This is a genomic window from Acinetobacter sp. V89_7 (assembly GCF_029967895.1).
In the GTDB taxonomy this organism is placed as follows: Bacteria; Pseudomonadota; Gammaproteobacteria; order Pseudomonadales; family Moraxellaceae; genus Acinetobacter; species Acinetobacter soli.
This window is the reverse complement of sequence record NZ_JASCAJ010000025.1, coordinates 57,672-173,014: the sequence shown is the minus strand read 5'-3', so window position 1 is coordinate 173,014 and position 115,343 is coordinate 57,672. Positions and strand designations below refer to the sequence as shown.

Here is a 115,343-nt window from a genome sequence, read left to right as displayed (position 1 = left end):
TCTCCAATGTACCAGGGCCACGAGAACCACTGTACTGGAATGGCGCCAAGCTCGATGCATTGTACCCTGCCTCAATTGTATTAGACGGTCAGGCGCTCAATATCACCATGACCAGCTATTTAGACAAACTTGAAGTCGGTCTGATCGCTTGCCGTAATGCCTTACCAAGTATGCAAAACCTTTTAACACATTTGGAAGATGAAATTCAGCGCTTCGAAGCAGTGATTGCAAACAATGATGCGGATTTAAGCGCTATTACCGACGTTAAAAAAGACGCCGCGGCGTCCTAATCTCTTTATTGTTATTCTGATCATTACAAACAAAACGAAAGGGCTGAAATAGCCCTTTAGTTTTTAATGGTACGACATTGTTTAAGTAATTGATGGCACACATTACGGATCATTGCGGTTGTGATCTGAACTTCTTTACCTTGATCATCTACCATATAACAAGATGCAGCCGTTTTGCTGTCGATCATATGCTTTAAACCTTGAGTTAATATTCTTTCACTAACATTCATGCGAGAGACCCCTTATATTTGCTAAGACTAATATGGGAGAAAAGTCTTTGGCTACGTTGTGTCCCTAGTATTGAAAATTCGCCAATAAAAGTAAAATTTCAGTTGTAACAAGGATTAAGCGAAATCTTGTTACATCTTTAACTCAAAATGATATCGTATTGCTCTTGCGTGTATAAATTTTCAACTTGGAATTTTATGACACGCGTGATGAAATGCTCAAGATCCGCGACGGCTGGCGCTTCTGCCGTAAGTAGCCGGTCAATCACTGAAGGATGTGCGACAACAGTAAAGCCACTCTGTGATTCAAAAGCTCTCGCGTAACGTAAAATTTCTCGAAATATCTCGTAACAAACCGTCTCGGCTGTTTTGACATACCCCCGTCCCTGACAGGTCGGACACGATTCACAAAGTAAATGCTCTAACGACTCACGCGTACGTTTTCGGGTCATTTCAACCAAACCGAGCTCAGACACTTGCGTGATCTTGGTCTTGGCATGATCGCGTTCGAGCATCTTTTGAAACTGGTTCATGACCTCTTCGCGGTGCGTCGCTTCCTGCATATCAATGAAATCAATGATAATAATTCCACCTAAGTTACGTAACCGTAACTGTCGTGCAATCACTTGCGTTGCTTCCATATTGGTTTTAAACACAGTGTCTTCAAGTGAGCGCCCACCCACATATGAGCCAGTATTGACATCAATCGTGGTCATGGCCTCCGTCTGATCGATCATCAGATAACCGCCAGACTTGAGTGCAACACGTGTTTGTAAGGCCTTTTGAATATCTTCTTCGACATTGTGCAAATCAAAAATCGGACGTTCACCCGGATAGTGAATCAGACGATTTTTAATATTAGGTACAAATTCGTCGATAAATTCGCTGAGTTTGGTGTAAACCTCCCGAGAATCCACATAGACCTTTGCAGTGTCTTCATTGGCCAGATCACGAATCACTCGTTGTGGAAGCGGCAGCTCTTCAAAAATCAAGCTTGGAACTACAGCCTGTTTTTGTTTACGCTGAATAAACTCCCAAAGTTTGGCCAAGTAACGCATATCCTGAACAATCGATTCTTCATCGACTCCTTCGGCTGCTGTGCGTACAATCACACTGCCCGGCAACTTTTGCTCGGCCTGAATGCGCTCAATAATGCCTCTTAAACGGTCGCGCTCTTCTTCTGCTTCGATGCGCTGCGACACACCTATATGGTGCCCATACGGCATCATGACCAGATAGCGCGAAGGAATAGATAAATCAGTGCTTAGGCGCGCGCCTTTGGTTCCCAGCATATCTTTCATCACTTGAACCGTGAGAACCTGCCCCGGATGTAGCAATTCAAATACATTCGGCGTAGGTTGCGCGCGTGGCCAGACCATATCATTGATATGTAAAAAAGCAGTTCGGGACAAACCGATATCGACAAAGGCAGCCTGCATTCCTGGCAAAACGCGCACAACTTTACCCATGTAAATGTTGCCCACCAAGCCCCGTTTAACAGTACGTTCAACAAATAGTTCGTTTACTGTTCCGTTTTGAATTAATGCCACCCGACACTCCATGGGCGTGACATTAATAAGTAATTCTTCCGACATAAAAAAACTCAAAGCGTTATAAAAATTCTTGTTTCAGAGTTAATTTAAGGCCTTAACTCGTTGTAATAACTGTGTTAGCTCGTGCAAAGGCAAGCCCACTACATTGGTATAACTACCTTCTATACGCGGAATAAACTGCGCAGCAATTCCTTGTATGGCATATCCGCCTGCTTTACCGATGGGTTCGCCTGTAGCCCAATAGCGCTCCATATCGGTCAGACTGAGCGACTGGAATTCGACGGCGGTGCGCACACAAAGCGACTCGTGCTGATGTAGTGTTGCAACGCAGAGTCCGGTCAAAACCTCATGACGACGTCCTGAGAGTTCAGACCAAATCGCAAATGCATGTTGTTTTGATTCTGGTTTTCCAATGATCTTACCATCAACACTCACACTTGTGTCAGCAGCAATCACAATTGATTCAGGAAATTGACGTAAAATCGTATGGGCTTTTTCGACGGCTAAACGTTCAACATAGTCATGTGCCTGCTCATGATCGAGAACAGACTCATCAATATCTGGTGCATGCACCTCAAAGGTCAACCCCAGTTGACTGAGTAATTCGTGTCGTCTGGGGGAACTGGAAGCCAGTATTAAATGCGCCATCGTTTTAAACAATAGTACACAACAGGCCAAAATAAGATACTGGTCAAAAGCGGTTGCCAGTGTCGTGCCAGTGAAAAGCGCATATCACCTAAGGTTTGGGCAAACCAGATAAACAAAAGATGAGCTAAAATCGCCAATCCAGCAAGCGTCCAGATATTCCAAAAAGTTAAAATCCGGCGTTCACGGGTAAAGTAGCGCACAAAAAAGGTGATCAGTACAAAGCTTAACGCGTTTAAACCCAATGGTGCATCGAGCAGCAAATCGGTAAAAATACCCAACGCAAAAGCAAACCATACTCCACACCATGTAGGCTGGCACAGTACCCAAAACAGCATGATCATCAGCATGATCAGTGGGCGCCATCCTGAAATGTCATACGATAACGGGTACACCATTAGCACCGAGCCAATCACAATCGATAGGACGATCACCAATAATGGATCTTTAGATTTTTTTACACTGAGTTTAGCGATCGGCATACGGTTGCTCCATCGCCAAAGATTCCGAAAACAGTACCACGACATGATGACCGCTGGCCAATTGAGCCGCAGGCGTTACATCGATTTCGGCAAACTCGCCCGAATTGTGACGACGAACTTGAGATACAGTTCCAACCAAATATCCCGCAGGGAAATGCTCACCCAAACCAGAACTGTAAACTTTGTCGCCTACTTGAATATTGGCACTTGTTGCCACATATTCCATTTTCAGACGTCCCAAATCGCCAGTACCAGTGACAATTGCACGCATGCCTGTGCGCTCAAGCCGAACCGATAAGGAATGTTCTTTGTCTGATAGCAGCATGACACGGGAACTATGTGGATAGACATTAATAATTTGTCCCATGATACCTTTGTCATCGAGTACGGTTTGTCCGACTTTTAGATGACTATTTGCACCACGGTTAATAATAATGATATGACGAAGTGGATCTGCATCTGTACCGATCACCTCCGCAATTTCCATACGACCATCGATAATCAACGGTGTATCGAGTAACCCACGTAAACGGGTGTTTTCTGCCGACAGCTCGGATAGTTTTTGCAGACGAACCTGTGCCTGAAGCAATTCAGCTTGCATCGCAGTATTTTCACGACGTAATTGAGCTTCAGATTTGGTTTGTTGATTGAGCCACTCTCGCGACAATACCGGATAGCTTGCCAGCGCATAAATTGGATTATACGCTGCATTCAAGACATCCCTTGCAGGCTGAATGAGGTGTGGCATGCGCCAGTTAAAAAACAGCACCACCACACTTGTAATCACTGCAATAATAAAGGAGCGAAAAGATGGCGGTTGTCTTGAAAAAAGATTCGGTTGCACCGCCTCGTTCCTATTGGATTAGCCTACAAAAAGCATGTCATGGTTTGGATTGTCAAAAAATTCAAGCACTTTGCCACCACCACGGGTTACGCAAGTGAGTGGATCTTCTGCAACCACCACAGGTAAGCCGGTTTCTTGCGCGAGTAATTTATCAAGATTACGTAGCAACGCACCACCACCAGTCAGCACAATACCGCGCTCTGCGATATCTGAAGACAACTCTGGCGGTGTTTGTTCAAGTGCAGATTTAACCGCGCTGACAATACTTTGTAATGGATCTGCAATGGCTTGCATCACTTCGTCAGAGGTCACGGTAATTGAACGTGGCACACCTTCTGCCAAATTACGACCACGCACTTCAATTTCAAGTTTAGTGTCGTCGGCAATGGCCATACCCACTTCTTTCTTGATAATTTCAGCGGTGGTTTCACCAATTACACAGCCATGCGCTTTACGTACATAATGAATAATTTGCTCATCAAATACATCGCCGCCAATACGTAACGAATCGGCATAGACACAACCCTGCAATGAAATAATCGCAATTTCAGTAGTTCCACCACCAACATCGACCACCATCGAACCACAGGCTTGCTCGACGGGCATACCCGCACCGATAGCAGCAGCCATTGGCTCTTCAATCAAACGAACATCACGCGCACCTGCATTAAATACCGCTTCACGGATGGCACGGCGCTCGACCAGTGTCGATTTACACGGTACACATACCACAACACGCGGTGCAGGTGGGAATAAACGCTTTTCGTGGACTTTACCAATAAACTGGTTCAGCATGGTCTCGGTCACTTCAAAGTCGGCAATTACACCGTCTTTCATTGGACGAATCGCGGAAATATTGGCTGGTGTACGACCTAACATTTGTTTAGCATCAAGACCTACAGCAGCAACAATTTTCTGTGAGCCACTGTGACGAATGGCCACAACAGTCGGTTCATTTAATATAATGCCTCGGCCTGGTGCATAAATAAGTGTATTTGCTGTACCTAAATCAATGGCTAGATCTGGCGAAAACAAGCCAATTAGTCGTTTTAGAATCACGGGTCGTTCTCAGTTAAACTTTATATGGACGCAAGTTGGCAACTTTAACTAAATGTGATGCTTTGAACAAGTCAATCGCTTATTATAAGCCACATTATTTGCAAATTTTCATACAGACTTAGGTGATGTTATGTCTACATCGGATGCTCAGCATTCAGATTTAAATGCACAAACCGTATCGCAAATCGCCAATCTTGCTCGATTGTCGCTGAATGATACGCAATCTGCCGAATATGCTCAAAGTCTAAATAAAATTTTAGACATGATGGAAAGCTTAAAAAGTATCGATACTGATGGTGTTGAGCCACTAAAGAGTCCGTTTGATACCGCGCAACCGTTGCGCCAAGATGCGGTAACGGAAACTAATCATCGTGAAGAATATCAAGCAGTTGCTCCAGCAACCGAAGCTGGACTGTATCTGGTTCCTCGCGTAATCGAATAATACTCTCGCTACTTAAATTGCTTACAATTTTGAACGTAAAGAATTTTTACTTATGACCGATTTACACCGCTTATCTGTTCGTGAGCTCGCCGAGGGTCTAGGCCAAGCTCAATTTTCTTCCCGCGAACTCACGCAACATTATCTGAACCGCATCGACAAAATCGACGCTCAGGTGAAAAGTTATGTCACTGTGACCCACGAACAGGCACTGGCACAGGCCGATGCTGCCGATGCCTTGCGTCAGGCTGGCAACGCTGGCTTCCTCACTGGCGTTCCATTGGCACACAAAGATATCTTTTGTACCAAAGGCATTAAAACCACTGCCGGTTCTAAAATGCTCGACAACTTTATTTCGCCTTATGACGCCACAGTGGTTGCCAAAGGCAATGCAGCAGGTTTAGTAACCTTGGGCAAACTCAACATGGATGAGTTTGCAATGGGCTCAACTTCAGAAAGCTCCTACTTTGGTGCAACGTGTAACCCATGGGCACTCGACCGTGTACCGGGCGGTTCATCGGGTGGTTCGGCAGCTGCCGTGGCCGCAGACCTTGCTCCGTTTGCCACTGGTACAGACACGGGCGGCTCTATTCGTCAGCCGGCGTCGTTTTGTGGTTTAACAGGGTTAAAGCCGACCTATGGCCGTGTATCACGCTTTGGTATGATCGCCTATGCATCTTCGCTAGATCAGGGCGGCCCAATGGCACGCTCAGCCGAAGACTGCGCTTACCTTATGAATGTGATGGCAGGTCATGATGCCAAAGATTCAACATCTGTCAAAAAAGACGTTGATGACTACGTAGCAAACTTAGATGCAACAGCACTAAAAGGCCTGCGTATTGGTATTCCAAAGCAGTACTTCAATGTGGCAGGCTTAGATGCCGAGGTAAAAGCGCGCGTAGAAGAATCTCTGAAAAAACTGGAAGAGATGGGCGCGGTACTGGTCGAGATTGACCTTAGCATGACTGAAAGCTATGTACCGACTTATTACCTGATTGCACCTGCTGAAGCCTCATCGAATCTATCGCGTTATGACGGTGTACGTTACGGCTACCGCTGTGAAAATCCGGTCGATTTGATGGATTTATACAAACGTTCACGCTCAGAAGGTTTTGGTGCAGAAGTACAGCGCCGTATCTTGATTGGTACTTATGCCCTTTCGGCTGGCTATTATGATGCCTACTATGTAAAAGCGCAGAAAGTACGCCGCTTAATTCAGCAAGATTTCTTAAACGCATTTGAAAATGTCGATGTGATTGCTGCGCCATCTGCACCCACCACAGCTTATAAAATTGGTGCCGATCTCACACCGGTTGAAATGTATTTGGGCGATATTTACACCCTTGCAGTGAACCTTGCGGGCTTACCTGCAATCAATGCGCCTGTGGGCCTCGACAACAACAACCTGCCTGTCGGTTTACAACTGATTGGTAATTACTGGTCTGAGTCGCAATTGCTTTCAATTGTGCATCAGTACCAACAAGACACCACCTTCCACACCCAACGTGCGGCAATTGCTGAGGAGAATGCCTAATGAATAATCCTTCAAAAGCAGCTCAAAAAAAGCCAAAGTCGAACCTGATTGATGGTTGGGAAGTGGTGATCGGGATTGAGATTCATACCCAGCTTGCAACCCAATCTAAAATTTTCTCGGGTTCTTCTACCGAATTTGGTCAAGACCCGAATACGCAAGCAAGTTTGGTCGATTTGGCCATGCCGGGTGTATTGCCAGTATTAAATGAAGAAGTGGTGAATCTTGCGATCCGCTTTGGCTTGGGCATCGATGCATATATCGATCAGGCTTCTGTATTTGCACGTAAAAACTATTTCTATCCAGATTCGCCAAAAGGCTATCAGATCAGCCAGATGGACAATCCGATTGTGGGCTTGGGCCATATCGACATCCAGCTTGAAGATGGCACCGTCAAACGCATCGGCGTGACGCGTGCGCATTTAGAGGAAGATGCCGGTAAATCGATTCATGATCAGTTCGAAGGTATGTCGGGTATCGACTTAAACCGTGCCGGCACACCATTGCTCGAAATCGTATCTGAACCAGATATGCGCTCGGTCGAAGAAGCGGTTGCATATATTAAATCGATTCACACGCTTGTGCGCTGGTTAGGAATTTCCGACGGTAACATGGCAGAAGGTTCATTCCGTGCCGACTGTAACGTGTCCTTGCGCCGTCCGGGCGATGCATTTGGTACCCGCTGTGAGCTGAAAAACCTCAACTCGTTCCGTTTTATCGAGCAAGCGATCAATGTCGAAATTGAACGCCAGATGGAAATTTTGGAATGGGGCGGCACGATTGATCAGGAAACCCGTTTGTTTGATCCAAACAAAATGGAAACCCGCTCAATGCGTTCTAAAGAAGAAGCGAACGACTATCGCTACTTCCCAGATCCAGATTTGTTGCCTGTGATCATTGCAGATGAGCAAATTGAAGCAATTAAAGCAACCATGCCGGAGCTTCCTGCTGCACGCCGTGAACGTTTTATCGCTGAATTTGCAATTACCGAATACGATGCGCATGTACTTACCTTGTCTCGTGAAATGGCCGATTTTTATGAAGCGGTTGTCGCAGCGGCTGGGGGTGCAGCACACGGTAAAATTGCTGCAAACTGGGTGATGGGTGAATTCTCTGGTGCCTTAAATAAAGCTGGCCTAGAGCTTGCAGATTCGCCTGTGTCTGCCGAACAATTGGGTGGCATGATTGCACGTATTGTCGATAACACCATCAGCGGCAAAATTGCAAAACAAGTCTTTGGCTTTATGTGGGATGAAGGCAAATCTGCCGATGCCATTATTCAAGAAAAAGGTTTGAAACAAGAAACTGATACAGGTGCGATTGAAGCCATTATTAAAGACGTACTTGCAGCCAATGAAAAAATGGTTGAAGAGTATAAGTCTGGTAAAGAGAAAGCTTTTAATGGCCTTGTAGGTCAAGTGATGAAAGCTTCAAAAGGCAAAGCCAACCCTGCTCAAGTGAATGAATTGATGAAGAAGTTGATTGGTTGATGATTGACTAATTGTTTCTTTTCATGAGATAAAAACCTCACTTAATGTGGGGTTTTTTATGTCTAAGTCAAATGTAATTGAAAAATATTTACAAACTCTAATAAATGAAATAAGAGAAAAAAATATTAATAAATCCACTTTATTAGCTTACACAGATTTTCTAAATAAAAATGATACAGATTTAATAATAGAATATATTAGAAAAACCGGTTTTTTTAGACCCTCAAAGTATAATTTTGACACTACATTTATAAGTCAGTTTTTTTCAAAAATACAAAAACATGATAACTTTAAAAAATTTTCAGAATACTTTTCTAGCATTGAAAATTTATTCTATATATCAAAAAAAGTAAAAAATTATTACAATAATATTAAAATATTTATTTTATCTGAAAAAAACTTAATAAAATATTTCTTTGCAAAATCCGATAATATTTTTTACGACTATAAGAATAACAATGAAATTGAATTTACTCTTGAATGTATTTCATTTTTAATTCTAGAGTGTAAAAAAAATCAATATACAAATGGAATAAATTTAAGCAAACTTAACAATATTAGCGATAAAGACTACAACAACCTAATTAATTTTTCCAAAAAAATCATTAAATTTAAAAAGATTGAAATAAAAATAGATTTTTTTCACTATAAATTAGAAAAAATAATTAAAAAAAAATACAAGTTAACAAATAGTTCTTTTGAAAAAAGCATATCCATAGCTTATATAATGTATGATCTACAGCGTTATGCCGTTCACCATGACACTATAGAATTTAGAAAAAATGATGAAACTCTCAAAGAAACTATATCTAAAATATTAAATGAAAATAATATTGACTTATTTGTTGAATTAAAAGACAAACCCTTCTTACGCATATGTCCTAAACTAGTTTTACATCCAGATCTTGTAGAATTTTTTTCAAACAACTTTATTTATCTTGAAGAGGAGTCATCATTAAATTTCTTTTTTAAAGATAACTTTATTTCAGATAATTACTTTGATATTAAAATTTATAAAAATTTTACAATTATGGATATTATTAAATTACAAAGATTATTTTTCTTCATAAGTGAAATATATAGAAACTATACAATAAAATATAAAAAACATCATAAAAATGAATATATCTTGTTATCATCAATAATACCTTTAATTAATAAAGAAGATTTAATATTATTACTAAACAAAACATTAAATGATAAAAATAAAGACTTCATTGACTTGATTCAAAATACCATATCAACAGAATTTTATAATTTAAATGATTTTTTTGACATTCAATACAATCCAATTTTATTTTTAGGCAATGAGTTTCTAATCTCTCCCACGATATTATCTAAATCCAATCTTATTAGAAGCATATTACTTAAAATAAAAAATAATCTTTCTATTACACCTAATGGAGATAGAATGATAAAAATTTTAGAGAAAAAATTTAAAGATTTAGGTTTTTCTATTGCTACTGAGGTTAAATTTGGAATTTATGAAATAGATATCATTGCTAAGAAAGGTAATGAGGTATTTATATTTGAATGTAAAAACTCATATCATCCTGTTAATGAATTTGAATTAAGAAATACTTACTCTCATGTAAAAAAAGCTTCAAAGCAGCTAAATAATCTAGAAGAAATTATAAAAGATGTATCTAAAAGAAAGATTTTAGCAGATAAAATAGGATTTTCATTATATAAATCAAATTTTAATTTCGCAATTATTCTATCAAACAGAATGTTTAATGGATATATTTGCAATAATTACAGATGTATTAACTCATATATTTTAAAAAACTTATTAAATGAAGGTATCATTACTTTAAATTCGGATAAATATAGCTTATGGAAAAGTTTAACTTTTCATGAAAGTGATCTTGTTGACTTTATAAATGGTAAGTTTATATCTGACTATGAGTCTTTAGCCCATGAAAATTTTAGAAATTTAGATATTCAAGATGTTACAATTTCATATCAACGATTTGGATTCAAAATTGAAGAAATAGCAAAGTATATCCATAAAAACTACAGAAAAATATAAAATTCATTTATAGATTTAAATAGTAAAAGTAGAAATTCAAGAGTATTTTTTTGACTTTCTACATTTATCAGTATGTAGTTAATTTTTAATTTATTTAAATCATATCTATTTATCTTATTGATACACCCAACTTACCCAATACTCCCGGCGTCAAAAACGTCATCGCCACTTTGTTTAAATCGATATAACGTAGTGTTCCTTGTAACTGCTGTTTCACTGCCGGATCTTTTACAATCTCTTCACCTGCATTTTGCCCCAATTGCTGAAAACTTTGCCCCACTGCCTGCAAGCCTTCAGTTTGAATCACATTTTTGGTCTGTGCCGAACATTGATCGATAATAATTCGTTGCAACACTTGCGCAAGCTTTTGGTCAAGCTGATCTTTTTGTTCAGCGCTCACATTACTAAATGCTTTTAAATCGGGATGCACCGATAACGCCGCATAAGTCCATTGCAACACCGTCGTTTTATCGGCTCGTGTGGTCGATTTCACCAAGCAATCACTCAACTGATCCACTGCAGGGCCAGCATTTGCCATTTGAGTTGCTCCAAACATGGCCGCTACAAGTGTAAATGTACACGCAATGGTAGAACGTTTCTGCTCCAATAATGAATCACGACGCTGCAACATAAGTTTTACTCCAATCTGCAATTGCCTACTTTTAGCATATTTTGTTTTATTTAATCTGTTAGGTGGCTGTAAATATCACACTTAACCCTGACCGGTATAATTCCATTTTTGAGGAATATTGGGCTTCTTTGGTACTCGATTTAAATCGATATTTAAGTCGCGACTACCTTTATAAGATTTTTCACCCGAATCGGATGCTGGTGATACATCTAAATGATAGCGATAACGAAATTGCCATAGCATCGGCTTGAGTGGCCGAATATCCAAACTCAAGCCATCTTCATCATGACAACGCCCTTTTGAAGCTGCATAGTCCTGCTCTGAAAAGCATGCTCGAACCATTCGACTAAAACTAAATGGATAATTTTCAATAAAGCGATGTGCCTGACCTGAATCTTTTAATTCATAAAAACTGGCTTGTTCTATTTTTGCGCCACCACCCGAATACATTTCTGAAAACTGATCGATGACTGCAATCGCATAACGCTGCTGAGTCAGTGGAAAAAGTTTGGGAAATACATATTGTTTTTGATCAATGTCTTCGCTGGCGACTGTCACGATATTCCACTGTCGAATCAATTTATAACCCATCGCTGTCGGCTTAAATTGTGCAACATCATTACGATTCGATAAAACCCACAAATTCTGGTCTGGAGTTGTTAGGCTTCTCCATTGCACCCCTTTTTTGCATAGGTCTTTAAGTTGCTTACAGAGTTGATCTTGAGTGGTTTGGTTAAGTTGTCCAGTTTTGAAATCGAGAATCTGTAAAGGTGCAGCAAAAACAGAGCCACTCAAGCAGACAGATGCCCCCATTAAAAGTATTCCACCCAAACCAATTTTATGCTTAAGCATGATGTTTCCTTTGGCTATTTTACGTTCACAGTTTAATTATTTCACCACTGCTTCAATCTGATCGAGTTCCCAAACACCACCAGCCGCAATATTTTTACACATCCCTGTCCATCGGTTTTGATTTTGTACAAAGCGTTGTCCATCCCAAATCCATGATTGCTCTAACCAACAATCGCCAATTCCTCTGCCCTTAAACGCACTGCTGATTTCACCAGAAGCAATGTCGGTTGCCCATTCGGTCACATACGTGGCCTGCCCTTGCAATGACTGGTCTAATACCCATGCGCCATAGCCTTCGTTGTATGCACCGCGAACGCACAAGGTTGTAGCCAAAACTTTACCGTTGGTGAGTTTATACAACTGAATAGGTTGAGGTTTTGCACCTTTGTCGGCGCCGTTATAAATCCCTTCACAAAAATCGGTTTCTTTTGGTTTTGGATTTGCAGCTAACAAGCGTGCATGCAGGCTTTGATATTGTTTGGTGTTGGGTTTTAGGGTGAGATATGGCTGATCGGCTGTTTTTACCTTTTTAATCATTAATTTAGGCTGCGACATTAATACATTCGATTCATTTGCACTGCCTTTTTTGACGATAGCCCCCGTGGTACCAATACGTTTTTGCAAATCATCCATTTTAAGCAGTACGGCGGTCATACCTGCATCGGAAATATTCCAAACGTAATGCGAATTTTTAAAGCTCATCTTGGTTTTCTGCGAAGCTTGTTTGAGCAATGCATTCACTTGTGCAGCCGAAAGCGTGCCCATCAATGGCGATTCAACCCCTTTCACGGCGACAGCACCCAAATCTTTGTCATTGATATAAAAATGAATATTTTTGACTTGATTGGCAGCAAAGCTATCCTCGCCGCCATTTGCTAGCGCAAATTGTGCGCGTACAGGCTGCTTTGGCCCTGCCGCCCGAGTAAGTAGAATCGATGCTGGATTTTGCTGACCGTCATCACTTTGATAACCCGCGGCACGGCAAGTTCCAGTATTTGAACAATACACCTCCCAGTTTTGATGGGTAAAGGCAGTGCCCTGAATATCCTGTGCAAAGGCAAAGTAACTTATTGCCATAAAGCCACAACCTAACACTATTTTTTTTAGTTGGATCATTTGGAATTCTCATCAACTTATTATGAATCTATCCATCATTCTAAAACCTTTTTGAATGGAACAGTCATACATGCTTGTATTAAAAATATGCTAGCTTTAAAACAGCTATTTTATTGGGATCTATCCTTATAATGATAAAATTGATCATCAAAACTATTCTTTCTTTAGGTTCGATACTTTGGCTTCCGTTGACACATGCTGAAGTATCCACCTTTAAGCCGTCTTTTCCTCAATTTTCAAATACAGCTAAACAACGCCAAGCAATCAATCAAATATATGCATTGGGTGAAGTCTCCTTTAGCAATGATGTTCGCGTTCCTTTTTATGGTGTTACCGCACCTAATCCCGTCAATGATGGACTATTAAAAGGCTTTAAATCGTGTACAGCAAAAAGCTGTCATTTTGATTTTAATCTTTCTGCAGAGCAGGCCAAAAACTTAAAATTAATTGCAATTCCTGAAATTGGTGTGGTTTTGGTTCCTCGGAGCTGGCAAGACATACAAGCCGATGCAGGCGCCAATGGTACAGGTTCAGCATTGTTGATGAGCAAAAATCAAAAACAAGCTATTGAACTATATGATTCTTCAGTTTGTGTTGGTTGCGGTATGCCCTATGCCAGCCTGTATTTTCCAAACCTATTAAAAGAAAGCATAGAAAATGAATTTGGCGGTTATAAAGACTCACAGAAGTTGTTGAATGTGGTACATCCATCCAAATATAGCGCTTTCTTTAGTTATCAGATTCCGAAGCTGAATAATAAAACGCATGGCGTTGCAAAATATCGTGATGATGGCGACTTTAACTTTCGAGAAATCAAAGTCACGTTAGATAAATCACAGCAACATTTGGTTGGCCCGATTTTAAATTTCTATCAGTTTACTCATTAATTTTAACTACATTTTCAAATGACTGGCTAGCTTTCAACAGATTTAAAAAATGCGTCACACGGATATTGTTATCTTTGGCCCGATAAATTGCATAAATTGGTGCAATACATGGCTTTTTTGCTTCGAGTGACCGATAAACGATTTGTTTATTCCAGAAATCTTGAATGGATGCTGGCACAATCGACAACCCAATGCCTGCGGCAATCAAGTTTAAACTCGATGTAAGCCTTGGCGCTTCCTGAATAATATTTGGACTAAATCCAGCCTGATAGCAATTGGCTAAAATATTGTCAAACAAATCCTGACCCGCAAGACGCCGATATAAAACAAACTCAAAAGGTTCAAGGTCAATTAAACGAATCGTATCAGGATGTTCTACCAAAGGATGACTGGTTGGCAAAGCCACAATGAGAGGTTCGTTCAGTACATGCACACTGTGTAGTTCAGTTCTTACAGGGGCCGGTTTTCTTAAAAATGCAATGTCCAGTTTCTCGTTCATGACTGAATCGATGAGCGCACCGCTGCTTTCTTCTTCTAGATGAATCGAGACCTGAGCAAACTGATCACGATATCGACGTAATAATGCAGGTAAAAATGGATGTAAGCCGACCGAATTGGTAAAGCCAATATTGAGCTGTCCAGCTTTACCCTGTGCAATGCTCTGTACTCGTCTGGGAATGGCCTGTGCATGTGCCAAAATGGTGAGTGCTTCTTCATACAGTGCTTTGCCGGCCTCAGTTACTTCAACGCCACGAGGTAGTCGCTTAAGTAACTGAATTTCAAGCTCTTCTTCAAGGCTTTTAATCAGTCGTGTAAGAGGCGGTTGCTGCATATGCAGACGCTGTGCTGCTCTGGAAATATTATTTTCCTCGACCACCGCCACAAAGGCATTGAGTTTATGAATATCAATCATTGCTATACCTTTTCGGTATGTTTAATGGCAAAAATAGCATTTGTAAATATACCATGATCGGCTCATGCTATGTCTATCAAAGATTCAACAGTATGAGGGTTTAATGAAAGTACACGCCATACCAATAGCCAGTGAACAGACATCTACGCCCAGTTGTAAGGCTTTATTTATCGGGTTTATGAAACTTGGGCTCATGGGTTTTGGTGGAGTATTACCGCTGGCACATCGCATGATTGTTGAAGACCAGAAATGGCTCGATGAAGCACAATTTACCAATTTACTCGGAGTGTGCCAGCTTCTTCCCGGAGGCAATATTATTAATATGTCTGTTGCCATCGGGATGCAATTTCAAGGCGTAAAAGGTGCGTTCAGTTCAATTTTAGGGCTCATTTCAGCACCCACTTTGATTGTGCTGGGGTTGTATCAAATTTATGAACACTTTCAACATCTTCCAACTGTAAGACACATGATTCAAGGCCTTGCTGCAGCCGCGGCCGGATTACTGTTTGCCACAGGTTTAAAAATGCTACGCCCGATCATGAAAAGTTACTTAACTGCCCTGACCATCGTGCTGACGTTTATATTTATGCTGATCGTGAAAATTCCTTTGGCGCTCACTTTACTGATTTTACTGGTCATCAATTTTGTCATTTTGGGAGCTCGAAAAGCATGATATCGGTTTTGGTGGTTTTAGCAGGTGTTTTCGCGCAATTGTCTGTATTGGCCTTTGGTGGAGGTAATGCCATTTTGCCTGAAATGCAGCATCAGGTGGTGAATGTGCATCACTGGATGACGGCTGAGCAATTTAGTTCGCTATTTGCCATGGCACAGGCGGCACCCGGCCCCAATATGATGATTATCCCCTTGATTGGCTGGCATGTTGCAGGCCCAGCTGGCTTGCTGGTGACCTCATTGGCAAAATTTGGCCCCTCATCGATTATCACTGTATATGCATTAAAATTCTGGGATCGATTTAAAGCGCATCCATTACGTGGTCGTTTTGAGCAGGCATTAAAACCCATTACAGTCGGTCTGGTTTTGGTCAGTGCATGGCTGATTGCAGATGCATCAGCACAAAATATGTTTCTGATTGCCATTGTGGTATTCACTGCGGCAATGGGACTGGTCAAAAAAATTCATCCGTTATGGATCATGATCTGTGGTGCAGGCTTAGGGGTTGTCTTTCTTGGCTCATGATTCACTTTTGCCAACAAGAGCAGCATCGCGATATTTTATGTACACAGTGTGAATGGTTCTTCACACAACTCCTCTCATTTCTCCCTACTCTCTGGCTAGGCATGTCGCATCATAGACCTATAAAACAAGGTCAAGGGTGTAAATATGACTAAATTAAAAGCGATACTCGCAAGCGTTCTGGTGACATCAACCGTACTCACAGCAGGCTGTGTAGTCGATCCATTTGGTTACGATGGTCCTCATCATCGAGATGGCCATGGTCGCTATGATCGAGACCATCGTGGATGGGATGATCGTGGACGTTATGATCATCGTGGTTGGGATGACCGCCGCTAAATCAAATATCAAACAACGCTTTAAACATCAAAAAAGCCTTCATTGTACTGAAGGCTTTTTTGATTAGGATGATTGATCCAAAATTGATTCAAATGCTTTTAAACGCTTACGAATAGAAAGCAACTCAATAATCGTTTTCCACGAATTAATTAAATACTGGAATGAATCACGTACTTTATTGAATACTCCACCGATTTGATTGATCAAACCCAAACTTAGTTTACCCGCTGCAATCGATGGAAATAACACAACCAAATTGTAGAGAATATCTAACTGACCATACCAAGTCGCAGTCAAGTTAAAATAAGCATAGTGAAAATAAAGACGAAAGTAATTTGTACGCACACGGCTAAATAATTCTTTCAGTGTTGCGGGTCTAGCACGGTCAGCATGATCTTCACCATAGACCAACTCTTTACGATAGGCCGCTTCCACTTTTTGATTATTAAATTGCAAGCCAGGCAATTTAATCCCGACCACCATCAAAAGTACCGTACCAAATACTGCCCAAACGATGGCGGCCCAAACCAACGAATGATTAAGCTCACCAATAATCGGAACGACGGGTACATATTTGGAAAGCTGAAACAATAACGGTAAAAAGGCAATCAAGGTCATCATGGCCTTGACCAGTTCAACTCCCAAGTCTTCCATAATAGTGGCAAAACGCATGGTGTCTTCTTGCACACGCTGTGAGGCACCTTCGATGTAGCGGAGCTTATCCCAATGCGCTGTATAGAAATCATTCATTGCAGTACGCCAGCGAAAGACGTAATGGCTGGTAAAGAAGGAATTCACGACAGCCAGCGTTACCCCCACCATGGCAATATAAAGAAAAACTAGAGTTTCTTTATACAAATCCATAATGTTACCGCCACCATTGGTCAGCATACTCTGAATGAGATCCCAAAATGGGACATACCACGCATTGACCAAAACACTGATTTGTACGCCAAACCAGATATTAAATAAAATAAATGCACTTCCCCATATCGACCAGCGTTGCCAAGGGTTGTCTGACAGCATTTTCCAGAACCCAGCAAAAAGCGCGGTTGCGATAAAAAACCAGATATAAAACCATATAAATGCGGGAGACCAAAAACGTGCAACACTTACCGCCAGCTCCGCATCGGCATAGCCCTTAGGAAAGCCAACAAATTCGCCCCAGTGTTTTCCACCCGAGTACCACAGCAGCAGATTGATACCAAACCAAAAAATGAGGGATAAAACAAACCATTTCGGTTTTGGAAAAAATGATTTAAACATGGTAAATTTTTATTCCTTCATGACGAATCGTCGCATTTGAATCAAGCCTAAAGCGCGAAACTTAAATTTAACCTAAACGATATTTATCGTCTCGTTGTAGATTGATCCAATTTCCTGTTCTTTTAATCATTTTTTGTAACAAGTGCAAGCACCAAAGCATCTTCATACAATATCGCCATTGAGCCAGCTCAAAAACTCATTTTTTTGCAACGTGAAAAGCGTATGATAAAAGCGAAAATCACAACACATAATCATAACAGGACCCTAAAATGACAAAACAGATTCTCATGTTGGTTGGTGACTATGCAGAAGACTATGAAACCATGGTGCCTTTTCAGTTTTTAACTGCTTTAGGCTATGACGTGCATGCGGTGTGTCCAGATAAAATTGAAGGCGATCATATCGCTACAGCCATTCATGACTTTGAAGGTGAACAAACCTACAGTGAAAAGCGCGGTCACAATTTTGCCATCAATTATAATTTTGAAAACGTACAGCCCGATCAATATATCGGCTTGGTCATTCCGGGTGGACGAGCACCCGAATATCTGCGCATGAATGCACGCGTGATTGCCATTGTGCAGGCCTTCGATCAGGCCAAAAAACCGATTGCAGCGGTGTGTCATGGTGCACAAATTTTGGCAGCAGCAGACGTTTTAAAAGGTAAAACCTGTTCGGCTTATCCCGCTTGTGCTGCCGAAGTTAAACTGGCTGGTGGAACCTTTGCCGATATTTCCGTGACCGATGCCGTGACTGATGGTCATTTGATTACCGCACCCGCATGGCCTGCCCATCCTGAGTGGCTGGCACAATTTATTAAAGCCTTGGGAGCAACCGTTCAGCTTTAATACCATTTTTGTTTTTACGGCTGCTTGGCTTGCGCATCGACATTATGCAGATCAAGCGCCGTTTGAATCGCATCTAATTTTTTTTGTGCAGCATTGATGCCCGCCTGAATGGTGGCCTCACGTTCTTTTACATCAAAGATATGTGCTTTTTCATAAAGTTCTGGCTGAATCACAATATCAGCATGTTTAAGTTCTTCATCCGCCAAACGGTTTTGCATAATATTAATGTTCTGGTTAAACAGTCCCCAGATGTTGGTGGTTTCTGTATGGATGGGCTGTGCCAGAATATCGACTGCAATAACGACGTCTGCACCGAGTGATCGGGCAACTTCGACCGGTACAGGGCTGACCAGTCCACCATCGACATATTCTTTATTTTGAATTTTTGTAGGTACAAACATACTCGGAATCGAAATTGACGCTCGGACGGCTTGCCCGGTATTACCCTGATTAAAAATAGTTTGTTTGCCTTGTTTAAGCTCGGTTGCCACCACAAACATCGGAATTTTCATGTGCTCGAGTGGCTGATGATTAACTTGCTGATTGACATAATCTTCAACTTTTTTACCATCAAAAAAGCCTTTTTTATCGAGGGTCAGTTCACGCACATCGCCCACTTTTAAATTAAGCGCGATATCTCGTAACTCACTCGATGTTTTTCCGCTTGCATAAATCGCGCCCACAATACTGCCTGCACTGGTGCCCACGATAAAGTCTGGACGAATACCATGCTGTTCGAGTACTTCAATCACGCCAATGTGTGCATAGCCACGCGCACCACCACTGCCCAAGACCAGCGCCACAACCGGGCGTTGCTGCTTGATCGATGCAAAGGAAGCTGCGACCTGATCACGCTGTGTTTCTAGTAAAGGCTGCGCAATTGGTTGATGCTTTTCTACGGGTGCGTGTTGACACCCTGCAAGTATCAGGGAAAATCCAAACAGTAGAATAGACAGACATCTCATTGCAATAAAAAACCTTTATCCTATTTTTTTTGTTTGGCAAGTTTAGTCGCAAGTTACAAGAAAAGCTGTATCGAATTTATATCAGCTCAAAAAAAAGCAGCCTGTGAAACAGACTGCTTTTTTATTTTGAATTTTAATTACCAGATATCGCTATCGACTTTTTTCTTCATCTCAGGATATTGATCAATCTTGAATTCAGGGTTTTTGATTCCCTTTTTCATTTGTTCACGATAATCCTTGAGAAGCTTACGAACAAATGGCGTGAGCAACAAAATCGCAATCAGGTTGATGGTCGCCATAATACCCATAAACAAATCGGCCATCGACCAAACCAACGGAACACTGCTGATTGCGCCGAAGTAAACCATGAACAATACAAAAATACGGAAGATGAACATGACTTTCGGGCTGTTATTGATGAACTGCATATTGCCTTCTGCATAGGCATAGTTGCCCAGCACAGCCGAATAACAGAACAAAAATAGCAATACCGCAAGAAAATCACCGCCCCAGCTACCTAGCTGTGATTCAAGCGCACGCTGGGTCATTTCAACCCCAATGGTGCCACCGTCGTGATAAACACCCGAAATCAGGATAATCAATGCCGTTGAGGTACATACAATGAAGGTATCTACAAATACACCGAGCATCTGTACCAAGCCCTGATCGACTGGATGTTTCACTTCCGATGCAGCAGCGGCGTTCGGTGCAGAACCCATCCCCGCTTCATTTGAAAATAGACCGCGCTTGATGCCCTGCATCATGGCCAATGAAATCATTCCACCAAAAAAGCCACCTGCCGCTGCTTTAAACTCAAATGCTTCGGTGAAGATCAGTTTAAAAACATCAGGCAAAATATCGTAGTTGATGACTGCAATATATAGTGCAGCCGCCAAATATAAACCTGCTTTAATTGGAACAAACATTTCAGCAAATTTGGCAATCCGTTTGATACCACCAAAAATGGCAATTGCCACCAATACCACCAAGGCCAAGCCAACCCAAGATACTTCGAAGTTGAGGCCGCCAAGAGGCAAGATGATATTGGCTTTATCCCAGCCCCAAGAGTGCGAGGTTGCATTGGCAATCGCATTGATTTGTACTGAGTTAAATACAAAACCATAGGTAAAAATAAGAGAAATGGCAAACACAAAGCCGAATGTTTTACTCTTTAATCCCTGAGTAATGTAGTAGGCAGGTCCACCGCGGAACTGTTTAGTTTGCGTGTCACGGACTTTAAACAACTGAGCCAGTGTAGATTCGGTAAATGCCGAACTCATACCCAATAACGCAGTTACCCACATCCAAAACACTGCGCCAGGCCCACCTAACGCAATCGCGATCGCCACACCGGCGATATTTCCAACCCCAACACGGCTTGCAAGACCAGTTACAAAGGCCTGAAACGGTGTAATACCGTGTTCATCTTCACCGTCTTTACGGCTTCCCTTCATGACTCGAATACTTTGCCAGAACATACGAATTTGCACCGCTTTGGTTGCGATGGTGTAAAACGTACCTGCTGCCAGCAAGAAAACGACCAGAAAATCCCATAAAGGATCATTAAAAAAGCTGACCCAAGACATCAGGGTTGCAGTTAATTGTTCATTCATATCTGAAACACTTGTGTTTACCATATCACTATGGTGTCTATCTAAATCCCACTAAATAAATAAAAAAGCCTCTACAATCAGAGGCTTTTTTATTTATCGACATTTTGAATCAATGTGCCCTAAATCATTTCTCTAGTTTCACACAAAAAACTTAAGAATTACTTGAATTACGGTCGCATTGATTAAATCAACAAAAAATGCACCACACAGTGGAACAATTAAAAAAGCTTTATGAGATGGCCCATACATATTGGTGATCGCTTGCATATTCGCGACGGCGGTAGGCGTTGCCCCCATCCCAAAACCACAATGCCCTGCTGCAAGAACAGCAGCATCATAATTCTTGCCCATGACCTTGAAGGTCACGAAAGCTGCGTATAATGCCATTGTTAAGGTTTGTGCTGCAAGGATAATCACTAAAGGACCAGCCAAATCGACCAATTGCCAGAGTTTGAGCGATAAAAGTGCCATGGCCAGATACAACGATAACGATGCATTACCGAATACATCAATCGCGCGATCAAAAATATCGACACGAAAAATGCTTTCCAATACGTTACGTAAAATGACGCCGCCGCCAAGCGCCCACACAAATGTAGGTAGCTCAAACCAGGTGCCTTTACTGTAACCGGTCATGAATTCTGCAAAGGCCAGACACGCTGCAAACATCCCCAATGTGGTAATGGCATTGTCTGCCGTGATGAGACGTACTTGATGCGGATTTTCAAATGGCGCAAGATTTTCAGGATGCTCATCAACATGCGTATCTCGATTACGAATTTGTGCGTCGGTTCGAGCATGCGACAATTGATGGCGTTGAATCAGAAACTTGGCCAAAGGCCCGCCAATAATCCCGCCGATAATCAAGCCAAAGGTCGCACTGGCCATGCCGAGTGCCAAAGCGCCCTGAATACCATGTTGAGTCTCTAGAATTTCTCCCCACGCCCCTGCAGTACCATGCCCACCTGTAAGTGTAATCGAACCTGCGATCAGTCCAATTAACGGATCGATACCCAGCAAGGTGGCCAGACTCATGCCAACCAAGTTTTGCACGACAATAAACGAAGCAACGCAGACCAAGAAAATTACCAGCCCAATACCGCCTTCTTTGAGCTTGGCAAAGTGCGCACTTAAACCAATCGAAGCAAAGAAAATCAGCATAAAACTGGTCTGGAGTTCACTACTAAAAGTAATGCTGTAGCCCCAGATCGAATGTACCACCAACGACAACAGCGCAGCAACAAGGCCGCCTGCGACTGGTTCAGGAATGTTGTAACGTCTCAGAAAGTCAATTTTATTGACTAAAAATCGCCCTAAAAGTAATACGATGACCGCTGCAATCAACGTATAAAAGGCATTAAATGTAAATTCCATATATTTTCCATTTAACTCTCAAGCATTTAATCGATTTTCATTCTTCTAATATGTGAATGATAAAGATGACTAAACGGAACCTTGAGAACAATTACCCAAAAGAAGTGAAACAGAAAGATGAATTCAGATAAGAACAAACCGTTTGATTTGAAGCAAAGCTAAAAATCACAGGCTATTCAGTATAGTATACCATTACAGTAGACACCGTATTTTTGCTGTAATTGTGGCGATTTTTTACGCAATATCACTCATTTTTTCATAGTTCCAGTTGCAGTTTATCCACTACAGTCTGTTTTTGATTTTATAAAATCGGTTTAAAAATTGCAGATGAATCCTTTATAGTGGAGGCATTAAAAAACGGATAAGGAACGCCCATGCAGTCCGAGCAAGTTCAATTGGTCGATCAAGCCATTACGTCTCGACATTCGGTTCGTGCTTTTTTACCCACCCCCATTGAACCTCAAATCATCAAAGATATTCTGGCAGTCGCAAGCCGTGCACCGTCGGGGACCAACACTCAGCCATGGAAAGTGTATGTAGTCACTGGCAAAACACGCGACACCATGATTCGCCGAGTATGTGACGCTCAAATCGCACTGACCAATGATCCAAGCCACGCCGAGCAGTATCAGGAAACATTCGCTTATTATCCTGAAAAATGGATTTCACCCTTTATTGATCGCCGCCGTGAAAATGGCTGGGGCCTGTATGGATTACTCAATATTCAAAAGGGCGAAAAAGAAAAAATGGCCCAACAGCAATTACGTAACTTCCAGTTATTTGATGCACCGGTTGGACTGTTTTTTACCGTCAATAAAATGATGGGCGTCGGATCGAAAATGGATATTTCCATGATGATTCAAAACGTCATGATTGCTGCCAAAGCCCGTGGACTAGATACCTGTCCCCAAGCTGCATGGAATCATTTTCATCCGATTGTGCTTGATGTACTTCATGCATCTGAAGATGAAGAGCTGGTCTGTACGGTGGCTTTAGGCTATGCAGACCCAGATCATATTGTGAATACCTTTATTACACCACGTGAAAGCGTCGAGAGCTTTACCCAGTTTTTAGATTAAATCCATCGACTCAATCAAAAAAGACCTGAATATGCAGGTCTTTTTTATTTATTTGAGGGCTTAAGCCTTTTGCAGCTTAAGCTGACGTGCGACAGCAAAAATCGCGATTACTCCTGCGCCAGAAAATAGCATCATCATGATGCCCATGTTCAGTAGGGCATTCCAAACCAGAAAGTTTAAAATTACACCACCCAATAAACCGCAGCCAAACTGCATACTGCCCATAATGGCACTGGCTGTACCTGCACGGGCGCCTTGTCTCGACATTGCCAGCGCCATGGCATTAGGTCCAGTCATCCCCAGCCCTGAAACAGCTAAAAACAAACCTGCCATCACCATTGCAATTGGCGCATCTGAAATCAGGCCACTCAAAAGTACTAACGCTGCACCTGTTAGCTGAATGAACCCCCCTATTTTAAGCCGAGTCATGGTGCCAAGTTTGGATACCAGCTTTTTATTGATGGAAGAGACAATCATGATTCCTAAGGCATTAAAGCCAAACGCATAGGCAAACTGCTGCTGCTCCAAACCATATTGATCCATTAAAACAGAAGATGCTGAACTGATATAACTAAACAATACCCCACCAGTTAAACACCCCGCCAACATCGGGAAACGAAAACTGGTATCTTTAAAAATCGCGGCATATAAAGTCACCACCTGATAAGGGCTAAGTTTTAAGCGTTTTTCAGGTGCCAAAGTTTCATCAAAGAAGAAATGAATGCACAATAAACATACGCAGCCAATCAGTGCGAGTAACCAAAAAATAGCCTGCCAATGGAAAAACTCCAACACCATTGCACCCAGCGCTGGCGCTGCAATCGGTGCAATCCCCATCACAATCATCATACTTGAGAAGGCCTGTGCCGAACCTTGTACATCGAGCCTGTCACGTATGGCAGCACGTGCAATCACAACACCCACGCAGCCGCCCAGCGCCTGTACCAGTCGGGCTAAAATAAGCGACCATTCATCTTGCGCCAATACACATAATGCACTGGCCACCACATATAAAGTGAGTCCAACATATAACGGCGCTTTACGGCCGATTCGGTCACTGATCGGGCCATAAACAAGTTGACCGATTGCCAAACCTAAGAAATATGCAGGCAGGGTATTGGCCACCATACGCGTGGTGGTTCCAAAATCACTGGCCATTTGTGGTAAGGCTGGCAAGTACATATCAATCGACAGCGGCCCAAGTGCGGTCAAAAGGGCCAGCAGCATAATCCACGCAATTGAATATTGACCGGGTAATCTACTTTCGGACATAGTCACATTTTAATATTAAATACGGAGTGTGAAGACAAGCTTACACTGTCCATAGTATGATTTCACTGAGTAATAATAACGATGATGACTCAACCTGACGTGCATGCAGGGAGGTGTCTTTCACTCAATAGCTTAAAGGAATCCCCTTGAACTCTTGGTTTTCCAAACTCAAACAAGCGACTTATAACACTTCGCTGATGTATAACCTTCGGATGCTGATTGCATTTGCAGGCACTGCCTTTGTGCCCTATTTTCTCGATTATCAACTGGCCACTATTCCGCTCACCCTCGGTGTGGTTGCCGCTGGCTTGAGTGATATCGACGACCGCTTTTCTGTTCGAATCATGAATCTGATCTATACCTACGTGGGCTTTTTTGCCGCCGCAACTTCGGTACAGCTTTTGTTTCCACATCCGGTGGCATTTGCACTGGGGTTGATTGTGGCCTGTATTTTCTGGATTTTATTGGGCTCTTTAGGGCGCCGATACACCACTATTTCCTATGGATGCTTGGTGGTGTCGGTTTACTCGATGCTCGGCGTACACCTTTTCCCAGAATGGTACATGCAACCTGCTCTTTTAGTGTGCGGTGCAGCTTGGTATGGTTTGATCGCCACGATTAGTTTCTTGTTATTTCCGATTCGTCCCGTACAAGATAAATTATCGGCCTGCTATGCATCGCTGGGTGATTTTTTATTTGCTAAATCCAGTGTATTCGATGTCGATATGACACCTGACAGTTATCAGCAATCCTTGATTGATCTATCGATGGAAAACGGCAAACTGGTCGGGATTTTTAACGATTTAAAAGCTTCATTGCTCACCCGACTCAAAGGCGATCGCGGACAAAAAGACACCCGACGCAGCCTGCAATATTATTTTGTGGCACAAGATATTCATGAGCGCGCAGACTCGGCGCATATCAATTATCAAGAACTGAGTAAAATTTTTCAGCACAGCGACATTTTGTTTCGTTTCCAACGTATTTTGACCATACAAGGCAAAGCCTGCAAGGATTTAAGCGAAAGTATTTTAAAGCGGCAACCCTACAAACATAACAAGCGCTTTAAACACACCTTTGAAAATCTCAAACAGTCTTTGGGGAAATTACGTCACGATCAGGTTTATGATCCGCTTTGGGTCAATGCGCTGTATGCGCTTTATCAAAATTTGAAAGGTATCGATGCACAGTTACGTAATTTAGAAACCGAACGTAATATTGCTTTAGATAAAGTGAAGCAGATGGATCATCAGCTTAAAGACGACGATCTTAAGGGCTGGAACGATATCATTGTGCGGATTCGTCAAAACCTAACACCAGAGTCGGTGTTATTTCGTCATGCTGTTCGACTTTCTGTGGTGTTGTTTGTAGGCTACATTTTTGTCCAAACAACCGGTATTCAATACGGCTACTGGATTCTATTGACTGCGCTGTTTGTTTGTCAGCCTAATTTTAATGCCACCAAACGCCGACTGCGATTACGAATTGTGGGTACATTGGTCGGCATCATTATTGGTATTGCGATCTTATACTTTGTTCCTTCACTTGAAGGTCAGTTGCTGATTTTGGTGTTGAGTGGCGTGTTGTTTTTTGAACTGCGCAGTAAACAGTATGCACAAGCCACAGCCTTTATTACCATTTTGGCGCTGATTAACTTTAATTTAGATGGCTTCGGTTTTTCTGCGGGATTACCACGCATGATCGATACCCTCATCGGCTGCGCGCTGGCGTGGCTGGGCGTTAGCTTCATCTGGCCAGACTGGAAGTTTCGACGCTTACCGCGCACCATTCGCCGTGCCATTCAGGCGCAGTGTAATTATCTGGTCGATGTGGTGCAGCAGTATCATCATGGTCGTAATCATGGTCTGAGCTATCGGATTGCGCGCCGCACTGCGCACAATACCGATGCAGATGTGGCATCTTTAATTTCTACCCTTGCGACCGAACCTGATTTTGATCCGATTCAAAAAAATCTGGCATTCGAATTTCTGTGCTTACATCATACTTTTCTCAGTTATATTGCTGCGCTGGGTGCACATCGTGAAAAGATTGATGATCAAGAGATTCTCAATCTACTCGATAAAGCATTAGACGACATTCAAGGGGCTTTACTCAGAGATGAAATGCCCGGGCTAACCGCACAGAATATGCTGCAAACCATTCGGCAGCGTTTAAAGCAAAATAGTGAAGAAGATCAACTGGCTATTATTATTTTGCAGCAGCTTTCCCTGATGTACAGTATTTTGAATCAGCTCAGTACACTCAAGCAAAGCCTGAGTCATGATCGGGATGATGCCGCCACCGAATTGGCATCGCTGTAAATCGCATGAAAATGGCACAATATATTCACGGATTGGCGTGATTTAATGCTAAACTTTGGCGAGTTTAAAATTCACTAATTGCATTTGCACTATGACCGCGAAAACTTTATACGCTTATACGCTACAGCCTGTTAACTACGAAGTGTCTGAAGCTGAACAACGTGATGCTCAGCTTAAGATTTGGCGTAGCACCAATAAAATCAGCACAAAAGCATGGATCATCATGGCAGTGGTTTTACTACTGTCTATCGCAGGGATTATTCTTCTTAAAAACTATTCCACCATTTTTTGCTGGGTTGCCATCATCTGTGTGGTGTTGTACTTCGTACTGCGGAAGTATGGCCTAGAATGGTATGTAAAACGCAAAATGAATGAATTTCCAGTTCAGGAAATTAAAGGTGTTCGTTTGGGCGTGCAGCCACACGGTATTGTAATGCGTCAGCAGATGAATGGCCAAGAAGGTGTTGGCACCATTGGCTGGAAAGACATCTATGAATGGTATAACACTCCAGATTTTATCTTACTGAATTTTAAAGTAAAAGGACAGCAAGGTGCATATTTGCTTCCAAAGCGTATGGACACCAAGAATTTTTCATTTAATACCATTCGTAAGCACCTGAACGAACAAGTCGGTGATGCAAAATCGTTTTAATTTGAAAACCTAAAAAAAGCCTCCGTACGCGGAGGTTTTTTTTATCTGTATTATTAAATGATAATGAAAATTAATATTATCTCGAAAATCCATATTATCTAACGAATCTTGAGCTATACTCTAGCAAAATTTAAATCTCTAATTTTGCGTTTACAGCCATGTTAAAAAAAGTCTTTTTCCAGATTCATTGGTTTTTGGGGATCAGTGCGGGTCTTATCCTTGCGTTGATGGGAGTAACGGGTGCGATTTATTCGTACGACCAGCAGATTTTAAAACTCATTAATCAGGACAGTTATGTTGTTCAGGCGCAACATACGCCTAAACTCACACCTGCACAGTTGTATCAGCACTTTGAGCAGCGTCAGCCCGATCTAAAAATCAATAGTATTACTATCGCCAAAGATGCAACCGCCTCCTCCACCTTAAATATTCAAAAAGAAGGTGAACGTCGCGGCTATAACATGATGGTGAATCCTTATACGGCTGAGGTACTGCCTGAAATCAAGGGACGTGGATTCTTTCAATTTGTTCAGCAGTTACACCGCAACCTAACGTTCGGGCCGGTGGGCAAGCAAATTACGGCAGCATGTACCTTAATTTTGATCTTTTTTGTACTCAGTGGACTCTATTTACGCTGGCCAAAACGTCACACATGGCGTCAGTGGTTGTTTGTAAAGCCAAAACTTAAAGGGCGCAATTTTATTTGGGATCTGCATGCCGTTATAGGTACATGGGTGGTGGTATTTTATTTATTGATGGCATGTACGGGCTTGTATTGGTCGTATGACTGGTGGCGTGACGGTATGTTTAAGCTGATGGGTGTTGAACGACCACAACCACAAATGCAGGCCGGACCTCGTAATGCACAAGGTCAAGTGACAAATCGGATGCAAGGTCAGCCTCAACAAGGCCATGCAGGACGAGAACATCGTGGTGAAGGCCGCGGTGAATCTCGCGAACAACTCTCTTCTGCACAAATTTATGATGCACTGAACAAGACATGGACTGGTTTTAACACCCAACTTGGCCGCGATTATTCGTCTATTACGCTCAATTTACCTAAAAAAGCCGATCAAACGATTGAGCTCTCTTTCATAGATGCAACACCACAGCATGAACGCGCCCGTAACTCAGCCGTCTATCACTATGGGACGGGTAAAATTGAAAAATTAGAGCTGTATGAAGACAAAAAACTCAATGAAAAAATCATGAGTAGCATGTTGCCAGTCCATCGCGGCAGTTTCTTTGGCCCAGTGTACCACTTTTTTGCAATGCTTACTTCTTTGGCGATGCCGCTGTTTTTTGTGACGGGTTGGATGCTGTATCTAAAACGCCGTAAGCAGAAAAAATTAACCTTGGCTGCACGCCAGCATGTCAGTGATCATTATATCGATCCAAATGCAACGCCTTGGCTCATCACGTATGCCTCTCAAACGGGTGTGGCGGAACAGCTGGCATGGCGCACTGCAACACGACTACTAGAAGCGCATCAACCCGTTCAGGTTCGACCGGTTCAGCAATTAACCGAAAGTGACTTCAAAAATTCACCACAAATTTTGTTTGTACTCAGCACCTATGGCACAGGCGAAGCCCCAGATCTGGCCAGCAACTTCGAGAAAAAATTCTTAAAGTCATCAATGGTTTTGGACCATCTCAACTATGCCATTTTGGCACTGGGGTCAAAAGAATATCCAGACAGCTACTGTGCCTTTGGCCATCGGGTCGACCTATGGTTGAAACAGTCTGGTGCACATGCCTTGTTTGATGTAATTGAAGTTAATAATGCTCATCCTGATGACATTCAAAAATGGAACACGGCACTGGCCAGTGCCACCAAACTTGAACTTCAGTCGATGAACATCGAAAAAATCTTTGATGAATGGAGATTGAGCAAGCGTGAGCTTTTAAATCCCAATAGCCAAGGTGCATCTGCATATAATCTGGAATTTACTACAGCCAATGATAGCATCTGGCAAGCTGGTGATATTGCAGAGATTCAACCGGGTAACTCGCCTGCACGAGTGAAGGCCTTTCTAGAAAAGCATCAGTTATCCGCACAAACTTATGTAGAGAGCGTTGAAAGTAAGCTGGCTCAAGCACTTTGGAATCGTGATTTAAGCACTGATGTCGAACCATTTGCCAATCCGGAACATTTACTCGAACAACTTGCTGTATTACCGACTCGCGAATACTCAATTGCCAGTATTCCAAGCCAGCAAGTATTACGATTAACCGTTCGCCAGCAGTTTGATCAAAATGGTCAATTGGGCTTGGGCTCTGGCTGGCTAACCGAACATTTAAGCGTGGGTGAATCTGTGGCCCTGCGTATTCGTACCAACCCCTCGTTTCATCTCATCGATGACAACCGCCCTATTGTTTGCATTGGAAATGGAACTGGAATTGCCGGCTTGATGAGCTTATTACATGCCCGAATTCGTCACGACTATACGGAAAACTGGCTGATTTTTGGTGAGCGCCAGCAAGCATGTGACTTTTTTTACGAAAATACGATTCGCGCATGGCAAAGCACAGGTATGTTGAAACGATTGGATCTGGTGTTCTCACGCGATCAGGCACAAAAATGCTATGTTCAAGATATCTTGAGAGATCAGGCACAGATTTTAAAACAATGGATTGATGCAGATGCTGTCATTTACGTTTGTGGCAGTATCGAGGGCATGGCATCGGGTGTCGATCAGGCACTCACCGATATTTTAGGTGAAACTCAACTCGATGCGCTTAGAGCACAAGGTCGTTATCGACGTGATGTTTACTAAAATAATGTAGCAAATTCAATAATGACCAAAACGAGATGCCAGCGCATAGTGCTGGCATTTTTTTATTTGCTATGATGAGCCGATCTTTTATATTTGACTTTGGCTTGATTATGCAGCATGTGACTTTAGCCAACCATCCATATACGCTGGGGCGTGTATTGGTACTCGGTTTAGGTTTGATTTTACTTATAGACGGATTAGCGCTGATTGCACTAAATAAAAGTCATTTTGGTGTACAAGTCACCTGTGCTACTGGTATCTTTTTAACGCTAAGCAGCCTGTATGGCCCTACTTTATTAAAAAAATTTGCACATCGTCCACGTGTTTTACGCTGGATCTATTTGGGCTGGACTGCATTTTGGCTATGGCTGGCCAGCGTGATCATTTTTTTTATTTTTTTGAGCCTACAATCTTTTAGCACACCTCAAATCTCTACACCCCGTGCCATCATTGTACTGGGGAGTGGCGTCGAAAATGGACAGCCATCGGCCATTTTAGCCGAACGCCTGATCAGTGCGGCATACTATGCTCAACACCATCCTCAAGCATTGATCATTTTAAGTGGCGGACTAGATGCACGTGAGCAAAAAACCGAAGCCGAAGTAATGGCTCAGTATTTACAGCGCAAATATCCGATGCTGAAGAATCCAGTCGCACTTGAAAATCGAAGTACCAGTACCGAACTCAACCTTAAAAACAGTCGGCCTATTCTTGAGCAGCAACATATTTCTTTGCAAGATCCTATTGTACTGGCAACCAGCGATTTTCATATCTTGCGTTCAAAGGCCATTGCACATAAACAAGGCTATCAACAGCCGATCATGCTCAGTGCACCTACTCCCCTTTTGAGCCGCTATAACACATGGCTACGCGAATACTTCGCCTTTATTAGTGGCTGGATTTTACGCGAGTACTAATTTAAACGGATCGTTCGAGGTTTTGGCAACTTAATATCTTCAAATAATTGAGGCTGCTGCACGTACAACTGATACAAGTAGTTTTTGATATCGAGTAGCATGGCTTCAGGGCGCACCAGAATATTTTGACCTTCGGGTGTAAGATTTAAGGACAACAGTGTATTTTTTTCACGTAAATACGGAATAATTTCTTGTACAAAATTCAATAAAGGAATTTCACGGGTTTGATAACTTTCCCAAGCCCCTTTAATCATGAGCTGTGCTAGCCCCTTATTTTGCCATATCGCAAACGCTTGCTGACCGTTTGGAGTGCCGCACAGGGCCCAGCCATCATCGTACAATGCCATTAACTGACGCTGCGCCACAATGCTTTCAATAAACTGCTTATAAAGTTCTTTTGGTTGTAATGTGGTGTGCTCGGAAGTCACTGATGCAGCTTTGCGTTGGTACGGATTTCTCATGAAAATTCATCAGTAACAGAAAAAAGATCTACTTGAATTTTATGAAAAATTTATAGATGACGCAATAAGGAGATGAGAAATTATGGTGGGCGCTGACGGGATCGAACCGCCGACATTCTGCTTGTAAGGCAGACGCTCTACCAACTGAGCTAAGCGCCCTGAGAGATAAAAACTGAAGGACTCAATTTTTAACTTTTCAAGTGCTGCGTGATGCAGTCCTTGAATCATACATTTTCTTGATCAGGGAATCAAGGAAATGGCGCAGCGGACGGGGCTCGAACCCGCGACCCCCGGCGTGACAGGCCGGTATTCTAACCAACTGAACTACCGCTGCACTACACTATCTCATACGAGATATATGGTCACTAAACTTGGTGGGCGCTGACGGGATCGAACCGCCGACATTCTGCTTGTAAGGCAGACGCTCTACCAACTGAGCTAAGCGCCCGCAAAGGTGTCTTGTTTAAAGTGGCGCAGCGGACGGGGCTCGAACCCGCGACCCCCGGCGTGACAGGCCGGTATTCTAACCAACTGAACTACCGCTGCACTTCAACAAAGTCACTTTTGTGGCAAACGATGATTAAAACTTAAGTGGCGCAGCGGACGGGGCTCGAACCCGCGACCCCCGGCGTGACAGGCCGGTATTCTAACCAACTGAACTACCGCTGCACTTCAACAAAGTCACTTTTGTGGCAAACGATGATTAAAACTTAAGTGGCGCAGCGGACGGGGCTCGAACCCGCGACCCCCGGCGTGACAGGCCGGTATTCTAACCAACTGAACTACCGCTGCACTTGAGTCTTAACATGAAGAGCTTGGTGGGCGCTGACGGGATCGAACCGCCGACATTCTGCTTGTAAGGCAGACGCTCTACCAACTGAGCTAAGCGCCCTTCAACGTCTTCATCGTTTGTGAGGTGCATTATAGAGAAACTTCACAGAGTGTCAAACGCTTTTCACCGACTTTTTTAAAAAACTCTATCGAGTGATTAAAAAATAGGTTGTTTTACTAAAAAACCAGCAAATTCTGTATTTTATTTAAACATTACATGCAAAATCATACAGATGAACTCTAAAAAAATATTACGACATTTCCACTTTTATTTCTGAAATATACACCAGCGCCTGCTCAGGAATGACTTCGAATAGCTCAATCAGATCTGTATTTCGCATTCGAATACAGCCATGCGACATCGGAATCCCCATGGGCTGCGTATCTGGTGTACCGTGGATATAGATATAACGCTGCTTAGAATCACAGCCTTCACCTCGGTTAAAACCCTCTTCTAGCCCATCGAGCCATAAAATGCGACTTAAAATCCAGTCACGATCTGGATATTCGGCGGCAAGTGTATCGCTATACACCTCTCCGGTAGGCTGCCGTGCAATAAAAACGGCATTGATTGGTGCAGTATGACCAAATTTTTCTGCAATCCGATGCCATCCACGAGGAGTCTTGCCACTATTTTCCTGTTCTCCAATCCCATTTTTCCCACTGGAGATCGGATAAGTCTTATGCTGTTTGAGTAAATAGAGGGTTTGTGATGCCAGATCAACCACAATATCGGCAGTATTCAAATTAAACATGATCATTTTCTGTGGGTGGAGAATGGACTTTAGAGTTTAACGCTGCTGAAGTGGGTTCAGGTCTTAACCATAACCAAATCGCAACAATCAACATAATGCTATCGGTGAAAATTTTGACCCAAAGTGGCGCGTTGGTAAATAGCATCAGAATGCCACTGATCAGCATCATGATGGAAGCAATCCATTTGGCCTTACGGGGAACTGTGCCGTGAGCACGCCAGTCGCGCAATGTGGGACCATATTTGGGATGATTTAGCAACCAAGCATCCATTTCTGGCCAGCCTTTAGATGCAGCCCAAGCCGCCAAGATAAGAAATACAGTGGTGGGCATACCCGGTAAAATTGCACCAATAATACCAAGTATGATAAATATCACCACTAAGGTACGCCAGAATAGTGTCTTCATTGTTGCAATCCTGCTCTGCAAAATCGTGTCTCTGTGAGTACCTTGCCACTGCGGAGTCAATTGGCCAAAAATATATGGACAGGTTTTATTAAGCTGTGCTCACGAGTATTATAATTCAAGTGATGACGTCAGGATTTATAAATGACTTATTTTTCTTCATGTTTGAATCAACATGAACCTTGGTTTCAGTTCAAACACGATTGTGTACGTCATCTTGCCTTTACGTTGGCTAGTCCAAATATCATCTCGCAGGTGCCTGAAGAACTGCGTTTAGAAACGCCCTTTGAGCTGCATAGCACGTCCTTTTGGTTACAACAGTACGACCATTATGTGCAACGTTTAAAAGCGCTAGATCAAGATCCTAGTCCGTTATTGGAGTTTTTAGGTCAGTTGCGCAGTACCCGTATTGGGCTGCGTTTTGAATATATGCTCTGGTTTTGGTTGCTCGATACTGATTATCACGCATATAAACTCATCGGACACAGCATTCAAAAAATGAAGGGCACGCAAACCATAGGTGAGCTGGATTTTCTGGTCTATAACACGACTGAGCAACGTATTGAACACTGGGAAGTTGCACTCAAATACTATTTAGGTGAAAAAGATTTAAGCTTGCCTTATTGGTATGGTCTGAACCGTGAAGATACCTTATTGAAAAAACTGGCTTATTTCACCGAACGTCAATTTCAATTTGAAGAGGCGCTGGGTCATCGCATTGATCAGCGCTTTGCCGTACTCAAAGGTCAGTTATATAGTCCACAACACATGCAACACCCCAAGCTCCCTAAGTGGCTAAATTCGCATAGGCGCATTGGATACTGGGGCTTTCAGACTCAAGCTGATTTTCGCCGGCTGACACGTCATGAATGGATGTGTCCACAACTACATGGCTCAACCACACCTGCTTTATGGTGGAGCAATGGACTTTATGTGAATACACAAAATCCGGCAGATTGCTATATGTTTCGTCAGGCGCCAGCCGTGCCTTGGGTGCCCGGCATGTTTGAATAAAATAATAATTCTTAAGAATAATTCTTCTTTGAAACATTTATTAACGTTTCTACTATCAAAAAGTAATGTTCTTTTAGACGTTTAGTTTTTAATCTCTAGTTACATCAGAATTAAATCTAAAGTGGAGACAGATGATGAAAAAAATCTTAGCTGCGTCAATTATGGTTGCTTTTGTTTTAACTGGCTGTAACACCTTTAAGGGGTTCGGAAAAGATGTATCAAGCGCTGGTGATGCGGTAACCAACACTGCGCAAAAAACTCAAAATAAAATCTAATTTTATTTGAAGCAAAAAAACCTTATCTTTTTGATAAGGTTTTTTTATTTGAGCATACCCATTAGTTGATGTTTGACCTATGATATTGAGTTAGATTTTTCCAGACTCAAATTTTGGTATGAACCCTTCCGATACTCTCGAACTCAGTTTAGATTTACTTCGCCGCCCCTCTGTGACTCCTGAAGATTATGATTGTCAGGCGCTGATGGCCAAACGTCTTGCGCACGTTGGCTTTCATATTGAAAACATGCGCTTTGGCGAAGTCGACAATTTATGGGCGCGCCGCGGTACTCAAGATCCTGTGTTCTGTTTTGCTGGCCATACCGATGTGGTTCCTACCGGTAACCTTGAGGCATGGAACAGCGATCCGTTTCAACCTGAAATTCGCGACGGTATTTTATATGGGCGCGGTGCTGCCGATATGAAGACCGCACTAGCAGCCATGGTGGTGGCCTCTGAACGCTTTGTAAAAAAACATCCAGATCACAAGGGTTCTATTGCGTTTTTGATTACGTCTGATGAAGAAGGCCCATCAATTAACGGTACGGTAAAAGTGGTTGAAACTCTCGAAGCACGTAACGAAAAAATGACGTGGTGCCTAGTGGGTGAACCATCGAGTACCAGCCAGTTGGGTGACATTATTAAAAATGGCCGTCGTGGCTCATTAAATGCCGTTCTGACAGTGAAAGGCAAACAAGGTCATGTGGCCTATCCTCACCTCGCACGTAATCCGATTCATCTCGCCTCTGCTGCCCTTCACGAACTCTGCGAGACTGTGTGGGATCACGGTAACGAATATTTTCCGGCAACATCTTTTCAGATTTCAAATATTCATGCGGGAACTGGTGCGACCAATGTGGTGCCCGGTACGATGGCTGTTACCTTTAATTTCCGTTATTCGACTGAAGTGACTGCCGAACAGCTTAAAGAACGTGTACTGGAAATTTTACAGCGTCATGGCCTTGAGTATGATATTTCATGGACGCACTCAGGATTACCATTTTTGACTCCTGTTGGTGAATTGGTGAATGCCGCGACCACTGCCATTAAAAATGTTACCGGTGTCGATGCCAAACTTTCGACTAGCGGCGGTACATCTGATGGCCGTTTTATTGCACCGACTGGCGCGCAAGTACTTGAGCTGGGTGTTTTAAATGCGTCTATTCATCAAATCAACGAACACGTTAATGTCGCCGATCTGGAGCCTTTGGCCGAGATTTATGAGCAGATTCTTGAAAATTTATTGACTTGATATTTAAGGGCTCTTCGGAGCCCTTTTTCATTTCAGCCATGATCATAAAACGGTTTGCCTAGTTGCTTGCATGAGCAGCATCTGGATTTTGGCGAGCAGTTGTTCCTCTTGAAAAGGTTTTCCCAGATAATCGTTCACCTCAAGCTGCTGTGCCATCTCGCGGTATTTTTCGCCCGTACGTGAGCTGATCATGATAATCGGTAAAGCTTGCAGTAAATTGTACTGACGTAAACGACGGGTAAATTCGAACCCATCCATTCGCGGCATCTCAACGTCGAGTAAAATGACATCTGGACGAATGTGCTCCAGCTTCTCTAGCGCATCTTGGCCATCTTTGGCTGTTACTACATCGTACCCTTGGCGTTCGAGTAAACGTGATGTGACCTTTCGAACCGTCACTGAATCATCCACCACCATGATCATGGCTCGCTCTTCACGCACAGCGCGCTCGTGGTCGGTATCGTGGCGATATTGTCGTGGCTGCTGATCGACTTGTTCTGCAATGGTAATCGGATCTAAGATCAAACAGACTTGCCCATCGCCTAAAATCGATGCGCCCGCCACCACTTTAACCTGACTAAACTGTTGCCCGATTGGTTTCACCACAATCTGACCACGTGATCCGACCACCTGATCAACCAGCAACGCCACCTGCGGCCCTGTGCTGGAATGAATCAGCAACACCTCCAGCTCACCTGTGATGGTTGACCAGTCTGGCTCGACCACATTACTTACAAATTCACCCAGATAACGTAATTTGTAGCGGGTATTATCAAGCTCAAAACGATCTTGCTGGCTATTAAAGTATTGTTCCAAAATCAGCGGCGATAAGCGCACAATACGCTCAATTTTACCCAGTGGTAAGGCATATTGCTGATCAAGCACCTTGACCATCAGCGCATCACTGACCGCTACTGTGGTGGGCACACGCAGGCTAAATGTGGTTCCCATACCCGCTTGGGCAGTTACGGTGATTTTACCTCCAAGTGCCTTGATTTCGTTATGCACAATATCGAGGCCAACACCACGCCCCGAAATATGGGTAATTGCAGACGCCGTTGAAAACCCCGGGTAAAAGATATACTGGAAGATTTGATCGTCATCTAAAGTATGAAAATGGTCTAAATAGCCCAGTTGCTGCGCCTTGTTTGCAATTGCATTGCTGTCCATGCCTCGACCATCATCTTTTAACTGCAAGACCACATCAGTACCATGACGGCGGATAGAAAGCTCAATAGTCCCGATTGATGGTTTACCTTGGCTCAGTCGTGTTTGCTGATCTTCAATACCATGATCGATGGCATTGCGGAGCATATGTTCGAGCGGTACGACCAAACGCTCTAGAATACTCCGATCTAACTCGCCTTCTGTATTGTGAACCAGCAGTTGAGTTGGTCGATTCAGCGCCAGAGCAGTTTGTCGGACGGTGCGTTGTAAGCGTGGTAAAAGATGCGAAAACGGAACCAGTCGAGTACGAATCAGATTTTCTTGCAGATCGGCCTGAATTCGCGATTGCTGGAGCAGTAAACTTTCGGTATCTCGAATTTTTTCGGTCAAACTGGTACGAAAATCGAGTAAATCCGATGCCGATTCTGCCAAGGATTTACTTAAATGATAAAAATTTGAATATTGCTCTGGCTCAAGCGTGGCGGTATGTTCACCAGAAAGTTGTTGTAAAGATTGTGTATCTAACACCCGATCCAGATGTTTAAGCTGACGCGATAAACGCTGAATCGCCAGTTCCATTTCACCCAAAACGGTATCGACCTGCGCAATATCCATCTGAATTCGGGAGCGATTGATGGCGTTTTCACCAGATTGATCAATCATTTTGTCAATCAGATCTGCCGAAACACGGATCATTTCATTGCTTTCATCAACCGCAATGGAAGTGTCCCACTCACCATGCATAGACGGCGGCTCTGTGCCGTCACCCGGACTAACCGCACCCGATTCGGACAATGATGCGGCAATCTGTTCAAACTGTACCGGAAACAAAGGTTGGGTCAGTTCTAACTGCTCAAGTTGATGCTTAAGTTCGTGATAATGATCGTAACGCGTATCAAAAATTGCCAGTCTCAACCACTGTACGGCGTTGAGAAGTAATGGATCGTAGCTGCTCGTTTTAGAATTGTGCAGATTCATCCGCTCAAAGGTAATCTCAAGTCGCGTGGTAATGTCCATGACATATTTGAGTTCGAGCAGCCGTGCACTGCGCGTTAAGCGATGAAAAATACGTTGTAGCTCCAACAGCAAGTGACGCTGATGACGCTCCTTGATCCATTGCTGAAGATTGAGTTCGGCCTGTGAAAGCAAATCTTGTGCTTCATCCACAAACATTTTTTCGACCAAGGTTTGCGGAAAAGTCTCAGAGGCGGCGGGTACTGAATTGAACGCCAGTACTTCACCCAAGCTCATCTGATCGTCAAGCTTTAACCCAGCCTGCTTTATTACTTGATTTTGAGTAAAATCCGCTTCAGAGAATGCGGCCGGCAACCAGTCTTCGATATGTTGAAGCACATCCAAGACATGACTTACCGGAAACTCTACTGCATGCTGATACAGGTTTTGAATCCGTTCGGCCAGATCATCATGCACAATTCGAATGATCTTGATCAGTTCGAATGAAACATCTAATTGCTGATAGATCAGACGTTGATAAATCGATTCCAGCTCATGTGCAATCAAACCGATCTGATTTAGCTGAACCATATTGGCACCCCCTTTTAAGGTGTGCAAAAACCGGATCAGATGTTGCAAGATATCTAAATTATGTGGCGCTTCGGCCCAGAGCGTCAGCTCGGTTTCGACGCCTGCCAGTAGTTCTTCACTCTCTTCAAGGAAAATTTCCAGCAAACTGTCATCGACCTGTAACGGCTGTGCCAGCACAAGCTGACGATCTTCTGCCAAATAAGACATCAGTCGCATGTCGAGATTAAGTACTGAATCGGTACTGATGTCACCATGTTGAGTCGTTACACTTTGAGAAGCAAATTCTTCCAAATCAAGCGGTTTAAATGGCTTGATTTCTCGATTGAGCTGATCAAACAGCACCTGATACGGTGTAAAAGAACTAATGTGCTGTGCCGCAGCCAAACTATCAAACAGCCCCACAAATGCGGTATGCACTGGCTGGAATGCATCATATAGGCTTTGAGGAAAATCACTACTCGTGATTCCGATGAGTTCTTGATAAACCGATTGCAAATGCTGGGTAAAAATATGCAAAACACGTGTTCGGTCTGTATCGGTCGCAGCGTATAGGCTTGCGGCCTGTTCCTGTAAAATCACAATATAATCGACCGACTGGTGCCGTATACGATCTTGAAACTCAAATTCGGCATCGAGCAAATCATCAATTTCAAGTGCGAGTAAGGCCGCTACCACACCGCCATTAAGCTGTAACTCATGTGCAGCAGTCGATTCGAGCTGATGCTGATAAAGCTGATACTGATCTAAAAAGATATTCAGTAGTGGTTGAAGCATCTTGGCCTCTAAGCCATGCTGAATGTTGTGCACCGCCTGTGTAATAAATTCCAGATACTGACCAAGCAAAGCCTGCTCGGTAGAGAGTAGTGCTCCATGCTGAAGTAATCTCTGCTTGATTGTGCTTTCAAGTGCTGTACTGGCATCAAAAATCGCATCGATACAGGCCATGGATGAGCTACCACGTATGGTATGCAAGGCACGTAACAGTCGGTTAAAGTCATCATCCGAAGGGGCTGAGTTTGCTAAAAAATGATGGATATCTGCAACATAAACCGAGATTTCTTCTAGAAAAATGACAATAGATTCATTTAGTTTGACGCTGTTAGTTGGCGCGAGTTCCAATTCATCAGCTGTCTGAGATGCTCTCATGAGCAGAGTCATCAGCGCAGGTTCTATCTCGAGATTGAGTTGTAACTGTGACCCAATAAATGCATAGGGCCGTAAATCGACACGATGTGGCTGGCGTTGTTTAAAATCCTCAATCAGTTCATCTTGATAAAGCCGATAAACCTGAGCCACATACTGCTGAATCGGGAGTGTAGTAGGTAAAATTGAGTTGAGAATTCGTGTGAGGGTTTCCTCCACCATCCATGCAATTTCACTCGACGCATTGGCCCCCACCATCCGGCCCGTACCTTTTAAATTATTAAAGTGCCGACAGATTTCTTGCAACAAGGCTTGATCGTCAGGCGTCGTATGCCAAGCCTGAATCAGGCGCTCCAATGCACTAAACACCTCTTCGAGCTCTTCAATAAAAACGTCAAGAATCTCCTGATCCTGATCCAGATATTGATCTTCAGGCAAGGTCAGCGCCGCCAGACGCGTATTTAATGCGGTGTCCATATCCGAATGCTGCGCTCAGCAACCCCAATCTTCATGCGCTGTTTTGATCCCCTTAATCAATTCTTTTTTATTCGGTCATCTCTAGTTGATAACCAGAAATTGCCAGCTCTAATTCTTTAATGATCGCATTCAACTGCTGAAGATACAATCCGAGCTGCTGTCCTTTGGCATCACAACCACTCATTTCTGTTGTATCTGTTTGAACGCTGTGTTGCACGTGGTGCGTAAGGTGCGTTGCGATCTGTTCAACTTGCAGTAAGGTGAGACGTGCCTGATCTAGCTCCGTTACAGACCGTTGTACCGAATCAATCAAATGTCGGTATTGCTGCAACATCAGGTTCAGGGCATCTGCAATTGTACCGGTAAAATCCTCAGAAACAGTCGCTTGCCGCCTTAAATCACCCTCGGCGAAATCACTGATCTCATTGAGTAAGCGCAAGATTGCGTGCTGATGCTGACTGGTTTCATAAGCACTTTCGAACTGCTGTGCTGTATCAGCAACCTTTCGCATCGATAAACGCATCAACTGCCAAGTCGCGTAAGCCAATCCGAGTAATGCAATCACAACCACACTGATCAAGAGTATGGCAAACATATTGTTTTGACTTTTTGCCAAGCGATCTAGCGACTGTAATAATTGCTCAGATTGTTTGGGTAACTGCCAATAAGCCTGCCAAAGCTGCTCCACCTGATCAGGTTGCAATAAAACGCGCTCAATTTTAGGCTGTAATGCGCTATCAAATTCAAGTTGAATATCTTGCAGCAAAGCTCGCTGTAGCGGATCTTGCACAGCATTTAAGCCCTGCACGGGATCGCCAAGAAGCTGTCGCAGAATACCAGCTCTAAACTGCTGGGTATCTTCAATAAAATCATGCACCGTTTGCGGTGTGGCCTGCTCAGGTAAAATGGGAGAATGTCCCCATTTTAAAAGCTGTGATGCGCTCTGCTCTTGTTGCTGGGCCAGTTTTAAATGCCCGATATCAGCAGGTTGATGCTGCAATAACTCGATTAGCTGCGCATAATTCGATTGTATTTCGGGCATCGAAAGCTGCATCGATAAATGTAAAAACTGAACTTGTCTGGCAAGATCAGGATCGGCTTGAATTCTCTCAATACTGTGTGACAATGCCTGCCAATCGGTCATGACACGCTGATAAGCCGAGGTATCTGATGCAATTTCTGCGAGATCGTTTTGAAACTGTTGATGCGTCGCGCTTAAATTTTTACGGTTTTGCAGTGAATCTGACCGTAAAATTTCCAGTGATTCAGACATAAACTGCTGATTGAGTATGGTCAATGCCATCATTTTTTGATCGACATGATGCCGTTTTTGCATGTGCTGAATCAGAAAAATGCTCGAAACGAGTAGAATCGTCGTCATCAACAGCATAAGCAGGAGCAAACGCTGTAACTGCTGCGGCGATTCAAACCGATTGGAAAAATGATCTGCTTTAAACCATCCACTCCATCGGTGGTGATCTGACTCAATACGTCTGTTTTTGACGCTTGCGATCCACGTCATATCCCCACCCCTCATGATCACAACACCGTTTAAAATTTGTATTAATGGTGCTGCGAGGCATTCATAAAATCGTGATTGCCTAATAATTGACTCAATAAAAAAATATGCCAGCGCTGCTGATACTGTTGAAAATAGCCGCGACAATACGGCTGAAACATCACGCCAAGATCATGCTGATGCGAAAAATAATGCGTTTTATTAAAATGCTGTACACCAAATACCTGATCGACAATCAGCCCGATATAATGTTGATTGTGGCTGATACACATCACTTTATGTTGTGTGTGTTCCTGATAATTCTGTTTAGAAATAAACTCAGACAAACTCGATACGGCCAGCAATCGCCCGCGAATATTTGCCAAACCTTTTAGCCAAGGCTGTGTATTGGGAACACGGGTATAACTTGGCGGATGAATGACTTCAGTGACTTCCCCTAATGGCGCAACGAAATAATGCCCCATCAATTCAAATGCGATACCTGTCCAGCGTTCTGCCTGCTCAATCGACTCATGCTGTACGCTCAAATCATCTGGCGTATATGCCGCCAAATGTATATCGCTGCTCTGAGCCATGTTACGAATCTGACAGAATATATTGCTGAATCACGTCGATCAGCTGATTTTCATCAATGGGTTTGGTCAAATACTCTTTGGCGCCCTGACGCTTACCCCAAATTCGATCTGTGGCCTGATCTTTGGTACTCACAATCACCACTGGAATATGCTTGGTGCTTTCGCCACGGCAAATCTGACGGGTGGCTTGAAAACCATTCACACCCGGCATTACTACATCCATCAGCACCAGATTCGGCTGTTCGGCCTGAGCCAGCGTCACACCATCTGCACCATTGGTGGCTTCAAGCACTTGATAACCGTGTCGGGTCAATATTTCACGAAACCGATACGTCTCGGTGGGTGAATCATCAACGATCAATATACGCGCCATAATGACCTCAAATTTATTTATTGGAATTAAACAATGACATGATTACGAATTGCGCTTAACAATTCATCTTTACTAAATGGCTTGATCAGGTATTCATCGGAGCCCACGATACGCCCTTTGGCCTGATCAAATAATCCATCTTTACTTGAAAGCATAATTACGGGAATATGCTGGTAATTTTGTGAATTTTTAATCAGCGCACAGGTTTGATATCCATCTAGGCGTGGCATCATAATATCCACAAAAATAATATCGGGATTGGTCTGTGCTATTTTTGATAATGCTTCAAAGCCGTCTGTCGCCGTGACCACGGTATAGCCTTCTTTTTGCAGCAGCGTTTCAGCAGTACGACGAATGGTTTTTGAATCATCAATCACCATAATTTTAATTGCTTTGGGTGCATCTTCCATTCATTCGTCCTTTTCAAATGCCCAATTCAGGCAAACTAATCTGTTATCAAGTGTCATGGCATTTTTACATAGTTAAAGTCTTGTTTTCAATTGATCCACTAGAACATCTTTTTTTCATTTATCTCAATTTACGCTAAACTAAAACGATAAAACCCGTGGATTTACAGCGTATAAATCCATCTTAATATACCAAGATTATGATTCAAAAAAAATTAATCTAATTTTATTGGGGAGAAGCACATGGTTCAATCCATAGAATTTGCGCCTGCTGTGCGGCGACAGCCCTTTCAGTTGGGTAAACAAGTAACGTTATTCATTTTACTCATGTTCTTCTATCTGCTTGGATGTGCAGGCGAGATTCATGCCAAATGGTATCGCTATTATGATTCGCGTGGCACTGCCAATATCAGCGCCAACGTAACGCCAGCACATATTCGCTATGGATATGAGTCGCTCGATCAAAATATGCAAGTGATTGCGAAGACGCCCGCATGGAATGGCGACCGAGACGCCAAAACTCAAGCCAGATATGAATCACAAGCACGACAACAACAATATGATCTCAAACTCAAACGTGCCTATGGCAACAGTAAAATTGCCACGATGAAACGCGATGAATCTTTAAATAGCATCAAAAAACAGATCGCATTTCAGCAAGAACAGCTCAAACAGCAACAAAATGATCGAGTGATGTATAAAAATCAGGAAAATCAATATATAAGAAAAGGGCAAAACATACCGGTATCGGTACGCGAACACATGTTACAAAACCAGCAACAGATCCTCGCCAGCAAGGCGATGCTGAAGCAAATGCAAGACAACTATAACAGCACTCAAATCCATTATGCAGATGTGATTGCACGCTTAAAAAAAATGGAATAACCGTTATAATCGGTGGCAAAGTCGACACAACATCACATTATTTAAAGGATAACACTGCATGCGTAGCACCCTTCTGGTTCTTTCGAAAGCGACCATACTCAGTATGAGTTTAATGGTCGCAGCATGCAGTCAAAAAGATGCCGCCGAAAGCTCACAGCAATCAGCCAATACTGCAGCAATTGAGTTAATTGGTGCCGATCTGGTGGCGGTCAAATCCGGTCAAATCGAACAGAAAACGGCATTTATCGGAACCATTCGGGCTGTCAATCAAAGTTCGGTACAGGCACAAGTGACCGCAACCGCCACACAGGTCAATGTGAATGTTGGACAGTCGGTGACTAAAGGGCAGATATTGGTGCGTCTTGACAATCAGGACAATGCGGCACGGCTTTCCCAAGCACGTGCCAATCTTGCGTCGGCTCGGGCACAAGCAGATTTGGCCAAAAATCTGATGCAACGAAAAAAGCGTCTGCTTGATCAAGGTTTTATTTCACGCGTGGAATACGAACAAAGTGAAGTTGATTACAAAGCACAATTAGAGACGGTGAATGCACAGCGTGCCAATGTCGATATCGCCGAAAAAGCCAATTTAGATGGCATCATTCGCAGCCCGCTTTCAGGGGTGATTACCAAGCGTCAAGTAGAACCAGGTCAAACCGTTGCGGCGGGCAGTACGCTGTTTGAAATTGTCGATCCAGCTCAGTTAGAAATTCAAGGAAAATTGCCAATCGAACAACAATCCGCATTGGCAGTAGGGAAAAAAATAAGCTTTAACATTCAAGGTGAGCGCACGGTGCAAGAGGCACGTTTAAGCCGAATTTCGCCTGTGGCCGATCAGGTCAGTCGTCAAATCGAATTTTTTGCACAACCGAGCAGCCCGATTCGCTCACTCAGTATTGGTGCATTTGTAGAAGGTTTTATTTATAGCCAGGATCAGATATCGGGGCAGATTATTCCACTCAATAGTATTCAGAGTATGGATCAACAGCCATATGTCTGGGTGGTTCGTCAGCAAAAGCTGCATAAAGTGGCCATTAAACTTTTAGAAAAACGCTTCACTGATGATGTTGCCATCGTTCAGGGATTACAACCGGGAGATCGCGTGAGCCGAATCGCATTTGAAAATAGCGATGACAACAAGGCCGTGCGCATTTCTGGCAATTAACATCAGGATTGAGTCTATGTGGTTAACCCGAATCAGCGTCAAATATCCCGTCTTTACCATTATGATGATGCTCAGTCTGATGGTATTAGGGCTGGCTTCGTGGCAACGAATGGGAGTAGAAGAATTTCCCGATGTCGATTTCCCGTTTGTGGTGGTATATACCAACTATCCCGGCGCCTCTCCTGAAGCCGTTGAATCTGAAATTACCAAAAAACTTGAAGACCAGATCAATACCATTTCGGGCCTAAAACAGATCACCTCGCAATCGAGTGAGGGATTATCCATGATTGTGGCAGAGTTCAATCTGGATGTGGCATCGAGCGTTGCAGCGCAAGATGTGCGCGATAAAATTGCGGTGGCAAAAGCTAATTTTCGTGACGAAATTGAAGACCCAGTGGTCGAACGCTATGATCCAGCCAGCAGCGCGATTATGTCGGTGGTCTTTGAAACCAACTCAATGTCACTTCGTGATTTTAGCTCTTACATCGATCAGCGGATTTTACCGCAGTTACGTACCATTCCTGGTGTGGGTACAGTCAGTCTGCTGGGCGATGCCAAACGGCAAGTACGCATTGTGGTCAATCCGCAAAAAATGCAAAGCTACGCGATTGGGATTGATCAGGTCATCAATACCCTTAAAAATGAAAATGTAGAAATTCCGGGCGGCAGTTTAAAGCAGCCGAATCAGGAACTGGTCATTGAGATTCAGTCCAAAGTGATTCAGCCCTATGGCTTTGGTAATTTGGTGGTCGCCAATAAAAACGGCGTACCGATTTATTTAAAGCAAATTGCTGAGGTTGAAGACACACAGGCCGAGCTGGAAACGGGCGCCTTTCAAAACGGTAAAACTGCTGTTTCGGTAGATATTTTAAGAAGCTCAGATGCAAACGTGATTCAGGTGGTCGATAACACCTACAAAGTGCTCGATAAAATCAAGGCACAGCTTCCCAAAGGCGCAAGTTTGCATGTGGTTGTCGATACTTCAAAAAGTATCCGCGCTTCAATTAAGGACGTTGCACGTACCATCATCGAAGGTGCCTTACTGGCCGTTTTGATTGTATTGCTGTTTTTAGGTTCTTTTCGCTCCACCGTTATTACAGGTTTAACACTTCCGATTGCCTTACTGGGTACCCTCACCTTTATCTGGGCATTTGGTTTTAGCATCAACATGATGACCTTGCTGGCCTTGTCCTTGTGTATTGGCTTGCTGATTGACGATGCCATTGTGGTTCGGGAAAATATTGTACGCCATGCCGAAATGGGTAAAGACCATGTTACCGCGGCATTAGATGGCACAAAAGAAATTGGGCTGGCCGTACTGGCCACCACACTCACGATTGTGGCCGTGTTTTTACCTGTGGCATTTATGGGCGGTATTATCGGACGTTTCTTTTATCAATTTGGCGTGACGGTCAGCACCGCGGTTCTGATCTCGATGTTTGTCAGTTTTACTCTCGATCCGATGCTCTCTGCATACTGGAAAGAAAAACCGCGTAACCGCCCACCAGGCCGAATCAAACGCTTTTTTAACTGGATTTCTAAAGAACTCGATAAACTTACCCATGTTTATGAGCGTGTTCTCAAGCTTGCACTGCGTTTTCGTCTAATCACCCTCCTGATCGCGATTGCTTCTCTGGTCGGAGCGCTGGGCTTGTCCAAGCTGATTGGTACCGAATTTGTACCCACGCCCGATAAAGGTGAAGTGCGAATCAAGTTTGAAACGCCTGTCGATGCCTCTTTAGAATATACACAGGCCAAGCTGGATCAGGTCACAAAAATCGTCAATACGTTTGGCTTTGTAAAATCGACCTACGGCGTGATTAATGGCGTCACCGATCGGGGTAAAAACCATGCGACGCTTCGCGTCACGGTGACGCCACGACAGCAACGTCAGCAAAGCCTAACCGAAATCAACAACATCTTTCGCAAACGCTTACAGTCGGTGGCAGGCATTACCGTGACCTCCGTGGCTTCTGCCGATGAAACGGTTTCGGGCGGACAAAAGCCCATCATGATTTCAATTAAAGGCCCAGATCTGGACGAGTTACAGCGTATCTCAGATCGGTTTATGGTTGAAATGAAGAAAATCAATGGCGTGGTCGATCTGGAAAGTTCACTTAAAGCACCCAAACCAACGTTGTCTATTCAGATCAATCGGGTACTGGCAAGTGATTTAGGGCTTTCGGTCAATCAGATCGCGAGCGCACTGCGCCCCTTAATTGCAGGTGAGAATGTCACCACATGGGAAGATGAGCGCGGTGAAACTTACGATGTGAATTTACGACTGGCCGAAGCCAATCGTGCACGCCCAAGCGATCTGGAAAATCTGTATTTAAGCTCGAATAAAACCGATGCCAACAATCAGCCTGTGTTAATTCCACTGGCATCTGTTGCTTCGTTTGAGCAAACCCTCGGTGCCGCACAAATTAATCGCCGCGACTTGTCACGTGAAGTACTGGTCGAGGCCAATACCTCAGGACGACCATCGGGAGATATTGGTAAAGATATCCAGCAACTGCAACAGAACTTTAAATTGCCAGCCGGCTATAGCTTCGATACGCAAGGTGCCAATGCCGATATGGCCGAGTCGGCAGGATATGCGCTGACTGCAATTAGCTTGTCGATTATTTTTATTTATATTGTACTCGGCTCGCAGTTCAACAGCTTTATCCATCCGGCGGCCATTATGGCCTCATTGCCACTGTCATTGATTGGTGTGTTTCTTGCGCTGTTTTTATTTAACAGTACCTTAAACCTGTTTTCGATTATCGGAATCATTATGCTGATGGGGCTGGTCACCAAGAATGCGATCTTGCTGATTGATTTCATTAAAAAAGCCATGGAGCGTGGTGAAACTCGTTTTGATGCAATTTTACAGGCAGGCAAGACGCGCTTGCGTCCCATTTTAATGACCACGAGCGCGATGGTGATGGGTATGGTGCCACTGGCATTGGGTTTGGGTGAAGGCGGCGAACAAAGTGCTCCTATGGCGCATGCGGTGATTGGTGGCGTGATCACCTCGACCCTACTCACCTTGGTGGTGGTGCCCGTGATTTTCACCTATTTGGATGATTTGAAAAATTTCTTGTTACGCCAAAGCCGCAAATTAATGTCATAATCTGTTTTTTACGAAATGAGATGAAATCTTCATCTCATTTTTTATTATAATCTGGTGTTTTTATCGTGCTCTGTTTAAGAGCCCATTTTTAGGACTGTTTCCATGCGCGCAAGCCGCTTTTTATTTGCAACGTTAAGAGAAACCCCAAACGATGCCGAAGTGATTTCGCATCAGCTCATGCTTCGAGCCGGGATGATTCGTAAATTGGCTTCAGGTTTATATACTTGGTTGCCGATGGGCGTACGCGTATTAAATAAAGTAGAAGCGATTGTGCGTGAAGAAATGAATCGTTCAGGCGCGCTTGAAGTCTTTATGCCCGTCACTCAACCTGCGGGCTTGTGGGAAGAATCAGGCCGTTATGTGCAATACGGCCCGGAGCTTTTACGTTTTAACGATCGTCATGACAATCCCTTTGTACTTGGGCCAACTCATGAAGAAGTCATTACCGACTTGGCTCGCACTGAACTGAAAAGTTATAAGCAATTGCCAATGAACTTTTATCAAATTCAGACCAAATTCCGTGACGAGATTCGTCCACGCTTTGGTGTGATGCGTTCACGTGAATTTATCATGAAAGATGCGTACTCGTTTCATGTCGATCAAGCTTCATTGCAAGAAACCTACGACAACATGTACGACACCTACTGCCGTATCTTTACCCGTTTAGGTTTAGATTTCCGCCCTGTGCAGGCCGATACAGGCTCGATTGGCGGTTCAGGTTCGCATGAGTTCCATGTGCTTGCCGATAGCGGTGAAGACGATATCGTATTTTCGAGCGAATCTGATTATGCAGCCAATGTAGAAAAGGCAGAGGCGATTTTGGTGGGTGAGCGTGCCGCTCCTACTCAAGCCTTGAGCATTGTAGAAACACCAAATCAGAAAACCATTGCTGATGTTTGTGCCTTCTTAAACGCTGATCCGAAACAATCAGTAAAAGCGTTGTTGGTGCAAGGCAATGCCGATGAAAAAGGCGATGTCCCTGTGATCGCGCTATTTTTGCGTGGCGATCACGAACTCAACGAAATCAAGGCAGAGCATCATCCGCTTATTGCAGCACCGCTGACGTTTGCAACTGAGGCACAATTACAACAACTTGGTTTGACCGCAGGTTATGTCGGCCCACAAGGATTGCTTGAAAAAGGCCTGACCGTGATTGTCGATCGCGCAGCGTCAGTCCTGTCAGATTTTATTGCTGGTGCTAACGAAGCCGACAAACATGCCACTGGTGTAAACTGGGAGCGTGATGCAACTTATACCGAGGTTTATGACCTTCGTAATGTCGTGGATGGTGATCCATCTCCAGATGGTCAAGGTGTACTACAAATCAAACGTGGTATTGAAGTCGGGCACATCTTCCAGTTAGGTCAGAAGTATTCTGAAGCGCTGAATTGTACGGTTCTGGGCGATGACGGTAAGCCACTGGTTGTGACCATGGGCTGTTATGGTATTGGTGTCACTCGTGTTGTGGCTTCTGCCATTGAGCAAAATTACGATGAAAAAGGCATTATCTGGCCATCTGCAATTGCGCCTTTTGAGATTGCAATTGTGCCGATGAATGCGCATAAATCACCAAAAACGCTTGAAGCTGCTGAAGCACTTTATGCAGAATTGCAAGCGCAAGGCTATGATGTTTTGCTTGATGACCGTAATGAGCGTCCAGGCGTGAAATTCTCTGATCTGGAGCTAACCGGTATTCCACATCGTATTGTGATTGGTGAAAAAGGCTTGGATGCAGGAACCTTTGAATATAAAGGCCGTACCGATGCTGAGTCTGTTAACTTAACCAAAGACGAGCTCATGGCAAAACTTAAATAAGCGACTCAAATTAAAAAAGCAGGTTTGATACCTGCTTTTTTTATGAATTGACTAACAAAACTTCAAATTTCCATAACAGTTACTAATCGGCATTTGACCCAAATCGACAGGCGCCAAATTCACCGGTGTTCCTAAAAGAGCGCCAGAAACAGCACCAAGTGCATTTAAATAGACATCTTGAGTGATATTCAAATTATTAAATTGAGTTTGTGGAATCGAGATCCACCAACCTTTCTGTGCTGCATTATTACTCCATGTTTGGTCACTGACATTTTGCCAACGTATATCTTTACTTTGTGAAGAAATATAAGCATTACTGGTCGCGATCAAATTCCCATTCGAATCCGTATCAGCCACCAGTAGCTGGTGTACTGTTCTATAGGGAATATCGTTCATATTCACATTGGTTAATTTTAAGCCAAGCAAAGATGCTGAAGCCTGAGCCGTCAGTTTGGTTAAACTAAAAGTTGAATTTCGGTTATTGATTAATGTTGTACTATAATCATCTACTTTTGCCGTTCCATTTAATTGTATTAATGGCAGATTTCCACCATTACATGAATTTCCCGAAGAACTTACTCCTAAAGTACAAGCATGCACATTGGTTAAATTTGCATTGGTTACGCGTACGCCAATATCTCCGCTTAATGAATTGATTCCAGTATCATCTGCAAGCGTATTTAAGTCACCATTTGAGCCAATATTCATAATCCCCAGCGCCGAAAGTGCCCCTAAACGAAATCCTGTAATGGTTCGTGTGGCAGCAGAGTCTGGATTTTGAATCGCAAACTCAATAAACGGATTGGTGAGTTTAAAGTCTGTCCCTACTCCGGCCCCTTGCGCGGTTGAGCTGGTGATTCCGGTCAGTGCGATATTATCAATATCAATATCACATCCAGTTCCTTTTACACCACCACAGCCCAATTGCAATTTCTTAATATTGGCATTGAGTTCAAGTTGAGCTTCTAATCCCAATCGATAAAATCCCATGTTTCCGTTGGGGTTAGATCCGCCAGGTGCAACATAGTTTAAATTAAGCAATGCCTGTCCGGTGACTTCAGACATTTGCTGATCATCTAAAGAGGTCAAACGATCTGCAAATGCAGCCTGCGTCAAACATAGTCCCGCGGCTGTCAGTAAGATGGCTTTTAGCTGTTTCATCATGATCTTCCTTGATTACCGTGGTGTAATCCCAATACTGCTACGAATGGTTCCGCCCGTAATCACCATTTGTCCAAGTTGCTGACCTGTGGAGGCAGCCGTCGGATAAAAATTAAGATTGGCTTTGAGCACCTGTGATGGTGTTTGAGATGGATTGAGATCCACTTGATTGGCCACCACAAACGTATCTTTGGTGAGTTTCAGATTCGTATTTAGATTCAAATTTCCCGAGATTTTATCTAGACCCAGCGCCGCATTCGTACTTGGATCGACAATATGGATGTAATTGCGATTTTCGTTACTGGCTGAAGCCAGTAAATTCACATTTCCTTTTAAGGTCAGATCTGAGGCGGCGCCCGGAATCAGCATTAACGATGCAGTTCCATCCAGACGTAATCCAATTGCAAAAAGCACATCTGAGTTTTGGGTGAAATTATTTGAAGGCACAAAGCAAGCGACCGATGTACTGGTATTACATGCGGCAATATTATAACGACTACCAGGCAATTGCCCTAAAGCCAGTTCGGCATTTAAGGCAATAATAAGTTTCGTTAAATCAAGCGCGATACCATTTTGCTCAAAGCCAATACTTCCGTTGGTATCTAGAAACAAATCAATATTGCGCAAACCAGCATAGTAGTTAACTTCTTCACCACTGTTCGCATTTTTAGCACCATCAATCAACATCACCGATGTGGTTTTACTACCATCAGTATTACGCCCTTGAGTAGATAAAGCTAAACCAAAACCAATGCCTTGCTTATCTTTATTTGTGCCATAAGTAGTGCCATAGATGCCTAAGTTTGCATTTAAGTTATAAATGGGCAAACCTAAGCCCCATGTCGCGGTTTGATTATTGATTTGATTGGCACTGTCGTTGCTGTTGTCGGCAATAAAGCGTGCACTGCGCGCGATGGCTTGAAACTCCATACCCCGAATGGCCAAACTTAAGATATTGGGATTCGATGTGACACTCGACTCATACAGATTATGCCGATAAATCCCGGCCTGCCGACCCAACAGCGCCGCTATGGTGGAACTAATCTGAAATTCCATCGATTGGGTTTTCACGGCATTGATATATAAATCACCAAAATTGATTTGTGCCAAATTCTGATTCAGTGCCAGATTGCTCGAACCTGCGGCAATGCCCTGACGGATCTGTAACGGCGTGAGGTTCCCAAATTCGATGGCATAGCTGTTTTTTCCGGTGCCCCCGAGCTCAAGCCGTGTGCCCTGTGTGGTGACTTGTCCGTTACTGTCTTTCACATCTGGCGTAAAACTGGCTTTCATGGCCACATGCACGCCGGTCGATCCGGTCATATCTGAGCTGGCAGTTGCAGTACCAATTTGTGCCCCACCTAAAGTTGGTCGTGCCGCATTGACAGAAATCTCTGCATCACGCAGTGCACCCGATGCCCCCAAACGTAAAATCGGTTTAACTGTGCTGTCATCATTTTGCGCGGCATACGCTGCTGGGTCTGTGCCTACATTGGCTTTATAACGCAAGTCGACGTTGAAACCCGGTTTGGTTTTGCCTGTATTGTCCAAATCGGCTACACGGTCTAGCATGATCTGATTGGTTGAACCTGTTGTGCCTTGCGCGTTGGTTGAAAGCACAAAGCCTTTGACAGGATCGAGATACATATAACCCGAGCCTTTAAAATTAAAATTAAAATCTTTTAAAACCAGTTGGTTCACCGCTGCGCTATTTTTTAGACTATAAAAAATATTGGCATTTTGCAGACCAAATTCCAGATAACCCAGCTCTTGCGCATTGAACAGCCCATTCGCGGTTTGTAGTAAAAATTTAGTGCCGTCCCGATCTTTAATCGTCAGCGCCCCCAAGCTTTGACTGCTGGCATCGGAGCAATTGGCTGTATTGGCAACATCGGAGCAAACTTTGATATCGGCAATATGTATTTGCGATGGATTGAGCGCAGCTTCGAGGCGAATTCCGGCTTTATTGGTGGAGGTTGTACCTACATCGAATTTGATGGTACCGCCCACAGCCTGACTGCCCAGTTGTGTAATCGCCAAATTATTTAAAGACAAATTTAAGTTGCCAGAACTGCCATCTGCAAACGTGGTATTGTCTTTCCAGTTAATCTGGTTGGCTGTGACTTTATCGGTTTGAAGTTGCACGGTCAGGCCATCTTTACCCGATACCTCTCTGAGGTTTTGATCTGAGAGTGCTTCCATTGCAACGGTATATTGTGCAGTTAAAATACTCAGCATCAGCACAGTTAAACGCGTTTTATTTTTATTCATTTATCTGTCCCTTTAACACCGTGAGGTCGCTGAACCGTTACAGCTAAACACCTTAACCGAACCTGACAATGCCAGATTCGCATTGATGTTCACCCCCACAAAACCACGCTCCAATCCTTGGTCAAAACCAGTATAAGTAGACGGCACAAAGGTACTTAAATACCCTTTTTGGCTGTCTGCTATTCCTGTATCGGTTTCAATCGAAAGTGCCTCAAAACCCAGATTACGAATCTGGATCGGATATTCATCTAAAAAAGTCAGTTTGAGCGCAGAGCGATATTGATTGGTATTCACCGTCACCGTTGTGCCATCGAGCTGAAACTTATCGATCGCCAAAGTGCCCTGAATTTTTTTAAAGACCAGCCAATATAAATTGCCGTTTTGATCCTGACGATTATTAAATGCCAAGGCTAAACGACAATACTGATTTGCGCCATTGGCGCAGGCATAGGTATTAGACAAACCGCTACCTGTCGGAACGGCCTGATTGAGTGACAAAGATAGGCTTAAATCGGCCCCACCTTGGCCCTGAACCTGACTTAGCTCCTGATTGCTCAATGCTTTTAAACCTGATGGATCGGCATATACCATGCTGCTGATCAGTAGTACGCCCATTAAACCGAGACGATGAATTTTCATGCTGATACGCTCCTTCAAAGTCCGGTGGTCGAAATTTTAAAATGCTGAATCATCAGGCCATCAATTGCTGCCGAACCTAAATTCACCGCATTGCCAGATGGATCTTTAAAAGTGACCCCTACAGCCGAGCTGGTATTCACCGCATTTAGTAAGTTGCCGCTTCCGATTCCGACTGTTCCAATACTGATACTACTGTGTGTAGCGGTTGTGCCTTGATAATTCACCCCAGCAATGGTGGAGGCCGTGCCACAGCTTTGCACGTTACAGGTCGAACCCTTATAAGCTGAGTTGGTACCCGAGTAATCGGTATAAATTTGCTGATAAATACTGGCCACGTTTGGAATACGGGTCAGCTCCAAAGAAAAATTGGTGCCGTCGGTATTAAAAATAAGCGGCTGATAAATATTACCCAAAACCAGATTGATATTTGGGCTATAAATGTATAAGCCCTCTTGAGCATTAAAACTTGGTGCGCCGCCGCCAGTAATGGCCGGTGTATTTAAGCAAGTTCCGGTACTGGTACAGCTACTGGTATCTGTAGTGGCTTCAGCCGAGCTGATTCTTAGCACGCGACTCGCATCTGCTGTGGTACGCGTACCCGCATTGTAATCGGTATTTAAACGAATCAATGCCGCCAAACCGAGTGTTTGATTATATGAAGCTGGTAGCCCTGATGCCTGCGCATTGCCTAAAGTTTGAAACAGCTTAAAGTTCGAGCCGTTTAAATTTAGACCATTGAGCACCATTTGCACACGTAAGCGCTGTTCAAGTCCACCTAAAGTGGTTGGTGCGCCAGTTACAGGGTTCACGGTGGTGCTGGTGGTCGAGTTACGCGAAAAGATATCGCCCCATAAGCCCAATTTGGCAGGGTCTGTGCCGACTGTGCCATCTGCCCGCAGTAAAGGAGCCTCAAGGCTTAAGTAACTTAAATTTTGGAGATTCCCTGCAAAATCAAAAGTATTGACAGGTAATACATTTAAAACCCACGGGTTAGATTCAGTACCGAGATTGAGTCCAGTATTGCTAAAGCGTGAGTTGACATCGCTGTCGCTTTTAGAGAGTGCCAAACCGTAAAGATACAGATCGGCTTTTTTTGCACCTGCGGCAGTGGCCGTTGCAGACAATGGGCCGACAGGAATCACACGAATCAGACCGGTATCAAAACTTCGATCTGCCACACGGGCTTTATTTTGTGCTGTACTTAAATTGTCTTCTGCCTTTTGAAACACCATTTTGACGTTTTCGGGCAAGATCGCAATCCCTTCACCAGTTTGCTGACTCAAGCTTTCATCTGACAATGCTTCCAAGGCAAAAGCTGAATGAGCGAGGCCTAAGCCTAGACTCAAAAGTAGCACTGCGAGTTGAACGTTGACTGTAGAATGTCCTGTCGTCATCATGACCATCCTGTTATACGATGCTCCGCACCATATTTTATTTTTCTTGATTTTATCTGCTGTGAAAAGCGTCCCGCCTGCCACATGGGCTAGCAATTTTGCCAACCCTGACTCACTTTCTATTATGCGTATTGTTTAAACAAATGCAAAAAAAAAACATGTAAAAAAAAACATTTCCGACAAGCGTAAGCTAATACGGCTTTTTACGCTTCAATTTACAACACCATAAACGTTGCGACTTGCGAACACCGAACACGCTTTAAAATTTTAAAAAGGCAGAATAACTCAGTGGTATGGAGAAACTCACCAAAATCAGTGATGCAGTGCGTTGTAGGTTAGATGGATTAAACCAGCGTGTCCGATTTTTTGCCAGCAACGCCCCAACGATAATCCAGAAAGTTGCAATCGGGATAATCAGCATGAGAAATACAGCCATATGTAGACCGTACAAATGCATGTTGGACCACGCAGCCTGTGGGAAAATGGCAGAGGCAAACAATAAACCTTTCGGATTTAAAATAGTGGCACAAAGGAGTTCGGTAAAACGAATCGTAGGTTGAGACAAATTTTGTTGATGATCGGCTGTACGCCACAGCTTGATGGCCAAGTACAAAATGTAAAATGCACTAAGCAACTTCAAAATGGTTGGTAGTAAAGCAAAATGCTGGGAAATTAAACCAATCAGTAATCCCCAAAACGAGATCGAAATAATATATCCCGTGACTTCAGCAGGAATCAGCTTTAAAGATGCACGCACCCCGACCTGAATACCAGACGATGCCAGCAATGTATTGGTTGGGCCTGGTGTTAGCAAAATGGCAGCAACCAGTCCCACAAAAAACCATGAAATCATCCGATGACCTCACCCTGTATCAAACCAGACGAAAAACACTATAGCACCAGCCAACAAACATATACTGAAACTGCTCAGATTGATATTGGCCGTTCATGGATATTTTCAATACTTTACAGGGGTTTATAAGCTATAAATCAATAAGACGCAGCAGTCACTTTAAAAGTGTATATAATTATGACTTGTGTGATCTATCTCAATCTTTTTATTCAATTTTGCAATCTTGCGCCACAATTTGACACTTCGCTGCAAAAGGCGTACCGTTATATCTCGACACTTGGTTGTTTGTATTGCAATCAATTCCCTCTTTTTCAAAGCTTTAAGTTTTATCTAAGTTTTCCTCAGCACTATAGGTCATGTCCTGATGCACCAGATGATCGCGACAATGCGACATACCGTGGTATTGCGTATTGAATGATATTATGTCTATGGCAAAGCAGTTCTTCCAATCATGGCTTCCTTCATCTGAAAAGGTCGCTAATCTGAAATTGATGCGATTTTTTGGTAAACGATCGCTCAATCCTTTGCTGTGGTATATCAATCGAAAATCGATTACCCGTGCTGTATTTATAGGGACATTCTTTGGCCTGCTGCCCATTCCGTTTCACAGCTTGTTTATTGTTGCTGCTGTTCTGATGTTTGAAGTGAATCTTCCGATTGGGCTGGTTTTGGCATGGTTAAGTAATCCACTTACACTGGTACCGATTTTGTATATCGGCTTCTGGATTGGCACAAAAATTTATCATGTGCAGATGATCAATAAAGAAATGCTGCTCGGTGTCTTACATCAAATTTCGAACTGGGTGAGAAACTTCGGACACGCTCATATTGATTTAAGCCTCGCCAAAATTTTACTTTCCGGGCTGGTCATTGAAGCCTTAGTGGTTGCCATTGTTTTATCGGTGGTGACCAATTTATTTTGGCGCTGGAGTGTGATTCATCATTGGAAAAACAGACCAAACAAAAAGCCGAACTAAAGTTCGGCCTTGTTGTGAGCTCGGCTTATTTTGCTTTTAAGCCTTTCATGTATTCTTCGGCCACATGCAAAACGTATTCCTGACACGCCTCACCTGTACCGCCATCATACTTGCCGTTGTTGGTGATGTTGTTTGACACCACGCGAATACCGATAAATGGCACATTAAACTGACTGGCAATTTGTGCAACCGATGCCGCTTCCATTTCTTCTACCGACGTACCGTAACGGGTATTAAAGAATTTGATGCGATCTAGTTCGTTATTCCAAACGTCGGCAGAACCAATGGTTCCTTCAACCACCTTACCTTTGTTATAGCTCGATTTCACGCGCTGTGCAGCGGCAAGTAAACCGGCATCGGCTTGAAATTTACGAATTGCAATTGGCTCTGGGTCGGATTCATCTTTTGGTAGTACATCAAATGCTTCATTCCATTTGAGTGCATCCGATCCACCACCGACAGGCTGGTGCGGTGTTTTAAATGCACCAATATTGGTGGTGTATTGACCCAGCACAATATCGTAAACATTCAATTTTGGATCATGACCGCCCGATGTTCCTTGGTTGATAATCGCAACAGGCTGGAAACGTTCAATGGCAATCGCTGTTGCTGCTGCAGAGTTACTCATGCCCATACGCGTTTTTGAAATAATGACTGGATAGCCATGATACGTGCCTTTCCAGAATTTCCAGCCACCGATGGTTTCTACACTGACATCACTGAGTTTAGATGCCATTTGCTCAGACTCGACGGGTAAAGCACCCTGAATAATGATTGGTTTCAATGCTGACTTCACTTCAACTGAGGGAGTAGATGCAACATAATGGCTGCTACACGCGGTCAAAAACAAACCTGAGCAAAGACCAAGTGCAGTAAACAACGCTTTAAACTTCATTCGTTATCCTTAAATCCAAAAACAAGTAATTAGCAAATTTTATGCCAATCGTTCAAAAAAACTAACCAATAAAAGTTAAATAATCAGATAGATAGCATGATTATATAGAAAATCTAATAAAAATCATAATAAATAGGCTATATCTCGTGCAGATCTAGTGAACCCGTTTTCAAATTAAAAGATACGCTTGTCATCACGCGCACGTTGCGGCAAATCTGCTACGCGCGACCAAAGCGCCTGTGCAATCAGTTCATAACTTTCAGCAGCAGCATCTTGCGCAACCACACTCGGTTGGCCCTTATCGGCATTTTCACGAATTTGCCCATTAAGAGGCAGGCGCCCAAGCAGTGGAATCTGATACTGTTCAGACAACTGATCGCCCCCACCCGTACCAAAAATCTGCTCTTCAAAACCACAATTTGAACAGATATGGGTCGACATGTTTTCAATCACACCCAATACAGGAATACCCACCCGGTTAAATAGCTCAATACCTTTAGTGGCATCAAGCAATGCGACATTTTGAGGAGTGGTTACAATCACAGCACCCGAAACCGGAATGCGCTGTGCAAGCGTCAGTTGAATATCGCCTGTGCCCGGTGGCATATCGATCACCAGCACATCCAAATCTGGCCAGAGCGTCTGGTTAAAGAGCTGCATCAGCGCACCTGTAGCTTTTGGCCCACGCCATGCCACAGGAGTGTTATGGTCGCCAGTCAAATGTCCAATAGAAAGTACTGCTAGCCCATGTGCTTCAAGTGGCACAAAACTTTCATTTTCAATCATTGGGGTTTGACCCGCATTGCCCAACATGGTCGGAATACTTGGCCCATAGATATCGGCATCTAATATGCCCACCTTTAAACCTTGTTTGTGTAATGCCAAGGCCAAATTGACCGTGGTGGTCGATTTCCCCACACCGCCTTTACCAGAAGACACCAAAATCACATGTTGAATACGCGGGTGAGCAGCAACCTCACTTTGTAGCGGGGCTTTCTTTTGAATTGGTGGATTGTTCGGATCAGGTGTTGGTGATGCAGAGGCATCGACGACAGGAGGTAAAGTTGCGGCAACTTCTTGCGTACGCGGTGCGGTTTTTTGCTGAATTACATGCAAATTTAACTCTTCAATCCCTGCACCTTGTAACGCACCTGCAAGTTCGTCATGAATTTGCTGTAAATGATCGGCTTCTTCAGGATAGGTTTTGATCGTCAGTTGCAAGACACGACCCTGCACGTTTACTTGCGTAATACGGTCTTTAAGTTCGAATGAGTGTCCTGTAAGACGATAGGTTTGAAGTATGGCTTGAATGTCTTCTTCTTTCACCTCTTGTGCGGGTGAAAATACAGATTTAAGCGATGAAAGCCACGACATTCGTAATACTCCACAGAAATAATGCGTCTAGTAGAGCGTAGTTTAACAGTATTTTTATAAAAGCTCGTTCACTACACCATATTAATGTCGCATTTTCTCTACATCAATAATATGCAGTGAACGTATTTGAGTTAGCCAATTTTTAAGGGCAAGACTTATTTGTCGTTGCCTTTAAATTTGTTTAAAGTGTCGGTAGCTGTTTTTTTCAATTCGTCGAGTTTAGCCGATGCTTGTGTTTTAAGTTCATCGAGTTTCACCGATGCTTCATGCTTGAGCTCTTGTGCCTTTAACTTGGCTTCTTCAAGCTTATGCCCTGCTTCAGTTTTCAGATGATCGAACTTATCTTGCGCATCGCCTTTGGCATCATCCCATTTGGTTTTGGCTTCATCGACCTTGTCATCAAATGCAGCTTTTTTATCTGAATGATCACGCTCTGCATCTTTTTTAAAGTCATCTACAGCTTTTTCACCATTGAGCTTAGCCTCTTGAGCTTTATGCTTGAGGTCATCTAGCGCTTTTTCGCCTTCTAGCTTGGCCTCTTTGGCTTTATGTTTGAGTTCATCGCCTAGGTCAGCCGCTTTATTTTTTAAATCATCTAATTTGTTTTCGCTGGTCATGTCGCAATCCTCTTTGTCTTAGATATTTGAGTAAAATCTGTGATATGGAATCTTGATGGGAGCTTTGATCTATCTTCTTTTATACAATGCTTATGCAGCGAAAGGTTTAAAAACTGCAATTTGCAACAAAGATGATACACATTGTAGCGAAGTGTTTTATCTTAAATTTCAATATACTAATTCCTTTTCATTGACTTTTTTGACCAACAGCACACAGGCTTTGTAATTGAACAATTCTTAATTTACCCACTCAATTGAAAATTGACTGTAGAACTTCTCAAGCTCGCATGAAATAGAGCTGCGTGTTGTCAAATGTTAGGGATAATTCAACTTCGTTGTTGTGCCACCTTACAGATCAACTTTTGAAAAAATGCACCAAATGGTCAACTTTTCATAGCGAGGAAGCTATATCTTGCTTTCACGATGTAATCGATTGAATCATTGCGACGTTGATTAAAAAAACTAAACGATACACAGCGGATATGCTGAGTCTCAATAAAATTTTTAGACTTTTTAATGATGAAAAATAAAATTAAAAACATGAATTATTTAATAATAAATCTAAAATTTATTCTTTAAAAATCATCTTACAGCACCTTTAATTACAAAGTTTAACAACTTTGCATCAAAATAACATAAAATCGCGTCCACCAAGATTACGCAATTCACGGTCAGTGTAGCCGAGCCCATGCCAGTAGAGTGGCATATTCATTGCTTAGGTCTTTTGCGTTCGTTTTTTCTAAAGAATCTTTTGTTTAGACATAGTGCGATATGTCTAAAAATTTATGATGTTGGAGTAGTTCTAATAATGTCTCTTAAATCGTTAAGCACTGTATTTTTAGCTGCAGCAACATTGCTGGGTGTACAACAGGCCAATGCTGGTGTGAATGCTACACTTTGGGGTATTTATAGCAATGATGTCAAATTTTCGCCAAAAACAGTAGAAAATGCCTATCTTGAGCTTGAGTATTATGGTCAGACTGGTCCAATCGATTGGTATGGCTATTTCGATGCGCCAAAATATTTTGGTGGTAACGACAACATTAAAGGGGTTTGGGATAAAGACGGTTCTAAACTCTTTGCTGAAAACCAGCCAAAAGTTTCGTTCAATCGTTTAACCGGTAAAGATCTCTCCGTTGGGCCATTTAAAGACTGGTTCTTTGCAACTGACTGGATCGTAGACGCTGGTGGTCACTCGAATAACAGCCAAAATACCTTGTACTATGGTTTGGGTACCTCAATTGACACCCACACCAAACTTGGTATGAATGTAAACGTATTTGCAAAACAGCAATGGGAAAACTACGGCGCGCCAAACTCATATACTTCAGATGATGGCGGACGTTTACAGGTTCAGTTTTTCTATCCGCTTTATTCATTTAATAATGGCGCATCACTCAACTATTTCACCTTTACCAACTATGACTTTGGTTCGAAACTTGGCGATAAAGACCCGAACCGCACCAATGAAGCTTTGGTTTCAACGCATGTTTTTTCTTATAACATGAAGCATCTGCGTTTATTCACTGCTGCGCGTTACTTCCACAATGGCGGTCAGTTTAAAGACGGCGCGGTTGCCAACTGGGGTAATGGCGACTTTGTACAAAACAGTACCGGCTGGGGTTACTACGTCGCTGCGGGTTATCAGTTCTAAGTCATTCACCTCTCGATCCATCTCCCTCAAGCCTGCTCGCAGGCTTGAGTTGTTTTAAGCACTTCATCTGAGTGCTCTTTTTTAATTTTCCCTTCTCTGTCAAGCCATGCCTTGCTTTGTTTTCTCGGGTTCATCAGTTAGAATCATCGGTCTTATGAATACGAATGAGAGAATCCAATCCGTGCGTAAAATTTTAGTCACCAACGCCCTCCCTTATGCCAATGGACCCATCCATATGGGCCACTTACTCGGTTATATCCAAGCAGATATTTGGGTTCGTGCCATGCGTGCAATGGGCCATGATGTGACCTACGTATGTGCGGATGATGCTCATGGTACGGCAATCATGTTACGTGCCGAAGCCAATGGAATCTCGCCAGAACAGCAAATTGCCAATGTACAAAAAGAACATATCCGCGATTTTGACGGGTTTGGTGTACATTTCGATCATTACGACTCGACTCACAGCGCTGAAAACAAAGCACGTTCTGAAGATATTTATTTAAAAAACCGCGAAGCAGGCAATATTGCCGTTCGCCCGATCACTCAGCTTTTCGATCCTGAAAAACAAATGTTTTTATCAGATCGTTTTATTAAAGGCACTTGCCCAAAATGTAAAGCAGAAGACCAATATGGTGATGCGTGTGAAGTATGTGGCACCACTTACAATGCCACCGAATTACTTAATCCGCGTTCGACTTTAAGCGGCGCAACCCCCGTTGAAAAATCGTCAGATCATTACTTCTTTAAGCTACCCAACTTTGGTGAATACTTGCAAAAATGGACACGTGACGAAGGTCGTTTGCCAGTATCGATTGCCAACAAGCTAGATGAATGGTTTGAAGCAGGTTTAGCCGACTGGGATATTTCACGCGATGCGCCGTATTTTGGTTTTGAAATTCCAGATGCACCTAACAAGTATTTTTATGTGTGGGTCGATGCGCCAATTGGCTATATGTCGAGCTTTGAAAACTACATCAAAGCCAAGCGCCCAGAGCTCAACTTTGATGATTACTGGAAAAAAGACAGCCAAAACGAAGTCTATCACTTCATTGGTAAAGATATTGTTTACTTCCATGCGCTGTTCTGGCCGGCAATGCTTGAAGGTGCCAACTACCGTACTCCAAGTGGTTTATTCGTTAATGGTTTCCTGACGGTCAATGGTCAGAAAATGTCGAAATCACGCGGTACCTTTATTAAAGCAGAAACCTATTTACAGCACCTGAATCCAGAATACCTACGCTACTACTTTGCATCGAAACTTTCGGACAAAGTGGAAGATTCAGATTTGAATCTGGATGATTTTGTACAAAAAGTAAATTCTGATTTGGTCGGTAAAGTGGTCAACATTGCCAGCCGCTGTGCCAAATTTATCAATAGCAGCTTTAACAATACCCTATCTGCAAACTGTGCAGAACCAGAACTGGTACAAAGCTTTATCGATGCTGGCGACTCTATTGCACAAGCCTACGAGGCGCGTGAGTTTAGCGCTGCAATTCGTGAAATTATGGCGCTGGCCGACAAAGCCAACCAATATATCGATGAGAAAAAACCATGGGCGCTTGCGAAGCAAGAGGGTCAAGAACAACAAGTTCATGACGTTTGCTCAGTCGGGATTAACTTATTCCGTCAGCTTGCGATTTACCTGTCTCCTGTGCTGCCAACACTTGCTGCTCAAGTTCAGGCTTTCTTACAACTTGAAAGCTTTGATTTTGCATCACGTCAGCAAATCTTGCTTGCACACGAAATTGCACAGTTCCAACCACTCATGCAACGTGTAGATCCGAAAGCTGTGGCTGCGATGGTCGATGCATCTAAAGATTCGTTGGCTGCTACAGCAGAAGCACCAAAAGCGGAAAAGAAAAAAGAGAAGAAAGTCGAGAAGAAGCCTGAACCAAAAGTAGGTGAAGCTGCTCTTAATACCAGCACTATCGGTATTGAAGACTTTATGAAAGTTGACCTTCGTGTAGCGCTTGTGCAAGACGCTGCGACAGTTGAAGGCTCAGACAAGCTGCTTCAATTGACTTTAGATGTCGGCGAAGCTGAACCGCGCAATGTCTTTAGCGGGATTCGTGAGTTTTATCAGCCTGAAGAGTTAAAAGGCAAACTGGTGGTGATGGTGGCGAACCTTGCACCACGTAAGATGCGTTTTGGTATTTCTAACGGGATGGTTTTAGCTGCGGGTAATGGCGACGGTGTTTGGGTAATTTCACCAGACAGCGGTGCAAAACCGGGCGATAAAGTGTCTTAATTTTACCAAATAAAAAAAGCTGGAGTTTTCCAGCTTTTTTTATTTGCTTTAGATTTTATTTACGCTTTGGCATTGGTCTGAATCATTTGTTTCACAGCACGAAATAAATCCGAATCTGGCTCAGCCAGCGTGTTCACAATATCAAAATGATTGTGTCCTTTATCTTTCAAATACGCCACTTGAGAATAACCTTGCGTTATGCAAGTCTCATAAAAATTCAAAGTCTGATTTTTAAAACCTTGTGTCTCAAGTTCACCAACTGACAATAACAAAGGCGCTGCTGTTGAAGGATGAGGAAGATCATGAATAGGACTAAGTCGATCGGCTTGTTCAATATTGAGTTTTAACCATTGATTTTGGTCGATATCGCAAAGTGGTTTTAAGTCAAACAATCCACTCAAAGCCACCACGCCTTTAATAACATTCTTAGGGACATCAAAATGCTGCTGCCATTGATCATTCCAAAGCATAGCCACCAAATGCCCACCCGCTGAACTGCCACAGACATAAATCTGTTCAGCATCGATTCCATACCGATGTGCATTTTTGTATAGCCAAGCTATTGCAGAACGTATTTCTTTCACGATCTCAAACAAAGTAAATGTTGGACATAAGTTATATTCGACTGTTACCACAGAAATACCATGTTTGACCATATTTTCTGCCATGGAACAAGCATCATCTTTAGACTGAGCCCGCCAGTATCCACCATGAATATAAACAAATACTGGAGCTGGTTGTGAAACACTTGGAAAGATATCGAGTTTCTCCTGCTTAGAAACTCCATATGCAATATCGTATAGTCCTACAACACGTTGTTTGGCCTGCTCGGCCAATTGACGATAGATCTGCATACAGTTTTCAAAATCAGCGACTGAGTTTCTGGCATTATATTGTCGATTACGTTCTTCAATATCTGAGAAATATAAGTCCATATATTTTTCTCCTTTAAGTCACAATTTCAGCTTTATTATTATGTCGATCACTTTGAAGATTAAGTCCCAAAAAAGCAATAAAGGTAGGTACAGACAAGATCAACAGAATTTCGCCCAATGAAAAACTAAATTGGAAAATTAGCGATCCTGTAAAGGCCCCAAAAATTGCCCCTAATCGTCCGATTCCATGCATCCACGATACACCAACTGCTCTACACTCAGTTGGATATGAAATCGTTGCCAGAGGTAGTAAAGCTGCCTGAGCACCAGCCAACATAGCACCTGTAAGTAAAATGGTGAGGCTAAGTAAAAATAGATTTGAATGAATAAAACTTGCCGTTATAAACAGAATAAAAGCAATCAAATAGGCGCTTTTGATGACTCGATGTGGATTTATCTTATCCATATACCAGCCAATAATCGCAGCCCCAATTGCTCCGCCAATTGGAAAAACAGAAGCAATTAAACTAAATTGTTCTGTACTTAAACCCGACGTTTTTAAAATGGTCGGCATCCAACTTGTGAACAGATAAAATACCAGCAGACTCATAAAACATGACAGCCAAAGGCATACGGAAATCTTTAAGTGACGACGAAATAAAAACTGAACAGGACGAATCGATTGTGAGGAAGTCGTATCGACAACATTTGCGAGGCGTGTTAGATCAATTACAGATCCCTGAATTTTTTCTAAAATTTTCTGTGCTGCTATTAATTGATTGTGTTTAATTAAAAAGCGAACTGATTCAGGTAATTTAAAAAACAGGACCATTAGCAGTAAAAGTGGCAAGATACCACAAACTACCATAATCATTCTCCACCCTATCGTTTCAAGAAATACGCTTGAAATGAGTCCACCACTTGAAATACCCAATAAAAAACCGCAACCTGGGATGCTGGTTAGAAAAACTTTGCGATTTGCAGGCATATACTCAGATACAAGCGTACTGATATTTGGCATGACCGCACCTAAACCCAAGCCTGTCATTAAACGGTAGATCATCAGTTGAGTGGTATCGGTTGCAAATCCTGATAAAACAGAAAATAACGCAAATAAAAATGTGCTGACTAAAATCGTACCCTTACGACCAAATCGGTCTGATATCGGTCCGGAAATTATTGCACCAATAGACATTCCAACCAAAGCGGCACTTAAAACTGGAGCAAGTGCTGGTTTACTAATGCCCCAGTCGTCTAGTAATGCAGGGGCAATAAATCCAATAATTCCTGTATCTAATCCATCACAGAAAAAAATTAAAAAACTCAAAATCAATACCTGCTTTTGCAAGCGTGATAATCTATTTTGATTAATGATGTCATCCACATGTATCGTCTTCATTCGTTCCTTCACCTTGTTATCGATTGTGATCATGACTTGATTAAATCTATTTCTAAGTGAAAGCTCTATCCGAATTGTCCAATTCTTTATCCAATCAGATGAAAACTGAACCTCGGTGCTACATCAAAATTCCAAATCGAGATTTAGATTCAATTTCCTACGAAGTACAGCTATATGCTTGTTGAAAATTAAATGCAAAATAGTATTGGTCATGCTAAAACAAAGTTACGTACATCTACTTTTATAAGAATGCTCATGACATTATTAAGATCAACAGTTATAGCGACCAGCCTTGTTTTCGGTACAATTTCCACACTACAGGCTGCAAGTTTGTCTATGCAGACTTCACAAAAACAAGTCGCAGGCTATTACCAATATCAAGCAGGCAATGTTCAAATCACCGCCCTGCTCGACGGTACAAACTTTATGTCCCCTACGCTATTTAAAGATATTCCACAGCAACAAGTACATGACATTTTAAAGAAATACTATGCCGATCAAGAGAAAGGCGTTCAAACTTCAGTTAATGCATTTTTGGTCAATACTGGAAAATCGCTGGTACTGGTCGATAGCGGTGCTGCCAGTTGCTTCGGGGCGCATTTAGGTTCTGTTTTAACCAATTTAAAAGCAGCGGGATACCAGCCTGAACAGGTCGATACCATTTTACTGACTCATTTACATCCCGATCATGTTTGCGGTATCAGTAAAAATGGCACTGCCAATTTTCCAAATGCCACCGTATATGCTTCACAAGATGAAGCCAATTATTGGTTAGATGCAAAGCAGGCCAGCAAAGTGCCAGAAGCCAAACGTGCAGGCTACTTGGGTACTGTCGAAAAAATCAAAGCAGCGCTGGCACCGTATCAAGCGAAACAACGCTTTAAAACCTATAAGCTTGGCGACGAAATCCAAGGCTTTAAGGTGATCAGTACCGCAGGTCACACACCGGGACACTTTAGCTATGCCCTTAAAACTGATAGCGAAACCGTGGTATTTATTGGCGATATTGTTCACTCACATACGGTGCAGTTTGATCGGCCAAAAACAGCCATTGAATATGACATTAACCCACAACAAGCTGTTCAAACACGCTTAAAACAATTTGCAGATTTTGCCAAAAATGGACAAACCATCGCCGCACCACATTTACCCTTTCCGGGAATTGGGCATGTGTATTCGGCAGATGGAAAAAGCTATCAATGGATTCCTGTGCATTTTAAAGATTAACCTTTAAACGAGTTGGATTATATCAATTTCGTTATTTCAAAATTTATGAAATTACGAAGTGCGGATGCGTGGCATGCATGTTGCAAAATTTCTTGAAACTCTATCAAGAACCGAAGCACCTGATATGAACACGAATCCGACAGCATTATCGCCAGAGCACGAGCATCTCGGACTGGCTAAAAATCTGACTTATGGCTTCCAGCATGTACTCACGATGTACGGTGGACTCATTGCAGCCCCACTGGTTGTTGGTCTTGGTATTGGATTATCTCAAGCCGATATCGGCCTGCTCATTACAGCCTCAATTTTAGTGGCCGGCTTAGCCACTTTGCTTCAAACCCTTGGCGTGAAGTGGTTTGGCTCTAGACTGCCAATCGTGCAAGGCACCTCGTTTGCTGCCGTTGCAAGTATGATCGCAATTGGTGCAAATGGAGGAAGCTTTCAGTCCATTCTTGGTGCAATTATCGTCAGTTCAATTTTTGGTGTGGTGATCGCACCATTTTTTTCCAAAATTGTTCGCTTCTTTCCACCGATTGTGACGGGTTCGATTATCACCATTATTGGAGTTTCGCTATTACCTGTCGCGATTCGCTGGATCATGGGCGGTAATCCTAAAGCGCCTAACTGGGGTTCGCTTGAAAATCTGGGACTGGCAGGCATCACACTGGTGTTTTTACTCCTGATTACCAAATTCGGTTCTGCCGCAATACGTCGTTTGGCGGTACTCTTGGCGATTGTTTTTGGTGCTGTCGTGGCATTTACATTAGGACTGGCAGATTTTTCCAAAGTCAGTCAGGGCGCTTGGGTGGCATTACCGAATATTCTGGGCTTTGGTATGCCTGTATTTGAATGGCCAGCAATTTTATCGATGTGTATTGTAACGCTGGTCATTTTGACCGAAACCACGGCGAGCTTGCTGGCAATTGGTGAAATTGTCGAAACCAAAGTAGACAATACCCGTATTGCCGATGGCCTACGTGCAGATATGCTCTCCTCTGCGATTGCACCATTTTTTGGGGCATTTATGCAGTGTGCATTTGTTCAAAATGTCGGTCTGGTTGCCATTACCGGCGTGAAAAGCCGCTTTGTGGTGGCAAGTGCTGGGGCAATTTTAGTGGTACTTGGCTTACTGCCGGTATTTGGTCGCTTGGTGGCGTCTATTCCAATGCCGGTTCTGGGCGGTGCGGGTTTGGTACTGTTTGGTAGTGTTGCCGTCAGTGGTATTCGTACACTGTCTAAAGTCGATTATCAGGTTCAATCCAATATGATTATCGTGGCTGTATCACTCGGTGCTGGCCTCATTCCACTCATCAGTCCTGAATTTTTCCATGCCATGCCAAACGCAATTCAAACCTTATTTCACTCTGGTATCAGTATCACGTGTTTGGCTGCGGTATTACTTAATCTCTTTTTTAATCACTTGCATTTCGGTAAAAAAACAGCCTCGGATGAACTCGGCAAAACCACTGCTACTGCACCTCATTCTTCATAATTCTGAATCAAGATCCGTTCACAAGCCAGTCTATTCCTAGACTGGCTTTTGTTTGGAGTGACATTTACAACTGACGCCATAAATGCAGGCAGCTTTTTGAATTACATTGATGTTTTTTCTTTATAAAAAAAGAAGTAACTGGCATAGCAAGCCGCAATAAACAAGATACAGCACACAAATCCAACTTGCATTGAAGGATCGGCCACCATACTGATACAAGTAATGGTACAAAACACCCCGCCCAATATCGGCGTAAGTGGGAAGAGCGGCGCCGCAAATTTTAGATCTTTAGCGGTTTTACCAGATTTGATCCATTGTCTACGAAAGTTAAACTGGCACACACAAATTGAAATCCACACCACCACCATGGTAAATGCCGCCACGCCTAGCAGATTTTTAAAAATGGTTTCGGGTGCAAAATGTTCAGAAAGCAGACCCGGAATGGCACCAAACATAGTGACCGTAATCGCTACAATCGGTGTACCTGAAGCAGTGAGCTTTTTGAAAACTTTAGGAAGCTGATTTTTGGCCGACAATGACCACATCATACGAGATGCCGCAAACAAACCAGAGTTGGCTGCCGAAAGCAAAGCCGTAATAATCACAAAACGAATAATATCTTCGGCATAAGGGATGCCGATGTAGTTAAATACCGTCACAAACGGACTGTTGCTGACACTATTTGAATTCAGCCCCGCCATTTCATACGGTAGCAATGCACAAATCACAATAATTGTGCCGACAAAGAAAATTAATAACCGCCAAATCGCCGCATTGATGGCTTTAGGTACGGTTTGAGCTGGATTTTCAGCCTCACCTGCTGCCACACCAATCAATTCGGTGCCCGAAAAGGCAAAATTGACAATGAGCATTGTGGCAAAGATGGGGAAAACACCATTAGGAAACCAGCCATGTTCGGTTAATTTACTAAATAGCGGCGCAGATTCATGCCCATGATAAGAAATCACGCCAAAAATGGCGGCAAGCCCTAAACCAATAAAGCAGATAATGGTGAGCACCTTCACCAAGGACAGCCAAAATTCCGATTCTGCAAACAATCGAGTAGAGCTGACATTCAGTGTAAAGATCGACCCTGCAAAAATCAGGGTCCATGTCCACATTGAAACTGAAGGAAACCACTCCTGCATCAGTAAAGCCGCCGCAGTAAATTCGGTTCCCAGTGTGGCGGTCCATGTCAGCCAGTAAAGCCATGTAATCATGTAGCCTGTTCCCGGGCCAATGTACGTTCTGGCATATTCACCAAACGAACCCGACACCGGCATATGCACCGCAAGCTCCCCCAAACAGAGCATGACCATGTAGGCAATCACGCCACCGAGCAAATACGATAAAATAGCTCCCACCGGCCCTGCCTGTGAAATCACATCGCCCGAACCTAAAAAAAGCCCCGTTCCAATGGCACCACCCAATGAAATCATGACCAGATGACGTTTGGTCATAGCACGCTTTAAGGGCTTTCCTGTATCGTGATCTCGGGCGATCGCACTGGTTTGTGCGCTACTTCGATCTTGATAGCCTGATTGCTCGTTCAGGAATCCGCCTGCCTGCAATGTCTTTTCATTGTCATTACTCATCCACATTCACTCCAACTATTTTTTTGACAACATGTCCTTGCTGTATATATCGCCCACCGGGCATTTCATCCGCGTTCTGGGTTTCAACGTCCGTTTAATGAATCTCCATCTTCATACTCCATGAATGTCTATTCCTGACTGATTGACCTCTGACGAGTTATTTTTTGTGCTGTGTGGTTTCCTCTAACACCAGTCCGGCACGTAAGCCCTTTTTTACCTGAGGGTTTGGAAATAAAATCCAGACCTGCTCGTGGTCAACGATTTGATTTTCGCCTGATTGTATCGCCAGCACATCGCCCTTTTGAAAAGTCGAAAAGTTGGGTGCATCTGCCGCAAGTTGAAGCTGAAAATCATCACTGTGTTTGATGATCGAACTCATCACCTTAAATTCGCGTATTGCAGGCTTATGTCGCACAGGTAAAACCGTGTCGCTTAAAATGGCACGCAGCACTTGATCAATTGGATCAAACTCAGATAAATCATTGTGTCCAAACGCTTTGGCTTTACCCAGTTCGAGCGTGGTACTGGCTGCTTGAAAATGCGTTGCAGTAAATTGGGTAAAGGTTTTGCCAAAACTGTTGTGATAAACCAGCGCATCCAGATCGGCTGCATCCAACTGTGCAAGCAATGCTGCATCATAGGGATGGCTTTGATATGGAAACAAAGCAAAGAGAGGCAATCGCGAGGCACGGATGGCAGTGTGCAAATCGTAATGATAAGCCTTGGCCTGCACATCTGAAGTGTGAAAAAAATGCGATGTGATATGTTCAAGCTCAGCTGCACGGCGAGTTTCTACATCTGCTGTAAGTGCCTCATGAGCGCCACAAAACATCCGGTTCATATCATTTTCAAGATAACGTACGCCTTGACGGATCGCCTCCGGGTTCCCCAAGACAAACAGCACCCGATGCTTGAGCATCAGTTTTGCAGCAAATAAATCTTTGAGAATGTTGTCGATCAATTCAATTGGGGCCGTTTCATTGCCATGAATCCCGGCAGAAAGCAAAATGGTTTTTTCATAACCCGTAACAGGCGTGCACTGCAACATCCCCTCGCCTAGCCACTGCCAGTAAAATCTTGCTGTTTCACCCGTGTCTTGTTCAGGCTCACGTTGCGTGAGTGTCAATGCCAATAGATCAACCATATGCTTTCATCCTTTAAAGTCTGTCGTTGCCGTGTGTTAGCGCTGGAAGTGATACACCGAACCTAATCCTAAAATTTGAGTCAGCTCGTCTAAAGCCGTTCTGCTCTCGATTAATAGCTGTGGATCGGCCAGATCATCCTGCGCCAGTCGATCCCGATAATGACGCTCAACCCACTGATTTAACGTGCTAAACAATGCGTCATTCATCATGATGTTCGGATTAACCGCTGCCAATTCGGCATCATTTAGCGCCACGCGCAAACGCAAACACGCAGGTCCACCGCCATTACGCATGCTTTCTCTCAAATCAAAGACTTTGATTTGATCGATTGGTGTTCCCATTTGCAGCAAATCTGTCAGATAAGCCCACACCGACGCATTTTGACGCGACTCCTCTGGCACCACCAGTGTCATTGCACCATCTGGACGGGTTAAAATCTGGCTGTTAAACAGATAGGTCGAGACCGCATCTTGGACCGATACACGTTGCTCAGGTACTTCAATCGCAACAAAGTCTTGCCCAATGGCAGCCATCTTTTCATGAATTTCTGCAAGCGCCTGTGACTGATTTAAAAACGCCTGCTGATGATGAAACAGCACCTGCTGATTACTCACAGCGATCACATCGTTATGGAATACTCCCTGATCGATCACCTCAGGATTTTGCTGTACAAACACTGTCCGGTCGGCATGCAAACCATGTAGGCGTGCAATTGCTTCGCTAGCTTCACGGGTTTGACGTGCCGGAAACTTTTTGGGTGCAACGGTACCGCCGAGTTGCTGCTGACCGTATACAAATACCTGAATACCTGCCTGATCATAGGCACCGCCCAAACGATTATGGTTGGCAGCACCCTCATCACCAAACAAGGCCGCTTCAGGTAATGCTTCATGATGCGCGAAATATACATCATGATTGAACATGGCTTGTAGGATTCGGCTGGTTGTCTGGTGCTCAATTGAACGATGGAACTTATTATTTAGGTTTGCGGCGGTAAAATGTACACGTCCATCTGCACTGTCGGCCGATGGCGAAACGGTACATGAGTTGGCTGTCCACATCGAAGAGGCCGAGCTGAGCGCAGACAATAACGCTGGTGCGGCGCGCATTGCTGCTGCAATGACGTCGCTATCGCTTCCACTAAAGCCTAATCGGCGAAGCGTAGGCACATGCGGGCGTTCTTGGGGCGCAAATACACCTTGCTTAAGGCCCAAGTCGGCCAAGGCCTTCATTTTGAGTAAGCCTTGCTGCGCCGCCAGCTTCGGATTAGACAGATTGTTGCGGTTGTTGGTTGATGCGACATTGCCAAATGACAATCCTGCATAATGATGGGTTGGGCCCACCAATCCATCAAAATTAATTTCATAACCCGACATGTTTTCTTCCTTTTAGGTGTTATGCAGTCCGTACTAGAGCACAATGCCCGGTGATAATTTCTCTGGTAATGTGAGCTGTTCACTTTCTAGCGATGCCATTGGCCATGCACTATAATCCGCCGCATAAAATGCGCTGGCACGATGGTTGCCCGAAGCCCCCACACCACCAAACGGTGCTGCACTTGAAGCGCCCGTTAACGGCTTATTCCAGTTCACAATACCGGCCCGCGCTTCAATCAGTACGCGCTCAAACAGTTCGCGAGAAGGTGAAACCAAACCTACCGCCAAGCCAAATCGTGTGGCATTGACAAGACTCAAGGCCTCATCAAACTGCTCATAACGATAAATACAGGTGAGCGGGCCAAAATATTCTTCATCTGGTATATCTGAAACCTGCGTGACGTCTAAAATACCCGCCGTTAATAGCGAACTGTGTTCATCTGGTCGGGTCATTTCAAGCAGTGGCTTGGCACCTAGCGCAATCAGCTTGGCTTGCGCTTTGAGCATCATGTCGGCAGCGGCAGATGAAATCACGCCCCCCATAAACGGTTGTGGCTGTGCATCCCACGGCCCAATCACCAACTGCTTGGCCACCTGCGCAAATCTGGCAATAAAGGCATCGCCTTGTGGTCCAGATTTGACCAAAATACGGCGCGCACAGGTGCAACGTTGCCCAGCAGAAACAAATGCAGACTGAATCGCCAGATTGACGACGGCATCCAGATCGACAGCGTCATCAATAATCAAGGCATTGTTGCCGCCCATCTCAAGCGCCAGAATTTTTTCAGGTGCGCCTGCCAGTTGCTTATGTAGCTGATAGCCTGTTGATGCACTGCCGGTAAATAACAGCCCGTCAATTTGCGCTGCTGCGGCAAGCGCCTCACCCGTGCTTCGTCCGCCTTGCACCAAATTAAGTACGCCCTGAGGCAAACCCGCTTCGTACCAAAGCTTAACCGTCTCTTCGGCAGTCCAAGGTGTGAGTTCACTTGGCTTAAACACAAGAGTGTTACCTGCAATCAAAGCCGGAACAATATGCCCATTGGGTAAATGACCCGGAAAATTATAGGGACCAAATACCGCCAAAACACCATGCGGCTTATGGCGTAACGATGCAACACCGTCCGGCATTTGAGTTTGGGTAAATCCGGTACGCTGATGATACGCACGAACTGAAATAGCCACTTTTGCAATCATCGACTGGACTTCGGTGAGCGTTTCCCAGCGCGGTTTACTGGTCTCACGGCTAATCACCTCTGCCAGATGCTGTTTATTTTGCTCAAGTAATGCTGCAAAACGCTCAATTATTTCAATGCGGGCTTCTAGACCTAAACGTGCCCATGCTGGAAAGGCCTCACGTGCCGCCAGACATGCTGTTTCAACCTCTTGGGCAGTTGCTTCGTATCCGCGCCAGATTAACTCGTTACTGATCGGGTCAGTTTTGATCATCACTGTACCAGATCCTTGTCGCCATGTTCCATTGATGGCAAGTGCGCCTGTTGTCATTATTGATTCTCCATTTGATCTAATACTAAAACACGAACCTGATCCTGCTCGGTCACGTGAAGAGCTGCTGCCTGTTCTGGGGTCAGACAAATACTGTGCTCATCGGTTAGTGCGACCTTAAGCAGTAAAACCCGATAATGGTGATAATCGTCGTTGGCGATCAAATAGCATCGCTCTGAAACCGAAACGTGATCTGAAATCACAACGCTTACGCAGCGGCTGTCTTTCACTGCACGTAAATCTGAAGTATTTGCTTCAAGCGTTGGTCCTGCATCGAAAATATCAACATAACCTTGATACTGCAGGCCTTCGGTCATCAACACCTTTGCTGCGGGTAAGGTATGCGGATGCACCTGAGCAATCACGTGACGTGCTGCTTCGGGTAACAACGCCACATAAACCGGAAAGCGCGGCATCAATTCGGCAATAAAGACTTTTTGCCCCACCCCACTTAAATAGTCTGCTGTGGCAAAATCCATATGAAAAAAGTGCGATCCCAAGGCATCCCAAAACGGAGAGTGTCCATTTTGATCGGAATAACCGCGCATCTCTGCAATCAGTTTTTCTTTAAACAGTGAGCGAAATGCGGCAATAAACAAGAACCGAACCTTGGAAAGAAATTTGCCATTTTGGTTTTTACGATAATCTGGATCGAGAAATAAGGTACACAGCTCACTACAGCCAGTGTAATCATTGCTCATAAACAACGTGTCGAGCGCGGTATATACATTAAGCTCTTTTGAAGCATGTACCTGTTTGGCAACGCGAAAATTATAAAAGGGCTCATTGAGGCCGACCGCAACCTCAATCGCACTCACCCCAACAACTTTTCCAAGCGTACTATCTTCAAGTACGAATAAATAACTGGCCTCGTAGGGTTCAGCTAAACCATCGAGTGTCCGCGTGGTACGGTCAATGCGAGCCGCCAGAATTTCTTTATTTTGTGGCAGTGAGGTCAGGCCAATACCTGACTCTCCTGCCCGCCCTGCCAACCGAAAAATATCATCTAAGTCTCGATGTGCAGCATGTCTTACAATCATCATGATCAGATTCGCTTTTGACTTAAAGACGAGCTAATGCACGTGCAAAACGATTTAAACCTTCATCGATATCTTCAAATGGAATAATCAGCGACGGCGCAAATCGAACCACGTCCATACCCGCCACCAAAGCCAACAGACCTTCTTCACCTGCCAAGGTCACGATATTTTTGGCTTTGCCTGCATATTCGTCTTTGAGTACACAGCCTAAAAGCAAACCTTCACCACGAATCTGTTTAAAGAGTCCCAACTTTTCATTAATGGTGTTGAGCCCCGCAACAAAATGTTGATGGCGGTCTTTGACGCCTTGCAGTACCTCAGGCGTGTTGACAAACCCATAGACTGCACTGGCCACCGCAGCGCCTAAAGGATTACCGCCATAGGTCGTGCCATGATCACCGACCACAAACATATTGGCAAAATGATCGGTGGTGAGCATCGCGCCAATTGGGAATCCACCTCCCAATGCTTTTGCCGTGGTCAGGATATCAGGCGTAACACCTGTATTCATGTAGGCATAAAGCGAGCCAGTACGTCCAACACCAGTTTGTACTTCATCAAAAATTAAGACCGCGCCAAACTGATCGCATAGCTCACGTAGCCCCTGCAAAAATTCACGTGTTGCTGGCACTACACCGCCTTCACCTTGGATAGGTTCAACAATCACCGCACAGGTATGTTCATTAATCAGCGCTTTGGCAGCGTCTAAGTCATTAAAAGCTGTGTGCTGAATACCTTCTGGAAGTGGCGCGAAATCTTGCGAATACTTTGGCTGACCGCCTGCGGTCACGGTAAATAAGGTACGACCATGAAAGGCATTTTTAAAAGCCACAATCTGGTTTTTATGCGCCTGACCGCTCATCATGCCGACTTTACGTGCCAGCTTTAGTGCCGCTTCGTTGGCCTCTGCACCTGAGTTGCAAAAGAAGACCTTATCGGCAAAGGTACTTTCGACCAATTGACGTGCCAAATTTAGCACCGGTTCGTTGGTATAACCGTTGCCCACATGCCAAAGTTTTTGAGCCTGTTCGGTCAGTGCGTTCACCGCAACAGGATGCGCATGCCCCAGTGCATTAACCGCAATACCACCTGCAAAATCGATATATTCTTTTTCGTTTTGATCCCAAAGACGCGAGCCTTCACCACGAACCAAAATGAAATTTGCAGGGGCAAATACTGGCACCATCCAGTCATTAAAATTACTACGGGTGATTGCGAGATTACTCATTATGTTCACTTCCTGTTTTTTTAGTCGGGCTTGGCCTGATGCTCAAGCCCCGAGTCATCACGATGTATTGCGCTGTTTAGCCTGGGAAAATGCCACGTTCCTTACGTGCTTTTAAAATACGCTCACAGGCCAAAATATAAGCTGCTGTGCGCAGGCTGCACCCTTTTTGGGTAGCAGTATTCCAAACATCGGCTGTGGCCTGAATCATGAGCTTGTCCAGACGCTGATTAATTTCGTCTTCACTCCAGAAGTAGCTCGACAAGTCTTGTACCCATTCGAAATAACTCACGGTCACACCGCCAGCATTACAGATAACATCGGGTACCACGGTGATCCCACGGCGAACAAATACATCATCTGCCTCTGGATATGTTGGGCCGTTAGCACCTTCAAGCACCAGTTTGGCTTTGAGCTGCTCTGCACGCTCTACTGTAATCTGACCTTCTAATGCGGCTGGAATCAGAATATCCATATCCACAGTCCAGAAAGCTTCATCATCAATTACAGTCGCGCCGGCAAAGCCCATCACACCGCCGTGTTCAGTCACATGCTTTTGTAACTCTTTCACGTTTAAACCTTCGGCATTGTAAATGGTGCCCGTATGGTCTTGTACACACACAATTTTGGCCTGTGCATGGCTAAATAAATATGCGGCTTCATTGCCAACATTACCAAAGCCCTGCACCGCAACCTTACTGCCTGCAATTGGCAATTGAATCCGCTCAGCAACCTGCATTCCGGTAATAAACACACCACGTCCGGTCGCACGGACACGACCCAGTGATCCCCCTAAATGCACTGGCTTGCCTGTCACCACACCGGTCACGGTATGACCTTTGATGCTCGAATAGGTATCCATCATCCAGCCCATAATGTCGGCATTGGTGCCGACATCCGGCGCAGGAATATCAATTTGAGGCCCAATAATTGGACTAATTTCACTGGTAAAACGGCGTGTCAGGCGTTCAAGCTCACGTGGTGACAACTCTTTTGGGTTGACTCGAATGCCACCTTTGGCGCCACCAAAAGGCAAATTCACCACCGCAGTTTTAATGGTCATCCATGCAGAAAGCGCCATGACCTCATTCAGTTCGACATCTTGGTGATAACGAATCCCGCCTTTACCCGGCCCACGCGATAAATTGTGTTGAACACGATATCCCTCAAAATGGCGAATCGAGCCGTCATCCATCACAATTGGAACATCGACAATCAAAGTCCGCTTTGGACTTTTTAAGGTGTTAACAAAATTACTTAAATCCGCATCCAAATATGGTGCCACGCGATCGATTTGCGTGAGATAGGTTTGCCATGCACCATTGGTTTGATCTGCATATGATAAAGACATCACGGTTTCCTTAATTGACTTTGTTCCTGTTGGCTCACGTATCGTCATCTAGGTCATCGAAGATACGTAGCCACGCCTCTTTAAATCATCTATACAGCTTTTGACTGCGTCTCAGATGATCTGGCGTTTTGTGTATGCACTATTATTCACAATCAAATTGACACAGAAAATTTGTCTTAATGACTAAAATGAATTATTTTTTATCAAATTGATTATAGTCAGTAGCAAAATGAATAATCTTGACCAAATGATTTTAGGCTTACTTAAAGACAACGCACGAATGTCGATTACCGAACTGGCGGCCAAAACACGCGTCTCGAGAGCTACGGTACAAAAGCGAATTGAATACATGGAAACCACCGGAATTATTGCGGGCTATACGGTGCGTTTTCGTCCAGATGTTGAAAATAATATTATTCGGGCGTGGGCCAATATCATGGTGGAAGGCACCAAGGCACAGTCGGTGATTCGTGAATTACGCCTAGAAACAGCGGTTGAGCGCCTGCACACCACCAATGGTAAATGGGATCTTTTGGTCGAATTAAAATCTGATTCACTGGAAAGCTTTGATAAAGCGCTGGAAAGAATTCGAAATATTTCAGGAATTTATAACAGTGAAACCAGTATTTTGCTTTCGACGTATAAAACTTGAGTCAATGAGCAAAAACTGGATAGCATGGTGTATGTGCGTTTAAGTCGCCAATATTAACTGTTTAGAAGTCACCATAAGTTTAAACTTATGGTGCTTTCACAATTCATCAGTTTAATGTTAAAAAGGCTTTCAATTCTGCATAACTGAAAGCCCGATAGTCTTATTCACGTTGCACAGCGCTTTGATTTAGAGCAAGTTCTTGAGATAGTTTGTAGTCTTTTTCATAGACGGGCATACCCGCTATGCTCATGGCACGCTCAGCTTTTGGCGGGCGCATATTGTCTTTCATATTACAGGCTGTGAGTCCAAAGAGCAGCACAGCACCTACAACGACAGCGGATAATTTTTCCATTATATCCTCCATTGTTTTTGTTATTTTATTCAGATTAGCATATTTAAAACAAAGTGGAATGTTTTATCTATTTCAATTTATAACCAACATATTTTTGAATCGTAATTGATACAAAAAAAAGCGCGAATCTATCGCGCTTGATCTCATAAAAATTTAAACTTATTAGCGGCTTGAGAACAACATTTTGAGCCCGAGTAGGGTCACAATACCGCCAGTCACACGGTCGATCAGGGTTTTGGCCTTGATGTATAGTGTACGTGGTTTTTCCGAAGACAATAACAATGCAACCAGAGAATACCAGCCGGCATCGATGACAAAACAAATCACAGGCAAAGCAACGTAATAATAACTAGGGATGTCTTTTGGCAATAAAGCAGTAAAAACACTGGCCAACACCACCGCAATTTTTGGATTACTTAACTGCGTTAATAAACCATAACGATAGGCACTTGAATAGGTCATTTTAGAGACTACGGCACTTTGTGTATCCATTGGCTGTTTGGCATGCTTTAAAATTTTGTATGCCATCCAAAGTAGATATAACCCGCCCCCGATTTTCAATACCAGATAGGCAGATGGAACTGCCAACAAAACCGCCTGTAGGCCAATCACGGCCAAAAATCCAAAAATTGCTGCGCCCGTCCCCGTGCCCAAGGCCGTAAATAATCCATGCTTACGCGATTTTGCAATTGAATTCTGAGCTACATAAATAAAGCTCGGGCCAGGACTCATGGCACCCAACATCAATGCAGCAGCAATCGAAAAAAGTGGTATTAAGCTATCCAAGACCGGAGACTCTATAAAAATCAGGCGCGTATTTTAGCAGATTTATTTGATTTTGCTGAGTACCAAATACACCACAGGGCTGACAAAAGAACCATCATTTTGTATTTGATAGTAATTTTTGATTTGGTCTGTGGTGTGCTGCTGTAAATAGCGAAGCGATTCAACTGCATGTAGAGGCGTTTGCATACGTTCTACCCAGCTTCTGAACTCAAGTGGAAGCTGTTGTTGATCTACAGTCTCAATAGCAAATCCGGCATTTTCGGCAAAATTTATCCACTCGCCTAAGCTGTAATTTCGTACATGACTCGGATCTCGCAAGGTTTCCATGCTTTGAAAAAATGTATCGAGTAAAGGCGATGCATGGCCTAAAATATCAACGAATACTGCTTTGCCATGGGGTTTAAGTACCCGCCAAACTTCATTTAAGGCCTGAGGTACACTTTGCCAGTGATGTGCCGAATAGCGACTGACCACCACATCAAAACGCTCTGATTCAAACGGAAGCTTTTCTGCCGGCCCTTGCTGTCCATTTACCTGAAATAACTGACGTTGTTGTGCCTCATGAAGCACGGTTGTGACCATTTCATCGCTTAAATCATAGGCCGTTATTTCATCGACATAGGGTGCAAGCTGATAAGTAACATGCCCGCCGCCACAACCCAAATCCAAAACAGTTTTCAATCTATTCTGCTGGATCAATGCTTGCATTTTTTTAAACTCATCACCTTGTGCATGTACTGCACTACTTAAATAAGCATTTGATTTATTTTTATATTGCTGCTGATTTATGTCATGTCTTGTGGTCATTTCTTTACGCTTCATTAAGAGATAACCTGACTATACTGAGATTAAAACAAAATAAATAATCATGAATTATTTTATTATAGATAACTAAAAGTAATCAATTATTACAAAACTTATTCAAACAAATGCTGTTAGTACGGACAAAAATGTCCGTAAAATAGTTTCATCCCCTTTCCTTGGTCGTGCCATGAGTAAACACGTGAAACGCGCCGCTCAAAATCGCGAAGATTTGCTCGAGGCCGCAATCGAGATGTTTAAACTGCATGGCATGATGGTGCCGTTGCAGGTCATTATCGATCATGCCCATGTCGGACGCGCTACGTTTTACCGAAATTTTGCAGACCGCAAGGCGCTGATTTATGCCTTGTTGGAACAGGCCTTGCAGGCACTTGAACATCGAGCCAAACCCTATTATGAATCACCCGATGGTTTGATTTTGCTCATTCAAAGTCATGTATTTCACCTTAATCAATTGTCTGTGCTGATGGAATACTGGCGAGTACTGGACTATTCCGACCCCACATTACAACAGCTGATTAGCCAGCATAAAATGATTATCCAGCCCCTAATTGATCGTGCGGTTGCACAGCAGTTATGCCGATCAGATTTTAGTTTTGAAGATTATCGCAGCATTATTACCATGCTATCTTCTTGTTTTCGCGGACACGATCAAAGCGAACAAATTCGTTTGGCCAGCCGTGTAATCGAATTATTGCTCAATGGCATCATCGTCAAACACGAGGTGCAACATGGCTGAGACACCACGTTATCTCGAAACGCCACCGGACTGGACCGATGAAGAACGCCCGGTCATTCCTGGTTCACCGCCCTCAATTGCGCATCCTACACACAAACGGTATTTGTATTTTATTATCGGAACGTTTATTGCGCTGACCGCAGGCTTGAGTAATGGTTTTATCACAGCCAACTTACCACAGCTACAAGGTGAATATGGCCTGACACCTGTCGAATCGGCATGGCTACCAGCGGCCTATGTGATGGCCAATGTCAGCTCCAATCTCATCTTGTTTAAAGCCAGACAACAATATGGGCTGAGACTGTTTACCGAAATCGGTTTGTTGGCGTTTATAGCTGTGATGATTTTGCATATTTTTGTGCAGAACTATCACATGGCTATTTTTGTGCGTTTTATTAGCGGGATGGTGGCAGCACCGCTAAGTTCGCTTGGCATGTATTACATCATGCAAGGCTTTAGTAATGCACATCGACTCAAAGGCTTATATATCGGATTTGGCTTTGGGCAACTTGGCGTACCACTGGCGTGGATTATTTCACCCGCTTTGGTGACAGTAAACAACTGGACGGTGCTTTATACCTTTGAACTTGGACTGGCCGTGTGCTGTTATGCCATGGTGGTGTCGCTTAAATTACCGCGTAGTTTGCGAATAGCCGTATTTGAACGCCAAGACATTTATACTTTTTTACTGCTTGCGCCCGGATTTGCCTGTCTTTGCGCTGTTCTCACCCAAGGGCCTTTGTTGTGGTGGTTTGATTCGCCTTGGCTGGCCTATGTACTTATGAGTGGTTTTATACTGCTGGTACTAGGTTTTTATTACGAGCATCATCGTACCAACCCATTATTAATGACTCGCTGGCTGGGCACAGCGGGTGTTTTACGTTTTATTTTTGGTGCTTTTGCACTGCGTTTTTTACTCTCAGAACAAAGTTATGCAGCAGTCAACTTTTTGAAAACTGTCGGAATGGGTCCAGATCAATTTGTGGGCCTGTACACGATTATCTTTTTCGGAATGTTGGCAGGTGTTGTATTTAGTGCAGTGACATTTTCCAGAGAACGTACGATTTTGCATCTGGTTTTGGCTTCATTTTTGATTTTGGTTGCCAGCAAACTCGATGCACATCTCACCAGCGATATTCGCCCCCAAAACTTTTTTCACAGTCAGTTTCTAATTGCCTTTGCCAATGGCTTATTTATCGGGCCGTTGCTGCTGGTTGGCTTTGGGCGCGCCTTAAAAGAAGGCCCGAGCCATGTAGTCACGTTTATTGTGCTGTTTTCAGCGACACAAAATTTTGGGGGATTGGTTGGATCTTCATTTTATAACACCTATCAAAAGCATCAGACACAAATTTATCAGATGGACATTAATCGAAATCTGACACAAACCGATCCCATTGTGGCACAGCGCCTGAGTCAGTATCAGGCTAAATTTACCCCCTCGATTACCGACCCAACGCTTGATCAGCTTCAGGCCGTCAAAACGCTGTCACAAACCGCAAATCGTGAAGCGCAGGTGCGTGCTTACAATGATGTGATTAATTTTAATAGTATTGTGGCTATCGTGCTGTTTTTATGGGGCGTGTGTAATATTTTATGGGGCAAATACTTGGCTTACCGAGAGCGAATCGCGGCTCAACGTTCATCTTCATTTTGAATTCCGAGACTATTTATGAGTGACGAGCAAAAACCAAATTCATCTGATTCATCTGCATCGGGCGAGTCTCATCCACCGCCCGCTAATGCCGAACAGAATTCGGGGGCTTCGCCTTCTCCGCTGAAACAAGTCCCGAGCGTAGGAAAGCTGATTCCAACCAAAAAATCGACTTTGATTCTCATGTTTTTCGTTTTACTGGTTGGGATTGGTTTGATCATGTGGGCATGGCAAATCGGGCCGTTTCAAACCGCTTTACAACAGACCGATAACAGTTATGTGAAGGGTAAAACCACCGTATTGTCTTCTCAAATCAATGGCTACATTAAAACGGTATTGGTTAAAGATTTTGATACGGTCAAAAAAGGTCAGCCCCTGATTTATATCGATGCGACCACGTACGCCCAAAAAGTGACACAGGCACAATCGGCTGTCGAGCAGGCACAAAACAATCTGGCCAACCAGACTCAAACCATTGCCCAGCGGCAGGCCGATATTGTGGCAGCTCAGGCTCAGGTCGATCAGGCTCAGGCCCAGTATCAACTGTCTGTCGATCAGTTAAAACGCTATCAACAACTTGGCGACAGCGGCGCAGTCTCACGCTCTGAACGCGATCAAGTTGCGGCAACTGCAAAGAATGATCTGGCTGCACTCAAAAAAGCACAAGCCAACGTCAAAGTCGCCGAAGAAGCATTAAAAACAGCACAAGTGGCCCAAGTGGGTTTACAGGCTCAAGTCACCAATGCTCAGGCACAGCTAGATCAAGCCAAAACCACTCAAAACTATAGCATCATTAGCGCACCAATGAATGGTCAGTTAGGTGAAGTCACGCCACGTGTTGGACAATATGTTGCAGCAGGCTCTCAGTTGTTGTATCTGATTCCACAACAAACTTGGGTAATTGCCAACTTTAAAGAAACACAGATCGCGAAAATGCGGATTGGCCAAAAGGCAACCTTTACTGTCGATGCACTCGATCATCAAAAATTTACGGGGCATGTCGAACAGATTTCACCGGCTGCCGGCTCAGAGTTTAGTGTGCTCAAAGCAGATAATGCCACAGGTAATTTTACCAAAGTGGTTCAGCGCATTTCTGTAAGGATTGCCATCGATCCGAATCAGGATGGCCTTGCCCGTTTACGCCCCGGCATGTCGGTCATTACATCGGTTGATACCTCAACACCATGAGGATCAACCCCGTTGGTGATTTCACCCTACTTCTGGGTTAAACTCGCATGCCCAACAATAAAATAAAACCAAAGGCCTGATTTGAATAACATTGCTTTTTTTGATTTTGACGGCACCATTACCTCGACCGATTCTTATACCCCCTTTATTTTTCAAACCATTCCGGCATCCAGAATGAAAAAAGGAAAGTTTTTACTTGCTCCTTACATTCTGGGTTATCGCTTAAATTTGATTCGCGGTACGGTACTACGCTCAAAAATTTTCAAGCTGGGCTTTGCAGGGCTTGATGCAAACGAACTTCAGCAAAAAGGACTCAGCTTTAGCCAAAGCTATTTGCCACAGATTATCCGTCCACACGCATTAGAGCGTATTCAGTGGCATTTGGCACAAGGTGATCGTGTCGTGGTGGTGTCTGCATCTATGGATGTCTATCTAAAACCGTGGTGTGCACAATATGGCCTTGATCTGCTTTGCAGTGAAGTCGATGCCATCGATGGCAAGATTACGGGAATTTATAAAAACGGCGACTGTAGCCGTGAAGTCAAAAAGCAACGTATCTTGGACAATTATGATTTAAGCCTTTATGCTGCGATTTATGCTTATGGTGATACCATTGAAGATCATGAGATGCTGTCATTGGCCACACATGCCTTTTATCGCTGGCAACCCGTCCACCCCAATTCACTTTAATTTATGTTTGATGCTTTGGCCCAACAGATTCCCTATCACACGCTCATTGACACCGCTGCTGTACGGCTCGATGTAAAACGGCTTGATCTGATCCATCCACAAATCTCGGGCAACAAATTTTATAAGCTCAAGTACAATCTGATCGAAGCTCAGAAACGTGGCTGTGCGCGTATTTTGACCTTTGGCGGGGCATTTTCCAATCATATTGCCGCCACAGCCTACGCTGCGCATCGCTTTAATTTTCAGAGTATCGGCATCATACGGGGGGAAGAGCTTGCTGATCGTCCACTCAATCCTACGTTAAGCACTGCACAGGCTTTGGGTATGCAGCTTGAGTTTATCTCACGTGCGCAATATCGTCAGAAGGATCAGCCGGAATTTATTCAGGCCTTGATGCAGCACTATCCAAATACCTATATTGTGCCTGAAGGCGGCACCAATGCACTGGCAATTCAAGGCAGTAAAGAAATATTAAGCAATTTCGATCGAGAACAGTACGATTTAATTTGTTGCGCTGTCGGAACAGGCGGTACATTGAGTGGATTAATTGAATCAAGTGCTGAATCTCAGCAGCTTCTGGGGTTTTCAGCATTAAAAGGTACTTTTTTATCTGAACAGATTCGCGGGTTGACTCAAAAGACCAACTGGAAAATTACAGATGATTATTGTTTTGGTGGATATGCCAAAAGCTCGCCACGTTTATTAAACTTTATGGCGAGTTTTGAAGAACGTTATCAGATTCCACTCGAACCGATTTATACCGCCAAAATGTTATACGGCTTGTTTGATCTGATTGAACAACAGGCCTTTGCTCAAGGTATACGCATACTGGCCTTGCACACAGGGGGGCTACAAGGGCGTTTATCTGCAAAGTAGCGAACATAGGCATCTAGTTCTGACATCTGCGCCAGAATCTTTTATAATCGCCCCCTTTGTTTTGGCTAGGTAGTTTCAAATGTCGTTTCAGTATGATGTGATCGTTCTGGGTGCAGGCGCATCGGGCCTGATGCTGGCCTCACATGCGGCCAAGCGTGGTCGTTCGGTGCTGATTCTTGAAAAAGCCAATAAAGTCGGCAAAAAAATTCTGATGTCGGGCGGTGGCAAATGTAACTTTACCAACTTATATGTCGAACCCGAGCATTTTATTTCTCATAATCCCCATTTTGTCATTTCTGCACTGAGCCGCTATACCAACTGGGATTTTATTGGCTTGGTGTGTGATTACGGCATTGCCTACGAAGAACGCAAACATGGACAGCTCTTTACCTTAAAAGGTGCAAAAGAGATTTTAAATATGCTGCTTTCGGAGTGTGAGAAAGCGGGCGGTGTCGAGATTCAAACCGACAGTGAAGTCAAGGCTGTAACCAAGCAAGAAAATGGTCGCTTTCAGGTTCGTACCCCACACGCCAGTTATACGGCAGAGTCTGTAGTGGTGGCCTCTGGGGGGCTTTCGATTCCGACACTAGGCGGTTCGGGCATTGGATACGAGCTTGCCAAGCAATTTGGTCATCACGTTTATCCAACCCGAGCAGGATTGGTGCCCTTTACCTTTTCAGATCAATTTAAAGAAGTCACAACACGTTTAAGTGGTAATGCACTGGATGTGACGCTCTCTAACACTCAAAATAGCTTTAATGAAGCGCTATTGTTTACACATCGCGGATTAAGCGGGCCCAGCGCATTACAGCTTTCTAACTACTGGAACAGTGGCGAAGGATTTCAAATCGATTTCTTTCCAAGTCATGAGTTACTGGCGTATTTCAAAGCGAAAAAACAGCAACAGCCGAAAGTCTTGTTACGCACCTTACTGAGCGAACTGGCCGCCAAAAGCATTGTGCTGGAACTACAACAATTAATCTGGCCAGCACATGCTGAAACCGCAATCGGACAACTCAGTGATGCCTTGCTTGAAGAGATTTGCAAACAGTTGCATGCATTCGCTGTCAAACCATCTGGAACCGAAGGCTACCGAACAGCGGAAGTCACTTTAGGTGGTGTCGATACCACTGAAGTTTCATCGAAAACCATGCAAAGCAAACGCGAGCCAGGCCTGTTTTTTGTTGGAGAAGTGCTTGATGTTACCGGTCATTTGGGCGGTTATAACTTCCAGTGGGCTTGGGCCTCTGCAGTTGCGGCAGCAGAATTTGTCTAGCGCTCAGTTGAGGTTTGATCTTCTGAGGAAGTTGTCGATGGTTTGGTTTCAATCGATTCATTAGGCGATTGATTCGGGCGTGGTTGTTTTGACGCACTCGATTTAGAAAAAATAAACTTATAGGCACTGGCCAGAAATCCAACCGTAATACCGGCAATCACAATAGGCGCTAAAAAACGATTTGGTTGCTTTTGCATACGATTCTCCTGTCGTTTGATAGTGAAATAAAATACATAAAAGATTAGCCACTCAAACTAGAGTGGCTAATCTTATTGAAAAAATCAAAGTTTATTTAGGTTGGTCGTCGGATTGTCCCGGTAAAGAGATATCGTCACCCTCACCTTTTGAACCATAAGGATTGTTCAGTGGCGTATTGTTCGGATCCACCTCAAAGTTGGTTGGTACGCTATGATCTGAATGTGACGTCACATCCGGTGATGCAAAAGTGGTCTTTTCACGCGCGGTTTGTGCAACAGGATTTGGATCATTACCCTCTGCCTTGACTTTATCGATTAAATCCGTCAGTACACGTTCTGCAGGCTGACGGCCACCTAAACCAAAAGCCAATGCAAAAGCGACGGCTACAGCACCGAGTGTGAGTCCAAAGGCCAGATTGACAATTGAATCGGCAATGCCCATAGCACGAAGTCCCATGGCCAAAACCAGTCCCATAATCAATACACGAACCAAATTACCCAACCAGCGCGAACTGTTGTATTCGCCACGCTGTACCACATTGGCCACAATATTGGCTAACCAGAAACCGATCACCAAAATCACGGCACCAAGCAAGATATTTGCGCCAAAGGCAATGAACATCGCGATCAGATTACTGATCTGCTCAAATCCAAGTCGGTTTGCAGCTTCAGATACGGCAAACAACATGGTAAAAAAGACAATCAGCACAGCAACTACATGTGAAACTTTGGTGCTACCCAAGAAGCGCTGTAAATCAAACTTGGCCGGAATGTCATCAACACCTGTACCCGCCAGAATATCCTGTACCAAATTGGCAATAAAACGCGACACCACATACGCAATAATCAGGATTAAACCTGCTGCAATGATGTTTGGAATGGCATACATGATTTCGTTCAGCATTGAGGTTGCAGGCTGAGAAATCGTTTCGATTCCAAGGGCTTCAAACGCTACAATTAACGCCGTGATCATGACCAGCGCGAAAACAAAAGACCCGAGTACACGGCCCAAATTGCTTTGCTTAAACAGACCAATTTTCTGTGCCTGTTGCTGAAGTCCGATACTGTTGACCAGTCCCTCGACAATACCGCGTACAATTTTTGCCAAGATGTAACCCACAAATACGATCACACCAGCAATGAAAATATTCGGTAAATAGCCAACGGCATCATTGAGCATGTTTTGTACAGGTAGCAAAAGCCCCGTCAATCCAAGAATAGACAGCACGATTGGTAAAAAGAGCAACAAAATCAGCCAGTAAACAATGTCGGCGATATTTTCACTCAACGGGCGCACACCCACTTCAGAACTGAGCTTTTCATCGAGTTGCGTTCTTGCAAGTACATTGGAAAAACCAGCACGAACCAAACGTGCAATAATCCAACCCACCAAGGCCACAACCGCAGCAGCAATCAAGTTAGGAACAAATACCAGCACTTGTGTGATCATGGCACTAAACGGACCACTCACGCTGTAGATGTTGAGGACATTGAGTGCAGCAATCAGTGCAATCGTCAGTACAAACCAAAACACAAATTTTGAGACGATACGTTCGAAGTCTGGCGTTTTTCCAGTTGCAGAGGACAAACGATGGTTGGTGCCCAAGGCACTAAGTAATTTTTTAACTCCAGCGGCGATCACCAGTGCCAAAATCCAACCAATAATAAACACCACAACGGCTGCTACAATCGGTTGGAAAATGTCCCAGTAATACATCAGATCATAATGAGCACGATTCGGCTCATTTCCAAAGAAATTATTCATGTTGTAGGTATCCTCTTTTTATCTTTTATTGGCTTAGCAATTTATGATTTAACGATAGAGTGAACATCAAAATATCTCTGATTATAAAAATATTGTGATATTTATCACTTTATTTTGAGTGCATTTTTTATTCAATTGTTCTCATAAGAATTACAACAAAATCACTGCAAAACATTGCAAGAAAGGCTCTTGTTCAATCATGAAAAGAGCCTCTCTTACTCAGAATAATGACGAATTCGCTATGACTGCTTAGAATCTGGCGTTGGATTATTCGGCGTAGCAGGCTGCGCATTCGGATTTGGATGATCTGGCGGTGCATCTGCTGCATCTGGCTGGTGATCAGCCACCATATAGGCAATTAATGCCACTAGGAAAATCCCCACAACTATAAGAATATAAACAGGCAGCTTACGTTTACGTTCAGTTTCTTCTGGTGATGAAGCATGTGAAGATGGTTTGCTATAATCGTGTTTCATATTTTCACCCTCTTATTTTTTATATCCTTTACCATCATAACAAGCACTTATGTAGCATTGTGTGAAAAAGCATTGTAGCAACGTGTTCTTTGTTTCATCGTTGTACTAAAAAATAGGCTATACTATGCGATCGATTTTTTTGTTTAAACAGTTATGTCGTACCGTCAGCAAAATGTAACGCTTGATCTTGACACTGACGTCACCCACCAGTGTACATTGCATCACACGCGCGATGAACACCTTATTGGTATAATTGAATTTAGCAAACCGAGCTTTTCGATAAAATGGGGAGATCTGGAATATTTTCGTCGCAGAACCGAAGAATTTTCTGTGATGCCCTTTCCCGATTGCGTTAATGCCATGATCATTGATATTCGTAATGTCAACGCTTTTTTAGACAACGAAGTACCGATTATTCCATGGCGCCTGCTTGAAGAAGAATGTCCGATTCGTCTGATCGTGCCTCACGAACGTCTTGCGCATTATATCGGGGTATTTGAACCCACCTGGATCAATACCGATCTAGACAGTGCAATTAGCGAACTGCGCGAGTTTATGGATATGTTTGTGCACTGAGTGCGCAAACCGCTATACTTAATGTATGGCATGCTGTATTTCACTGATTACCAGTAGTTTTCCACGGCAATATTTCCTTCTCCGCGTCGGTTCATGGTCAAACCACGGCGCTTCAAGGCTTCTTTGGTGTCGTCTACCATCTGTGGATTACCGCAGAGCATTACATGGCTGCTTGCAGCATTTAATTGCTGACCAACGGCAGCTTCTAGCTCACCGTTTTCAATCAGGATCGGCAGTCGATCATGTAGCTGAGCATGTGGATCACGGGTGATGATTGGCACAAATTTAAAGCCGTTATGTCCCTCTCCAAAACTTAAGGCAATTTCTTCAATCCGCTTCACGTACGCCAGTTCAGAAACCGTTCTTACGCTATAAACCAAGTAAATCTGCTGATAATTTTCCCATGTGGCAAAATCTTGCAACATCGAAATAAATGGAGCTAAACCTGTTCCAGTTGCCAAAAGCCATAAATCTTGTGGCAGCGGCAGTTGATAGCGTGCCAAGGTTAAAAAACCATATGGGATTTTTTCTAGATACAGTTCGTCACCCACCTGCAAATGTTGCAAGTTTGAGGTAAAAGCGCCATCTGGTACTACAATTGAAAAAAACTCGAGTGTTTCATCGTATGGCGAGGACACAATCGAATAAGCACGCACCACCAGATCATCTTTTACTTTTAAGCCAATTCGTGCAAACTGCCCTGCTGCGAACTTAAAATGCGCAGGACGTGTTAGGGTAAAACTAAACAAGGTTGGGGTCCAACGATGTACCGACAACACTTTTTCTACGCTAAATTTTTCAAATGACATAATTTCAACGTGGCACGAAATGGTGTGCTCATGTTAGCATGACACGTCAATTTTTTAATACTTTTTAAAGAGTAAGGCTTCATTCCATGCGCATGACATTACGTCAGTTGGCTGTTTTTGTGGCAGTCGCTCAAGAGGGAACGGTCACCAAGGCCAGTGATGCAGTCCGACTCACCCAAAGTGCAGCCAGTATGGCGCTGGCCGATCTGGAAGATGGCCTGGGCGCACCATTGTTTGATCGTTTGGGAAAACGCCTGCAGCTGAATGATCTTGGCCGCTTCTTATTGCCTCAAGCACTTGAAATTTTAGGGCGCTGTGAAGCATTTGAACAAGCGGCCAAAGGTGAATTACAAAGTATTGATCTGCGTTTGGGTGCGACCCTGACCATCAGTGATTACCTGATTCCCGATCTAATGGCAGACTTTCTACAGATTCATCCGCAAGCGCATTTGCAGCTACAAGTAGGCAATACTCGTCAAATGATTGAAGCCGTCAATCAATTCCAGCTTGATCTGGCACTGATTGAAGGGTCGTGTCATTTACCACAGCTACAGTGTATTCACTGGCTCAACGATGAACTTGCCGTATGCTGCTCGCCAGAGCATCCGCTGGCTCAGCTCAATCGTGCACTCACCCCAGAAGACTTTTTAAACGTGGAGTGGATTTTACGTGAAGAAGGATCTGGTACGCGTGAAGTGTTTGATAATGCGATCTTGCAAGATGTACCTGATGCCAATATCCGCCTGACACTCGGACATAACGAAGCCATTTTAAAAATTGTCGCCGGTGGTCTGGGTATGTCGTGTATTTCCAAACTGGCAATACAACCGCTCATTGAAAAAGGTCAGTTGGTGATTCTAAAAACACCATTTTGGGAGCTTACCCGCCCGCTGCATCTTTTAGTACATCGTCAAAAGTATCAGGGGCCTGGGCTGAAGGCATTTATGAATTTTTGTGAAAATCGAGTCAATGACATTTAAATCATTCTTATCATCAAGAAATAAAAAAAGCCACGAGAACGTGGCTTTTTTTATTAATCTTTTTGGACGCTACCAAAAATCTTATCTCCGGCATCACCTAAGCCCGGTACAATGTAGCCGTGCTCATTGAGTCCGTCATCAATTGAAGCGGTATAAATCTCAACTTCTGGGTGTTTGTCCTGAACCTTTTTAATTCCTTCAGGCGCGGCCACCAGCACCATCACACGGATATCTTTACAACCGCTGGCTTTGAGCACATCAATCGCCGCAATCAAAGAGCTACCGGTCGCCAACATCGGATCGATAATCATGGCAATACGGTTAGCAACATCAGGTACCAGTTTTTTGTAATAGGTACGTGCTTCAAGCGTTTGTTCATCACGCTCTAGCCCTAATACACTCACTTTAGCACTTGGAATCAGATTGAGTACGCCATCGAGCATACCAATGCCTGCACGCAAAATTGGCACGATGGTGATTTTCTTGCCTGCAATACGCTGTGTTGCAACTTTACCTGCCCAGCCATCAATTTCATGATCAACCAACAGTAAGTCCTGTGTTGCTTCATAGGTCAGCAACATCGTGACTTCTTGCGCTAATTCACGAAAATTTTTAGTACTAATATCCGCACGACGCAACAAACCAAGTTTATGACGGATTAAAGGATGGCGGATTTCTTTAATGGGCACGAGAGACACCTAAAACTACACTAAACTCCGGGTATTATAGTGGGTTTTAAGCATGAAATATAAAAAAAGCCTCCAAAAATGGAGGCTCTTTTTGTTAAAAACCCATCATTATTGATGATTTGCTAACACAAAGTGCAATGGTGAAAGAATTTCACCTTCAAGTGCCAGCTTGATGATTGGATCAGGATAGATACCAATGATCAACACCAATGCAGCCGCAGCAAGCACCATGATTCCACCAACTTTTTGCCCCCAATGCTTATCGGCATCGATACGAGGAACGTCTGGTGGTGTCATATACATGACGATCATGACACGTAAGTAGTAGTACAAACCAATACCACTACCTACAATAATCATGGCAGCCAAGAACCAATGCTGGGTCGTAACGGCAGCCATAACGACCAAGAACTTCCCGATAAAACCAGCAGTCAATGGAATACCAGCCAAAGATAGCATCATGACGGTTAAGGTGGCAGTCAATACCGGACGACGCCAGAACAAACCACGATAATCGGCCAAGCTCTCTGCTTCATCGATATTGTTATACGGGCTTGACATCAATGCCACGGCACCGAACGCACCAATCGTGGTGAGTACATAAGTAATGATATAAACCGTTACACTGCCTAAGCTTGCATAGGTCATACTTACCAAAGCAATCAGTAAATAACCAAAATGTGCAATCGAAGAATATGCAAGTACACGTTTTAAGTTAACTTGACGTACAGCCAGCAAGTTACCAATCACAATCGACAATACCGCCAAAATGGTAATGATCGTCACGATGGAGTCGATTAGAATCGCGCCAGAAGTCAGCATATAGCGAACAAACAGACCCACTGTCGCTACTTTGGCAGCCGTCGCAAGGAACGTTACCAATGGTGCTGGTGCACCTGAGTAGACATCTGGTGTCCACTTGTGAAAAGGTGCAAGTGACAGCTTGAATGCAACAGCAAAAATGATCAGGCCAAGACCCAAGATCACCATTGGCTGTTTGATCGCTTCAAACAATGCTTGTACTGAATCGTAAAATGCCAGTGAACCCGTATAGGCATAAATGTAAGCCATACCCATCAATAACATGGCAGATGCAGTCGCAGACAGTACCAAATACTTGATACCCGCCTCCAATGAACGGCTACGCTGATAGGTGTAGGCCAGCAAGCCGTACATCGGAATTGACATTAACTCAAGACTGATAAAGAACGACGCATAATGCGCGCTCGCCACCATGAGCATGGCACCCGACACTGAAATAAGCAGCAATAAATACAGCTCTTCACGATTGTCTTTGTAGCTTTCAATATACGCATGCGACAAGGTACAGCACGCCAATGAGGCAACAACAATCAAAAGTTGATAGAGCAATGTAAATGGATCAACCATAAACATGCCCATGATGTTAGACGGAACAAATTGTCCGCCAAACATAGTCAAAAGAATATAAGCCGCTGTTAAATTTAAGCCTACGACTGAGGTGGTCGCGATGAGATTATGATTACGTTTGATCGAAATCAGAATCATCACCACCACTGCAGTGAGAACCACAATCAGGACAGGAGCTAAAGGCATGAGCTGAGAAAACGACATTGTGAAGTTCATGGCTTATTGGATCTCCACATTACTAAGTTGGGCTACTGCCTCTTGAGTAACGTCAACGACTTGTTGTACAGGCACATAACTGTTGCTTAACCACTGCATAGATGAATGCGAGATGTCTAGGAAAGTTTGCGGATACATCCCCAACCAGACTAGGCCAACCAAACAAATCATCAAGATCCCTACTTCGCGAGCAGACAAATCTTTAAGCGGGCTATTGTAATGCTGTGCTTGTTCCGGATTCGGCTCACCAAACAATGCGCGGTGAATCAAGATCAAACCGTATAGACCCGCAAACACCAAACTTACAGCTGCAATAATGGTAAAGGTCGGATATTTGTTGAATGAACCCATCAAGATCAGGAATTCACCAATAAAGTTACCTAGACCAGGAATACCGACCAATGCCGCAACAAAGAACATTAAGAAAAATGGCAAGTAACGGAACTGACCGCGAATACCACCCATTAAGCGCATATCGCGAGTGTGCAGACGCTCATAGATTTGACCGCACATAATGAACAGTGCAGCAGACGACAAACCGTGTGCCAGCATCATGATCATCAAACCTTGATAAGTCAGAATGTTTCCGGCATAAATCGCGAGCAATACAAAGCCCATGTGCGAAATTGAGGTATACGCCAATAAACGCTTCATATCGGTTTGCTGGTAAGCACACCAAGCGCCGTAGAAAATACCGATCAAACCAAAGATAATCGCAATATCTGCAAACTGTGCAGATGCTGCCGGGAAAAACGGAATCACAAAACGAAGCAAACCGTAGGCCGCTGTTTTAATCAAGATCCCTGCAAGGTCAACCGAACCTGCCGTAGGTGCCTGTGCATGTGCATCTGGCAACCAACCATGTAACGGGAAAACAGGCAGCTTTACTGCAAAACCAATAAAGAAGCAGAGCATAAATGCATATGCCACACCTGCTGGTAGGTTATTGGCCACGGCAAGCAAGTAGTTGTAATCAAATCCGATCATTCCGGTCATCATGTAACCGTAAACCACCAGACCCAAAATACCAATCAGCATGATCAAACCGCAGATTTGGGTATACAGGAAGAATTTCGTTGCTGCATATACACGCGAGCGTCCATTCGAACCTTTATGTCCCCATAGTGCAATCAAGAAATAGATTGGAACCAGCATCATCTCCCAGAAGAAGAAGAATAGGAACATATCGATGGCTAGGAACACCCCGATCACACCGCCCAATGACCACAGTAAGTTCAGGTGGAAAAAGCCAACGTTTTTCTGGATTTCACCCCAAGAACAACCGACTGCAAGAACACCCAGCAATGCGGTTAAACCCACCATAAGCAGCGATAAACCATCCACTGCCAAATGAATGCTGATACCGAGGGTTTTAATCCAAGGAAGATAAAACTCAGATGACCATGTTGGTGTTTTTTCGCCGAGCTCGTAATGATAAGTACCATGCTGCCACAGTGCGATGGTCAATCCCAAAGTGATTAACATGCCAATCAAGGCAATCCAGCGTGGAAGTTGCTGGTCGAGTTTATCGACCAACCAACACACAAAACCAGCAATGAACGGAATCAGAATCAGCGCGGGTAAAATTAAATTGTTTTCCATTTTATTTCCCCACAACCTGAAGAATAATCAGGATCATCAATAACACCACTACACCGAGTGACATGCTTGATGCGTATTCACGCAACGAACCCGTTTGACGTGAGCTGGTGAAGCTGTTACCACCACGTACCAACGCTGGAAGCAAGAGCCACAAGCCATCAATCGGATCACGACCTAAAATTTTCGCGATGAGTAAATACGGTTTAACAAATACGATGTCATAAAGTGCATCGAAACCAAATGCCGTGCGGCAAATATGCGCCAAACCTAAACCCAGACCAGTTGCAGCAAATGATTTTACTGCATTGTAAGCAAAGGCAAACAATACAATTCCAACAACCAGACCTGCAATTGCAACACCACTTGCCAAGTGCTCAGCATGTGATACCGCAGCTTCCATTGATTCAGGAATCATAAAGGCTGGAATTTTTGCTGCCGTCAAGATATTGAGTACCGGCCCTTGAAGGAAATAACCTACACCTGTTGAAAACACTGCCAAAATAGCCAATGGTCCCCAGTAGGTCACACCATGAATGGCATGTGCTTCGGTTTTTTCTTCGCCAAAGAACACCACCCAAATGAGGCGGAAGGTATAAATTGAGGTCAGGAATGCACCTGCTACACCCACCCAATACAACGTTGAGTAAAGTGGAAGATTTGCAATGCTCGACTGTGCATACACGGCACCCAAAATTGCATCTTTTGAGAAGAAGCCAATCGTTACGATCGGTAGTGCAGCTAATGCACCGCCACCAATCACGAAACACCAGAACACAAATGGAATCTTCTTACGAAGCCCACCCATTTTGAAAATGTTTTGTTCGTGATGACATGCCAGAATTACAGCACCAGACGATAGGAACAATAATGCTTTGAAGAATGCATGTGCAAGCATATGGAACAATCCGGCTTGGTACGCTTCTGCACCCACAGCCATAAACATATAACCGAGCTGACTCATGGTTGAGTAAGCCAAGATACGTTTGATATCGGTTTGTACCAGTGCTGCAAAACCTGCTACGAGCAGCGTTACTGCACCAGTAATTGAAATAAACTGCATCACTGCAGGTGCCATTTCAATCACCGAATGCATACGGCTAGTGAGGTATACCCCTGCGGTCACCATGGTTGCTGCGTGGATCAATGCCGAAACAGGTGTAGGACCTGCCATCGCATCTGCCAACCACGTTTGTAGTGGAATCTGTGCTGATTTACCCGCTGCACCCAAGAACAGCATCAATGCGGTCCAGATCGAAAGTGATGAACTCTGTGTCATCACCGATGCTGCATTTTCCACAATGTATTGCGTATTGAGCGTACCAAACTGTTGGTAAAGCAAGAAGAGTGCAATCAGCAAGAAGACGTCACCCACACGAGTCACGGTAAATGCTTTGATGGCTGCCCATCCGTTGGCTGGATTTGAATAATAAAAACCAATCAACAAATAAGAACACAGACCAACGCCTTCCCAACCCAAGAATAATAACGCAAGGTTATCGCCTAAAACCAGCACCAACATGCTGGCAACAAACAGGTTAAAATACGAGAAGAAACGCGCATAACCATCTTCGCCACGCATGTACCATGATGCAAAGATATGAATTAAAAAACCCACACCCGTGATCATGCCCATCATGAGCAAGGACAAACCATCAAGATGCAGTGTAATGCCTGGCGCAAAACCACCGACATTAAACCATGTCCATAAATGCTGAACAAAAACAGGTTGACCACTGCTGGTAAATGCGAGTCCCGCCAAAAGCGCAAATAATGCAGATAAACCGACTGAACCAACACCAATGATCGCGGCTACATTTTCAGAAAGTTTGTCGCGACCTGCCGCCAATAAAACAAAGCCGATCAGCGGAAAAAGAATCGTTAAATATAAAGTACTCATCCGCGCATCTCACTTGCAGCATCCACATCCAGATGGTGGAAGCGATGGTAAAACTGAAGGACGATCGCAAGACCGATACATGCCTCTGCAGCAGCAAGTGTCAAAATCAGAATAAACATGATTTGACCGTCAGGCTGTGCCCAAACGCTTCCTGCCAAAACAAATGCCAATGCAGCGGCATTCATCATAATTTCAAGGCTCATCAACATGAACAGTAAGTTACGTCGCACCATTACGCCGTAAAAACCCAGCGCAAAAAGAATGGTCGCGACAATCAATCCATGCTCTAAAGGAATGTTACCCATTATTCTTGTTCCCCTGTTGCACTTGGCTCGCGTTTACCTAAGTGGAAGGCTGCAACCAAAGCTGCAAGCAATAACATCGCGGCAATTTCTACCAATAATAGATAGTGGGTAAAGAGGACTTGACCAACGGCTTTTGGACCAATCACTTCACGGCCCAGCATGAGACCTTGTGTGGTGTATTCGCCGCCGAGCATCCAGATCAATGTCAGTCCGAGCAAAAAGCTCATGAGCGCAGGAATCGCCCACGCATCTGAACTTAACCATTTACGTTCTTGTTCAACGGTGTTGTGCCCAAGATTGAGCATCATCACCACAAAAACGAACAACACCATAATGGCACCGGCATAAACAATGATTTCAAGTGCACCAGCAAATGGCGCACCCACGATCATGAAAATCCCCGCAACTGCAAGTAATGAAACAATCAGACTTAACAACGCATGTACTGGATTCGAGTTCGTTACCACTCGAATCGTCGAGATAATGGCCACAAGAGCCATCAAATAAAATGGCCACATCATGGTAATAAGCTCCGTACATCAACTGGTGCACTTTCTTTTTGTGCCTGACCTTTTTCTTTACCATCAATTGCCATACCTGCAACGCGATAGAAGTTATAATCAGGATATTTACCCGGACCAGAAATCAGTAAATTTTCTTTTTCATATACCAGGTCTTGACGTACATATTCGGCTAACTCGAAATCTGGCGTCATCTGAATAGCAGTCGTTGGACACGCTTCTTCACACATTCCGCAAAAAATACAACGCGAAAAGTTGATACGGAAAAATTCAGGATACCAGCGACCGTCTTCTTTCTCTGCTTTTTGCAAGGAAATACAACCCACCGGACATGCCACCGCACAGAGGTTACACGCTACGCAGCGCTCTTCTCCATCTGGATCACGTGTCAAAACAATACGACCACGAAAGCGAGGTGGTACAATTTCCTCTGCTGGTACTTCTGGATACAGAATTGTGTCACGTTTACGCGTAATGTGAGTGAAGACCATCCACAATGTACGAACGATTGACCCAACTCCAGCTAGAACTTTATACATTTTGTACTCCCTGCTGTCTTAGGCCTGATTCATTAGAATCACAGCACCAGTCACCATAAGGTTGACCAACGCCAGCGGCAAACAAACTTTCCAACCAAAATTCATGACTTGGTCATAACGTGGACGCATCAATGCACCACGTGCCAAAACAAACATCATCACAAAAAATGCTGTTTTTACAATGAACCAGAATGCTGGTGGAATAAACGATACTTCAAGATTGAACGGTGCTAACCAGCCGCCAAAGAACAACGTCACGATCAGTGCAGAAATCAGCACAATGTTGACGTACTCAGCAACGAAGAACATCCCCCATTTCATGCCGCCATATTCGACGTGATAACCTTCTGCCAGCTCTTGTTCGGCCTCAGGTTGGTCAAATGGATGACGGTGAGTTACGGCAACGCCTGCCACAACAAAAATCATGAAGCCAAGGAATTGTGGAACAATAAACCACATATCACGTTGAGCTTCGACAATTTCACGCAGATTAAATGAACCTGCAATTGCCACCACGCCCATGAGCGAGATCCCGAGAAACACTTCATAGGAAATGGTCTGAGCCGCTGAACGAAGTCCCCCAAGAAGCGAGTATTTGTTATTCGATGCCCAACCACCAAACAACACGGCATACACTGCAATTCCGGCCATCGCCATAAAGAACAACAGTCCAATGCTCATGTCTGCCACACCCAATGTCGGGCTGACTGGAATCACGATAAAAGACAGCACCGCTGTCGCCATAGCAACTGCTGGTGCAAGACGAAACGTCAGTTTGTCTGCAAACTTTGGTGTCCAGTCTTCTTTAAACATGATTTTAAGCATGTCGGCTACAATCTGGAACATCCCGCCCGGACCTACACGGTTCGGACCGTAACGGTCTTGCCACCATGCCAGCAAACGACGCTCGATAAACGACATCAATGCTGCAATTAGAACAACCACCAACAAGATCACAATCGCCTGCACAACGGCATATGCGATTGGCCAGTTTTCTGCCCAGAGTGGAGTTTGGCGCATGATTTCTTGATTCATGAATTACACTCCCACCGCAACAGAAACAGGTTCAGCAAGCGAAATCATCGGTGCCAAACCTACTGGATAACCAATATATCCTGCTGGTAAATACTCAATCACCTGAACGGGTAAGCTCACTGTCGTCTCACCTGCCTGTACTTTGAGTGACGCACCGTCTTTTAGATTTAAACGTGCCGCATCTTGTTCACCTACTGCAAAAGCAGCTTCTGGAATACGCGATTCCATCGCAGGTGTCTTGATGGTGAATTCACCAGAGGCAAAAATATGATGCATTGGTACCAAACGGAAGCTTTCAGGATGTGACATCACCGCTGATGGTGCCACATAACTACGTGCCGGACGTTTTGGTAAACGATCAAACAGACGCACGCCTGAGTCACCACCTTTCAAATGTCCACCGACTTCGTCTTGATACTTGTTCCAAGATTGCGGTGAGTTCCAACCCGGCGCCCATGCAAATGGAACCAATGATGCTGCTTTTTGAGGGCCTACATAACCTTCCATCGAGAACGTTAATGCTGAGTCGACATCGACAGGTTGCTTTGGCTCATGAACCGAAATCGGGGCACGTAGTGCTGTACGACCTGAATAACGACGTGGTTCACGGGCAATTTTCAGACCATGTACACGATAGCCTGCATCTGGTGCCACATCTTGAATCGCATCGAGTACAGGTACATTTTTCACAACAGAGTCAATGACATCGTCTAGCACAGTCCAGATAATTGACTTACCTTTTAAACCTGTTTCGATGGCATGTAACCAGCGCCAAGATTCTTTAATGGCATATTCCGGTTTGTAGTAGCTTGGATCATAGACCTGATAGAAACGCTGTGCACGTCCCTCTTGGCTCACTACGGTTCCATCGCCCTCTGCAAAGCTTGCAGCAGACAGTACCACATCGGCCTGTTTCACCGTATCTGTTTCACTATGATCAAGCACAACAACAGATTGTGCTTTTTCAAATGCAGCATTGACACGTGTTGCAGGTAAACGGCGATATAAATCGTTTTCAAGCACGACCATCACGTCATAGTCTTGTGCAAAAGCCTGCTCAAGGCTTAAACCACCCAAAAGCGCTAGACCCATTGAATTGACTTCAGGAACGGTTAGGGATAATCCTGCCTCTGGGCCAAGGTTTTGTGCAACTTGCGCTGCTGCTTCGATAATTGCCGGATCTTGCAGACTTGTGCCCGAGATGATCAATGGCTTTTTCGCTGCTTTTAATGCATCCGCAATGCTTTGTGCAAATGCTTTGGCATCATCGTCTAGTCCAGTCAGTGTTTCGCCTTGAACTGCTGCTGCCACTGCAAAACCTAAACGCGCAATATCATTTGGTGATGCAACAACCTCACCCGTTGCCACATCGGCTAAACGTGTTTGGGTGGCTGCCAGAATGTAAATTGGCGATTTGGCATCTTGACCGATACGTTGTACAGGCTCTGCCAACCATTCTGGTGTACGACGATCTGCCGCCATTTGTTTGGCTTTGTTTTTGGCAGCCTGACGAACCGACAGTGCCATACGCGGTGCAGTTTGAGTCAGATCTTCACCTAAAATCAAAACTGCATCGTAGCTTTCGATTTCACGCATGTTCGGGTTATAAATTCCCTGTGTTTGCATGATAGACGCAGCAAGCTCAACCAAGTTTTGTTCTTTTTGCGAGATACCAGTCGAGAAGTTATCCTGACCAACCAGCTCACGTAGTGCAAAGTTTGATTCAAGGCTAGCGCGCGGAGAACCCACACCCAATACTTTTTTGCCTTGTAAGGTACTGATTACTTGATCAAGTGCTTGATCAACCGACACAGTAGTAACAGACGTGCCCGAACGGAACTGCGGCTGACGCGGACGATCTTCACGGTTCACGTATCCACCACCAAAGCGACCTTTATCGCAAAGGAAGTATTGGTTTACTTCACCGTTGAAGCGGTTTTCAATACGACGTAATTCGCCATAACGCTCGCCCGGAGAGATATTACAGCCCGATGAACAGCCATGACATACGCTTGGTGCGTACTGCATATCCCATTTACGGTTATAACGTGCTGAATGCGTCTTATCGGTGAATACACCTGTTGGACACACTTCGGTGAGGTTACCCGAAAATTCAGATTCCAGCGTTCCAGATTCTGGACGACCAAAGTACACACGTGCTGCATTGGCGTAGACACCAAAATCGGTTCCGCCTGCGTAGTCGTTGTAGTAGCGTACACAACGGTAGCACGCGATACAGCGGTTCATTTCATGTGCAATAAACGAACCCAACTCTTGATTATAGTGGGTACGTTTTGTGAAACGATAGCGACGACGGTCATGACCGGTCATCACCGTCATATCTTGCAAATGACAGTGACCGCCTTCTTCACACACAGGACAGTCGTGCGGATGGTTGGTCATCAAAAACTCAACCACCGACTCGCGAAACTCAACGGCTTCTTTATCTTCAATTGAGATATAGGTATTGTCTGTTGCAGGTGTCATGCATGACATCACCAGACGCCCACGCGTGTCTTCAGGATTTGCATATTGGGTCACCGCACACTGGCGGCATGAGCCCACAGAACCTAAAGAGGGATGCCAACAAAAATATGGAATATCAAGGCCGAGGGACAAACATGCTTGTAGCAGGTTTTCAGATCCATCAACTTCGTATGATTTTCCATCGACATGAATTGTAGCCATAGTCGAATTCCTTAAGCTTGTGCAACGTTGCTGGCTTGAACAACAGGGCTATTGGCCACTTTTGCTTCAAACTCGCTACGGAAATATTTAAGCGCGCCCATGAGTGGCTCCATCGCACCAGGTGCGTGTGCACAGAATGTTTTACCAATCCATAACTTACGGGTGAGCTCTTGAAGGTGCTGGATATCTTCCATCTTGCCTTCACCATTTTCGAGTGCTTTCAACGCTTTTACAGCCCAAGGGAGACCGTCACGACACGGTGTACACCAGCCACACGACTCACGCGCAAAAAACTCTTCCAAGTTACGTGTTGCAGCAACCATACACTGTGTCTCGTCGACCACCATCAACAAACAGGTGCCCAAACGTGAGCCTGCTTTCATGATAGTTTCTGAGTCCATTGGCAAATCAATGTGTTCTGCCGCCAAGAAGTCAGTTGAGGCACCACCCGGCAACCACGCTTTGAGCTTAAGCCCATCACGCATACCGCCAGCATGCTCTTCAATCACTTCACGCGCCGTTGTACCAAATGGCAATTCCCAAAGCCCTGGGAATTTCACTTTGCCAGATGCCCCATAAATTTTGGTGCCAGGATCTTTCGATTTGCCTGCAGACAGACCGATGTACCACTCTGGACCACGCAACATGATGGCAGGCAAGTTATTGTAGGTTTCAACGTTATTGACAATCGTTGGACGACCCCATGCACCCGCAACTTGCGGGAATGGCGGTTTAGTACGCGGATTGGCACGACGACCTTCAAGCGAGTTGATCAGTGCGGTTTCTTCGCCACAGATATAACGTCCTGCGCCAGTATGTACATACAGCTCGAAGTTCCAGCCTGTATCTAGAATGTTTTCGCCCAAGTAGCCTTTGGCACGCACTTGTTCGAGTGCTTCATTGAGATACTGAGCCGCTTCGATGTATTCGCCACGAATAAAGATATAGCCTTGTGTTGCCTCAAGCGTATAACCTGCGATGAGCATCCCTTCGATCAACTGATGTGGAAGCTGTTCCATCAACAGACGGTCTTTAAAGGTACCTGGTTCCATCTCGTCGGCATTACAAATCAGGTAGCGCGGGCCACCATCGTTTGGCGCCATCAGCGACCATTTAATGCCCGCCGGGAAACCCGCACCACCACGGCCTTTTACTGTGGCTGCTTTTACCACTTCAAGTACTTCAGCAGGTTTCATGCCCAATGCTTTTTTAAAGCCAGCATAACCGTCTAGTGCTTCGTACTCATCGGCATTTCGTACATGTTCCTGTTTACTCAAACGCCAAGTCAGTGGATGAGTTTCAGGGTTACCATCGCCATAAATCGGTTTTGGTTCAGTATTCATACATACTTCTCCAATAACTGCTTGACCGAAGACACGTCCACCAAACCATGGGTATCTTCATCGATCATTAAAGTTGGACCTTTATCGCAATTTCCTAAGCAGCAAATTGGCAATAAAGTAAAACGGCCATCTGGAGTAGTTTGTCCGTACTGGATTCCCAACTCACGCTGAAATGCTTCTGCCAGCGTTTCTGCACCCATTAAGAAACAGGCAATTGAGTCACACAGCAAAATTACATGGCGGCCGACTGGTTGGCGGTAAATACGGTTATAAAAGGTAGCAACACCTTCTAAGTCCGCCACACTAATGCTAAGCAATTGTGCAATTGCATTCATTTGTGCATCGTCAACCCAGCCATTACGGCGCTGTACGCACTTAAGAGCATCCAAAGAGGCCGCACGTGGATATGGATAATGATGAATGTGATGTTCAATTTCATGAATCTCATCAGCAGTCAAAATCCCTTCCACATTCACGCGAGGTTTTTTATCAGTCAAAATCATCATAATCGTTTATCCCTAGCGATCCACGTCGGCCATAACCACATCGATGGTCGCCAAATAAATGATCAAGTCGGACACCAAGCTGCCATTAATTACTGACGGCATTTGCTGCAAGTGCGTGAAGGTTGGTGTACGGATACGCGTACGGTAGCTCATGGTGGCTTTGTCTGAGGTGAGATAATAGGTACTCGCCCCTTTTACCACTTCCGTCATGAACGATGCTTCACCCGCAGGCATAACCGGACCCCATGACACACTTAAGAAGTGATTAATCAAGGTTTCGATGTCTTGCAGAGTTTTGTCTTTTGGTGGTGGAACAGCCAATGGATGATCGGCTTTGTACGGACCAGACGGCATGTTGTCTAGACATTGCTGAATGATTTTCAATGACTCAGTGATTTCACGGAAATGCACCATGACACGCGCGTAAGCATCACCTTCGTACTCGACTGGCACATCAAAATCAAAGTTTTCATAGCCACTGTACGGACGGTATTTACGTACGTCGAAGTCGATACCTGTTGCACGTAAACCTGTACCCGTCACGCCCCAAGCCAATGCTGATTTTGCGTCGTATTGCGCAACATTACGGGTACGACCAATAAATACCGAGTTTTTCAGCGCTGCTGTATGGTATTCATTTAGACGCTTTGGCATCCACTCAAGAAGTTCCTTCACCAGCTTATGCCAGTTGTTTGGAAGATCGTGGGCAGTACCGCCGATACGGAACCAAGCCGGGTGCATACGATAACCCGTGATGGCTTCGACGATGTCATACACTTTTTGACGGTCGGCAAACATATAGAATACTGGTGTCATGCCACCGGCATCCTGAATGGCTGTACCACAGAACAACAAGTGGTTATTGATACGGAACAATTCGTTCAACATGACACGAATGACTTGGGCACGCTCTGGCACTTTAATACCAGCAAGCTGCTCAACTGCCATCACATACGGCATGTTTTGCGCACAACCACCCAAGTAATCTACACGGTCGGTATAGGGAATGAACGAGTGCCATGTTTGACGCTCTGCCATTTTTTCCACACCACGGTGGTGGTAACCGATATCCGGTACGCAGTCTTTAACTTCTTCACCATCAAGCTGCAAGACCACACGGAATGCACCGTGCGCAGACGGATGGTTTGGACCCAAGTTCAAGAACATAAAGTCTTCGTCGGCATTACCGCGCTTTAGACCCCAGTCTTCAGGAACAAAACGCAAATGCTCTTGTTCGAAGTCTTGCTTGGCTTTGTCCTGCATGTACGGCGTGTATTCCGTAGCACGTGCAGAATATTCTTTACGAAGCGGATGGCCTTCCCAATAGGTTGGTAGCAAAATACGACGGAGCATTGGATGCCCTTCGAAATTGATGCCAAACATATCGTAGGCTTCACGTTCGTACCAGTTGGCGTTTGGCCAGATATTGGTCGCTGTTGCAATATTGAGATCGCTCTCATTTAAAGCAACCTTGATTCGGATGTCACTGTTACGTTCTAAAGACAGCAAATGATAGAAAACAGTGAAATCTGAAGCAGGCAAACCATCGCGGTGTACACGTAAACGCTCATCTATTGCAGACAAATCGAACAACATGACATAAGGACGGTCTACCTTACGTAGAAACATCAAAACTTCTTGTACGCGTGAGCGTTCAACCCAGACAGTTGGAAACTCTTCACAAGTTGTTTGCACATAGAAGTTCTCACCAAATTTGGTCTTGAGCTCTTCTACAATTGCAAATGCTGGGCGTGAATCAACAGCGGTTGATTCTGGCATAGCAATGTCAGTTTCAGCCATTGGTTTGGCTTCCTATTTAATACAAATTCTTTTAGGTTTTTTGATCATCCTGCGCCCTGATGAGCGCAAATTATCAAAAATTTACTCAATTTCATCCATGGAGCGTAAGTTTTTAACCGCAATCCGCTCTGCATTTTTACGATCGCGTTCTGGCATCATCTTTGGCTTATAAATCGGCTGAAGATCATCACCAATTACGGCAGACAACGGACGACGCTCAAGTTGAATTTGGTTTTGCAGCAGCATTAGCGCCTGAATTAATGCTTCTGGACGAGGTGGACACCCTGGGATATAAACGTCGACTGGAATGATTTTGTCTACGCCCTGTACCACTGAGTAGATGTCATACATACCACCAGAGTTTGCACATGCACCCATGGAAATGACCCACTTTGGTTCAAGCATTTGTTCGTACAAGCGCTGAATAACAGGTGCCATCTTGACAAAGCACGTACCTGCGACAATCATTAAGTCAGCTTGGCGCGGTGAAGCACGAATAACCTCGGCACCAAAACGTGATAAGTCATGGACACCGGTTAGGGTTGTCGCATATTCAACATAACAACAAGACGTACCAAAGTTGAAAGGCCAAACTGAATTTTTTCGTCCCCAGTTCACTACGTTATGCAATACATCTTCAAGGCGAGTCATAAATACATTTTTATTGACTTCTTCCTGAAGTGGATCACTGACAACTTGGCGTTCTTGTAATGGATATTGATTAGCATCCGGATTCGCACGGGTTAATGTATATTTCATCCCGAGTTACTCCTGTATAGATGACGGTGCTGTCGATGTGTTTGACTTCATTCGACCAGAGGATTGTGCAGGGATATGACCAGTTGGATCGATGACCAACTCTTCAATTGAATTAAATCGCGTGATCTCTGCAATATTCATGTTTGGAGATCCAATCTTCGGTTTAATTCCTGCTGCCTTACGACGATCTGAAGGCGACCACGTCAGGGCACCCGTCGCAAAGACATAAATCAATGCAATCAGAAGATCTACAACAAAAATCAACATCGTGGTAAAGCCCATCCAACCCACTTCACGCACAGACGTTGCCCACGCATAAAGATAAAGTGCTTCAAGATCAAACACGACAAAGAAAATAGCAACCAAATAAAATTTTGCAGACAAACGAATGCGAGCACCACCTGCGCTCACCACACCCGATTCAAACTGTTCCTGCTTTGCGCGTCCCCATGATTTACCCCCTAGGAGTAAGGGAACAGTAAGCATAAAAACGCACAGAAATGTAACGCCGATCACGAAGGCAATAATTGCCCAATCGTATGGAGTAATGGCACTCATGCGGGGATAACTCCTGGCAGGCCTATTATTTAACAAAGAAATATATGTTTCGGTCTTGGAACCGCACCAAACACAAAATTAATCCCGCCAATTGTACCTGATTTCGCTTTTCTCTTTCTAGTTCAAGCCTCTTCGCCTTTAGCATGGTTTTTATACAATTTTGTCACGCAATCACGTTCAACCCCAACGTTCACGTAGATTATCGATTTAACTAATCATTAATCAATTTATGATTATTTTTTTCTTTTTTTAACTTTTTTGTCGTTTATGTCTGTCATTTGAGTCATTGGCATGATTTATCACGTTCAATCCGATTTGCACCACAATAGCGCAAGCATAATAAATTTAAATTATGATTATTCATCCTTTTCATAAATTATGGTTAAATGCGCAGCAGAATGAAAATGTAACATTTTATTAAGAGCGTCATCTTATTTTAAGGCTTGATTCTATGGTTCACTACTTTAGAAATACGTTATCACGCTCTACAAAGCAACATTTTATTTTATTTTTTATTATTATTTTTCTCTGCTGTACTTTGGGTATCTTAACCCGCCCCTTAAGCTTTCTTGCTTCTTTCTGGCCTGCCAATTCGATTTTTCTTGGTCTCTTAATCCGTTATCCCACTCTGCGTAATCGCTACGCGCTCACAGGTGGAATACTTGGGTATTTAGTATCAGACAGTATTTTTGGTTCAAGTCTGCCCGAAATCCTTGTTCTGACTTTGGCCAATCTGTGTTATATCGCAGTCACCTTTGGGTTATATCATCGTTTTATTCGCAAATTACAAGGCAGCTATCAAGGCTATTTTTATTTGTTTTTATTTAGCTTTTGCGCAATTGGCAGTTTCGCAGGTGCTTTATTTGCAAGCCTATTTGTTCCCATGATCAGCCCGGTATTTATGCATGGTAATTTCTGGATTGAACTGGGCGGCTGGTTTACCGCAGAGATGCAAAATGCCTTGTTGCTATTGCCTATCTTGATTAGCTTGCCATTTCGAAATGAACTTAAGCATTTCTTTCAAACGCCTATCGAATTTCAACATCTGCTACCCGTCATGAGCGTGACCGCTGCGCTTGTTTTCTGCTTTTATGACAATGGACCCGGTTCTGTACTTTATCCGATCGCGGTATTGATCTGGTGTGCGCTGACCTATCGACACTTTTCAGTCACGATCATTACCTCGATTAGTGCCAGTTTGTTACTGTACCATTTAACTCATAATTACATCGTACTGTATCCGCAGGAATATCTTGAAAACAGCATCTCAATTCGTTTGGGTATGATCATGATGGTCATTGCCCCGCTTACCGTGTCGAATATCAACAGTATTCGGAGCCGGTTGATCGAAGATCTAGAGTATATTGCCTCGCACGATGAACTGACCTTAAGTCTTACCCGTCGTTATTTTTATCAGACCGCACGCACACTATTTACAAAAATATTAGGCAACAGCACCCCAAGCGCACTGCTGATGCTGGACATCGATCACTTTAAATCGGTGAATGATAACTATGGTCATTTTATTGGTGATCAAGCCATTAAACTGTGCGCGCATACCATCAAATCATGCCTAAGGCCCAACGATATTTTGGGCCGCCTAGGAGGAGAAGAGTTCGCCATTCTTTTACCTCAAATTGGAGCACATGAAACCTTCTTACTGGCCGAGTGCATTCGTAAAAAGGTCAGCGAACATCCGATTTACTTATCCAATAACCATCCTATTTATATTCATGTCAGTATTGGCATTAGCTTTTTTCAGCCGAACCACACGGCGTCCTTAGAACAAATGCTCAAAGAAGCCGATCAGGCATTGTATCGAGCCAAGCAACAAGGACGAAATACCATCTCGAGTTACTCATAACTTGTTTCAATTCAGCTACATGCTTTAATCATCTTTATACACTGACGTGCTGTGTGGATGTGTATGCTGAAAAGACAGAATAAGGAGTAAAAGAATGAGCCTTGAATTTACACATAAACCGAATTATTTCTTTTATGCGCAATTACTTGTTCGCCATATCGAAACCTATGCGCAAAAACACGCCGATGCAGATCACGTTACTTTTGATTTAAAAGAAATTTATCAATTATTTCGTGAAGACTTTGCTTCAACGACCACAAACCTTGAAGGCATTTTAAACATCAGTGATGAATACCGTGTAGAGACATTGGCAGGTGGGGACCAAAAACTAATTAACCATTACAAGATTGATGCTGAAAACAATACACTGAGCGTAGACTTCAACCAAGATGCATTAGCTGCATTAAAACAAGGTAAACCCTTGATTGCACCGGATGCCAGTCTTTATCAGTAAATTTAACATTTAAAAAAAGAAGGCAGCTTATGAGCTGCCTTCTTTCATTTTAAACTGGTTTTTCTTCTTCAACGTTTGATTAAAACGCTTGGCCGGCCAGCGCATGATAAAACGCGCCCCGCCCAAATCTGGACTTTCATCTACTTCAATTGTGCCACCAAACCAGTAGGCAATACGACTGACGATAGAAAGCCCAAGCCCATAACCACCCGAAGCACGGGTTCGACTGTCATCAAGTCGTGCAAATGCCTCAAAAATTCGTACGCGGTCTTCTTCTGCAATGCCCTGCCCGTCATCTTCCACACAGATGTAAGCATTACCGTCGCCTTGAATACCCCCACTGATTCGAACTTTATGATCGCAGTAGCGTACCGCATTACCGACCAAATTTTGCACCACACGGTGTAAGTAACGTCGCTCTGCATCGACCATAATGGCGGTCGCAGGTGGAATCAGCTCGATTTCTTTTTGGGTTTTAAGTGCTTCGGTTTCGACTGCTACCTGACTCAACAAATCGAGCAGAATAATTTCCTCAAAATCCAGCGATGGCGTACCTTGCTCAAGCTTGGCGTAGGTCATGATTTCATCAATCAAGGTATTGAGTGCCTCAATATCACGATCAATCATTTCCATTTGTTGAATACGGTAGTCGTAATCGTCTTCTTCTGCGAGCATTTCCATACCAAACCGGATTCGCGCCACTGGCGTACGCAGTTCATGCGAGACAGCTCGCATCAGTTCGCGCTGTGCCTCAATCAACCGCTGAATATGGTCGGACATATTGTTATAACTTGAAGCCAGATTGGCCATTTCATCACTTCCCTCGATCGGAACACGAAGCGACAAATCTCCTGATTTCATGCGGTTTAAGGCATAACGCACCTGACGGATCTTGCGCTCTAGCGGCAAGATTAAGCCATACACCCCTAAGCTAAGCAGAAACAAGCTAAACAACGTAATACCGGCAGATAATTGAAACGGCATCCAGTTAAACATCGGAACCGGACCGAGCACCAATACATTGAGTGGATTGTTCGGCATAGGTGAAATAATCGAAATGGTCGTACCACGAATGGTGGCATTATCACGGTATAGCATAATGCTTTGATTTTGACGAAGACGACCAATCTGCTCTGAATCAAGATTCAGATCTTTCACATTATAAATATTGATCGGATAAGAAAAATGCGTCTGGATTTTTTCGACGTATTGCTTTTCTTGACCCGGATAATAAATCAAGTAATCCAAAATAAAGATCGGCAGCGCTTTCATCTGGCGCTCACCGATTTTATCGACCTTAATATAGAGAAAATGCTGTGGATCGCTCCGCAGTCCGATAATCACATATGCAATAGAGGTTTCGGCATCATACCGAACCACCGATTTTTGTTCTTCTATACGTTTTTTTTCGGTGCGGGATAACTCGATTTTACTTGCATCGACATAATAAATCGGTAATTCCAGTAAATCTGAGGCATCGGAAATCCAGTCCAGCTTTTGCTGTTTAGTCGGCTGACGAGCAATACTCTCACTGATCACAAAGGAAATACCATCAGTCAATGATTCACGATATTCCTGTGCGCGCTGATAGTTAATGATCTGGACAAGCAGATAGCCAAATAGGGCCACCAACATGACCAGTACCACCAAACCCGCATAAATACGTAAAAATATACTGTGCTTAAACACTCGATCAGCCTTAAACAAGAAGTGCTCTTGGTCTCAATGGCAAAGATTATAAGCCATTAGTTTCTTTTACAAACAAATAACCTTTACTACGAACGGTTTTAATTCGTTTCGGATTTTCCGGATCGTCACCAATTTTTGGACGAATACGAGAAATACGAACATCAATCGAGCGATCCTGACCGTCATATTCGATGCCACGTAAACGCTCGAAAATATCTTCACGCGACAAAATGCGACCAGCATTAGAGGCAAGTAACCACAACAAATCGTATTCGGCGCTGGTAAAATCGACCAGTTCACCATTGAGCGTCACTGAGCGTCCGCCATTATCGATGACTAGATCATCAAATTCGATACGCTGTGCAACTTCGTCTTCTACTGTTTTGTCGGTACGACGCAACAAGGCACGGATACGCGCTAACAATACGCGTGGCTGAACAGGTTTTGCGACATAGTCATCGGCACCCATTTCAAGGCCTAACACCTGATCCATATCTTCGGTACGTGCAGTTAACATCAAAATAGGTTGATGATAATGAGGGCGCACTTCGCGACAAACCGTCAAGCCATCGGCACCAGGCAACATCACATCAAGTACGACTAAATCTGGTTGTTCGCCAATAATACGACGAATCGCGCGATTACCGTCTGTTTCGACCCCCACTTCCAATCCATTACGGATCAAATATTCTTGTGTCAGACGTGCAAGACGCTCGTCATCTTCAACAATTAAAATCTTGGGTAACTTTTCTTCTTGGCTCATACTTTTGCCCCTATCATCTATTAAAGTGTCTTGTTCAAAAACCAACAATTACACCGACATAATAGATTGCAATATACACACGTTTACATTGTAAACAAGTCCTCGTTCACCAAACTGATACACGTCCGTTGTATTTTGTTGCATTTTTATTAAGTGTTGAATTTTCAGGTCTTTTTAAATATTTTTCCGCCTCAGATCACAAGTTCACCAGTCGTCGCAAAGACCGTCCAATTATTAAACAAATTATTTCACCGGACCAAAACAACAGCACTGAACGAGTGTTTTTTGAGTTATCCACACAGTTATCTATACGTGTTTTTAACAGCCTTTGTTATGCTATGCACCACAGAATCATGCACATAGAATTTGGAAAAAAAATTAAAGAAAAGTCAAGATTGATATCCTGCCAAAATTCCCGTATCTTGTGCCTATAAACTATATTAACCACTAAGTCTTGTGTTTATCCCTCAAACATCGTGCACAAATTTGCCCGGTTCAAATGGTCCATGAACATAAATACAGATCACAATGGAGCTATGCTGACATGAGCGTAATCACTTCAACTCCTGGACAACTTCAGGTGATTAAACGCAATGGAGAAGTTGCTACCTTTGATGCAGAGAAAATCTCTGTTGCGATTGGAAAGGCATTCTTAGCTGTTGAAGGTCAGCAAAGCGCTGACTCAAGTCGTATTCATGACCGAATCAGTCAATTAACCGAAATGGTGATGAACACCTTTAACCGTCGCTTACCTTCTGGCGGTACTATTCATATTGAAGAAATTCAGGATCAGGTTGAACTTGCGCTGATGCGTACTGGCGAACAAAAAGTTGCGCGTGCTTACGTGATTTACCGTGAGCAGCGTAGTACTGCACGCCAGCAAGCAGGCGCCAACCATCACCCAACCTTACAAATCACCGACAATCAAGGTCAGCTTCAACCGCTTGATCTCGATGCACTAAAAGCCACTGTTGAAAAAGCAGCGGAAGGCCTTGAAGGCATTAACATTCAAGCAATTGTCGATGAAACTGTTAAAAACCTGTACAACGGTGTCAAAATTAGCGACATCGCCACCACCATGATGATGGCAACACGTACACGTATTGAACAAGAGCCAAACTATACCTACGTGACTGCGCGTTTATTACGTAACGAACTTGTGGCAAAAGGCCTTGAGTTTTTGGGTTTACCAGAAGACACCCTAGAAAGCGATGCGCTTGAAACTTTCCTGAAAAAAGGGATTGAGCTTGAGCTACTAGACCCAGAACTCTTAAAGTTTGATTTGGCGCAATTGGCGGCAGCGATTAAACCTGAGCGCTCAAACCAGTTTACATACTTGGGCTTACAAACGCTTTACGACCGCTACTTCATTCATTCAGATGGCGTGCGTTACGAATTGCCACAATTGTTCTTCATGCGTGTCTCGATGGGTCTGGCGCTCAACGAAGAAAACCGTGAAGCACGTGCAATCGAGTTTTATAACCTACTTTCAAGCTTTGACTACATGGCGTCTACCCCGACCCTGTTCAATGCCGGCACACTACGCCCACAGTTGTCGAGCTGTTACCTCACCACGATTGGTGATGACCTTTACAACATTTATGGTGCGATCCGCGACAATGCGATGCTGTCTAAATGGGCGGGCGGCTTGGGTAATGACTGGACACCAGTACGCGCACTCAACTCGTACATTAAAGGCACCAATGGTAAGTCTCAAGGTGTTGTACCGTTTTTGAAAGTAGCGAACGATACAGCTGTTGCGGTTAACCAAGGTGGTAAGCGTAAAGGT

At 43.9% G+C, this 115,343-nt stretch carries 102 protein-coding genes and 7 tRNA genes (2 of these 109 cut by a window edge); 39 read left to right on the top strand and 70 right to left on the bottom strand.

Annotated elements, in window-relative coordinates; all coding sequences use genetic code 11:
- Window positions 1–290, top strand: the 3' end of a protein-coding gene (locus QLG00_RS07565; RefSeq protein ID WP_004935288.1) for a wax ester/triacylglycerol synthase family O-acyltransferase. The gene continues 1,117 nt to the left of window position 1, outside the view; the window shows 290 of its 1,407 coding nt (coding positions 1,118–1,407); the start codon falls outside the window, past its left edge; it ends in the stop codon at window positions 288–290.
- Window positions 291–346: 56 nt separating this feature from the next.
- On the opposite strand, the gene QLG00_RS07560 is transcribed toward QLG00_RS07565, so the two are convergent.
- From QLG00_RS07560 to QLG00_RS07535, 6 genes are all read right to left on the bottom strand, one after another.
- On the bottom strand, window positions 347–520 hold the full coding sequence (locus QLG00_RS07560) for a PA1571 family protein (RefSeq protein WP_004935285.1): 174 nt from the start codon (window positions 518–520) through the stop codon (window positions 347–349).
- Window positions 521–657: 137 nt separating this feature from the next.
- Window positions 658–2,112 carry a ribonuclease G gene (rng, locus tag QLG00_RS07555; RefSeq protein ID WP_004945752.1) on the bottom strand — a complete coding sequence of 485 codons (1,455 nt, stop codon included), beginning with the start codon at window positions 2,110–2,112 and terminating at the stop codon, window positions 658–660.
- Between the two features lie 39 nt (window positions 2,113–2,151).
- Window positions 2,152–2,718: a Maf family nucleotide pyrophosphatase gene (locus tag QLG00_RS07550; protein ID WP_004935278.1), complete on the bottom strand. Its 567-nt coding sequence runs from the start codon at window positions 2,716–2,718 to the stop codon at window positions 2,152–2,154.
- On the bottom strand, window positions 2,706–3,197 hold the full coding sequence (gene mreD, locus QLG00_RS07545; protein WP_004935277.1) for a rod shape-determining protein MreD: 492 nt from the start codon (window positions 3,195–3,197) through the stop codon (window positions 2,706–2,708). The genes QLG00_RS07550 and mreD overlap by 13 nt, the downstream gene beginning before the upstream one ends.
- The gene (gene mreC / locus QLG00_RS07540) at window positions 3,184–4,041 is read right to left on the bottom strand and encodes a rod shape-determining protein MreC (protein ID WP_111812220.1); all 858 of its coding nucleotides are present in this window, start codon (window positions 4,039–4,041) and stop codon (window positions 3,184–3,186) included. Before mreC ends, mreD begins: the two co-directional genes overlap by 14 nt.
- Window positions 4,042–4,059: 18 nt before the next feature.
- Window positions 4,060–5,100 (bottom strand): rod shape-determining protein, encoded by a 1,041-nt coding sequence (locus QLG00_RS07535; RefSeq protein ID WP_004935270.1) that lies wholly within the window; start codon window positions 5,098–5,100, stop codon window positions 4,060–4,062.
- A 130-nt stretch (window positions 5,101–5,230) separates the two neighbouring features.
- On the opposite strand from QLG00_RS07535, the gene gatC reads away from it, so the two are divergent.
- The 4 genes from gatC to QLG00_RS07515 are packed head-to-tail and all read left to right on the top strand — an operon-like array spanning window position 5,231 to window position 10,592.
- Window positions 5,231–5,542, top strand: coding sequence for an Asp-tRNA(Asn)/Glu-tRNA(Gln) amidotransferase subunit GatC (gatC, locus tag QLG00_RS07530; RefSeq protein ID WP_004922268.1), 312 nt, complete (start codon window positions 5,231–5,233; stop codon window positions 5,540–5,542).
- 52 nt (window positions 5,543–5,594) lie between these two features.
- Window positions 5,595–7,073 (top strand): Asp-tRNA(Asn)/Glu-tRNA(Gln) amidotransferase subunit GatA, encoded by a 1,479-nt coding sequence (gatA, locus tag QLG00_RS07525; protein ID WP_151808603.1) that lies wholly within the window; start codon window positions 5,595–5,597, stop codon window positions 7,071–7,073.
- The gene (gene gatB, locus QLG00_RS07520; RefSeq protein WP_055415542.1) at window positions 7,073–8,560 is read left to right on the top strand and encodes an Asp-tRNA(Asn)/Glu-tRNA(Gln) amidotransferase subunit GatB; all 1,488 of its coding nucleotides are present in this window, start codon (window positions 7,073–7,075) and stop codon (window positions 8,558–8,560) included. The genes gatA and gatB overlap by 1 nt, the downstream gene beginning before the upstream one ends.
- Before the next feature lie 58 nt (window positions 8,561–8,618).
- Window positions 8,619–10,592, top strand: a complete 1,974-nt coding sequence (locus QLG00_RS07515; RefSeq protein ID WP_282470742.1) for a hypothetical protein — start codon at window positions 8,619–8,621, stop codon at window positions 10,590–10,592.
- Between the two features lie 109 nt (window positions 10,593–10,701).
- On the opposite strand, the gene QLG00_RS07510 is transcribed toward QLG00_RS07515, so the two are convergent.
- The 3 genes from QLG00_RS07510 to QLG00_RS07500 form a co-directional block, all read right to left on the bottom strand.
- Window positions 10,702–11,223, bottom strand: a complete 522-nt coding sequence (locus QLG00_RS07510; protein ID WP_282470741.1) for a hypothetical protein — start codon at window positions 11,221–11,223, stop codon at window positions 10,702–10,704.
- 81 nt (window positions 11,224–11,304) lie between these two features.
- The gene (locus QLG00_RS07505) at window positions 11,305–12,075 is read right to left on the bottom strand and encodes a hypothetical protein (RefSeq protein ID WP_282470740.1); all 771 of its coding nucleotides are present in this window, start codon (window positions 12,073–12,075) and stop codon (window positions 11,305–11,307) included.
- A gap of 36 nt (window positions 12,076–12,111) precedes the next feature.
- On the bottom strand, window positions 12,112–13,191 hold the full coding sequence (locus QLG00_RS07500; RefSeq protein ID WP_282470739.1) for a DUF1176 domain-containing protein: 1,080 nt from the start codon (window positions 13,189–13,191) through the stop codon (window positions 12,112–12,114).
- Window positions 13,192–13,322: 131 nt separating this feature from the next.
- Between QLG00_RS07500 and QLG00_RS07495 the strand changes: the two genes are divergently transcribed.
- Window positions 13,323–14,078, top strand: a complete 756-nt coding sequence (locus QLG00_RS07495; protein WP_282470738.1) for a DUF4850 domain-containing protein — start codon at window positions 13,323–13,325, stop codon at window positions 14,076–14,078.
- Here QLG00_RS07495 and QLG00_RS07490 read toward each other — a convergent pair.
- Window positions 14,068–14,991: a LysR substrate-binding domain-containing protein gene (locus QLG00_RS07490; protein WP_282470737.1), complete on the bottom strand. Its 924-nt coding sequence runs from the start codon at window positions 14,989–14,991 to the stop codon at window positions 14,068–14,070. The two genes, QLG00_RS07495 and QLG00_RS07490, sit on opposite strands and share 11 nt — an antisense overlap.
- Window positions 14,992–15,094: 103 nt before the next feature.
- Between QLG00_RS07490 and QLG00_RS07485 the strand changes: the two genes are divergently transcribed.
- The 3 genes from QLG00_RS07485 (at window position 15,095) to QLG00_RS07475 (ending at window position 16,524) form a co-directional block, all read left to right on the top strand.
- Window positions 15,095–15,664, top strand: coding sequence for a chromate transporter (locus QLG00_RS07485; RefSeq protein WP_004945727.1), 570 nt, complete (start codon window positions 15,095–15,097; stop codon window positions 15,662–15,664).
- Entirely contained in the window at window positions 15,661–16,188 is a 528-nt protein-coding gene (locus tag QLG00_RS07480) for a chromate transporter (RefSeq protein ID WP_004935238.1), read from the top strand. The genes QLG00_RS07485 and QLG00_RS07480 overlap by 4 nt, the downstream gene beginning before the upstream one ends.
- A 144-nt stretch (window positions 16,189–16,332) precedes the next feature.
- On the top strand, window positions 16,333–16,524 hold the full coding sequence (locus QLG00_RS07475) for a hypothetical protein (RefSeq protein WP_025094528.1): 192 nt from the start codon (window positions 16,333–16,335) through the stop codon (window positions 16,522–16,524).
- Between the two features lie 63 nt (window positions 16,525–16,587).
- Here QLG00_RS07475 and sbmA read toward each other — a convergent pair whose 3' ends face one another.
- Window positions 16,588–17,790 carry a peptide antibiotic transporter SbmA gene (gene sbmA, locus QLG00_RS07470; RefSeq protein ID WP_282470736.1) on the bottom strand — a complete coding sequence of 401 codons (1,203 nt, stop codon included), beginning with the start codon at window positions 17,788–17,790 and terminating at the stop codon, window positions 16,588–16,590.
- A 269-nt stretch (window positions 17,791–18,059) separates the two neighbouring features.
- On the opposite strand from sbmA, the gene QLG00_RS07465 reads away from it, so the two are divergent.
- Complete coding sequence (locus QLG00_RS07465) at window positions 18,060–18,638, top strand: DJ-1/PfpI family protein (protein ID WP_151815709.1); 579 nt, start codon at window positions 18,060–18,062, stop codon at window positions 18,636–18,638.
- A 14-nt stretch (window positions 18,639–18,652) separates the two neighbouring features.
- Here QLG00_RS07465 and QLG00_RS07460 read toward each other — a convergent pair whose 3' ends face one another.
- The 3 genes from QLG00_RS07460 to gltS form a co-directional block, all read right to left on the bottom strand.
- Complete coding sequence (locus tag QLG00_RS07460) at window positions 18,653–19,603, bottom strand: patatin-like phospholipase family protein (protein WP_004935221.1); 951 nt, start codon at window positions 19,601–19,603, stop codon at window positions 18,653–18,655.
- Between the two features lie 137 nt (window positions 19,604–19,740).
- Entirely contained in the window at window positions 19,741–21,216 is a 1,476-nt protein-coding gene (locus tag QLG00_RS07455; RefSeq protein WP_034440484.1) for an alanine/glycine:cation symporter family protein, read from the bottom strand.
- A gap of 138 nt (window positions 21,217–21,354) precedes the next feature.
- Complete coding sequence (gltS, locus tag QLG00_RS07450; protein WP_004935218.1) at window positions 21,355–22,590, bottom strand: sodium/glutamate symporter; 1,236 nt, start codon at window positions 22,588–22,590, stop codon at window positions 21,355–21,357.
- 374 nt (window positions 22,591–22,964) lie between these two features.
- Between gltS and QLG00_RS07445 the strand changes: the two genes are divergently transcribed.
- Window positions 22,965–23,669 (top strand): nitroreductase, encoded by a 705-nt coding sequence (locus QLG00_RS07445; protein ID WP_282470735.1) that lies wholly within the window; start codon window positions 22,965–22,967, stop codon window positions 23,667–23,669.
- A 60-nt stretch (window positions 23,670–23,729) separates the two neighbouring features.
- Here QLG00_RS07445 and QLG00_RS07440 read toward each other — a convergent pair whose 3' ends face one another.
- Entirely contained in the window at window positions 23,730–24,941 is a 1,212-nt protein-coding gene (locus QLG00_RS07440) for a multidrug effflux MFS transporter (RefSeq protein WP_282470734.1), read from the bottom strand.
- A gap of 146 nt (window positions 24,942–25,087) precedes the next feature.
- On the opposite strand from QLG00_RS07440, the gene yccS reads away from it, so the two are divergent.
- The 4 genes from yccS to QLG00_RS07420 all read left to right on the top strand — a co-directional run bounded on the left by yccS (window position 25,088) and on the right by QLG00_RS07420 (window position 31,608).
- Window positions 25,088–27,262: a YccS family putative transporter gene (yccS, locus tag QLG00_RS07435; RefSeq protein WP_282470733.1), complete on the top strand. Its 2,175-nt coding sequence runs from the start codon at window positions 25,088–25,090 to the stop codon at window positions 27,260–27,262.
- A 91-nt stretch (window positions 27,263–27,353) separates the two neighbouring features.
- A complete protein-coding gene (locus QLG00_RS07430; RefSeq protein WP_004945714.1) occupies window positions 27,354–27,914 on the top strand; it encodes a YcxB family protein in 561 nt (186 codons plus the stop codon).
- 158 nt (window positions 27,915–28,072) lie between these two features.
- The gene (locus tag QLG00_RS07425; protein WP_282470732.1) at window positions 28,073–30,691 is read left to right on the top strand and encodes a sulfite reductase flavoprotein subunit alpha; all 2,619 of its coding nucleotides are present in this window, start codon (window positions 28,073–28,075) and stop codon (window positions 30,689–30,691) included.
- Window positions 30,692–30,801: 110 nt separating this feature from the next.
- On the top strand, window positions 30,802–31,608 hold the full coding sequence (locus QLG00_RS07420) for a YdcF family protein (protein ID WP_282470731.1): 807 nt from the start codon (window positions 30,802–30,804) through the stop codon (window positions 31,606–31,608).
- On the opposite strand, the gene QLG00_RS07415 is transcribed toward QLG00_RS07420, so the two are convergent.
- The 10 genes from QLG00_RS07415 to QLG00_RS07370 all read right to left on the bottom strand — a co-directional run bounded on the left by QLG00_RS07415 (window position 31,605) and on the right by QLG00_RS07370 (window position 34,061).
- The gene (locus QLG00_RS07415) at window positions 31,605–32,069 is read right to left on the bottom strand and encodes a DUF2750 domain-containing protein (protein WP_004935204.1); all 465 of its coding nucleotides are present in this window, start codon (window positions 32,067–32,069) and stop codon (window positions 31,605–31,607) included. The genes QLG00_RS07420 and QLG00_RS07415 overlap by 4 nt on opposite strands.
- Before the next feature lie 83 nt (window positions 32,070–32,152).
- Window positions 32,153–32,228 (bottom strand) — tRNA-Val (locus QLG00_RS07410).
- Between the two features lie 98 nt (window positions 32,229–32,326).
- Window positions 32,327–32,403: transfer RNA gene (locus tag QLG00_RS07405), tRNA-Asp, on the bottom strand.
- A 38-nt stretch (window positions 32,404–32,441) separates the two neighbouring features.
- Window positions 32,442–32,517, bottom strand: a tRNA-Val gene (locus QLG00_RS07400).
- A 21-nt stretch (window positions 32,518–32,538) separates the two neighbouring features.
- A tRNA-Asp gene (locus QLG00_RS07395) sits at window positions 32,539–32,615 on the bottom strand.
- A 46-nt stretch (window positions 32,616–32,661) separates the two neighbouring features.
- Window positions 32,662–32,738 (bottom strand) — tRNA-Asp (locus QLG00_RS07390).
- A gap of 46 nt (window positions 32,739–32,784) precedes the next feature.
- Window positions 32,785–32,861 (bottom strand) — tRNA-Asp (locus QLG00_RS07385).
- A 24-nt stretch (window positions 32,862–32,885) separates the two neighbouring features.
- Window positions 32,886–32,961: transfer RNA gene (locus QLG00_RS07380), tRNA-Val, on the bottom strand.
- Between the two features lie 190 nt (window positions 32,962–33,151).
- Entirely contained in the window at window positions 33,152–33,661 is a 510-nt protein-coding gene (elsL, locus tag QLG00_RS07375) for a cell wall-recycling L,D-carboxypeptidase ElsL (protein WP_282470730.1), read from the bottom strand.
- Window positions 33,648–34,061, bottom strand: a complete 414-nt coding sequence (locus tag QLG00_RS07370) for a YbaN family protein (protein WP_282470729.1) — start codon at window positions 34,059–34,061, stop codon at window positions 33,648–33,650. Before QLG00_RS07370 ends, elsL begins: the two co-directional genes overlap by 14 nt.
- A gap of 141 nt (window positions 34,062–34,202) precedes the next feature.
- Between QLG00_RS07370 and QLG00_RS07365 the strand changes: the two genes are divergently transcribed.
- The 3 genes from QLG00_RS07365 (at window position 34,203) to dapE (ending at window position 36,599) form a co-directional block, all read left to right on the top strand.
- Window positions 34,203–35,072 (top strand): DUF1853 family protein, encoded by an 870-nt coding sequence (locus QLG00_RS07365; RefSeq protein ID WP_088459344.1) that lies wholly within the window; start codon window positions 34,203–34,205, stop codon window positions 35,070–35,072.
- A gap of 131 nt (window positions 35,073–35,203) precedes the next feature.
- Complete coding sequence (locus QLG00_RS07360; RefSeq protein ID WP_088459345.1) at window positions 35,204–35,347, top strand: entericidin A/B family lipoprotein; 144 nt, start codon at window positions 35,204–35,206, stop codon at window positions 35,345–35,347.
- A 118-nt stretch (window positions 35,348–35,465) separates the two neighbouring features.
- The gene (gene dapE / locus QLG00_RS07355) at window positions 35,466–36,599 is read left to right on the top strand and encodes a succinyl-diaminopimelate desuccinylase (RefSeq protein ID WP_004935190.1); all 1,134 of its coding nucleotides are present in this window, start codon (window positions 35,466–35,468) and stop codon (window positions 36,597–36,599) included.
- 42 nt (window positions 36,600–36,641) lie between these two features.
- On the opposite strand, the gene QLG00_RS07350 is transcribed toward dapE, so the two are convergent.
- The 5 genes from QLG00_RS07350 to pilG form a co-directional block, all read right to left on the bottom strand.
- Complete coding sequence (locus tag QLG00_RS07350) at window positions 36,642–40,931, bottom strand: Hpt domain-containing protein (RefSeq protein ID WP_282470728.1); 4,290 nt, start codon at window positions 40,929–40,931, stop codon at window positions 36,642–36,644.
- 67 nt (window positions 40,932–40,998) lie between these two features.
- Window positions 40,999–42,453 carry a hypothetical protein gene (locus QLG00_RS07345; RefSeq protein ID WP_282470727.1) on the bottom strand — a complete coding sequence of 485 codons (1,455 nt, stop codon included), beginning with the start codon at window positions 42,451–42,453 and terminating at the stop codon, window positions 40,999–41,001.
- A 41-nt stretch (window positions 42,454–42,494) separates the two neighbouring features.
- The gene (locus QLG00_RS07340) at window positions 42,495–43,025 is read right to left on the bottom strand and encodes a chemotaxis protein CheW (protein WP_282470726.1); all 531 of its coding nucleotides are present in this window, start codon (window positions 43,023–43,025) and stop codon (window positions 42,495–42,497) included.
- Between the two features lies 1 nt (window position 43,026).
- Window positions 43,027–43,398 carry a response regulator gene (locus QLG00_RS07335; RefSeq protein WP_004935180.1) on the bottom strand — a complete coding sequence of 124 codons (372 nt, stop codon included), beginning with the start codon at window positions 43,396–43,398 and terminating at the stop codon, window positions 43,027–43,029.
- A 26-nt stretch (window positions 43,399–43,424) separates the two neighbouring features.
- A complete protein-coding gene (gene pilG, locus QLG00_RS07330) occupies window positions 43,425–43,808 on the bottom strand; it encodes a twitching motility response regulator PilG (RefSeq protein ID WP_282470725.1) in 384 nt (127 codons plus the stop codon).
- Between the two features lie 240 nt (window positions 43,809–44,048).
- On the opposite strand from pilG, the gene QLG00_RS07325 reads away from it, so the two are divergent.
- The 4 genes from QLG00_RS07325 to QLG00_RS07310 all read left to right on the top strand — a co-directional run bounded on the left by QLG00_RS07325 (window position 44,049) and on the right by QLG00_RS07310 (window position 50,788).
- On the top strand, window positions 44,049–44,690 hold the full coding sequence (locus tag QLG00_RS07325; RefSeq protein WP_004935172.1) for a hypothetical protein: 642 nt from the start codon (window positions 44,049–44,051) through the stop codon (window positions 44,688–44,690).
- Window positions 44,691–44,748: 58 nt separating this feature from the next.
- The gene (locus tag QLG00_RS07320) at window positions 44,749–45,855 is read left to right on the top strand and encodes an efflux RND transporter periplasmic adaptor subunit (RefSeq protein ID WP_282470724.1); all 1,107 of its coding nucleotides are present in this window, start codon (window positions 44,749–44,751) and stop codon (window positions 45,853–45,855) included.
- Between the two features lie 16 nt (window positions 45,856–45,871).
- Window positions 45,872–48,973, top strand: coding sequence for an efflux RND transporter permease subunit (locus QLG00_RS07315; protein WP_282470723.1), 3,102 nt, complete (start codon window positions 45,872–45,874; stop codon window positions 48,971–48,973).
- 102 nt (window positions 48,974–49,075) lie between these two features.
- Window positions 49,076–50,788 carry a proline--tRNA ligase gene (locus tag QLG00_RS07310; RefSeq protein WP_104124676.1) on the top strand — a complete coding sequence of 571 codons (1,713 nt, stop codon included), beginning with the start codon at window positions 49,076–49,078 and terminating at the stop codon, window positions 50,786–50,788.
- Window positions 50,789–50,839: 51 nt separating this feature from the next.
- Here QLG00_RS07310 and QLG00_RS07305 read toward each other — a convergent pair whose 3' ends face one another.
- The 5 genes from QLG00_RS07305 to QLG00_RS07285 form a co-directional block, all read right to left on the bottom strand.
- Complete coding sequence (locus QLG00_RS07305) at window positions 50,840–51,949, bottom strand: hypothetical protein (protein WP_282470722.1); 1,110 nt, start codon at window positions 51,947–51,949, stop codon at window positions 50,840–50,842.
- A gap of 15 nt (window positions 51,950–51,964) precedes the next feature.
- The gene (locus QLG00_RS07300) at window positions 51,965–54,220 is read right to left on the bottom strand and encodes a DUF6160 family protein (RefSeq protein WP_282470721.1); all 2,256 of its coding nucleotides are present in this window, start codon (window positions 54,218–54,220) and stop codon (window positions 51,965–51,967) included.
- A gap of 12 nt (window positions 54,221–54,232) precedes the next feature.
- A complete protein-coding gene (locus QLG00_RS07295; protein ID WP_282470720.1) occupies window positions 54,233–54,859 on the bottom strand; it encodes a hypothetical protein in 627 nt (208 codons plus the stop codon).
- Between the two features lie 14 nt (window positions 54,860–54,873).
- On the bottom strand, window positions 54,874–56,256 hold the full coding sequence (locus QLG00_RS07290; protein WP_282470719.1) for a hypothetical protein: 1,383 nt from the start codon (window positions 56,254–56,256) through the stop codon (window positions 54,874–54,876).
- A gap of 256 nt (window positions 56,257–56,512) precedes the next feature.
- On the bottom strand, window positions 56,513–57,106 hold the full coding sequence (locus QLG00_RS07285) for a LysE family translocator (protein WP_088459353.1): 594 nt from the start codon (window positions 57,104–57,106) through the stop codon (window positions 56,513–56,515).
- 422 nt (window positions 57,107–57,528) lie between these two features.
- On the opposite strand from QLG00_RS07285, the gene QLG00_RS07280 reads away from it, so the two are divergent.
- On the top strand, window positions 57,529–58,083 hold the full coding sequence (locus QLG00_RS07280; protein ID WP_174428798.1) for a DUF2062 domain-containing protein: 555 nt from the start codon (window positions 57,529–57,531) through the stop codon (window positions 58,081–58,083).
- A 25-nt stretch (window positions 58,084–58,108) separates the two neighbouring features.
- On the opposite strand, the gene QLG00_RS07275 is transcribed toward QLG00_RS07280, so the two are convergent.
- From QLG00_RS07275 to QLG00_RS07265, 3 genes are all read right to left on the bottom strand, one after another.
- The gene (locus QLG00_RS07275; protein ID WP_055415779.1) at window positions 58,109–58,978 is read right to left on the bottom strand and encodes a 5'-methylthioadenosine/S-adenosylhomocysteine nucleosidase; all 870 of its coding nucleotides are present in this window, start codon (window positions 58,976–58,978) and stop codon (window positions 58,109–58,111) included.
- A gap of 174 nt (window positions 58,979–59,152) precedes the next feature.
- On the bottom strand, window positions 59,153–60,352 hold the full coding sequence (apbC, locus tag QLG00_RS07270; protein WP_282470718.1) for an iron-sulfur cluster carrier protein ApbC: 1,200 nt from the start codon (window positions 60,350–60,352) through the stop codon (window positions 59,153–59,155).
- Between the two features lie 155 nt (window positions 60,353–60,507).
- A complete protein-coding gene (locus tag QLG00_RS07265; protein WP_004945655.1) occupies window positions 60,508–60,969 on the bottom strand; it encodes a hypothetical protein in 462 nt (153 codons plus the stop codon).
- An 808-nt stretch (window positions 60,970–61,777) separates the two neighbouring features.
- Here QLG00_RS07265 and tsx point away from each other — a divergent pair.
- Complete coding sequence (tsx, locus tag QLG00_RS07260) at window positions 61,778–62,623, top strand: nucleoside-specific channel-forming protein Tsx (protein ID WP_004935130.1); 846 nt, start codon at window positions 61,778–61,780, stop codon at window positions 62,621–62,623.
- A gap of 181 nt (window positions 62,624–62,804) precedes the next feature.
- On the top strand, window positions 62,805–64,874 hold the full coding sequence (metG, locus tag QLG00_RS07255) for a methionine--tRNA ligase (protein WP_282470717.1): 2,070 nt from the start codon (window positions 62,805–62,807) through the stop codon (window positions 64,872–64,874).
- 59 nt (window positions 64,875–64,933) lie between these two features.
- Here the strand turns inward: metG and QLG00_RS07250 are convergent, their stop codons facing one another.
- Together QLG00_RS07250 and QLG00_RS07245 are read right to left on the bottom strand one after the other, a co-directional pair.
- Entirely contained in the window at window positions 64,934–65,809 is an 876-nt protein-coding gene (locus QLG00_RS07250; protein WP_119025381.1) for an alpha/beta hydrolase, read from the bottom strand.
- Window positions 65,810–65,822: 13 nt separating this feature from the next.
- Window positions 65,823–67,148: an MFS transporter gene (locus QLG00_RS07245; RefSeq protein WP_104124686.1), complete on the bottom strand. Its 1,326-nt coding sequence runs from the start codon at window positions 67,146–67,148 to the stop codon at window positions 65,823–65,825.
- Window positions 67,149–67,403: 255 nt separating this feature from the next.
- On the opposite strand from QLG00_RS07245, the gene QLG00_RS07240 reads away from it, so the two are divergent.
- Both QLG00_RS07240 and QLG00_RS07235 read left to right on the top strand, forming a co-directional pair.
- The gene (locus QLG00_RS07240; RefSeq protein ID WP_151746462.1) at window positions 67,404–68,375 is read left to right on the top strand and encodes an MBL fold metallo-hydrolase; all 972 of its coding nucleotides are present in this window, start codon (window positions 67,404–67,406) and stop codon (window positions 68,373–68,375) included.
- A 124-nt stretch (window positions 68,376–68,499) separates the two neighbouring features.
- On the top strand, window positions 68,500–69,867 hold the full coding sequence (locus QLG00_RS07235; protein ID WP_282470716.1) for a nucleobase:cation symporter-2 family protein: 1,368 nt from the start codon (window positions 68,500–68,502) through the stop codon (window positions 69,865–69,867).
- 101 nt (window positions 69,868–69,968) lie between these two features.
- Here the strand turns inward: QLG00_RS07235 and QLG00_RS07230 are convergent, their stop codons facing one another.
- The 7 genes from QLG00_RS07230 to QLG00_RS07200 form a co-directional block, all read right to left on the bottom strand.
- On the bottom strand, window positions 69,969–71,462 hold the full coding sequence (locus tag QLG00_RS07230; protein ID WP_048763393.1) for an amino acid permease: 1,494 nt from the start codon (window positions 71,460–71,462) through the stop codon (window positions 69,969–69,971).
- Between the two features lie 157 nt (window positions 71,463–71,619).
- Complete coding sequence (astE, locus tag QLG00_RS07225; RefSeq protein ID WP_119025384.1) at window positions 71,620–72,606, bottom strand: succinylglutamate desuccinylase; 987 nt, start codon at window positions 72,604–72,606, stop codon at window positions 71,620–71,622.
- A 36-nt stretch (window positions 72,607–72,642) separates the two neighbouring features.
- Window positions 72,643–73,983: an N-succinylarginine dihydrolase gene (astB, locus tag QLG00_RS07220; protein WP_119025385.1), complete on the bottom strand. Its 1,341-nt coding sequence runs from the start codon at window positions 73,981–73,983 to the stop codon at window positions 72,643–72,645.
- Between the two features lie 33 nt (window positions 73,984–74,016).
- A complete protein-coding gene (gene astD, locus QLG00_RS07215) occupies window positions 74,017–75,486 on the bottom strand; it encodes a succinylglutamate-semialdehyde dehydrogenase (RefSeq protein WP_282470715.1) in 1,470 nt (489 codons plus the stop codon).
- A complete protein-coding gene (gene astA / locus QLG00_RS07210) occupies window positions 75,486–76,529 on the bottom strand; it encodes an arginine N-succinyltransferase (RefSeq protein WP_282470714.1) in 1,044 nt (347 codons plus the stop codon). The genes astD and astA overlap by 1 nt, the downstream gene beginning before the upstream one ends.
- Before the next feature lie 19 nt (window positions 76,530–76,548).
- Entirely contained in the window at window positions 76,549–77,754 is a 1,206-nt protein-coding gene (locus QLG00_RS07205) for an aspartate aminotransferase family protein (RefSeq protein WP_004935099.1), read from the bottom strand.
- A gap of 76 nt (window positions 77,755–77,830) precedes the next feature.
- The gene (locus QLG00_RS07200) at window positions 77,831–79,105 is read right to left on the bottom strand and encodes a Glu/Leu/Phe/Val dehydrogenase (protein WP_171063738.1); all 1,275 of its coding nucleotides are present in this window, start codon (window positions 79,103–79,105) and stop codon (window positions 77,831–77,833) included.
- A gap of 226 nt (window positions 79,106–79,331) precedes the next feature.
- Here QLG00_RS07200 and QLG00_RS07195 point away from each other — a divergent pair, with 226 nt between their 5' ends.
- Window positions 79,332–79,754, top strand: a complete 423-nt coding sequence (locus tag QLG00_RS07195) for an Lrp/AsnC family transcriptional regulator (protein ID WP_004935092.1) — start codon at window positions 79,332–79,334, stop codon at window positions 79,752–79,754.
- 160 nt (window positions 79,755–79,914) lie between these two features.
- On the opposite strand, the gene QLG00_RS07190 is transcribed toward QLG00_RS07195, so the two are convergent.
- From QLG00_RS07190 to QLG00_RS07180, 3 genes are all read right to left on the bottom strand, one after another.
- Entirely contained in the window at window positions 79,915–80,106 is a 192-nt protein-coding gene (locus QLG00_RS07190; RefSeq protein ID WP_151746467.1) for an NF038215 family lipoprotein, read from the bottom strand.
- Between the two features lie 162 nt (window positions 80,107–80,268).
- Window positions 80,269–80,850 carry a LysE family translocator gene (locus QLG00_RS07185; RefSeq protein WP_088459361.1) on the bottom strand — a complete coding sequence of 194 codons (582 nt, stop codon included), beginning with the start codon at window positions 80,848–80,850 and terminating at the stop codon, window positions 80,269–80,271.
- 84 nt (window positions 80,851–80,934) lie between these two features.
- Complete coding sequence (locus QLG00_RS07180) at window positions 80,935–81,699, bottom strand: methyltransferase domain-containing protein (protein ID WP_282470757.1); 765 nt, start codon at window positions 81,697–81,699, stop codon at window positions 80,935–80,937.
- A gap of 184 nt (window positions 81,700–81,883) precedes the next feature.
- Between QLG00_RS07180 and QLG00_RS07175 the strand changes: the two genes are divergently transcribed.
- The 6 genes from QLG00_RS07175 to QLG00_RS07150 all read left to right on the top strand — a co-directional run bounded on the left by QLG00_RS07175 (window position 81,884) and on the right by QLG00_RS07150 (window position 88,134).
- Window positions 81,884–82,453, top strand: a complete 570-nt coding sequence (locus QLG00_RS07175) for a TetR/AcrR family transcriptional regulator (RefSeq protein WP_282470713.1) — start codon at window positions 81,884–81,886, stop codon at window positions 82,451–82,453.
- The gene (locus QLG00_RS07170; protein ID WP_004935073.1) at window positions 82,446–84,107 is read left to right on the top strand and encodes an MFS transporter; all 1,662 of its coding nucleotides are present in this window, start codon (window positions 82,446–82,448) and stop codon (window positions 84,105–84,107) included. Before QLG00_RS07175 ends, QLG00_RS07170 begins: the two co-directional genes overlap by 8 nt.
- A 15-nt stretch (window positions 84,108–84,122) precedes the next feature.
- Entirely contained in the window at window positions 84,123–85,292 is a 1,170-nt protein-coding gene (locus tag QLG00_RS07165; RefSeq protein WP_004935071.1) for an HlyD family secretion protein, read from the top strand.
- 81 nt (window positions 85,293–85,373) lie between these two features.
- Complete coding sequence (locus tag QLG00_RS07160; RefSeq protein ID WP_282470712.1) at window positions 85,374–85,982, top strand: HAD family hydrolase; 609 nt, start codon at window positions 85,374–85,376, stop codon at window positions 85,980–85,982.
- A gap of 3 nt (window positions 85,983–85,985) precedes the next feature.
- Complete coding sequence (locus QLG00_RS07155) at window positions 85,986–86,858, top strand: pyridoxal-phosphate dependent enzyme (RefSeq protein ID WP_004945603.1); 873 nt, start codon at window positions 85,986–85,988, stop codon at window positions 86,856–86,858.
- 79 nt (window positions 86,859–86,937) lie between these two features.
- Window positions 86,938–88,134 (top strand): NAD(P)/FAD-dependent oxidoreductase, encoded by a 1,197-nt coding sequence (locus QLG00_RS07150; RefSeq protein ID WP_004945600.1) that lies wholly within the window; start codon window positions 86,938–86,940, stop codon window positions 88,132–88,134.
- Here QLG00_RS07150 and QLG00_RS07145 read toward each other — a convergent pair.
- From QLG00_RS07145 to QLG00_RS07135, 3 genes are all read right to left on the bottom strand, one after another.
- Window positions 88,131–88,331 (bottom strand): hypothetical protein, encoded by a 201-nt coding sequence (locus QLG00_RS07145; RefSeq protein WP_004945597.1) that lies wholly within the window; start codon window positions 88,329–88,331, stop codon window positions 88,131–88,133. The genes QLG00_RS07150 and QLG00_RS07145 overlap by 4 nt on opposite strands.
- A 91-nt stretch (window positions 88,332–88,422) precedes the next feature.
- Window positions 88,423–90,096, bottom strand: a complete 1,674-nt coding sequence (locus QLG00_RS07140; RefSeq protein WP_004945594.1) for a mechanosensitive ion channel — start codon at window positions 90,094–90,096, stop codon at window positions 88,423–88,425.
- Window positions 90,097–90,335: 239 nt separating this feature from the next.
- Window positions 90,336–90,572, bottom strand: coding sequence for a hypothetical protein (locus tag QLG00_RS07135; protein WP_004935055.1), 237 nt, complete (start codon window positions 90,570–90,572; stop codon window positions 90,336–90,338).
- A 153-nt stretch (window positions 90,573–90,725) separates the two neighbouring features.
- On the opposite strand from QLG00_RS07135, the gene QLG00_RS07130 reads away from it, so the two are divergent.
- Window positions 90,726–91,148 carry a hypothetical protein gene (locus QLG00_RS07130; RefSeq protein ID WP_004935052.1) on the top strand — a complete coding sequence of 141 codons (423 nt, stop codon included), beginning with the start codon at window positions 90,726–90,728 and terminating at the stop codon, window positions 91,146–91,148.
- 47 nt (window positions 91,149–91,195) lie between these two features.
- Here the strand turns inward: QLG00_RS07130 and QLG00_RS07125 are convergent, their stop codons facing one another.
- Window positions 91,196–91,957: a ferredoxin--NADP reductase gene (locus QLG00_RS07125; protein WP_282470711.1), complete on the bottom strand. Its 762-nt coding sequence runs from the start codon at window positions 91,955–91,957 to the stop codon at window positions 91,196–91,198.
- An 86-nt stretch (window positions 91,958–92,043) separates the two neighbouring features.
- On the opposite strand from QLG00_RS07125, the gene gigC reads away from it, so the two are divergent.
- Window positions 92,044–92,937, top strand: coding sequence for a LysR family transcriptional regulator GigC (gigC, locus tag QLG00_RS07120; protein ID WP_004935044.1), 894 nt, complete (start codon window positions 92,044–92,046; stop codon window positions 92,935–92,937).
- 53 nt (window positions 92,938–92,990) lie between these two features.
- On the opposite strand, the gene upp is transcribed toward gigC, so the two are convergent.
- From upp to ndhC, 14 genes are all read right to left on the bottom strand, one after another.
- Entirely contained in the window at window positions 92,991–93,626 is a 636-nt protein-coding gene (gene upp / locus QLG00_RS07115; RefSeq protein WP_004935042.1) for a uracil phosphoribosyltransferase, read from the bottom strand.
- A 108-nt stretch (window positions 93,627–93,734) separates the two neighbouring features.
- Window positions 93,735–95,231, bottom strand: a complete 1,497-nt coding sequence (gene nuoN, locus QLG00_RS07110) for an NADH-quinone oxidoreductase subunit NuoN (RefSeq protein WP_004935040.1) — start codon at window positions 95,229–95,231, stop codon at window positions 93,735–93,737.
- Between the two features lie 3 nt (window positions 95,232–95,234).
- Entirely contained in the window at window positions 95,235–96,833 is a 1,599-nt protein-coding gene (gene nuoM, locus QLG00_RS07105) for an NADH-quinone oxidoreductase subunit M (RefSeq protein ID WP_004945590.1), read from the bottom strand.
- Window position 96,834: 1 nt separating this feature from the next.
- Entirely contained in the window at window positions 96,835–98,730 is a 1,896-nt protein-coding gene (gene nuoL / locus QLG00_RS07100; protein ID WP_025094477.1) for an NADH-quinone oxidoreductase subunit L, read from the bottom strand.
- Window positions 98,727–99,035: an NADH-quinone oxidoreductase subunit NuoK gene (gene nuoK, locus QLG00_RS07095; protein WP_004922503.1), complete on the bottom strand. Its 309-nt coding sequence runs from the start codon at window positions 99,033–99,035 to the stop codon at window positions 98,727–98,729. The genes nuoL and nuoK overlap by 4 nt, the downstream gene beginning before the upstream one ends.
- Window positions 99,035–99,553: an NADH-quinone oxidoreductase subunit J gene (gene nuoJ / locus QLG00_RS07090; protein ID WP_171063737.1), complete on the bottom strand. Its 519-nt coding sequence runs from the start codon at window positions 99,551–99,553 to the stop codon at window positions 99,035–99,037. The genes nuoK and nuoJ overlap by 1 nt, the downstream gene beginning before the upstream one ends.
- Complete coding sequence (nuoI, locus tag QLG00_RS07085; RefSeq protein ID WP_004935031.1) at window positions 99,553–100,095, bottom strand: NADH-quinone oxidoreductase subunit NuoI; 543 nt, start codon at window positions 100,093–100,095, stop codon at window positions 99,553–99,555. The genes nuoJ and nuoI overlap by 1 nt, the downstream gene beginning before the upstream one ends.
- Window positions 100,096–100,113: 18 nt before the next feature.
- Window positions 100,114–101,130 carry an NADH-quinone oxidoreductase subunit NuoH gene (gene nuoH / locus QLG00_RS07080; protein WP_004935029.1) on the bottom strand — a complete coding sequence of 339 codons (1,017 nt, stop codon included), beginning with the start codon at window positions 101,128–101,130 and terminating at the stop codon, window positions 100,114–100,116.
- Between the two features lie 3 nt (window positions 101,131–101,133).
- Entirely contained in the window at window positions 101,134–103,818 is a 2,685-nt protein-coding gene (nuoG, locus tag QLG00_RS07075; protein WP_282470710.1) for an NADH-quinone oxidoreductase subunit NuoG, read from the bottom strand.
- An 11-nt stretch (window positions 103,819–103,829) separates the two neighbouring features.
- Window positions 103,830–105,161: an NADH-quinone oxidoreductase subunit NuoF gene (nuoF, locus tag QLG00_RS07070; RefSeq protein ID WP_004935024.1), complete on the bottom strand. Its 1,332-nt coding sequence runs from the start codon at window positions 105,159–105,161 to the stop codon at window positions 103,830–103,832.
- Window positions 105,158–105,667 carry an NADH-quinone oxidoreductase subunit NuoE gene (nuoE, locus tag QLG00_RS07065; protein ID WP_004935022.1) on the bottom strand — a complete coding sequence of 170 codons (510 nt, stop codon included), beginning with the start codon at window positions 105,665–105,667 and terminating at the stop codon, window positions 105,158–105,160. Before nuoE ends, nuoF begins: the two co-directional genes overlap by 4 nt.
- Before the next feature lie 12 nt (window positions 105,668–105,679).
- A complete protein-coding gene (nuoC, locus tag QLG00_RS07060) occupies window positions 105,680–107,467 on the bottom strand; it encodes an NADH-quinone oxidoreductase subunit C/D (RefSeq protein WP_151764546.1) in 1,788 nt (595 codons plus the stop codon).
- Window positions 107,468–107,548: 81 nt separating this feature from the next.
- Window positions 107,549–108,226 carry an NADH-quinone oxidoreductase subunit B gene (locus QLG00_RS07055; protein WP_004935017.1) on the bottom strand — a complete coding sequence of 226 codons (678 nt, stop codon included), beginning with the start codon at window positions 108,224–108,226 and terminating at the stop codon, window positions 107,549–107,551.
- A gap of 6 nt (window positions 108,227–108,232) precedes the next feature.
- Complete coding sequence (ndhC, locus tag QLG00_RS07050; protein ID WP_004935016.1) at window positions 108,233–108,784, bottom strand: NADH-quinone oxidoreductase subunit A; 552 nt, start codon at window positions 108,782–108,784, stop codon at window positions 108,233–108,235.
- A 451-nt stretch (window positions 108,785–109,235) separates the two neighbouring features.
- On the opposite strand from ndhC, the gene QLG00_RS07045 reads away from it, so the two are divergent.
- Both QLG00_RS07045 and QLG00_RS07040 read left to right on the top strand, forming a co-directional pair.
- Window positions 109,236–110,648 carry a sensor domain-containing diguanylate cyclase gene (locus QLG00_RS07045; protein WP_282470709.1) on the top strand — a complete coding sequence of 471 codons (1,413 nt, stop codon included), beginning with the start codon at window positions 109,236–109,238 and terminating at the stop codon, window positions 110,646–110,648.
- 94 nt (window positions 110,649–110,742) lie between these two features.
- Window positions 110,743–111,102 (top strand): hypothetical protein, encoded by a 360-nt coding sequence (locus QLG00_RS07040; RefSeq protein ID WP_004945574.1) that lies wholly within the window; start codon window positions 110,743–110,745, stop codon window positions 111,100–111,102.
- Window positions 111,103–111,129: 27 nt separating this feature from the next.
- Here QLG00_RS07040 and bfmS read toward each other — a convergent pair whose 3' ends face one another.
- Together bfmS and bfmR are read right to left on the bottom strand one after the other, a co-directional pair.
- Window positions 111,130–112,791, bottom strand: coding sequence for a sensor histidine kinase BfmS (bfmS, locus tag QLG00_RS07035; RefSeq protein ID WP_004935013.1), 1,662 nt, complete (start codon window positions 112,789–112,791; stop codon window positions 111,130–111,132).
- Window positions 112,792–112,837: 46 nt separating this feature from the next.
- The gene (bfmR, locus tag QLG00_RS07030; RefSeq protein WP_004935012.1) at window positions 112,838–113,554 is read right to left on the bottom strand and encodes a response regulator transcription factor BfmR; all 717 of its coding nucleotides are present in this window, start codon (window positions 113,552–113,554) and stop codon (window positions 112,838–112,840) included.
- 544 nt (window positions 113,555–114,098) lie between these two features.
- Here bfmR and QLG00_RS07025 point away from each other — a divergent pair.
- A protein-coding gene (locus tag QLG00_RS07025) for a ribonucleoside-diphosphate reductase subunit alpha (protein WP_076032977.1) crosses the window boundary here: on the top strand, window positions 114,099–115,343 show its start. 1,578 nt of this gene lie beyond the right edge of the window; 1,245 of the gene's 2,823 nt are visible here — the first part of the coding sequence; it begins with the start codon at window positions 114,099–114,101; its stop codon lies beyond the right edge, outside the window.

What these genes read in the sequence shown, in the direction of transcription:
- QLG00_RS07180 (WP_282470757.1), bottom strand. Translation starts at nt 81,699, where the DNA reads ATGACCACAAGACATGACATAAATCAGCAGCAATATAAAAATAAATCA.
- QLG00_RS07055 (WP_004935017.1), bottom strand. Translation starts at nt 108,226, where the DNA reads ATGAAATATACATTAACCCGTGCGAATCCGGATGCTAATCAATATCCA.
- QLG00_RS07170 (WP_004935073.1), top strand. Translation starts at nt 82,446, where the DNA reads ATGGCTGAGACACCACGTTATCTCGAAACGCCACCGGACTGGACCGAT.
- nuoL (WP_025094477.1), bottom strand. Translation starts at nt 98,730, where the DNA reads ATGAGTACTTTATATTTAACGATTCTTTTTCCGCTGATCGGCTTTGTT.
- QLG00_RS07165 (WP_004935071.1), top strand. Translation starts at nt 84,123, where the DNA reads ATGAGTGACGAGCAAAAACCAAATTCATCTGATTCATCTGCATCGGGC.
- QLG00_RS07350 (WP_282470728.1), bottom strand. Translation starts at nt 40,931, where the DNA reads ATGGACACCGCATTAAATACGCGTCTGGCGGCGCTGACCTTGCCTGAA.
- QLG00_RS07515 (WP_282470742.1), top strand. Translation starts at nt 8,619, where the DNA reads ATGTCTAAGTCAAATGTAATTGAAAAATATTTACAAACTCTAATAAAT.
- nuoM (WP_004945590.1), bottom strand. Translation starts at nt 96,833, where the DNA reads ATGGAAAACAATTTAATTTTACCCGCGCTGATTCTGATTCCGTTCATT.
- apbC (WP_282470718.1), bottom strand. Translation starts at nt 60,352, where the DNA reads ATGTCGTGGCTTTCATCGCTTAAATCTGTATTTTCACCCGCACAAGAG.
- dapE (WP_004935190.1), top strand. Translation starts at nt 35,466, where the DNA reads ATGAACCCTTCCGATACTCTCGAACTCAGTTTAGATTTACTTCGCCGC.
- QLG00_RS07175 (WP_282470713.1), top strand. Translation starts at nt 81,884, where the DNA reads ATGAGTAAACACGTGAAACGCGCCGCTCAAAATCGCGAAGATTTGCTC.
- QLG00_RS07275 (WP_055415779.1), bottom strand. Translation starts at nt 58,978, where the DNA reads ATGAAGTTTAAAGCGTTGTTTACTGCACTTGGTCTTTGCTCAGGTTTG.
- QLG00_RS07315 (WP_282470723.1), top strand. Translation starts at nt 45,872, where the DNA reads ATGTGGTTAACCCGAATCAGCGTCAAATATCCCGTCTTTACCATTATG.
- QLG00_RS07485 (WP_004945727.1), top strand. Translation starts at nt 15,095, where the DNA reads ATGAAAGTACACGCCATACCAATAGCCAGTGAACAGACATCTACGCCC.
- QLG00_RS07340 (WP_282470726.1), bottom strand. Translation starts at nt 43,025, where the DNA reads ATGGCTCAGAGCAGCGATATACATTTGGCGGCATATACGCCAGATGAT.
- astE (WP_119025384.1), bottom strand. Translation starts at nt 72,606, where the DNA reads ATGGTTGATCTATTGGCATTGACACTCACGCAACGTGAGCCTGAACAA.
- QLG00_RS07205 (WP_004935099.1), bottom strand. Translation starts at nt 77,754, where the DNA reads ATGAGTAATCTCGCAATCACCCGTAGTAATTTTAATGACTGGATGGTG.
- tsx (WP_004935130.1), top strand. Translation starts at nt 61,778, where the DNA reads ATGTCTCTTAAATCGTTAAGCACTGTATTTTTAGCTGCAGCAACATTG.
- gltS (WP_004935218.1), bottom strand. Translation starts at nt 22,590, where the DNA reads ATGGAATTTACATTTAATGCCTTTTATACGTTGATTGCAGCGGTCATC.
- QLG00_RS07150 (WP_004945600.1), top strand. Translation starts at nt 86,938, where the DNA reads ATGTCGTTTCAGTATGATGTGATCGTTCTGGGTGCAGGCGCATCGGGC.
- QLG00_RS07475 (WP_025094528.1), top strand. Translation starts at nt 16,333, where the DNA reads ATGACTAAATTAAAAGCGATACTCGCAAGCGTTCTGGTGACATCAACC.
- QLG00_RS07550 (WP_004935278.1), bottom strand. Translation starts at nt 2,718, where the DNA reads ATGGCGCATTTAATACTGGCTTCCAGTTCCCCCAGACGACACGAATTA.
- rng (WP_004945752.1), bottom strand. Translation starts at nt 2,112, where the DNA reads ATGTCGGAAGAATTACTTATTAATGTCACGCCCATGGAGTGTCGGGTG.
- mreD (WP_004935277.1), bottom strand. Translation starts at nt 3,197, where the DNA reads ATGCCGATCGCTAAACTCAGTGTAAAAAAATCTAAAGATCCATTATTG.
- astB (WP_119025385.1), bottom strand. Translation starts at nt 73,983, where the DNA reads ATGTCGGGTTATGAAATTAATTTTGATGGATTGGTGGGCCCAACCCAT.
- QLG00_RS07290 (WP_282470719.1), bottom strand. Translation starts at nt 56,256, where the DNA reads ATGATGACGACAGGACATTCTACAGTCAACGTTCAACTCGCAGTGCTA.
- QLG00_RS07365 (WP_088459344.1), top strand. Translation starts at nt 34,203, where the DNA reads ATGACTTATTTTTCTTCATGTTTGAATCAACATGAACCTTGGTTTCAG.
- QLG00_RS07190 (WP_151746467.1), bottom strand. Translation starts at nt 80,106, where the DNA reads ATGGAAAAATTATCCGCTGTCGTTGTAGGTGCTGTGCTGCTCTTTGGA.
- QLG00_RS07310 (WP_104124676.1), top strand. Translation starts at nt 49,076, where the DNA reads ATGCGCGCAAGCCGCTTTTTATTTGCAACGTTAAGAGAAACCCCAAAC.
- nuoK (WP_004922503.1), bottom strand. Translation starts at nt 99,035, where the DNA reads ATGGGTAACATTCCTTTAGAGCATGGATTGATTGTCGCGACCATTCTT.
- QLG00_RS07495 (WP_282470738.1), top strand. Translation starts at nt 13,323, where the DNA reads ATGATAAAATTGATCATCAAAACTATTCTTTCTTTAGGTTCGATACTT.
- QLG00_RS07360 (WP_088459345.1), top strand. Translation starts at nt 35,204, where the DNA reads ATGATGAAAAAAATCTTAGCTGCGTCAATTATGGTTGCTTTTGTTTTA.
- gatC (WP_004922268.1), top strand. Translation starts at nt 5,231, where the DNA reads ATGTCTACATCGGATGCTCAGCATTCAGATTTAAATGCACAAACCGTA.
- QLG00_RS07280 (WP_174428798.1), top strand. Translation starts at nt 57,529, where the DNA reads ATGTCTATGGCAAAGCAGTTCTTCCAATCATGGCTTCCTTCATCTGAA.
- QLG00_RS07295 (WP_282470720.1), bottom strand. Translation starts at nt 54,859, where the DNA reads ATGAAAATTCATCGTCTCGGTTTAATGGGCGTACTACTGATCAGCAGC.
- QLG00_RS07045 (WP_282470709.1), top strand. Translation starts at nt 109,236, where the DNA reads ATGGTTCACTACTTTAGAAATACGTTATCACGCTCTACAAAGCAACAT.
- QLG00_RS07500 (WP_282470739.1), bottom strand. Translation starts at nt 13,191, where the DNA reads ATGATCCAACTAAAAAAAATAGTGTTAGGTTGTGGCTTTATGGCAATA.
- nuoG (WP_282470710.1), bottom strand. Translation starts at nt 103,818, where the DNA reads ATGGCTACAATTCATGTCGATGGAAAATCATACGAAGTTGATGGATCT.
- QLG00_RS07335 (WP_004935180.1), bottom strand. Translation starts at nt 43,398, where the DNA reads ATGGCGCGTATATTGATCGTTGATGATTCACCCACCGAGACGTATCGG.
- nuoC (WP_151764546.1), bottom strand. Translation starts at nt 107,467, where the DNA reads ATGGCTGAAACTGACATTGCTATGCCAGAATCAACCGCTGTTGATTCA.
- QLG00_RS07040 (WP_004945574.1), top strand. Translation starts at nt 110,743, where the DNA reads ATGAGCCTTGAATTTACACATAAACCGAATTATTTCTTTTATGCGCAA.
- nuoE (WP_004935022.1), bottom strand. Translation starts at nt 105,667, where the DNA reads ATGATGATTTTGACTGATAAAAAACCTCGCGTGAATGTGGAAGGGATT.
- nuoN (WP_004935040.1), bottom strand. Translation starts at nt 95,231, where the DNA reads ATGAACTTCACAATGTCGTTTTCTCAGCTCATGCCTTTAGCTCCTGTC.
- QLG00_RS07415 (WP_004935204.1), bottom strand. Translation starts at nt 32,069, where the DNA reads ATGAGAAATCCGTACCAACGCAAAGCTGCATCAGTGACTTCCGAGCAC.
- QLG00_RS07505 (WP_282470740.1), bottom strand. Translation starts at nt 12,075, where the DNA reads ATGCTTAAGCATAAAATTGGTTTGGGTGGAATACTTTTAATGGGGGCA.
- QLG00_RS07195 (WP_004935092.1), top strand. Translation starts at nt 79,332, where the DNA reads ATGAATAATCTTGACCAAATGATTTTAGGCTTACTTAAAGACAACGCA.
- QLG00_RS07285 (WP_088459353.1), bottom strand. Translation starts at nt 57,106, where the DNA reads ATGATTTCATGGTTTTTTGTGGGACTGGTTGCTGCCATTTTGCTAACA.
- QLG00_RS07560 (WP_004935285.1), bottom strand. Translation starts at nt 520, where the DNA reads ATGAATGTTAGTGAAAGAATATTAACTCAAGGTTTAAAGCATATGATC.
- QLG00_RS07455 (WP_034440484.1), bottom strand. Translation starts at nt 21,216, where the DNA reads ATGAATGAACAATTAACTGCAACCCTGATGTCTTGGGTCAGCTTTTTT.
- QLG00_RS07140 (WP_004945594.1), bottom strand. Translation starts at nt 90,096, where the DNA reads ATGAATAATTTCTTTGGAAATGAGCCGAATCGTGCTCATTATGATCTG.
- QLG00_RS07325 (WP_004935172.1), top strand. Translation starts at nt 44,049, where the DNA reads ATGGTTCAATCCATAGAATTTGCGCCTGCTGTGCGGCGACAGCCCTTT.
- QLG00_RS07465 (WP_151815709.1), top strand. Translation starts at nt 18,060, where the DNA reads ATGACAAAACAGATTCTCATGTTGGTTGGTGACTATGCAGAAGACTAT.
- astD (WP_282470715.1), bottom strand. Translation starts at nt 75,486, where the DNA reads ATGACAACAGGCGCACTTGCCATCAATGGAACATGGCGACAAGGATCT.
- astA (WP_282470714.1), bottom strand. Translation starts at nt 76,529, where the DNA reads ATGATGATTGTAAGACATGCTGCACATCGAGACTTAGATGATATTTTT.
- QLG00_RS07430 (WP_004945714.1), top strand. Translation starts at nt 27,354, where the DNA reads ATGACCGCGAAAACTTTATACGCTTATACGCTACAGCCTGTTAACTAC.
- pilG (WP_282470725.1), bottom strand. Translation starts at nt 43,808, where the DNA reads ATGGAAGATGCACCCAAAGCAATTAAAATTATGGTGATTGATGATTCA.
- nuoH (WP_004935029.1), bottom strand. Translation starts at nt 101,130, where the DNA reads ATGAATCAAGAAATCATGCGCCAAACTCCACTCTGGGCAGAAAACTGG.
- QLG00_RS07145 (WP_004945597.1), bottom strand. Translation starts at nt 88,331, where the DNA reads ATGCAAAAGCAACCAAATCGTTTTTTAGCGCCTATTGTGATTGCCGGT.
- QLG00_RS07250 (WP_119025381.1), bottom strand. Translation starts at nt 65,809, where the DNA reads ATGGACTTATATTTCTCAGATATTGAAGAACGTAATCGACAATATAAT.
- nuoF (WP_004935024.1), bottom strand. Translation starts at nt 105,161, where the DNA reads ATGAATACTGAACCAAAACCGATTTATGGCGATGGTAACCCTGAAACT.
- QLG00_RS07510 (WP_282470741.1), bottom strand. Translation starts at nt 11,223, where the DNA reads ATGTTGCAGCGTCGTGATTCATTATTGGAGCAGAAACGTTCTACCATT.
- QLG00_RS07240 (WP_151746462.1), top strand. Translation starts at nt 67,404, where the DNA reads ATGACATTATTAAGATCAACAGTTATAGCGACCAGCCTTGTTTTCGGT.
- QLG00_RS07320 (WP_282470724.1), top strand. Translation starts at nt 44,749, where the DNA reads ATGCGTAGCACCCTTCTGGTTCTTTCGAAAGCGACCATACTCAGTATG.
- QLG00_RS07345 (WP_282470727.1), bottom strand. Translation starts at nt 42,453, where the DNA reads ATGACGTGGATCGCAAGCGTCAAAAACAGACGTATTGAGTCAGATCAC.
- elsL (WP_282470730.1), bottom strand. Translation starts at nt 33,661, where the DNA reads ATGATCATGTTTAATTTGAATACTGCCGATATTGTGGTTGATCTGGCA.
- QLG00_RS07155 (WP_004945603.1), top strand. Translation starts at nt 85,986, where the DNA reads ATGTTTGATGCTTTGGCCCAACAGATTCCCTATCACACGCTCATTGAC.
- QLG00_RS07230 (WP_048763393.1), bottom strand. Translation starts at nt 71,462, where the DNA reads ATGAGTAATGACAATGAAAAGACATTGCAGGCAGGCGGATTCCTGAAC.
- QLG00_RS07300 (WP_282470721.1), bottom strand. Translation starts at nt 54,220, where the DNA reads ATGAATAAAAATAAAACGCGTTTAACTGTGCTGATGCTGAGTATTTTA.
- nuoI (WP_004935031.1), bottom strand. Translation starts at nt 100,095, where the DNA reads ATGTATAAAGTTCTAGCTGGAGTTGGGTCAATCGTTCGTACATTGTGG.
- QLG00_RS07490 (WP_282470737.1), bottom strand. Translation starts at nt 14,991, where the DNA reads ATGATTGATATTCATAAACTCAATGCCTTTGTGGCGGTGGTCGAGGAA.
- QLG00_RS07130 (WP_004935052.1), top strand. Translation starts at nt 90,726, where the DNA reads ATGTCGTACCGTCAGCAAAATGTAACGCTTGATCTTGACACTGACGTC.
- QLG00_RS07425 (WP_282470732.1), top strand. Translation starts at nt 28,073, where the DNA reads ATGTTAAAAAAAGTCTTTTTCCAGATTCATTGGTTTTTGGGGATCAGT.
- QLG00_RS07305 (WP_282470722.1), bottom strand. Translation starts at nt 51,949, where the DNA reads ATGAAACAGCTAAAAGCCATCTTACTGACAGCCGCGGGACTATGTTTG.
- QLG00_RS07135 (WP_004935055.1), bottom strand. Translation starts at nt 90,572, where the DNA reads ATGAAACACGATTATAGCAAACCATCTTCACATGCTTCATCACCAGAA.
- QLG00_RS07370 (WP_282470729.1), bottom strand. Translation starts at nt 34,061, where the DNA reads ATGAAGACACTATTCTGGCGTACCTTAGTGGTGATATTTATCATACTT.
- QLG00_RS07445 (WP_282470735.1), top strand. Translation starts at nt 22,965, where the DNA reads ATGCAGTCCGAGCAAGTTCAATTGGTCGATCAAGCCATTACGTCTCGA.
- QLG00_RS07420 (WP_282470731.1), top strand. Translation starts at nt 30,802, where the DNA reads ATGCAGCATGTGACTTTAGCCAACCATCCATATACGCTGGGGCGTGTA.
- QLG00_RS07460 (WP_004935221.1), bottom strand. Translation starts at nt 19,603, where the DNA reads ATGAGATGTCTGTCTATTCTACTGTTTGGATTTTCCCTGATACTTGCA.
- QLG00_RS07440 (WP_282470734.1), bottom strand. Translation starts at nt 24,941, where the DNA reads ATGTCCGAAAGTAGATTACCCGGTCAATATTCAATTGCGTGGATTATG.
- QLG00_RS07480 (WP_004935238.1), top strand. Translation starts at nt 15,661, where the DNA reads ATGATATCGGTTTTGGTGGTTTTAGCAGGTGTTTTCGCGCAATTGTCT.
- ndhC (WP_004935016.1), bottom strand. Translation starts at nt 108,784, where the DNA reads ATGAGTGCCATTACTCCATACGATTGGGCAATTATTGCCTTCGTGATC.
- nuoJ (WP_171063737.1), bottom strand. Translation starts at nt 99,553, where the DNA reads ATGTGGCCATTTTATTTGATGGCTCTTGTGGCCATTATCTCGACGATT.
- QLG00_RS07235 (WP_282470716.1), top strand. Translation starts at nt 68,500, where the DNA reads ATGAACACGAATCCGACAGCATTATCGCCAGAGCACGAGCATCTCGGA.
- bfmR (WP_004935012.1), bottom strand. Translation starts at nt 113,554, where the DNA reads ATGAGCCAAGAAGAAAAGTTACCCAAGATTTTAATTGTTGAAGATGAC.
- gatB (WP_055415542.1), top strand. Translation starts at nt 7,073, where the DNA reads ATGAATAATCCTTCAAAAGCAGCTCAAAAAAAGCCAAAGTCGAACCTG.
- gatA (WP_151808603.1), top strand. Translation starts at nt 5,595, where the DNA reads ATGACCGATTTACACCGCTTATCTGTTCGTGAGCTCGCCGAGGGTCTA.
- gigC (WP_004935044.1), top strand. Translation starts at nt 92,044, where the DNA reads ATGCGCATGACATTACGTCAGTTGGCTGTTTTTGTGGCAGTCGCTCAA.
- sbmA (WP_282470736.1), bottom strand. Translation starts at nt 17,790, where the DNA reads ATGTTTAAATCATTTTTTCCAAAACCGAAATGGTTTGTTTTATCCCTC.
- QLG00_RS07125 (WP_282470711.1), bottom strand. Translation starts at nt 91,957, where the DNA reads ATGTCATTTGAAAAATTTAGCGTAGAAAAAGTGTTGTCGGTACATCGT.
- QLG00_RS07265 (WP_004945655.1), bottom strand. Translation starts at nt 60,969, where the DNA reads ATGACCAGCGAAAACAAATTAGATGATTTAAAAAATAAAGCGGCTGAC.
- QLG00_RS07245 (WP_104124686.1), bottom strand. Translation starts at nt 67,148, where the DNA reads ATGAAGACGATACATGTGGATGACATCATTAATCAAAATAGATTATCA.
- QLG00_RS07185 (WP_088459361.1), bottom strand. Translation starts at nt 80,850, where the DNA reads ATGTTGGGTGCCATGAGTCCTGGCCCGAGCTTTATTTATGTAGCTCAG.